We start from the raw sequence: 115,343 nt of genomic DNA on the forward strand, positions 1-115,343 counted from the left end.
GGGACGACACCCTGCCGGTCTACGGGGTGACGGGGCGCTGATCCGCAAGCTACTCAGCCCACTGCGCCCTCAGCCCATCACATCCCGGACCTTGACCGTCTCGATGCCCTGCAACATGAGGCCCCGCGCGGTGTCGAGGTGTTTGCGCCAATGGGACTCGGCCGCATCGCCGTCTCCGGAACGGATCAGTTCCATCAGGCGACGGTAGGACCGCATCAGTTTCTCGTAGTCGGCTTTGGACACCGGCCGGCGCTCTTTGAACAGGAACGCGGTGTGCCGCACGGTGATCTCGTGCAGCATCCCGGCGATGATGCCCAGGGTGGCGTTGCCGGACAGCTCGACGACGCGACGGTGGAAGTCGCCGGTGGTCTCGGCCAGCCGATCGGACTGGTGGTCTTTCGGCAGATGCTCGGCCAGCAGTTGGTCCAGCTCGGCGAACGCCTCCTCGGTGCCGTTCTCGGCCAGCAGGCGGGCCGCCATCGGCTCGATCGCGGCTCGGGCGACCATGACGTCGGCGATGTCGGCGCCCGAGAGCTCGAGCAGCAGGCCGGCCGGGCGTGCGACGATCTCGGGCCCGGGGACCCGCACGCGGGCGCCGGTGCGGGAGCCGCGACGCACCTCGACGAGGCGTTCGGATTCCAGTACCCGCACCGCCTCGCGTAGGGTGGGGCGGCTCACCCCGAAGTGGCTCATGAGTTCGGCCTCGTTGGGCAGGAAATCGCCGTCTTTGAGTTGCCCGTCGACGACCATGCGGCGGAGCGTGCCTGCGACGAGCTCAGCGGTCTTCGGCGACCGGACCGCGGCCCGTGGCGTCATCGCGTCGGGCCCGATCATCGGTGCCAGCGGTGTGGTTCGAGCCACCAGATACTCCCAGGTCTCCCAACTCGCGCGTGGCCGGAGTGGCCAGCTGTACAACTCAGTAAACCATCTGTCCGGGCAAACCGACGGCACGTCGGAGCGAGATCACTTCGACCAACCAGTAGGTTGACCTAGTAAACCTACTCGTCTAGTTTCGGTCTCAGCGCCCATTCGGGTTACAGCTACCCATCTTCGAAGGAGAAGTTCATGGCTGAAGCCGTCATCGTCGAGGCCGTCCGGTCACCGGTCGGCAAGCGCAACGGTGGATTGTCGGGTGTCCATCCCGCGGATCTGTCCGCGCAGGTCCTCAACGGCCTGGTCGCTCGCGCCGGAGTCGATCCGGCTTTGGTGGACGACGTCATCTGGGGTTGCGTGATGCAGGCCGGTGAGCAGTCGATGGACATCGGCCGTACGGCGCTGCTCGCGGCCGGCTGGCCCGAGACGGTGCCCGGCGTGACCGTCGATCGGCAGTGCGGCTCCAGCCAGCAGTCCGTGCACTTCGCCGCGGCCGGTGTGGTGGCAGGCCACTACGACGTCGTCGTCGCAGGCGGCGTGGAGTCGATGTCCCGTACGCCGATGGGCGCCTCGCTGGCCAACGGGGGCAATCCGTTCTCGCCGGGCTTCAAGGCCCGCTACGACCGCACTCCCAACCAGGGCGTCGGCGCGGAGATGATCGCCGAGCAGTGGGGCCTGGACCGCACGGCGCTGGACCAGTTCTCCCTCGACTCGCACGAAAAGGCGGCGACCGCCCAGGACGCCGGCGCCTTCGACGACCAGATCGTGGCGATCAAGGTGACGGACGCGGACGGTAAAGACAGCGCGGTACTCAAGGACGAGGGCATCCGCCGCGGCACCACCCTGGAGAAGATGGGCCAGCTCAAGCCGGCATTCAAGGAGGACGGTGTGATCCACGCCGGCAACTCCAGCCAGATCTCCGACGGATCGGCGGCACTGCTGTTCATGTCCGCGGAGAAGGCGAAAGAGCTGGGCCTCAAACCACTCGCCAAGGTGCACACTGCGGTGCTGGCCGCCGCCGACCCGGTGATCATGCTGAGCGCGCCGATCCCGGCCACCCAGAAGGCGCTGAAGCGGTCCGGTCTGAACGTCGACGACATCGGGGCGTTCGAGGTGAACGAAGCGTTCGCCCCGGTTCCCATGGCGTGGCTCAAGGACATCGGCGCCGACGAGGCGCGTCTGAACCCCAACGGCGGCGCGATCGCACTGGGTCACCCGCTCGGCGGCTCCGGCGCCCGCATCATGACCACGCTGCTCTATCACATGCGGGACAAGGGCATTCAGTACGGCCTGCAGACCATGTGCGAGGGCGGCGGCCAAGCCAACGCAACCATTCTGGAGCTGCTGTGACCGACAACAATCAGCCGGGCGCGCTCGTCGAGCGCAAGGGCAACGTCATGATCGTCACCATCAACCGGCCGGAGGCGCGCAACGCGATCAACGCCTCGGTGAGCACCGGTCTCGGTGACGCACTGCAGGCCGCGCAGGACGACCCCGAGGTACGCGTGGTGGTGATCACCGGGGCGGGGGACAAATCGTTCTGTGCGGGTGCCGATCTCAAGGCGATATCCCGTGGCGAGAACATCTTCCACCCCGAGCACCCGGAGTGGGGTTTCGCCGGCTTCGTCAGCCACTTCATCGACAAGCCGATCATCGCTGCGGTCAACGGCACCGCGCTGGGCGGCGGCACCGAACTCGCGCTGGCCAGTGACCTCGTCGTCGCCGAGGAAAACGCGAAATTCGGTCTACCGGAGGTGAAACGGGGCCTGATCGCCGGGGCAGGCGGGGTGTTCCGCATCGCCGACCAGTTGCCTCGCAAGGTGGCGCTGGAGCTGTTGTTCACCGGCGAGCCGATGGCTTCCTCGGATGCGTTGGGGTGGGGCCTGATCAACCAGGTGGTGCCGGACGGGACCGTGGTGGACGCCGCGCTCAAGCTGGCCGAACGCATCACCGGTAACGCACCGCTGGCCGTGCAGGCCAGCAAGCGGGTCGCCTACGGCGCCGACGACGGTGTGGTCCCCGGCGACGAACCGGGTTGGACCCGCACCAACCGGGAGTTCAGCACGCTGCTGCGCACCGAAGATGCCAAAGAAGGACCGTTGGCGTTCGCCGAGAAGCGTCAACCCGTATGGAAAGCCCGGTAGGCCAACATGAAACGGACAGTATTCGAAGCTGAGCACGAGGCGCTTCGGGAATCGACCCGACAGTACATCGAGCGCGAACTCGCCCCCCATGCCGAGAAGTGGGAAGAGCAGCGCATGGTCGACCGGTCGGCGTTCGTCGCCGCCGGAAAGTACGGACTGATCGGGTTCAACATGCCCGAGGAGTACGGTGGCGGCGGCTCCGACGACTTCCGGTTCAACGCGGTGATCGACGAGGAACTGGCCCGCTACGGTGGACCCGCCCCGTCGTTGAGCCTCCAGAACGACGTCGTCGCACCGTATTTCAAGCACCTCGCCAACGAGGAACAGAATCAGCGCTGGATGCCCGGTATCGCCGGCGGTGAGCTCATTCTCGCCGTCGCGATGACCGAACCCGGCGCCGGTAGCGACCTCGCCGGTATCCGCACCTCGGCGGTGCGCGACGGGGACGACTGGATTGTCAACGGCTCCAAGACCTTCATCTCCTCGGGCATCAACTGCGACCTCGTGGTCGTGGTGTGCCGCACCGATCCGGAGGCTGGGCACAAGGGCTTCACGCTGCTGGTGGTGGAGCGCGGGATGGACGGCTTCACCCGCGGGCGCAAGCTCGACAAGATGGGGCTGCACGCGCAGGACACCTCCGAATTGCACTTCGAGAATGTCCGGGTGCCGTCGGCCAACGTGCTCGGCCAGGAAGGGCGTGGCTTCTACCACCTCATGCAGAACCTGCCCTCGGAGCGGCTCGGCATCGCGATCTCGGCCATCGCGGGTGCGCGTGAATCCTGGCGTCAGACACTGCAATACGCCAAGGACCGCAAGGCATTCGGACAGTCGATCGGAAACTTCCAGCACAACCGGTTCCTGCTGGCCGAGATGGACACCGAACTCGACGTGTGTGAGCGCTACATCGATCGGTGTCTGCAGGGGGTGTGCGACGGGGATCTGAGCGCGGTCGAGGCGGCCAAGGCCAAGTGGTACTGCACCGAGACCGCCAAGAAGGTGATCGACGGCTGTGTGCAGTTGCACGGCGGTTACGGCTACATGATGGAGTACCGCGTCGCCCGCGACTACTGCGATGCGCGTATCCAGACGATCTTCGGTGGCACCACTGAGATCATGAAGGACATCATCGGCCGCGACCTGGGTCTCTAACCCCCGGCGAGCAGACACTAAAGTGCCCCAAATCAACAGATTTGGGGCACTTTAGTGTCTGCTCGGCCCGGGACGGGGCCGCCGAGCGTCAGCCGATCGGTGCGTCGGCCGCCGGGCTGGGGGTCTCCGACGGCGGCTCGGTCGTCGTGGTGGTGGTCGTGGTGGTGGTTTCCGAGCCGGACGTCTCCGACGCGCTGACCGCCTCGGGCGGTGAGTTCGGATCCAGCACGGTGTCGATCAGGTAGATCCGCGCGTTCGCGGCCTGGATGCCGCCGCAGACCACCTTGGCCGTGTCGTTGACCTTGATGTCGCCGCCCTTGCCGGTCACCTTGATCTCGGCGCCCTGCTGGGTGGGCCGCTGGCCCTTCACATCGTCCGGGCCGAGCAGGCCCAGGAAGGCGTGGTAGTAGTCGAAGCTGGTGAGCGCGGCCGGATCAGCCTTCAACGCGTCCAGCTGCTCGGGCGGCAGCTTGGCGAACGCCTCATTGGTGGGCGCAAACACCACGTACGGGCCGTTGTCGAGCACTCCGATGATGTTCACCGCGGGATTGAATCCGCCGGAGACAGCCGCATTGAACGTGCTGATGTCCGGGATGCTGGCCAGCACCTTGCCGACGGGTTGCTCCGAGAGACCCTTCCATTCGGGAATCGCCTTCTTGAAGGCATCGCACCCCGAGCCCTGCGGATCGGGGATCTCGACCACCGGGGCCTCCGTGGTCGGAGCGGGCTCCGGCTCGGCGTATGCGTTGACCGCCAGTGGGAGTGACGCTGCGATCGCGGCGGCAGCCGCTGCGACGCCGAGCGTCCTGGTGCGAGTCTTCATCTGCTGGGTTTCCTCCCGCTTGGCCTGTGGTTCGTCGGCTGCCGGTGACGCGCACGTCGCACTTCAGGGGAAGTGAGCGAGCATCACTGACTCGGCGTTCCCCGCGGCGCCGCATCGGATGGTAAGGCCAACATCGCCGTTACGGCAAAGCAGAGCTCTGCACTGTTGGCGGGTTTTCCGCACTGACCTGGCCTTTTCTGATCGCCGCGGAAAATGCCGCCGCGACGAAACACAACACCGCAGCCAACCGGAAAGCGACGTCGTAGGTGCCCTGCAGATCGCGTAACCAGCCTGCGCCTGCCGCCGCGATCGCCGCGCCGACCTGGTGGGAGGCGAACACCCAGCCGAACACCACCGGGGTGCGGTCGGCGAAATAGTTCCGGCACAACACGATGGTCGGCGGCACGGTGGCCACCCAGTCCAGACCGTAGAAGATCACAAACACCCAGGTGCTCGGTTGGGCATGCGGGGACAACAGTGACGGCAACAGGAGCAGCGAAATCCCGCGGCCGGTGTAGTACACGATCAGCAGCAGCCGGGGATCGACACGGTCGGTGAGCCAGCCCGAGAACACCGTGCCCGCGACGTCGAGGATGCCGATGGTGGCGAGCAGTCCCGCGGCGACCGTGGTGGGCATGCCGTGGTCGTTGGCGGCAGGGATGAAGTGCGTGCCGATCAGACCGTTGGTGGTCATCCCACAGATCGCGAAACTGCCCGCCAACAACCAGAACGCGGGCACCCGGGTACCGATACGGAGCCCGTCGAACGCCGCCTTGAAGCTGCTCGCCGGAACAGTCGGTGGTGCGGTGACGGATTCGGGATCGGCCCCGTAGGGGGCAAGTCCCTTGTCCGCCGGGTAGTTCCGCATGAACACCGCGACGAGCGGGACGACCGCGAGCGCGGCGGCGGCAACGATCAGCGACGCCCAGCGCCAGCCATGCGTGGTGGTGACAGCCGCGACGATCGGCAGGAAGAGCAGCTGGCCGGTGGCGCTGGCGGCGGTGAGCACACCGGTGACCAGACCGCGCCGCTGTTCGAACCAGCGGGTCGCGATGGTGGCGACGAAGCCCATCGAGATCGACCCGGTGCCGATGCCGACGAGAACGCCCCACAACAGCACCAACTGCCAGCTCGCGGTCATCATGATGCTGCAGGCCGAACCCGTCACGATCAGCAGCAGCGACACGGACAGCACCGGGCGCACGCCGAACCGGTCCATCAGTGCGGCCGCGAACGGCGCAGTGAGGCCGTACAACATCATGTTGACCGACATCGCCAGGCCGACCGTGCCGTGCGACCAGCCGAACTCGTGGTGCAGCGGGTTCATCATCACGCCGGGGATCGAACGGAAACCCGCCGCGCCCAGGATCGCCACGAAGCTCACCGCGGCGACCACCCAGGCCCAGTGGATGCGGCTGCCTGCACCGCGGCGCTGCGTCAATGTCACCGGACCACTCTCGCCGACGGATGTGGACCCGGCCAGTGGCATAAATGCCAGCATTCGTCAAAAACATGCCACAATGCAGTGGTGCACCGTGTGGCCGTCCTCTTGATAGCGCCGGTGGTCGGCTTCGACGCGACCATCGCGCCCACCCTGTTCTCCAACGCCACCGACGCCGACGGAACCCCGCTCTACGACGTCGTCACCTGCGGGCTGACCGCCGGGCCGGTGGAGTCGACCACCGGCTTTGCGATGGTGCCGGCCGGCGGCCCCGAGGTGCTCGAGAGCGCCGACACCGTGGTGATCCCCGGCACGAGATACACGCCGGCGCGCTTCGATGGCGTGCTGGACGACGAGATCCTCACGGTGCTGGGCCGGATCCGGCCCGGCACGCGGCTGGTGTCGATCTGCACGGGCGCATTCGTGCTCGCGGCCGCGGGACTGCTCGACGGCCGCCCCGCCACCACCCATTGGCGGTGGGCGCAGACCATGCGGCGGCTGTATCCGGAGGTGCTGCTCGATGAGAACGTGCTGTTCGTCGACGACGGGGACGTGCTGACGTCGGCAGGTCTGGCCGCGGGAATCGACCTGTGCCTGCACATCATTCGCACGGACCACGGTGCACAGGTGGCCAACGACGTTGCCCGCTACTGCGTGGTGCCGCCATGGCGTGAGGGCGGGCAGGCGCAGTTCATCGATCGGCGGGTGCCGGTCACCGATCAGGAGTCCACGGCCGCCACCCGGGAGTGGGCGTTGAACCGGCTGCACGAGGACCTCACCGTGGTGCGGCTGGCCCGCCATGCCCACATGAGCTCGCGCACGTTCAGCCGCCGGTTCCAGGAGGAGACGGGGCAGGCGCCCGGGACGTGGATCCGCAACCGCCGTCTCGATCGCGCCAGGGAACTGTTGGAATCCCGCGATCTGCCGGTCGACGAGGTCGCGCGACTCTCGGGGCTCGGTACCGCGGGCAACCTGCGTCATCACCTGCGGCGCGGACTGGGCATGTCGCCGTCGAGCTACCGCAAGGTGTATCAGGGCGCGTGAGAGTGCCCCACGTCGTAGTTTGGCGCTATGCGGATCTTGGTGACCGGCGCGACGGGCTACGTGGGTTCGCGGTTGGTCAGTGCCCTGCTCGCCGAGCACCACGACGTCGTGGTGGCCGGTCGGCGACCTGCCAGGTGCGCAGATTTCGGATGGTTCCCCGAGGTGACGGCCGTGGCGCTCGACGCCGACCACAAAGCCTCCGCCGAGGACGCCTTTCGCCGGGCCGGCCCCGTCGACGTCGTCTATTACCTGCTGCACGGCATCGGCCGGCCCGGTTTCCGCGACACTGACAACCACGCCGCGGCCAACGTCGCGGCCGCGGCCGGCAACGCCGGTGTGGGCCGCATCGTCTATCTCGGTGGCTTCGTTCCCGACGGCGAGGTGCTGTCCGAACACCTTGCCGGTCGCGCCGAGGTCGCGCGGGCGCTGAGCGTGGACGGCGGCGCCGAGGTGGTGTGGTTGGGCGCGGCGATGATCATCGGGGCGGGGTCGACGTCGTTCGAGATGCTGCGCTACGTGGGGGACCGGTTCCCGGTGATGCCGATACCGCGCTGGATGGCCAATCCCATCGACCCGATCTCCATTCGCGACGTGTTGCACTACCTGGTGGCGGCCGCCGATGCCGGGCAGGTGCCCGCCGGCGGTTACGACATCTGCGGACCCGAAACCACCACCTACCGCGGGCTGTTGCGCAGCTATGCCCGGTTGACGGGTAAACGGCGGGTTTCCGTACCGGTTTTCGGTGTGGCGACCGGTGTGGCGTCCCGGGTGACGGGGGTCGTGTTGCCGGTTCCCGATGGCCTGGCCGCCGATCTGGCTGCCTCCCTTGATCATCCGATGACCGCCGCCGGGGACGGTCTGCGGGACGTCGTTGCGGATCCGCCGGGCGGACTGCTCGGCGTCGACGACGCGATCGGTCTGGCGCTGAGCGGGCGGGGCCGTTGTCCGGTCAACCTGCTGGCCGATCCGCACCACCTGGCGGATACGGATCCGGTGTGGGCCGGCGGCGACACATCACGGATCCGGGCGCTGACCCCGGCACTCGTGCGCCCGGCCCTCGGGCTGCTTCCGCCGATGCCGGGTCCGGTGGCGGCCATGCTGCGCACGGGTCTCGACTTCGCGTTAGCCATGGCGCCCAAGGGGATATGACGGTGGCGCCGCCCGATCAGGAGTCGCGTGCAGTGGTGTTGCGCCGACGGGTCACGGTCGGGGTCGTCCTGGTCATCGGTGCGATCCTGCTGGCCTTCTCGCTCGGAACCGAGCCGGGCGAGAGCTCCTTCTACTGGCTGACCCTGGCGCTGGCCGCGGTGTGGGCGCTGGGCGCCGTCGTGTCCGGGCCGCTGCCGTGGGTCGGCAGGCGTCGCCCGGTGCTGCTCGGCACGGCGGCAGGTGTGGCCGTCGCGGTCGCGTTCGTGATCGGCGGGCTGGTCGCCCGTCAGATCCCGATATTGCGCGAATACATCACTGCGGTACTCGAATTCGCCAACCAGGGAACGCTGCCGGTCATCGTGTTCATCACCCTGGTCAACGGTGTGGCAGAGGAGCTGTTTTTCCGCGGTGCACTTTTCACCGCACTGGGTGCCCGCCATCCGGCCGTCATCTCGACACTGGTCTACATCGCCGTGGTGATGGCGGCGGGCAATCCGATGCTCGGCTTCGCCGCGATCGTGCTCGGCGCGGTGTGCGCCTACGAGCGTCACGTGACCGGCGGCATCCTGGCACCGATGCTGACCCACTTCCTCTGGGGGCTCGTCATGGTGCTCGTGTTGCCCCCGATCTTCGGTGTCTGATCCGGCGAGCAGACGCGTAGGTACCCGGAAACACGCGAAAAAGGGGACCTCCGCGTCTGCTCGCCGATAAAGGTGACGGTCGTCTAACGCAACGGGTGGGCCAACTCGTCGCGCGGCATCCTGGCCGCGCTGAGGGCGACGAGGGCAAGCAGCGTCGGCGCGATACCGGCCACGAGGAAGATCGCCTCCATCGACACCACCTTCGACAGCGGCCCGACAACCGCGAACGACAACGGCATGAATGCCAGGGACACGAAGAAGTCCAGACTCGAAACCCGGCCCAGCATCTCCGTCGGCACCCGGCGTTGCAGCAGCGTTCCCCAGATCACCATGCCCGCGCCGTCGGTCACCCCGACCACGAACGTCGCCAGTGCCATCAGGGGGAACGACGACGTCAAGCCCACCAGTACCAGCGGGACGGAACCCAGTCCCCACATCGTCATCATGGTGGTGAGGTAGCGGCGCGGCATCCGCCGTGAGGAGACCGTCAGAGCGCCGAGAGCGCTGCCGAAACCGAAGAACGCCAAGATGAATCCGTAGGCACGTGCACCGTCGGAGAATCGGTCCTGGGCGATGAACGGCAGCAGCACCTCGATCGGTCCGAGCACCATCAGCACGAACATGCTCGCGAACAGCAGAGTCCACAACAACCACGGAGTGTGGACCATGAAACGGAAACCGTCGCGGAGGTCGCGTAGCACATGCGGCCGCGGATCAGCCTGTACCGGAGCGGAAGTCGCCGGCGGCCGGGTGGCCACCAGCAGTGTCAGGCCCAGGCCGAACAGTGCGGCGACCACGATCGCGCCGACCGACGGGAGGGTCACACCGATCACCATGCCTGCCACGGCCGGACCGACCGAGCGCTGAAACACCGGGCGCACCACGCCTTCCACCCCGTTGGCCGCCAACAGTTGTTCGGCGGGCAGGATACGCGGCAGGATCGCGCTGTAGGCCGGGAAGAAGAACGCCGCGGCGATGCCGAGAATGCCTGCGGCCACGGCCATGTGCCAGATCTTCAGCGCATCGACGAAACCGAGCGCGGCGATCGCCGTGACGGTCACGAAATTGACCGCCTCGACGACAATGATGATGGTGCGCTGGTTGATCCGGTCCGCGGCGATGCCGCCGATGAGCACGAAGGCGACGAGCCCGACACCCATGCAGGTGGCGACCAACGACAGCGACGTCGGATCATTGTCGAGGGCGATCACCTGCAGGGCCATCACGACCGACCACATGCCTTCGGCGAAGATCGACAGCGTGACCGCGGCGATCAGCAGGCGGTACTCCCGGACCCGGAACGGTGCGAGTACGCGCCAGCCGGTCGCCGGCTCACTCTGCAGCTGCGTACCCATCATGTGATGGTGGCGCAGCAGTGCCCGCTCAGTCCACTGATTTTCGGGACACGCCCGCTCCTCAGGAGTCGGTGAACTCCGCACGTCGGCTCTGCTGGAACGCCCGGGTGCCTTCGCGGAAGTCGTTGGACGTCAACAGTTGCAGCTGGCCTTCGCGTTCGCGTGTGAACGCGTTGTCGAGTTCGGTGAGCGTGGCCGCATTGACGGCCTGCTTGGTCTTGCGCAGGGCCACGGCGGGCCCGGACCGCAGCTTGGAGACGACCTTGTCCACGGCGGCGTCGAATTCGGCGGCCGGGTACACCCCGGTCACCAGGCCCCAGTCGTATGCGTCGGCGGCCGTGAGCCGGTCGGCCAGTAGTGCCAGACGCATGGCCCGGATGCGCCCGATGGCCGCGGCCACCAGCGCCGACGCGCCGCCGTCGGGCATCAGCCCGATCTTGGTGAAGGCCAACAGGAAGAACGCTTCATCCGAGGCGAGCACGATGTCGCATGCCAGCGCCAGCGACACCCCGACCCCGGCGGCCGGTCCTTGCACCACGGCCACAACGGGTTTGGGTAGTGCGACGATGGACGCGACCGCCCGGTTGGCGGCGTCGAGCACGCCCGCGGCGTCGTGGCTCTTGGCGTTCTGGTCTTCCTCGCTGATACCGGCCCCGGAGCTGAACCCGCGGCCTGCGCCGCCCAGCCGCACCACTCGGACGGCGGGGTCGGTGGCAGCCTGTTCCATCGCGTCGGCGATCGCGCTGAGCATGTGCTGGGTCAGCGAATTGAGGCTGTCGGGCCGATTCAGCGTCACCGAGAGCACACCACCGTCGAGCGTCACCGACACGTCGTCGATGCTGGCGTAGGTACCGGTGCTGGAGTCGGTCGATGTCATATGAAGCACCTTAGGTCGGGGCCGGCTATGGCCATGGCCGGTCGAGAAGGTTATACAAGTAAGCTATGTCGGCGGTCAACTACTCCGAAGGGGCGGTAGAGCATGGCGGGTCCATTGCAGGGTTTGCGGGTTGTCGAGTTGGCCGGCATCGGCCCAGGGCCCCACGCGGCCATGATTCTCGGTGATCTGGGTGCCGACGTGGTGCGCATCGAGCGGCCCGGCCGCAGCGGGGGCGTACCCGCGGGGGACCGGGATTCGATGCTGCGCAACCGGCGTTCGGTGGCGGCCGACCTCAAGAGCGATGAGGGCCGGGACCTGGTGTTGCGACTCATCTCGAAAGCCGACGTGTTGATCGAGGGGTACCGGCCGGGGGTGACCGAGCGCCTCGGCCTCGGGCCCGAGGACTGCGCCCAGGTCAACGATCGGTTGATCTATGCCCGCATGACCGGCTGGGGGCAGTCCGGGCCGCGGGCGTCGCAGGCCGGACACGACATCAACTACATCTCGCTCAACGGTTTGTTGCATGCGGTAGGCCGCAAGGGCGAGCGGCCGGTGCCACCGCTGAACCTCGCGGGTGATTTCGGCGGCGGTTCGATGTTCCTGATCGTCGGGATCCTCTCGGCCCTGTTCGAACGCCAGACCTCGGGCAAGGGGCAGGTGATCGACGCGGCGATGGTCGACGGCTCGAGCGTGTTGATGCAGATGATGTGGGGCTTCCGCGCCAACGGCCTGTGGTCCGACGAGCGCGGCACCAACATGCTCGACACCGGCGCGCCCTACTACGACACCTATGAGACCGCCGATGGCCGCTACGTCGCGGTGGGGTCGATCGAGCCACAGTTCTACGCCCAGCTGCTCAAGGGCCTCGGGCTGGATGGCGCCGACCTGCCCGACCAGAACGACATCAGCCGCTGGCCGGAACTGCGCGCCGTGTTCACCGAGGCCTTCGCGGCCCACGACCGTGACCACTGGGCGGCGGTGTTCGCGGGCACCGACGCGTGTGTGACGCCGGTGCTGTCGTTCGCCGAGGTCCTCACCGAACCGCACATCGCCGAGCGCGACACGTTCTACGACGACGGCGGCAATCTACAGCCCATGCCCGCGCCGCGGTTCTCCCGCAGCGCGCCGAGCAGGCCGACTCCGCCGGGCGAGCGCGGCGCCGACACCGACGCCGTCCTCGGCGACTGGACGTAACACCCATCAACCAGGGGGTCGGCGCGAAGCCGGCCGGAAAGGAATGCGATAAGTGGAGATACGAGACGCGGTAGCCGTCGTCACCGGCGGTGCATCGGGCCTGGGTCTGGCGACCACCAAGCGACTGCTCGATGCGGGCGCGCAGGTTGTGGTCATCGACCTCAAGGGCGAAGAAGCGGTGGCGGAACTGGGTGAGCGCGCGACGTTCGTCGCGGCCGACGTCACCGACGAGGCCTCGGTCAGCAAGGCGCTCGACGTCGCCGAATCCCTCGGACCGCTGCGCAGCAACGTCAACTGCGCAGGCATCGGCAATGCGATCAAGACCCTGAGCCGCAACGGCGCTTTCCCGCTCGACGAGTTCACCAAGGTGATCCAGGTCAACCTGATCGGCACGTTCAACGTGCTGCGGCTGGCCGCCGAGCGCATCGCCAAGACCGAACCGCTCGAAGGAAAGAACGGCGCAGAGCGTGGCGTCATCATCAACACCGCTTCGGTCGCGGCCTTCGAGGGCCAGATCGGCCAGGCCGCGTACTCGGCGTCCAAGGGTGGCGTCGTGGGTATGACGCTGCCGATCGCGCGGGATCTGTCCCGCGATCTGATCCGCGTGTGCACCATCGCCCCTGGCCTGTTCAAGACTCCGCTGCTGGGGTCGCTCCCCGAGGAAGCGCAGAAGTCTCTGGGGCAGCAGGTGCCGCATCCGGCCCGGCTCGGTGATCCCGACGAGTACGGTGCGCTGGCCGTGCACATTGTCGAGAACCCGATGCTCAACGGTGAGGTGATTCGTCTGGATGGGGCGATCCGGATGGCCCCGAGGTGATGTGAATATGACGCTGCATACGAAGTTCACCGAAACCTTCGGGATCACCCATCCCATCGTGCAGGGCGGCATGCAGTGGGTCGGCCGCGCGGAGCTTGTCGCGGCCGTGGCGAATGCGGGTGCGCTGGGGTTTCTGACCGCGTTGACCCAGCCGACTCCGGCGGATCTGGCCAAGGAGATCGCCAAGACCCGTGAGCTGACCGATAAGCCGTTCGGCGTCAACCTGACCATCCTGCCGACGATCAACCCGCCGCCCTACGACGAGTACCGCAAGGTGATCGTCGATGCCGGCATCAAGATCGTCGAGACGGCGGGCTCGAACCCGGCGCCGCATCTGCCGATGTTCCACGACAACGGCATCAAGGTGCTGCACAAGTGCACCTCGGTGCGTCACGGTGTCAAGGCTCAGAGCCTGGGTGTCGACGGCATCAGCATCGACGGGTTCGAATGTGCGGGCCATCCCGGTGAGGACGACATTCCGGGCCTGGTGCTGATTCCGGCGGCCGCGGCCAAGATCGAGATTCCGATGATCGCGTCCGGCGGATTCGCCGATGCGCGCGGGCTGGTGGCTGCCCTGGCGCTCGGTGCGGACGGCATCAACATGGGTTCGCGGTTCATGTGCACCGCGGAATCCTCGATTCACCAGAACGTCAAAGAAGCGATCGTGGCGGGCAGTGAGCTCGATACCGAGCTGATCTTCCGGCCGCTGCGTAACACCGCCCGGGTGGCCAGCAACACCGTGTCCCGCGAAGTGGTGGACATCCTCAACAAGGGCGGTCAGTTCCCCGACGTCAAGGATCTGGTGGCCGGCGTGCGCGGAAACAAGGTCTATGAGCTCGGCGACGTGGATGCCGGGATCTGGTCGGTGGGGACTTCGATGGGCCTGATCAACGACATCCCGACCTGTGCGGAACTGGTGTCGCGGATCGTGTCCGAAGCCGAAGTTCTGATCGGTGGGCGCCTGCTCAACATGATCGGCGCCAGTGAACCTGAGAAAGAAACAGTCCCCGTGTAGAGACACGGGGACTGGACCAACGAGAGGTCAAGGAGTGAGGCCGGAGTAGTCACGCCGCCGGCAAACTCAAGGCAGAAAACGCGCGCCGCGAGGCGCGCGTTTTCTCATACCGCGGTGGGCAGGGACTGGTAGTCGTCAAACTGCTCCGAGGTATCGCCCTCGACGAGGACATCGCCGTGGTAAAGGGCCTCGAAGTCGACCTTGATGACATCTGCGCTGCTGTCGTCGATCCACATGACACTGAGCGTATGGGTCACCATTAAGGAAACCTTGAGTCACGATTCGGAAAATGGTGGCAATACTACTTTTCGGTAGGTTTCTAGCCAGTAGCACTCGTGAGGTGGATGGGGTTGCTGCCGTTGAGTGCGATCCAGGTCACCACCGCGACGGCGATACCTGTGACCAGCAGGCCCACCGCGAGGCGTGATGACCCGCGCGAGCGGCCGAACACTTTGTGATCCACCGACAGCGACCCTGCCCCGGTGAACAGCAGGGCGGCCGCGCCGAAGGCCGCCAGGAACGGGACGTTGAACGGCTGGGACCAGAATGCGTCCGCAGAGACGTTGACGGCCCAGGCGTCGAGCATCGCGCCGATCGCCGCACACGCGGCCAGCGGGGTGAGTATGCCCAGCAGTAGCCCGATTCCGCCGAGGGTCTCGGCGGCGGTCACCATGAATGCGGCAAACGCCGGTAATCGCCAGCCGCCGGTCTCCATGAATTCGACGGTGGTGTCGTAGTCAGCGGCCTTGATGAGCCCGGCCTGCAACATCGTGGCGCCGGTGGCGAGGCGCAGGATCAACAGTCCGATGTCGGTCATACCGGTCGCAGGCGCGACGATGTCCGTGCTGGTAGTGGTGTTCGTCATAACGGCTAGACCCCCTGTAGGTCTGGAATTCATCGCGGGAGGCCCCAGTATGAACATTTCGGCGGGCTGCTCCGTGTATCTCTACGAGATCGGCATTGACGGTATTAAGTTACCGCTGTTAACTTAACCTCGATATGTAGGGGCTGGGGAAGGACACGAAGTGCTGCACCGAATCGCCCGCCTGGCCATCGCCGCCCCGCGCCGCATCCTGGTCGTCGCCGCGCTGGTGATGATCGCGGCGGGAATCTTCGGCATCCCGGTCGCCAAAAACCTGTCCGCCGGCGGATTTCAAGATCCCACCGCCGAGTCTGCCCAGGCCACCGCGCTACTCGCCGACAAGTTCAACCGCGGCGACATGCAACTGGTGATCAGCGTGACCGACAACATGCGGGACGCCGGTGCCGAAAGTCCGGCCGCCAAGGCTGCCGGTGCGGACATTGCCACCGCGCTGAAGGCCTCGCCGTACGTGACCGAGGTGACCTCCGCCTGGACCGCGCCGGCTCCCGCCGCGGCCGCGCTGATCAGTAAGGACGGCAAGACCGGACTGATCGTGGCCGGGATCAACGGTGGCGAGAGCGGCGCGCAGAAGCACGCCAAGGAACTGACCGACCAGCTGGTGCACGATCGCGACGGGGTGACCGCGCGCGCGGGCGGCGAAGCGATGACCTACGTCCAGATCAACGGGCAGAGCGAGAAGGATCTGCTGATGATGGAGTCGATCGCGATCCCGCTGAGCTTTTTGGTGCTGGTGTGGGTGTTCGGCGGGCTGCTGGCCGCGGCACTGCCGCTGGCGGTCGGCGGCTTCGCGATCCTCGGCTCACTGGCGATACTCCGGCTGTTCACGATGGTCACGGACGTGTCGATCTTCGCCCTCAACCTCACGGTCGCGATGGGCCTGGCACTGGCCATCGACTACACCCTGCTGATCATCAGCCGCTACCGCGACGAACTGGCCGAGGGCGCCGACCGTGAGCAGGCGCTGGCCCGCACCATGGTGACCGCCGGACGCACCGTGCTGTTCTCCGCGCTGACCGTCGCGCTGTCCATGGTCGCGATGGTGCTGTTCCCGATGTACTTCCTGAAATCATTCGCCTACGCCGGTATCGCGGTGGTCGGGCTGGCCGCCTTCGCCGCGATCGTGGTGGCGCCGGCGGCCATTGTGGTGCTCGGCGACCGCCTCGACGCATTCGACGTCCGGCGCTTCGGCCGCAGGCTTCTCGGCAGGCCCGAACCGGTGCGCAAGCCCATCGAAGATTCCTTCTGGTATGTCATGACCGGGCGCGTCATGCGCCGGGCCGTTCCCGTGGCCGTCGCGATCGTCACCCTGCTGCTCCTTCTCGGCGCGCCCTTCCTCGGTATCAAATGGGGTTTCCCCGACGACCGGGTGCTGCCGGATTCCGCGTCGGCCCGCCAAATCGGCGATGCGTTGCGCAACGACTTCGCCGTCGACTCGGCCACCAATGTCACCGTGGTGCTGCCCGACGTCACCGGCGTCACCCCGGCCCAGCTCGACCGCTACGCCGGCGATCTGTCGCGGGTGCCCGAGGTGTCCTCGGTCTCGGCCCCCGGTGGCACATACCTCGACGGCCGACGGGTCGGCCCGCCGACATCGGTGACCGGAATGGCCGAGGGCAGTGCGTATCTGACCGTCGGCAGCGATGCGGCGCTGTTCAGCGACGCCTCCGAGACGCAACTCGACGCGCTGCACGCCGTGGCGGCACCGACCGACGTGCAGCTGACCGGCCTGGCTCAGGTCAACCGGGACAGCTCGCACGCCATCACGTCGCGCCTGCCGTTGGTGCTCGGAGTGATCGCCGCGATCACGTTCGTGCTGTTGTTCCTGCTCACCGGAAGCGTGGTGCTGCCGCTGAAAGCGTTGGTGCTCAACGTGTTGTCGCTGTCGGCGGCATTCGGCGCACTGGTGTGGATATTCCAGGACGGGCATCTGGGCGCGCTCGGCACCACGTCGACCGGCACACTGGTGGCCAACCTGCCGGTGTTGTTGTTCTGCATCGCATTCGGTTTGTCGATGGACTACGAAGTGTTCCTGGTGTCGCGCATCCGCGAGTACTGGCTCAAATCCGGTCAGACGCGCGAGGACGGGACTGTTCTTGCTCCTCGCGTCCGCAATGATCAAAGCGTGGCACTGGGATTGGCCCGCACAGGCCGCGTGGTGACCGCGGCGGCACTGCTCATGTCGATCTCGTTCGCCGCGCTGATCGCGGCCCAGGTGGCGTTCATGCGAATGTTCGGGCTCGGGCTGACCCTGGCGATACTCGTCGATGCCACCCTGGTGCGCATGTTGCTGGTGCCGGCGTTCATGCACATGATGGGACGGTGGAACTGGTGGGCACCGGCGCCGCTGGCCCGGCTGCACGCGCGGATCGGGATCAGCGAGTCCGCCGAGTTACCGGTCGTGCTCAACGATCGGGCCCGCGCCGTGGCCACCGTGGACGCTGACTGACATGGCGGTCCAGCCCCTCAAGCCCCTCAAGAGGCGGCGTGCGCCGCGCGGCTCAGGGGAACAACTGCGCGAGGAGATCCTCGACGCCGCCACCGGCCTTCTGCTGGAAACCGGTCATGCCAAAGCGGTTTCGATCCGCTCGGTGGCCAAACGCGTGGGCGTCACCTCACCGTCGATCTATCTGCACTTCGCCGACAAGGACGCATTGTTGGATGCGGTGTGCGCGCGGTATTTCGAGAAGCTCGACGAGGAGATGCAGCGGGCGGCGACCGGTCAGTCGTCGGCCATCGACGTGCTGCACGCGCAGGGTTTGGCCTACGTGAGCTTCGCCCGACGGACTCCGGAGCTCTACCGCATCGCGACGATGGGAGATCCCCGGCCGGGCAGCGACGTCGACACGACGCTGAACAGCGCAGCGTTCGTCCACATGTGTACCTCGATCAAGGCGCTGATCGCCGAAGGGATCTACCCGCCGGGTGACCCCACCTCGCTGGCACTGGAATTGTGGACCGCCGCGCACGGGGTGGCCGCCATGCTGATCGCCAAGCCGTATCTGCCCTGGGGAGATGCCGAGGCGTTCGCCGACCGGGTGTTGCGGGCGGTGTGCGCCGGTCACATCATCACCGGGATCATCGGACCAGACCTGCCGCCCCAGGAGGCGGTCGCTCGGTTGAAGGGATTCGCGCCATGAGCACCAGCACTGTCGACAACCCGTTTTTCGCGCGGGTGTGGAAGACGATGTCGAACTACGAACCCGAATCGCTGCGCCGGCTGCGGGCCGAGAATCTCGCCGGGCTGACGGGCCGCGTGCTCGAAGTCGGGGCGGGCACCGGGACGAACTTCGAGTTCTACCCGGCCTCGGTCGACGAGGTGGTCGCCATCGAGCCCGAACGCCGGCTGGCCGAGGTGGCGCAGCGGGCGGGGGCCGCCGCGCCGGTGCCGGTGACCGTCACCGCCCAGACGGTCGAACAGTTCGCCAGTGCGCAACCTTTCGACGCGGTCGTCTGCTCATTGGTGCTGTGCTCCATCGAGGAGCCGGATGTCGTTCTGCAACAGCTCTTCTCGATACTCCGTCCGGGCGGAGAACTGCGTTATCTGGAGCATGTGGCCAGTGCCGGATATCGCGACCGGTTGCAGCGGCTGGCCGACGCCACCGTCTGGCCGCGGCTGCTCGGCAATTGCCACACCCACCGGCACACCGAGCAGACGATCGCAGAGACCGGATTCCGGCTCGAAGGTGCCCGCCGGGAATGGTCCCTGCCGTCGTGGGTGCCGTTGCCGGTTTCGGAGTTCGCGATCGGACGGGCGCTCAAACCGGCCTAGGGCCGGCGGATCAGCCCAACAGCGCAGGCAACCGCTGCAGCAGGCCCGGCAGCGCCGTGGCCGCCGTTTCCCGCAGCGACACGGTCGCACTGTCGGACAGCGGGGTGGCCTCGGGGTTGACCTCGATGACCGCGGTGCCGGTGGCCAGCGCCGCCTCGGGCAGGCCCGCGGCCGGGTAGACCACCGAGCTGGTCCCAACCACGATCACCACGTCGGCCGTGCTGACGGCCAGCACGGAGCGTTGCCAGGCCTGCTCGGGCAGCGCCTCGCCGAACCAGACCACGTCCGGCCGGATCAGGCCGCTGCACGGACATTGCGGGGGTTCCACCGTCTCCACCGGTTCCGGCATGTCGGGGAGCACCCCTTCGAACTGTGAACCGCAAGCGTCGCAATGGAACTCGAACAGGCTGCCGTGCAGGTGGTAGACCTTGGTGCTGCCGGCCCTCTCGTGCAGGTTGTCGACGTTCTGGGTGACGACGTGTACGTCGGCGTAGTCCTGCCAGGCGGCCACGGCGCGGTGGCCGTTGTTCGGCTCGACCGCGGCCATCATGTGATGCCGCCACAGATACCAGGCCCACACCTTCTCCGGGTGCCGTTGCCACCCGTCCGAGCTGGAAATTTCGTACGGATCGACCTTGGCCCACAGTCCGGTTTCGACGTCGCGGAAGGTCGGCACGCCGCTTTCGGCCGAGATGCCGGCTCCACTGAGCACCGTCACTTGCACGCCCCCCAAACTAGCGCTTTGGGGTGATACTGGGCACGTGGGTGACTTGGGGGAGTGGGTTCGGGTTGACCCGGATGTGGAAAAGCCATTGTTCGACCAGTTGAGAGGCCAGATCATCGACGGCGTACGTGATGGCCGGCTGGCACCGGGCGCCCGGTTGCCGACGGTTCGCGAACTCGCAGGCCGGATCGGTCTTGCGGTCAACACCGTGGCACGGGCCTACCGCGAGCTGGAGTCTGCCGGGGTGTTGGAGACCCGTGGCCGGTACGGCACGTTCGTCGCCCGGGCTGATCCTGCCGACGCCGCGATGGCCGCCGCCGCGAACTCCTTCGCCGAGGCGGCCAAAGCCCTCGGCATCGGCAAGAACGACGCGTTGAGGTACCTGGACGCCGCGTTCGGCTAGCCACGCCAGCGCAGCACGTCCAGTGCCACGGCCACGTTGACACTGCATTCGGCCAGCGGGCGCGGCAGCAGTTCATCTGCGCGGGCCAGCCGCCGCAGCAGGGTGTTGCGATGGGTGTAGAGACGTGCGGCGGCGCGCGAGGCGTTGCACTGCGAATCGACGAAAATTCTTACGGTGTCGTGTAATTCGGTGTTCGCCGATTCGAAATCGCCCAGCACGTGCTTGACGAATCCGGCGGCGCCGTCAGGATCGGCGGTGATCAGTGCCACCAGCTCGATGTCGGTGAACCGCGCGATCTGCTGCGGCGAATGCAGCCGCGCCATCATCTGCTGGGTGGTGATCGCGTCGAAGTGGCTGCGCCGGAACCCGTCGACGCCCTCGCCGGCCGGGCCGATCGCGATGCGGACATCGTGCGCGTCGCCGATCGCGGACGTCAGGGTTCCCGGTGCCCACACCCAGCGCGTCGCGGTGCTGGCAGGCACGCTCAACGGCGGCGCGCCGCCGCACGCCTGTCCGAATGCCTCGGCGGCCCGGTCGAGCCGGGCCAGATCGCCGTCCGGGTTGTCGCTCCAGATGACCGCGGCGGTGTGGGTGCCGGTCAGTGCGTAACCCAGCCGGCTCTCGGCGCGCTGGCGGGGGATCGGCGCGCCTTCGAGTAGCAGCGCAACTGTCTCCCGCCGTTCGGCGTGGGTGCCGCGGGTGAGCTCGTCGCGTTCCAGATCGATCTGCGCGGCGATACCGGCCAGGGTCGCGTCGACGAACGCACTGATCGATTGTGAGCACGTCTCGAGGAGTTCGTGGAGCTCGGCCGGGTCGGAGGTGAGTTCGAAGGCGATGTCCATCAGCCGCCGCCAGGCGACGCCCTCGCCGACCCGGTATGCGTCGAGGGGAAACGTGTTGACGCCACGGCGCACCAGTTCGCGGGCGATGCTCAGGGGCTCGGGCCCCGTGTTCGGGGCCACCGGCGCGCCGGGATCGCGAACATTGGCCGTGCCCCAGAAATACAGGTTCGCCCGGTTGCTGCGGCTGACGGCCCCGGCGAGTTCAGGGTCGGATGCGATCGCGGGGCTGGCCGCCAGGACGGCCCGGTCGAGCTCCTCGAGCCATTCCGGACGCGCATTGACGACGATCTGCGCGCACTGCCGGATCAGGTCGGCGACCCGCGGAGACGGCGGCGACCAGTCCATCCACCGAGGATAGAGCGATGGTGCAATCTGCACCATCGAATCCGCGATGTGGGGAATTTTGACCTTGGCGGCGTGGGGTCGTGGGCGCGACGATCGTCACATCGCTTTACCCATGACGACAGGAGTCATCGGCATGTCCGATATCGAGCACGTCGACGTACTGATCATCGGAGCCGGCATCTCCGGCATCGGCGCCGCCTACTACCTGCAGCGCGAGCACCCTGAGCGCAGTTACGCGATCCTGGAGTCGCGCGCGGCCACCGGCGGCACCTGGGACCTGTTCCGCTATCCGGGCATCCGCTCCGACTCCGACCTGCACACCTTCGGGTACGAGTTCAAACCGTGGCGCGACGACTACGCCATCGCCACCGGCGACAAGATCCTGGCATATCTGCGGGAGACCGTCTGCGACAACAACATCGACCGCAACATCCGGTTCCACCACAAGGTGCTGGGTGCCGCCTGGGATTCGGCGCAGGCCCGCTGGACCGTCGACATCGAGCGGACCGACGGAGCCGGAGAGGATCCAGAGCTGGTACAGATCAGCGCCAACTGGCTGTTCTGCGGCGGCGGGTACTACCGCTACGACGAGGGGTTCACCCCGCATTTCGAGGGCAGCGACCGATTCACCGGTCAGATCGTGCATCCGCAGCACTGGCCCGAGGACCTCGATTACGCGGGCAAGAAAGTCGTGGTGATCGGCAGCGGCGCGACGGCGGTCACGCTGGTGCCATCGATGGCGCAGACGGCCGGGCACGTGACGATGCTGCAGCGCTCGCCGAGCTATGTGATGCCGGTGCCCGCCAAGGATGCCTTCGCCAACATCGCCAAGAAGGTGCTCGGCGATACGCGGGGCTACGCGTTGACCCGGCGCAAGAACATCGCCAAACAGCGTGGCGTGTACACCTTCTGCCAGAAGTACCCGCGGGCCGCGCGGGCGCTGATCCGCCGCTTCAACGCCCGCCGGTTGCCCGCGGGGTATCCGGTGGACGTGCACTTCAGCCCCAGCTACAACCCGTGGGATCAACGGTTGTGCGCGGTTCCCGATGGTGACCTGTTCGGTGCACTGAGTGCAGGGAGCGCCTCGGTGGTGACCGACCAGATCGTGACTTTCACCGAACGGGGCCTCCTGCTGGCGTCCGGTCAAGAGCTCGAAGCCGACATCATCGTCACCGCCACGGGGCTCAACGTCCAACTGTTCGGCGGCATCTCACTCACCGTGGATGGTGAGCCGGTGAACTTCGCCGACACGGTGGCCTACAAGGGCATGATGCTGTCGGGCGTGCCGAACTTCGTCTTTGCGTTCGGCTACACCAACTCATCGTGGACGCTCAAGGTCGGGCTGCTGTGTGAGCACTTCTGCCGCATGCTGACCCACATGGACGTCAACGGCCATATCGCGGTACAGCCCGAGATCAGCGATCCCGCAATGGAAACGCGTCCGCTGCTCGACTTCGCGGCCGGCTACGTCCAGCGCTCGGTCGACGAGCTGCCGCGGCAGGGCGTCGTGGAGCCGTGGCTGATGACGATGAACTACGGCTATGACGCCGAGATGCTGCGCAACGGGCCCGTGGAAGATCCGAATCTACGGTTCCGCGCTCCGGCGGCAGTTGCCGTCACGGCTTAACCGAAATCCAGCAGGGTCATTACCGGCCGCGCCGAATCCAGCAGGGGCAGCCGCTGAACCGCCCACAACAGCCCATTGAGCACCTTGCCGCGGGCCTGGGGCAGCGGAAGATCGTGTACCGCCCGCACGCCCGGCACCGTGTTGACCAGATCCGCCGCCTGCGTCGGAGACAAGCTGAACGGCATCGGTGGCACCCGGTAGCGCAGCGAGGTCCGCATGCCGGCGCGCGCCCACGCGGCAAACCACGCGGGCGGCAGGTCGAACAGCATCTGCCCGCCTGTGAAACGCTGCGCACAGGCGCGGATCAACCCCATGGCCTCCTCGGGCTGCAGATACATCAGCAGACCCTCGGCCGTGATGAACACGCCGTCGGCCGGATCGATAAGGTCCATCCAGCTGAAGTCCAGGGCCGACTGCGCGCACATCGTCACCCGGTCCGAAGCAGGAAGCAGCTTGCGGCGTACCTCGATCATGGGCGGCAGATCAACTGTCAGCCAGCGGAATTCATGACCCACACCGGCGGCGTCGAGTCGGTAGAAGCTGGTCTGCAAGCCTTCGGCCAACGCCACCACGGTGGCTTTCGGATGGTCACGCAGGTATGCGCGCGTGGTCTTGTCGAACAGCAGTGAACGCAGCGCCATGTCCTGACGCCTGGTGTAACCGAACTTGGCGAAGTCGAAGTCGATGGAGTCGACGAGTTGCACCGCCATCGGGTCGTCGAGGATGCCATCCGGGCGGCGTGCCTCGTGGGCACGCACCTGCAACGTCATCAGCGCGGTCTCCGACACGCCGGTCAGGTCCACCTTGGTGCGCGGGGTCTCGGTCACCGCCCGAATCTACCCAACCCGGTTCATCGCAACACTTTCTCCAGCGTGCGGAGGTTTCTGGTGGTGGTCGAGGACTTGTACCGTTTCTTCCCCATGGTCTTGCCGATGACGCTGCCCAGCGTGGCGTGGCGGGCGACCTGCCAGTAGACCACCCCGGCGCCACGGCGGATCTTCTCTTCGGGTCCGGGCGCCAAGGCAGCCAGCTCGTCCAGCGCAGCGGCGTCGCTGACGAACGTGACATAGGAATGAAAGCCTTCGACCGCACGCTCGAACGGGTAGCCGGCCGAGATCGCGGCGAGGGTCTCCAGGTCATACACCAGCACCCAGGCCTCGTACCCGAACGCGTCACGTAGGGCGCGTTCGGCCCTGGTGCGTACGGTGGCGGCGTCGGAGTCGCTGTCCAGCAGCACATTTCCACTTGCCAGGATCGTGCGTACCTCGGTGAAACCGGCGTCGGTGAAGGTTTTGGCCACCGCGGCCATCTTGAGGTTGACGCCGCCGACGTTGACTCCGCGCAGGAACGCGGCATAGCGGGGCATGACGGTCAGCGTAGCGCCGCAACCGATCCGGCCGCCTCACTCGTCGAGCAGGCTGTCCAGGTCGGCCTGTGACGTCGTGGTGATGACGCGCAGCACCTGGTGGAAGTTCGGTGAGTGCGTCGACACGATCGAGGTGTGGTTGTCGCCGGGGAGTAGTTGCACGGCGGCCCGGCCGCCCTGCTTCTTGACCGCATCCACGTAGCGCTCTGAATTCGCGGGCGCCACCACGGTGTCGCGCGTCCCGTGCATGGCGATCACCGGCACCGACGGGTCGATGTTCTGAATCGGATCGACCGAGGTGTAGCGGTCCGGGACGTCGGCGGGAGCACCGCCGAGGACTTTGACGATGTGGCGGTCACCGTGGGTGGCGGCATAGACCATGTCGAGTGGTCCGGCCAACGAGACGACCCGCGTCGGCCGGAACTGCGGCCGCGAGCCCACCTCGTCGTCACGTAGTCGATGGCGAGTACCCGCCCACACCGCGAGCTGACCACCCGCGCTGTGACCGACGACGAGCTCGTCGTCCGTCGTCAGCTGCGGATGCTGCCTGTCCACTTCGACGATGTAGTCCAAGGCGCGGGCCACGTCGTGGAACGTGGTGGGCCATCCGCCACCGGAGCCGACGCGTCGGTACTCGATGTTGTACACCGCCATGCCGCGCCCGGCGAGCTGGCGGGCCAATCCCTCGAACACGCTCGCCCCCAACGCGCTCTGCCACGCGCCGCCGTGGATGAGCACGACCAACGGGATCGTGTCGACGTCCTGGGGTCCCGCAGGCAGGTAGAGGTCGGCCCAGTTCTGGTCGGTGTCGGCGGCATCGCTCGTGGGATATTCGAAGCGTTGGACGGTGATCTCGGCGAGCGGGGCGGGCTGGGGTGGGGGCGCGTCCGGCGCGGGTTCTGCGCAGGACGTCACGCCCGAGACCGCCAGCAGGACCAGGAGCGCGGCTAGTTTTCGCATTGCCGGTTATCCGAACTCCAGCAACGTGATGCTGGGACGCGCCCGGCGCAGTGCCGCGATGCGGTCCAATGCCGGGCTCGCCGCGAGCTTCCACATGCCCCGCCCCGGTGGGAGGACGATGTCGTGGGCCGTGCGCACGCCCGGAATGCGGTCGGGCAGGGCCAGCGCCTCGTCGACTGTCAGCCCGAACGGCATCGCCGGGGCGAGGTAGCGGTCGGACAGCTTCAAACCCTTGATCGTGCGACGGCTGAACCATGGCGGCACCGAATCGAACAGCATCCGGGCACCGGGAAACCGGGCCGCGCAATCGGCGATAAGGCTGTACACATCGTCGGGCTCCAGATACATCAGCAGCCCCTCGGCCGTGATGAACGCCCCGTGCGACGCGTCGACCCGGTCCATCCAGCTGCGGTCCAACGCCGATTGCGCAAGCGCCTGGATCCGGTCGTCGGCGGGCAGCAGTTCCTCCCGGATCGCCATCACCGGGGGCAGATCCACGGAGTACCAAGTCAACCCGTCGGCGACCCCGGCCTGATCCAGCCGCCAGAAACTGGTCTGCAGTCCCTCGGCGAGTGCCACCACCGCGGCCGCCGGGTGGGCCGAGAGGTAGTCGCGGGCGGCGATGTCGAACGCGCGCGCCCGCAGGCCGTGTGACTGGTTGGGTTTGCCGAACTTGCGGTAGTCGTACTCGATGGTGTCGAGCAGGGTCACCGCCCACGGGTCGCGGATCACCCCGTCGGACCGTTTTGCCTCGGTGCCGCGGTTGTGCAGGGTCCACAACGTGGTGGCCGAGACGCCTTCCAGGGTATTGCCGTCAATCACCGTCATCGATGCGATCGTATAGACGTAGGCTCGAAATATGGGGCGACAGGTTTTCGACGACAAGCTTCTCGCGTTGATCAGTGGAAATTCGCTGGGAGTGCTCGCAACGATCAAACAAGACGGCCGACCACAGCTGTCCAACGTGTCGTACTACTTCGATCCGCGTGCCGTGACCATCGAGGTGTCGATCACCGAACCGCGGGCCAAGACCCGTAACCTGCGGCGCGATCCGCGGGCGTCGATCCACGTCAGCTCCGATGATGGCTGGGCCTACGCCGTCGCCGAAGGCGACGCCATCCTCACCCCGCCTGCGGCATCGCCGCACGACGACACCGTCGAGGCGCTGATTGCGTTGTACCGCAATATCGCCGGCGAACACCCCGACTGGGACGACTACCGCCGCGCCATGGTCGAGGACCGGCGGGTGAAGCTGACGCTGCCGATCTCGCACCTGTACGGGATGCCGCCGGGTATCCGGTGAACGGCGCCGCCGCGATAACGCGGTGACGTTGACGGTGATGGCACGCTACGCTGCGGCGTATGGCTGACAAACCGGAAGACGACAACAAGCGCAAGTTCCGGGAGGCGCTGGAACGCAAGAACGCGCAGTCTGCCGGCGGCGCATCGCACGCGGACGGCGGCCGCAAGCAACCGCGGGCACACGGTCCGGTGGAAAACCGCCGCGAGTTCCGCCGCAAGAGCGGATAGTCCCCGAATCACGCCGGCTCGAGCGTCCGCGCGGAAGTGCGGTCGGCGAGCCACCGCGCGGCAGCCAGTGCCGCCACCATCAGCACCACGCAGTACACGCCCTGATCCTTCAAGCCCCAGGCGACCGATGTCAGCGTCGCCGTGCCCGCCACGCACAGCAGGATCCCGATGGCGGTGCTGTGCGGGCCGGCCTCGGGGGCTGTGCCAGGGCCGTCCCACCACGGCAGCGGTGAATTCTCCAGCGGCCGCAGGGCGATGAACGCCGCCGTCACCAGCGCGGCCATCACTGCCAGCTGCAGCACCGACAAGGCCACGAAGCCCGGTGTGGCCGGGTCGTAACGGTCCAGGCCCAGGTGGTCGAACACCAGATGCATGGCGAGCAGCAGCGGCATGTGCCACAGGTACAGCGTCATCGCCCCGGAGTTGCCGATCGCGGCCAGCCACCACACCCGTGGACGCCGGGCCCAGCGTGTGATGGCCGGTGCGGCGGCGATTGCGAACGCGCACATCATGATTGCGTGCCCGGCCAGCAGCAGTGACGGCGGCGTCATGTTCTTCAGCTGCTGGGTTTCGATACCGACCAGGCTCAGCTCATAGGGGCCGAAGTACAGCAGGGCCAGGTTCACGCCGAGCATGCCGAGGCCGACCCGGAGTGCGGCCCGTGCGGTCAGCAGTCCCCGGCGGTAGGCCACGCCGAACATGCCGGGGATCAGCCACACCACGGTGTTGAGGTAGCCCAGTGTCGCGTAGCCGGCCCCGTCCATGGTGATGCGGACTACGTCGATCAGCGCGATGGCTGCGTAGGTGCCGAGCACCGCGCCGAGAAGCTGCGCGGTGGTGGTGATCCTGGCCAGCAGCGGCACCGCCGCCAACACCAGGACGTATGCGCCCAGGAACCACAACAACTGGATGGAGATTCCGGCGAGCGGCTCATACACGTGCACGGGCAGCAGGAACCGCAGCACCGCCAGGGCCGCGGCCCAGAACGCCAGGTAGTAGAACACCGGCCGGTACAGCCGGGTACACCGACGCAGCAGCCAGCCGCCCCATGACGTACCGGGCCGCCAGGACTGCACCGATGCGGCCACCCCCGCGAAGAAGAACAGCGGCATGATCTGGAACACCCAGGTCAAGGCCTGGAAGACGGTCGAAGCCGTGAGCAGGTTGCTCCAGATGAACACGTCATCGCGGATCGTGCTGGTGGCCATGATCGTGTGGCCGAAGACCACGCCCACCAACGACACGATGCGGATGACGTCGATCGCCCGGTCCCGGTCGGCCGGCGTGGCGGCCTCGACTTCGGCAGGCGTGGGGAACAACTGTGCGCTCATGGGAGAAACGCTAAGGCCGCGCCGCCGCCCAGTCCCTAGGTAGAAGCACTCAAATCCGTGGTCATGCCCGCTTCTCCTGCCACAGAATGGCGACCAGACAGATGACGGCAAGCCCGCCGACCACGCCGGCGAACGTCACCCCCGCGGTGCGCAGGCCCCAGTCCTGGGCGGCCAGGCCGACTCCGACGACCGGTACCGAGAGCGCCACGTAGGCGATGACGAAGTAGGTGGAGCTGACCTCGGCACGGCGGTCGGACGGGCTGAGTTCGGCGACTGCGGCGAGTCCGCGGCTGAAGCTGATGCCCTGACCGGCACCGGCTACCACGGCCGCCACCAGCAGGCCCCACAGCGATGAGAAATACACTGCCGCAGCCAGAATCGCGGTACCGACGGCGAGGATTGCGCACCCCAGGGCTACCGCGCGCTGCGGCTCGATGCGATTGGCGCCGACCTGCGCGAGTGCCGACGCCGCGAAGATGGAACAGGCGATGGCGCCGGCGACCGCATGGTTGTCGATGCCGATGACGTCGGACAGGAACGAGGGCGCCACCGCCGTGTACAGGCCGGTCACCGCGAATCCGGCGAACGCCGCCAACGCCGCGATGATGAACACCGCCCGGACCTCGGCCGGGACGGCCAGCCGCTGCACCCCGATCCGCCCGGTTCGCGACGAGGTCTCCGGTGCGATCAACACCGCGGCGGCGGCCAGCGCCGCGAGCATGATGTGCATGACGAACGGCAGCTCCAGTGGCCGCGGCGCATACTGCACCAGCACCCCGGCCAGCAGGGGACCGGCCCCCAGGCCACCGATATTGGCGATCGTGGCGACCGCCGCCGCGCGGTTGTGCCAGGCAGCTGGGGCAGCCTCGATCACCGCGGCGGTGGCGGTCCCGGTGAACACTCCGGCCGACAGCCCTGACAACACGCGGGCCACGAGCAGCGTCGGCACCGAATCGGCGATCAGAAAGACTGCGGCGCTGGCGATCGCGCACACCACGCCCGCCAACAGCACCGGCCTGCGGCCTATCGCGTCGGACCATCGGCCGAATACCAGCAGCGCGAACAGCACACCGCCGGCGTAGGTGGCGTAAATGATCGTGGTGGTCAGGACGGCGAAATGCATGCGCTCGGCGTACAGGGCGTACATCGGCGTCGGCATGGTCGTGCCGAGCATGATGGCTGCGAATGCGTACGTCAGAAGGCTGAAAGCGAGTGAGCGGCGCACACTTCAGCCTAGCGAGCAGACACTACGGTCCCCTGGAACGCGCGTTCCAGGGGACCGTAGTGTCTGCTCGCGGCAAAAAACTAGTGCATGACAGCCTTCTCGGCGCCCACACCCGTCAGCGACCGCACCTCCATCTCGGCAGTGACCTCCGGGTTGCCGGAGTCCGATGAGGTGAGGGTGCCGATGATGCCGAGCGCGAACGCCAACGGGATGGACACAATGCCCGGGTTGGCGAGCGGGAACCAGGCGAAGTCCACGCCCGGCATCATGGCGGTCTTGGACCCCGATACCGCGGGAGAGAACACGATCAGCACGATCGTCGAGATCAGGCCGCCGTACATGCTCCACAGTGCGCCACGGGTGTTGAACCGCTTCCAGTACAGCGAGTAGACGATCGTCGGCAGGTTCGCCGCGGCGGCGACCGCGAATGCCAATGCGACCAGGAAGGCGATGTTCTGACCGTTGGCGAGGATGCCCAGCGCGATGGCCAGGAGCCCCAGCACCACGGCGGTGATGCGCGACACCCGGACCTGTTCTTCCTCGGTCACCTTGTGGGACTTGAGAACACTGGCGTACACATCGTGGGCGAACGACGCCGAAGCGGTGATGGTCAGGCCGGCGACCACCGCGAGGATGGTCGCGAATGCCACGGCCGAGATGACGCCGAGCAGCACCACGCCGCCGAGTTCCAAAGCCAGCAGCGGGGCCGCGGAGTTCACGCCGCCTGCCGCGCCGAGGATGCGGTCCGGTCCCACCAAAGCGGCAGCACCGTAGCCGAGCACCAGGGTGAACAGGTAGAAGGCTCCGATCAACGCGATGGCCCAGACCACGCTTCGCCGTGCTTCTTTGGCGGTCGGCACGGTGTAGAAGCGCATCAGCACGTGCGGCAGACCGGCGGTGCCCAGCACCAGTGCCAGGCCAAGGGACAGGAAGTTGATCTGCGACATGAGCGATCCGCCGTACTGGGCGCCGGGGGCCAGCACATCGCGGTTGGCGACGCCTTCGGTGGTGGATCCGGAGATTGCCGACTGTGCGGCACCGAGGATTTCGGAGAAGTTCAGGCCGAACTTGCCCAGCACCATGATCGTCATCAGCGCGGCGCCGGTGATCAGCAGCACGGCTTTGATGATCTGCACCCATGTAGTGCCCTTCATCCCGCCGACCAGGACGTAGACGATCATCAACACACCGACCACGGCGATCACCACGCCCTGCCAGAACTTGCTTTGCACGTTCAGCAGTAAGGCCACCAGCCCGCCGGCCCCGGCCATCTGGGCCAGCAGGTAGAACAGCGAGACGGTCAGCGTGGTGGTGGCCGCGGCCACCCGCACCGGGCGCTGCCGCAGGCGGAAGCTCAGCACGTCGGCCATGGTGAATCTGCCGGTGTTGCGCAGCAATTCGGCCACCAGCAGCAGTGCCACGAGCCACGCGACCAGGAAGCCGATCGAGTAGAGGAAGCCGTCATACCCGTAGACGGCGATGGCCCCGGCGATGCCGAGGAAGCTGGCCGCCGACAGGTAGTCACCGGCGATGGCGATACCGTTCTGCGGGCCCGAGAAGGCACGCCCACCGGTGAAGAACTGGTCGGCGCTCTTGTTGTTGCCGCTGGCCCGGATCACCACGTACATCGTCACGGCCACGAACAGGCAGAAGATGGCGATGTTGGCCAGCGGATTTCCTACCGACTCCTGTGCTGCCAGAAGGGTGTTCACTGGGCGGGACCTTCCAGTTCGGCGCGGATGGCCGCAGCGCGCGGATCCAGCTCACGGTTGGCGAACCGGACGTAGAGGCCGGTGATGACGAAGGTGGTGACGAATTGGGCAAGCCCGAGCAGCAGCCCGACGTTGACATTGCCGAACACTTTGGTGGACATGAAGTCGTGGGCGAAGGCGCCCAGCACCACGTAGAGGCCGTACCAGATCAGGAAGAATGCGGTCATCGGGAACACGAAGTTGCGCAGCTTGCTGCGTAGCTCCTGAAATTCAGGGCTGGCCTGCATGGCGATGAACTGCTCGCCGGTTGGTGCGACCCTTTCGGGAAGGTCGGTTTCGGACACCGGGGCTCCTGACGTCGACTGTGATCCGGTTGAGTGTCGAAACTAATTGAGATGCGGGTCACAAAACCGATCCGGCGGCGGCGATACGCCGAAATCGGTGACGGCTGCGGTGAACGGTCGATCGATGACGTTAAACGGCTGGTCCCTTTCTCCGGCGAGCAGACAGTGCGGTACCGGAAAAGGGCGCGAAATGGGTACCTAACTGTCTGCTCGCCGGGAAAATTGGCCGGGAAAATTGGCCGGGAAAATTGGCCGGAGCTCAGCCCCGCGGGACCCGCTCGATGCCCATGCCCAGGCGTTCCGGCACGTGCATGCGCGCGAAAATCTGAGCCACGTCAGGGGCGGCGCGGGTGAACTTGCTGACCAGGATCATCGTCAGGAACGCCAACGGCACGCTCACTGCCGCCGGATAGCCGACCATCACCGCCGGCCAGCCGCCCAGCACGTCCTCGTCCACCCCGCCTGCGAGCTCCGCGATCACCGCGCCGCCGCACACCAGCCCGCCGGCCACCAACCCGCACACGGCCCCGGCCACGGTCAGGCCCCGCCACCAGATGCCGAGCACCAGCAATGGGCACAGGGTGGAGGCGGCCACCGCGAATGCCAGGCCCACGCTGCGGGACAACTCCAGTCCGGACACCCCGAGTGACAACGGAATCGGGATCAACCCGCCGATCACCGCGGCGACCCGGAAGTCCCGGACCCGGCCGGGCAGCACATCGGTGGCCAGCGCTCCCGCGATACTGACCAACAGCCCAGAGGAAGTGGCCAGAAACGCCGCGATCGCCCCGGCGGCCACCAACGCCGCCAGCAGCTGACCGAGCACCCCGCCGAACGCGGCGCCGGGCGCCAACAACACTGCTGCGTCGGCGGTTCCGGTGATCAGCAACTGCGGGACATACAGCCGGGAGAACACCCCGAGCAGCGTCGGGAAGAGATAGAACAACGACAGCAGCGCGATCACTGCGAGAGCGGTGCGCCGGGCCGCGCGTCCGTCCGGGTTGGTATAGAACCGCACCAGCACATGCGGCAGCCCCATGGTGCCCAGAAACGTTGCCACGATGATGGACAGCACCTGGTAGAGCGGGTGGCCGCCGCCCAGCCCGCCGCCCGACGCGATCCATTCGGTGCCGGTGCTGGGGGTGCCCGCCACCACCGGGGTGGCCGCCCCCGCGGCCAGTGTCACGGTGGTGCCCGAACCCAGGGTGTGCTCGCCGGGCCCGCCGAACGTCGCGGCGTCGACGTGTCTGTCGTCGAGCAGGCCGGTCACGGTGATGCCCGCGGGTTCGACAACCTGCACCACGACGTCCGTGTCGATCGAGACGGTGGTCTGATGTTGCACGCTCGGCGGCAGCGGGCCGCCCAATTCGCCGCGATCGCCGACGAACAGCCCGAGCAGGGCCAGCGCCGGAATGGCGATGGCGGTCAGCTTCAGCCAGTACTGGAACGCCTGCACGAAGGTGATCGACCGCATGCCGCCGGCCACCACATTGGCGATCACGATCGTTCCGACAAACACCGGACCGATCCAGACCGGCACCCGCAACAGGGTTTTGAGAGCCAACCCGGCGCCTTGGTACTGCGGGGCCAGGTAGAACAGGCAGATCACCACGACCACGAGCATGGCCACCTTGCGCAGCCGCGCCGAGCCGAGCCGGAATTCGGCGAAGTCGGGCACGGTATAGGCGCCTGACCGGCGCAGCGGGGCCGCCACGAACAACAACAGACCCAGATAGCCCGCGGTGAACCCGACCGGGTACCACAGCGCGTCGGCCCCGTATTTGGCGATCAGGCCCGCCACACCCAGAAACGATGCCGCGGAAAGATATTCACCCGAGATGGCGGCAGCGTTCCAACGCGGCCCGACGCTGCGGGAAGCCACCAGGAAGTCTGAGGTGGTGCGGGACAACCGAACACCGTAGGTGCCGATCGCGACCGTAGCCACCGCCGCGAACAAGAGCGCGGCAGCGGTCAATGGCGAGCCCGTCACGGTTCGCTGTCGATGACGCGGACGAAGTCGCGCTCACTCTGGTCGGCCAACCGCACATAGAGCCGTCCCACCCCGTAGAGCAGCGGATAGACCAGCACCGCAAGGATCAGCCAATTGAGCCGGATACCGAATACGGTGAGCGCGACCAGTGTTGGCGCCATCGCGTTGAGCAGGACGATCGTCACGACTGTACCGACGACGACGGCGGCGAGCCGAAGCGCCAGCCCGAGCTGGGCCCGGACCAGCCCACGCACCAGCGCGTCGCCCACCTGTGTCTGTTCCTGCACCTCCACCCGGGTCCGCACCATCCGCGCCCCGCGCCGGTGGGCCAGCACCACCCGCTGGCGTTGGGGACGCTCAGTCATCGGACCCCGCCGGTTTGAGGTGGCGCATCGGGTCGCGGACCACCCGGTCGCGCAGTTCGCGGGCCTGACGCCGGCTCACCGGCAGCTCCACGGCAGGCGAGGCCCCGTTGGCGCGCAGCCGCACCAGTACCGCGCCGTCGGCCGTGCGCAGTCCGGTGACCAGCCGCAGCGACACCAAATATGACCGGTGGATGCGCTGGAATCCGTGGTCGCGCCAACGGGTCTCCAAGACGCTCAACGGTATTCGCACCAGGTGCGCGCCGGTGGCCGAGTGCAGCCTGGCGTAGTCGCCTTCGGCTTCGACCCAGCCGATGCTCTCGCGCGGCACCAGGTGGGTGATGCCACCGAGCTCGGCGGGGATGACGTCGGAATCGTGGTCTTCGGGCGGACCGGTCGGTCCGGACTCGCCGGACGGGGGAGTGCCGACGCGTCGCACCGCCTCGTCGAGCCGGTCCTGCCGAATCGGCTTGAGCAGGTAGTCGACGGCGCCCACGTCGAACGCCGCCACCGCTTTGTCATCGTGGGCGGTCACGAACACCACGGCCGGGCGGTGCGCGAAATTGGTCAGCACACCGGCGAGTTCGATTCCCGACAGGCCCGGCATGTTGATGTCGAGGAACACCGCGTCGATGGGGTGGGCGTTGAGTTCGCGCAGCGCCGAGGTGGAGTCATTGGCGGTGTACACCGCGCCGACGTCGGCGTGCTGCCCGAGCAGGTACGCCAGCTCGTCGAGTGCGGGCGCCTCATCGTCAACCGCGAGCACGGTGATGTTTCTGCTCATCCCATCGCACCTCCGGCCCGTACGCCGGAGCGGAACTTCGGTACCCGCATCACAACTTTTGTGCCCGCTCCAATTGCCGTTTCGACCACCAGACCGTAATCGTTGCCGAAGGCCCCGCGCAGCCGATGGTCCACATTCGTCAGCCCCACGTGCGCGGACTGGTCGCTGCGGTCGGCGAGTGCGTCGCCGGGGCCTGCGCGCAGGGTGTCGGGGTCCATCCCGGCGCCGTCGTCCTCGACGGTGATGAGACAGTCCGAGCCGGCGTCGCGCGCGATGATCTCCACCGCACCGCCACCCCGTCCGGCCAGCCCGTGCCGCACGGCGTTCTCCACCAGCGGCTGTAGCGCCAGGAACGGCACCACCACGTTGAGCACCTCGGGGGCCACCTGCAGGCGCACCGTCAGCGCCGCACCGAAACGGGCCCGCTCCAACGTGAGGTAGCGGTCGATGTTGCGCAGTTCCTCGGCGAGCGTGGTGTACTGCCCGGCCGCGCGGAACGAGTACCGGGTGAAATCGGCGAACTCCAAGATCAGTTCCCGGGCGCGGTCCGGGTCGGTGCGCACGAACGACGCGATGGTGTTGAGCGCGTTGTAGATGAAGTGCGGGCTGATCTGGGCCCGCAGCGCCAGCACCTCCGCACGGTCCAGCCGGGCCCGCGACGCGTCGAGTTCGGCAAGTTCGATCTGGCTGGCGGCGTAACGGGCCACCTCGCCGACCGCGCCGAGCATGCCCGGACCCGGTGTGCGCGCGGTGACGACCACCAACACGCCCAGGGCGTCACCGCCTTCGGTCAACAGTGGCTGCGCGACCACCGCGTTTGTGCGCACGCTGCGCAGGACGCGTCGTTCGCCGGAGATGGACTCCGCCGCGGTGCCCACGCAGGCGTCGACGACGTCGGACTGCCAGATCGGCTCGTCGGCCGGGTCGCGGGACAGCAGCTCGCCGTCGCTGTCGAACAGGGCCAGGCCGTCGGTGCCGGTCAGCTCGCGCAGGAAGGGCGTGGCGGTGTGCGCGGACCCGGTGTCCAGGCCTTGGCGCAGTGCGCGTGCGGCGAGTGAGGCGGTGTGCAGCGCGGCGTGCACGGCGCGTTCGGTGGGGGTGGCCACGACGCGGCGGGTACGCACCACCACGACGGCCGCCACCGCCGCCAGCAGCAGCGCCAGGGCCAGGGCTATCGCAACCTCGACCGACATCTTGGGGTCACCTTAAGCCGCGGGAAACCTGCGGCTTGTTCAGGACCTGTGCCGTCGGCGCGTTGCCGGCGCCATGCGCGGCCATTCCGCCTACTGAACCGGGCAGGCGTACTTTCTGGCCACGTCCATCACCCGATTCTGTGCGCCGGGGCCGAGCACTCCTTGCGCAGCCATGTCCAATCCGATGTATCCCGGTATGCCGCCCATACACGCCTGGTGGGCAACTCGCCACGCGGTATCCGGATTCAGGTGATAGCCATTGCGGTCGAGCCCTTGCATGTATTCGTCGAACGCCGGCGTGCCCTGGTCTGGCACTGCATTGGCCACGGCAGCCAACGCCATAGCGGTAACCACCGCTGCAAAAAGCGGTGCAACTACACGTCTCATGTCCATCTCCTATGGGCACACCCACCGGTTATCGCGTATACGTTCGCACACTGAACCGACGCGGGCGTCAAAAACCCCTGATTCGTCCCCGCACAGTGGCTGCGATGACGGATTGCTGCGGCATCGCGTAGTCCTAGACTGGCGGGGTGGGAAACCTGCGGCTTGTCCAAGACCCGGCGGCCGACGCTCTGCTGGAGGAGAATCCGTTCGCATTGTTGGTCGGCATGTTGCGCGACCAGCAAGTGAAGATACGACTGCAACTGTGGGAAAGCCCGTTCTACGGGCTCTCGTCGGTGCGCGTGTCTCGGTAGTCCAGGGGCCGCAGAAGGGCTCGCGTCTGGCGCAACTGGAGACGGCGACGAAGTGGGCCGAAGCTCGAGGTTACGAGATCGTCGGCGAGTTTGAAGACCTCGGCGTCTCGGCAGAGAAGCGGCGAGAGGACCGGCCAGACCTTGGGCCGTGGTTGACCGAGGAGGGTGCGGCCTCATGGGACGTGATTGTCTGGTCAAAGATATACCGGGCGTTTCGGTCAACGCGTCACCGCGTTGACTTCGCCCGGTGGGCCGAGTAGCGGCAGAAAGATCGTCGCGTTCGCAGACGACAGACTGACGTTGGACTACCGGCCGAAGGGTCCAGGGCACGCTAAGGGCATCGACGAGATGATGGCGGAGTTGTTCGTCTACCTCGGCTCGTTCTTCGCCCAGCTGGAACTCAACCGATTCAAGACCAGAGCGCAGGACAGCCACCGAGCACTGAGACAGATGGACCGGTGGACGTCGGGTGTGCCTCCGCTGGGGTTCAAGGTGGTTGATTATCCGAGCGGCAAGGGCAAGGGTCTCGACACCGACGAGACCGGTAAGGCTCTGCTGCACGAGATGGCCGAAGCTCTTGAGTGGCTGGAGCTTTATTCGCATTGCCGTGGTGCAATGAGCGAGGGCACCTGACGAACATGAACCGGGCTCGGGTAGCCAGCGGCTAGCCGCCAAAGGCTCGGCCGTGATCGGTCAACGTCGTGGTCGATGCGTTGACCTCTCCGAGGACACAGGGGTTCAAGCTGACCGGTCGCGGTAAGGCCGCGATGATCGTACTCGACTCCGAGGGAAAGCCGGTCCGGCTCGGACCTTCGACGCTGGCACCTGGACGCAGATCCAGAAAGCTGCACGCAGCGCAAGCTCGGCCAGCGGACGCCGACCAACACCAGCAACCCGGTTCTCGGTGTGGCGGTCTTACCGCTGCGGCCGGACTCCGTTGAACTGCAACGGTGTTTCAGCGCGGGCGGAGGACGTCGATTTCCAGCTGGCACATGAGTCCACCTACTTCAGAGGTGACCAGCCGATGACTCGCCGCGTGTTCGTCCCCGGTGAGGACCACAGTGCCGAGCTGGAGCAGGTAGCGCGACGATCGACCGGCTACGGATGGAATCCGACGCCGGTCTGCTGGCTACACCCGAGGATGAGCGCAAATGGCTCGAGCGGATGAAAGCTCAGGTGGCCAAGCGTGACCAGCTCGCAGGCACACCGAGCCGAGTGGCCGGTTGGGTGACCGAGGAGACCGGGCAGACCAAAGCGGACGCTTGGACAGCTGCCGATGAGAGCGAGCGGAGACAGCGTTACCTAGACGCGGGTCTGAGGTAGGTGCTTGCGCGCAAGGGGCGACGGAGTTGCTTCGACCGGCGCGAAGATCAGGCGCCGAACAGAAAAGGTCGATGAGCAGCGAGAGGCCTACTTTCAATATCGCTAGCCAAACTTTCGCGGCGATTCGACAACGTAGGTGCCGTCTAGCCATGGGAGGCTGTCGGGCAAGAAGTGCGATTCGACAGTGACGGTGCAGCATACGATCTACGGGTGAGTCGAGGACGTTTAGAGCTAGCTCTTACGCAGATCCCTTCCGCTGCGTGGGAAGACTTTGAGAAATTTGCATCCGAGTTCCTCATAGCTGACTTCCCTGACCTACGCACGATGGCACGGGCTGCCGGCGACGAGGGTCGAGACGGCGACATATTTGATGTCGACGGAGCCGGCAAGATCAAATTGCAGTACTCGGTGACCGTCGGGTGGCGAGCCAAAATTCTGCAAACGGTAGACCGTCTAAAGGACTTCAAGCCGAAGCCGACCAATCTCATATATGTAACAAATCAGCAGATCGGCCCGGAAGCGGATGATCTTAAACGCGAAGTATTCGCGGAACAAGATATTGTGCTCGATATACGAGATCGGTCCTACTTCTTGGATCGCCGCGATCACACGATCGCCGGTCGCGCGGCAAGTGAAGTTCTAGAACGAAAGTTCGTCGATCCCCTGTTGACTTCGCAGGGAATAGCGCACTCGGTCGCTCCAGCACTGACCGCAGAGGAAGAGCGTATAGCTTTCCTGCATATATCAATTGACTTAATCGAGCGTGATCGTTCCCGCAATTTTGCCAAAGACGCTTACGAGTCGCTCGTGTTGGCCGTCCTTCATGGAACTACGCACGACACTGCGCTAACGCGAGCCTCAATCCAAGATCGTATCTGTTCCTTCGTGCACGCAGATACGCGCCAGCAATTGGCGGCTCGAATCGACTCTGCGCTAGAAAGGCTGACAAAGAAGAGGGGAACGGTCAAGCATATTCGTTCCTCGGACTGCTTTCATATCGCCTTCGAAGAAACAATTCGAATCAACTCCGAAGCTGAGAAGTTTCTGGAGCAAGAAAGCGCCTTCGAGGAAGATATACGGGCAGCAATATATATTGTTGATAGCGAGTTGGCGGATAACGAAAAAAAAGGCGGACAATCGGTCCGTGCTTTACGTGAGGTTATTGAACGGCTTTTGCTCGACTATGGCGAGCAATTCACGGAAGCGATTTCGACTGGCCGAGCTCCTGAAGCCGCGAAGGAGAAGCTCGAGCACTTGCTATCCGAAATGGCATTTAAGACGCATCTCTCTAACGTCGATGCAGCTGAAGTAATTGAGATGGTCCTGACACAGGGCGCCGAAGAGACTGAAGCCCACCTCCGCAGGCTGTTGGACTCTTACACAGTTCTTGCGATGTTGAAATCAACACCCGACGTTCAAAAGGCGTTACGTAAGGTCTTTAGTGGCGGTCAAATTTGGCTCGACACTTCTGTGGTGTTGCCTTTGATGGCCGAAGAACTGTACGCAACTGGGACGCCGATGCATGACCTAGTCAGAGCATGTCGACTTTCCGAAGTCAGATTGTTTGTCACAACTGGCGTAATTGAAGAGGTGAATTCGCACCTAAACACATGCTTATCAGCTGCACGTTCGACGTCAACCAACTCCTATAAGCTGCCGTTTCTTCTCGCAGAGTTTGTAATCAATGGCAACTCGAAAAATGCTTTCGTGAAGTGGCAGGAGAACTTCCGTGGAAAGGAAAGTCCGCTACTCGATATCGAGGAATATCTCAGGGATGAGTTCGGCATCGTGCGCCAGGACCTGCAGGACGAAGTCGATAATGCACCGAACGAGCTACGGATAGCGGCACAAGACTATTGGCGCGAAGAGCAGCAGAGACGCCGTGGTGGCAGTGGGATTGACTCTGTAAATCTGGATCGCTTGGTCGCCCACGACGTCGAAAACTCGGTGGGTGTGATCCAACTACGCGGGCACAGTAATCCAGGACCTACCGGCTATCAGCATTGGTGGCTGACAAACGATCGCTTGGGCAAAGGCTTGAGTTCCGCCTTGGAGGCCGAACTTGACGAACCGATTGCCTCACCAGTTATGGATCCGGGCTTCTTGGTCCAATTGCTGCGTTTCCGACCTCATTCGCCGGAGGAGGCGACGGCAGCATTAGACCGATTTCCTGTGCTACTCGGGCTCGCCAAAATGGATGTGATTCCGAGTGACATGATCGACGTCGTCGAAGAGATTCGAAGTGAAATCCCAACTTTGAAGCCTAGGATCATTCAGCGCCGACTGCGTGATGAGGTCAACAAGCGGAAGACCGGCGAGCACTCAGAGCCGACAGATGACGTACCTGGAATCGCCGACCTAATCTGAAAGAGATTCAGGTGACGATACTTCGGTCGTCACCTGCGGACCATCGTGTAGGTAGCGTGGGCAGTCCTAAGACTGCCGGTATGCAACTGGGCATCGCCTCCGATCGCGTACCGCTTGCCGCGCCACTCGACTTGCGACTGTGCGCCGAGAATCCCGCCGCCGGCGGGCCAGCCACCGGCGACTAGTCTCTTTCCATGGTGTCGATTATCCGCGCTCTGTGTTGAGAGGTGGCCTTGTGACTCCGAAGCTCTGCCTGACGCAAGATCCCGAGGCTGATGAACTCTTGTCCGTCAATCCGTTTGCTTTGCTTACAGGCATGTTGCTCGACCAGCAGATCCCGATGGAGACGGCGTTCGCCGGGCCGAAGAAGATCGCCGACCGCATCGGCGGTGTCGACGCGCACCAGATCGCCGAGTACGACGAGGACAAGTTCGTCGCATTGTGTTCCGAAACCCCTGCCATCCACCGGTTTCCGGGGTCGATGGCCAAACGGGTGCAGGCCCTGGCGCAGGCGATCGTCGACGACTACGCCGGTGACGCGACCGCGCTGTGGACCGCGGGTGATCCGGACGGCAAAGAGGTGCTGCGCCGGCTCAAGGGGCTGCCCGGTTTCGGCGAACAGAAAGCCCGGATCTTCCTGGCATTGCTGGGCAAGCAGTACGGGGTGACGCCCAAGGGGTGGCGGGCCGCCGCGGGTGACTACGGCAAGGCCGGCACCCACATGTCGGTGGCCGACGTGGTGGACGGCGCCTCACTGCAAGAGGTGCGGGCGTACAAGAAGAAGATGAAGGCGGCGGCGAAGGCTGCCAAGGCCTAACTCCCGAACGGCTCGCCGTCGAAGCGCTCCCTCGTCGCGATTTCGACGACAGGTTTGCGGGTGAGCTTGGTCAGCTGACGCACCGGCTTGCCCAGTGGCAGCACCGCCGCGATCGCGTACTCGTCAGGTATGCCGAGTAGCTCCTTGACCGCAGGCTCCTCGGCCACCGTCATGGTGGTGAGCACGCCGCCGTAACCCTCGTTGCGGGCGGCCAGCAGGATGTTCCACACGAACGGGTACACCGACGCCCCGGCCACCACGCCGATGCGGTCGAGGTCCTGATCGAACGCCGCGACGACACCGAGGTCGATGCATACCAGCAGGACCACCGCGGCGTCGAGCAGCTGGGTGGCCGGTGGCACCTTGACGGCGGCCACCTCCTCGGCCGACACCCGCATGGGCCACAGCGGATTCCAGGGGCTTTCACCGTTACGCCGCTGGGCGATGTAGCGCTTGGAGCCGGTCACGCTGAGATCGGCGAGCGACTCACGGGTGTCCCGGTCGCGGATAACCACCACGCGGGTGCCCTGGCGATTGCCTCCACTGGGCGCGAAGCGGGCGTGTTCGAGTATCCGTTCCAGGACATCATCGGGCAGGGGATCGTCGGTGAACTCGCGGGCGGCCGCGGTCGTGCGCATGACGTCGTAGCACTCCATGCCTACATCTTTCCCACATATGCGAAGGTGAAGATATGGCGAAGACACATCTGAACTGCCCGTGCGGTGAAGCGATCAGCGGAACCGACGAGGATGACCTCGTCGAGAAGGCGCAGAAGCACCTGGCCGAGTCACACCCCGGTCGTGAGTACGACCGGGAAATGATCCTGTTCATGGCCTACTGATCGGCAGGCCGAGCCAACCTGCCCCAGACAAAATTCCCGGCCACCAGCTGAAAGCCGATGACCGGGAATTCCGTTTCCCCATTTCGCGATGACGTCAGGGCACCACGGTCGAACCGATGGTGGGCATGAACTGGCACTGTTTCTCAGTCGTCGTGACCTGGCCGAAGATTGTGGACATGATGCTGCCCGAGCCGGTGTCGACGATCGCCGTCAGCGTCGTCGGGCCCTCGGGGTTGATGTCCGAGCGCGGCTGCAGGGTCGCGCCACCTGACTTGCCGGTGGTCAGGTTGACCCAGGTGACGTTAAGCGGCAGCTTCTGCTCAGCGGCCGGTCCGGGGGTGCCGACCGCGGTGAACACGTAGGCGGTCTGACCCGGACCGGGGCCCGGTGCTGGGATTTTCGCCGGCCCGGCCACCGAAATCGCCGTCGCCAGAACATTTCCGCCGTCCTTCAGGCATCCGTTGCTGATGGACGGGTACATGAAGTCCTGCGTCGGCGGGGTGTCCGGTCCGAATCCCGGCGCAGGCACCCCCTCGGGTGCGGGTGCAGGAGCGGGCGCACCCTCCGGTGCGGGAGCCGGCGCTGCTTCGGGGGCCGGAGCCGGTGCGGGCGCTGCCAGCGGTTCGGCCGGTGGCGCCGCCTGCGGGGCGGGTCCCACCGCGTGCGCCGGGTCGATGCCGGCAGGCAGGTGGGCTTCGGTGCCCGCACCGGCGGCGGGCATATGCTCGGGCGCCGCCAGCGGGGCAGGCGCCGCCACGAACTGGTTGACCGCGGTCGCGACATTGTGGGAGTCAGCCGGTGCCGACTTGTTGGCGGCGAAGGCCTGCGCCGCGGCCATCAGCAGTTGTGCGGCGCCGGCCGGATCGGCGGCCGCCTGCTGGATGACCGGGCTGAGGCCCTGCACCGCCGACAGCCCCGGTGCCTGTGCCCCGTCGATCGGCAACGGCGCCGGGTCGGCGTTGGCGATACCGCTGCTGAACAGCAGCGCCGCCGTCGAGCCGACCGCTATTGCGGTGGCGAACAACGTTTTCGGTGACATGGCACTCCCAATGCGCTTGAGCGGTCGGATGGCGTGGTTATCAGGGCAGGCCGGCGGTCAGCAGCGGAGCCAGTGCCAACGCGCCCGGAGCGGCGGCGGCGCTGGCCGTGCTGGGAACGCTGGCTGCCGCCGGGGCCGCCACATTTGCCGCCGGGGCCGCCGCAGCGGGGGCGAGGCTGGCCAGCGGGCTGCCGACCGCCAGTAGCGAGGTCAGATCGCCGGGGATGTTCACCGATTGAGGCAGTGGCACCGGCATCCCGGGAACCTGGGGGATGGTGACCTCAGCCGACGGGATCAGTGAACCGGCGCCGGTGGCAGCCGGGGCAGCCGCGGGCGTCGCGGCGGTCGCGGCGGGGATTGCGGCCGTATTCGGCACGGCGGCCGGAGTCTGCGGCAGGGTGACCGAGGCGGTCGCCCCCGGGACCGGGGCGGGCGCCGGTGCGGCGGCGGGAGTGCCGTTCAGAGCCGACGCCACCCCCTGCAGCAGTTGCGGGGCCGCCGCAGGCACGCCGGCGATCTGATCGACGAGCGGCACGCCGGGAACGGGCGGCGCCGGAGCCGCCGGCTGTGCCTGCGCGACGGCGCTGAGGGTCAACGCGACCGGGACAGCGCCCGCTGCGGCGATCATGCTGGTGGAAATCGCTCTCCAGGTGAATTTCATTGCTCTCCCAATCGGTTTGTCTGCACGTCTGTGCCCGAAGGTATCGAGTTACTGGTGGGACTCAAGTGACACGTGTGGCATTTATTCAACCGTTACTGCAGCGACGGGAATCGGTTACCAGCCGCGGCCGCCGAGCGTCACGCCAGAGTGGCTGCCGACGCCGTGAGCCACTCCGGCGTGACGAGCACCGGCCGCTAAAGTCGAGGCGGTAAACACGAACCCCGCAACCACCGTCACCGCCTCATCGACCGCGCTGCTGCAACGCCTGGCACCGGTGTTGCTGGCGGTCAGCATCGTGGCGCGCCTCGCGTGGACGTATCTGGTTCCCAACGGAGCAAACTTCGTCGACCTGCACGTTTACGTCGGCGGCTCCGGCGCGATCGACCAACCGGGCACGCTCTACGACTACGTCTACGCCGACCAGACGCCGGATTTCCCGCTGCCGTTCACCTATCCGCCGTTCGCTGCGGTGATCTTCTATCCACTGCATTTCCTGCCGTTCGGACTGGTCGCGTTCCTCTGGCAGATCGGCATCATCGCGGCCCTCTACGGCGTGGTGCGCGTCAGCCAGCGTCTGCTCCCGGGCACACCCGACCGGCGTGTCGCAATGCTCTGGACCGCCGTCGGCATCTGGACCGAACCGCTGCGGAGCACGTTCGACTACGGCCAGGTCAACGTGGTCCTCGTGCTCGCGGTGCTGTACGCGGTCTATTCCACCCGATGGTGGTTGTCGGGTCTGCTGGTCGGACTGGCCGCCGGGGTGAAACTCACGCCTGCGGTGTCGGGGCTGTATTTCCTCGGCGCGCGCCGGTGGGCCGCGGCCGTGTTCTCGGCGGTGGTCTTCTTCGGCACGGTCGGAATCTCGGCGCTCGTGGTCGGAGACCAGGCCCGCTACTACTTCTTCGACTTGCTCGGTGACGCCGACCGGGTGGGCCCGATCGCGACGTCGTTCAACCAATCGTGGCGCGGCGGGGTGTCCCGGATCCTCGGGTACGACGCCGGCTACGGGCCCGCCGTGGTCGCCGGCATCGCTGTCACCGCGGTGCTGGCGTGGCTGGCCTGGCGTGCGATCGGCGGCAGCGCCGACCGACTCGGCGCGATCCTCATCGTCAGCCTGTTCGGGCTGTTGTTGTCACCGATCTCCTGGACGCACCACTGGGTGTGGCTGATTCCGCTGATGATGTGGCTGCTGCACGGGCCGCTGGCCGACCGGCTCGGAGCCCGGATCCTGGGCTGGGGCTGGCTCGGGCTGACCCTGATCGGCGTGCCGTGGTTACTGAGCTTCGCGCAGCCGTCGATCTGGGAAATCAGCAGGCCCTGGTACCTGGCCTGGGCCGGCCTGATCTACATCGTCGCGACGCTGGCGACGTTGGGCTGGATCGCTACTACTGGCCGACGATCCGATTGATCTCGGCGGCCATTGCGACATCCTTTTCGGTGATCCCGCCGGCGGAATGGGTCACCAGCGCGAATGTGACTGTCCGCCATCGAATATCGATATCGGGATGGTGGTCCTTGGACTCGGCGAACTCAGCGACCCGGCGTACCGCGTCGATACCGTCGAGAAACGCCGGGAATTTGATGGATCGGCGCAGGGCACCTGCCGCGCGCTCCCAGCCGGGCAGCTCGGGCAGTGCGGCGTCAACTTGCTCATTCGTTAACACAGCCATGCCCTCGACGGTATACCGTCGGGCGCGATGAACGCCCAGATCGTCGTTGCGGGGGCATTGTTTTCAGGTGCCGCGCTGCTGGTCGCCCAGCGTGCCCGGCCGCCGGAGCTCGCCGGGCTCTGGGAGTTGCCCGGCGGGAAGGTCGCCCCGGGGGAGAGCGATGCCGACGCGCTGGCGCGCGAACTGCTCGAGGAACTGGGTGTGCAGGTGACTGTCGGTGCGCGCCTGGGCGCCGACGTCCCGCTGAGCCCGACGATGACGCTGCGTGCCTACCGGGTCGCAGTGACCGCGGGCAGCCCGCACCCGCACGACCACCGCGCACTGCGCTGGGTCACCGCGGCCGAACTCGACGCATTGGCCTGGGTGCCCGCCGACCGTGCGTGGCTGGATGAGCTGACGGTGGCGTTGCAGACCTCCTGACGGAGTGTGGGAGACGTTGCCGAGAGTGGCGTCGGTTAACCATCACGCCCCATCGGGGGTATTTCGATACACCCATGTTTCATATTTCGTTTCCGTCAAAAGCGACACAGGCGCGGCCCGTGGATGATTCGCTGTGCAGGTGAGCACGGCCATCACGCCGTACACAGGTCGGCGGCAGCGCGTGAATCTTGTGCTGGCCACTTGGGTCTCGGCCATCAATTTCTGGGCCTGGAACATGATCGGCCCGTTATCGACCACCTACGCCGGCGATATGAGATTGAGCAGCACGCAGGCCTCCATGCTCGTCGCCACCCCGATCCTGGTGGGATCCCTGGGCCGGATCGTCGTCGGCTCGCTCACCGACCGGTTCGGAGGCCGCACGATGTTCATCGCGGTCACGTTGGCCTCGATCGTGCCGGTGCTCGCAGTCGGTGCGGCGGGAGTGGGCAATTCGTATCCACTGTTGCTGGTGTTCGGTTTCTTTCTCGGCATCGCGGGCACGATCTTCGCGGTCGGAATCCCGTTCGCCAACAACTGGTACGAGCCGGCGCGACGCGGGTTCGCCACGGGCGTGTTCGGAATGGGCATGGTCGGTACGGCATTGTCGGCGTTCTTCACCCCGCGGTTCGTCCGGTGGTTCGGGTTGTTCACCACCCATGTCATCGTCGCGGTTGCTCTCGCGGCCACGGCGCTGCTGTGCGTGGCGATGATGCGAGATGCACCGGCCTTCAAGCCCAACACCGACCCGGTGCTGCCGAAACTGAAGGCCGCGATGAAACTGCCGGTGACGTGGGAGATGTCGTTCCTGTACGCCGTCGTCTTCGGCGGCTTCGTGGCGTTCAGCAACTACCTGCCCACCTATATCAAGACCATCTACGACTTCTCCGCCGTCGAAGCCGGCACGCGGACAGCGGGTTTCGCACTGGCCGCGGTGCTGGCCCGTCCGATCGGTGGTGCGCTGTCGGACCGCATCCCGCCGAAGTACGTGGTGCTCGTCTCGTTCTCGGGCACCGCACTGTTGGCGTTCGTGGCGATGTTCCAGCCGCCCCCTGACGTGTGGTCGGCACTCACGTTCATCACACTGGCGGTCTTCCTCGGTATCGGCACTGGCGGTGTCTTTGCCTGGGTGGCCCGCCGCGCACCGGCCCAGTCGGTGGGGTCGGTGACCGGAATCGTGGCCGCCGCTGGCGGTTTGGGCGGCTACTTCCCCCCGCTGGTGATGGGTGCCACCTACGACGGCGTCGACAACGACTACACCGTCGGGCTGCTGCTTTTGGTAGCGACGGCGTTGGTGGCGCTGGTATACACCGCGACGCGATTGCATGCCCACGAGCCGCAGCCCCAGGAGCGCAGATGACCAAACCTCACGTCGGCGGGCCGATTGAGGAGCTGCTTGAACGTAGTGGCCGGTTCTTCACCCCTGGCAAGTTCTCCGATGATCTGCGCAGCGTCACCCGTCAGGGTGGCCGCGAGGGCGACGTGTTCTACCGCGACCGGTGGAGTCATGACAAGGTCGTGCGTTCCACCCACGGTGTCAACTGCACCGGATCGTGCTCGTGGAAGATCTACGTCAAGGACGGGATCATCACCTGGGAGACGCAGGAGACCGACTATCCGTCGGTCGGGCCCGACCGTCCCGAATACGAGCCGCGCGGGTGCCCCCGCGGCGCCGCGTTCTCCTGGTACACCTATTCGCCGACCCGCGTGCGGTATCCGTATGCCCGCGGCGTGCTCGTCGAGATGTACCGGGAGGCCAAGACCCGGCTCAACGATCCGGTGGCAGCCTGGGCGGACATCCAGGACGACCCGGTGCGCCGCCGCCGCTACCACAGTGCCCGCGGCAAAGGCGGTCTGGTCCGGGTGACGTGGGCCGAGGCCACCGAGATGATCGCCGCAGCACATGTGCACACCATCAAGACCTACGGCCCGGACCGGGTCGCCGGCTTCTCGCCGATCCCGGCCATGTCGATGGTCAGCCACGCCGCGGGGTCACGGTTCGTCGAGTTGATCGGCGGCGTGATGACGTCGTTCTACGACTGGTACGCCGATCTGCCGGTGGCCTCTCCGCAGGTGTTCGGCGACCAGACCGACGTGCCCGAATCCGGCGACTGGTGGGACGCAACGTATCTGCTCATGTGGGGCTCCAACGTGCCAGTCACCCGCACGCCCGACGCCCACTGGATGGCCGAGGTCCGGTATCGCGGCACCAAAGTCGTGAGTATCAGTCCGGATTACGCCGACAACACCAAGTTCGCCGACGAATGGATGCCGTGCGCGGCGGGCACCGACGGTGCGCTGGCGATGGCGATGGGCCACGTGATCCTGACGGAATGCTTTGTGCGGCAGCGTGTGCCGTATTTCGTGGACTATGTGCGCAGGTTCACCGACCTGCCGTTTCTGGTCAAACTGGAGGAGCGCGACGGGGCGCTGGTGCCGGGGAAGAACCTGACCGCCGCCGACCTGGGCCAGGACACCGAGAACGCCGCATTCAAGCCCGCACTGCTCGACGGGGCCAGTGACAGCGTCGCGGTGCCGCAGGGCTCGTTGGGTTTCCGGTTCGGTGACGCCGGCCTCGGCAATTGGAATCTCGACCTCGAGGACCTGGTCCCCGCCCTCACGGTGGCGGCCGAGGGCGGTGAGACCGCCGCGGTCCAATTGCCGCGCTTCGACACTCTTGACGGGCACGGAGAGACGATCGAACGCGGGGTGCCGGTGCGTCGGGTGGGTGAGTACCTGGTGTGCACGGTCTTCGACCTGATGCTGGCGCAGTACGGGGTGGCCCGCCCCGGATTACCGGGGGAATGGCCCACCGGTTACGACGACGCCACCCAGCCGTATACCCCGGCGTGGCAGGAACCCATCACCGGTGTGGCGGCAGGACAGGCCATCCGGGTGGCCAGAGAACTTGCGCACAGCGCCGAGGAGTCCAACGGCCGAACGATGATCATCATGGGGGCCGGCATCTGCCAGTGGTTCCACGGGGACGCCACCTACCGTGCGGTGCTGTCGTTGCTGCTGCTGACCGGATCCATGGGCCGTAACGGTGGTGGCTGGGCACATTATGTGGGGCAGGAGAAGTGCCGGCCCGTGACGGGATGGGCCACGATGGCGATGGCCACCGACTGGTCGCGCCCGCCGCGGCAGATGGCCGGTACCTCGTACTGGTATGCCCACACCGATCAGTGGCGTTACGACGGCTACCGTGCCGACGCGCTGGCCAGTCCGCTGGGCCGGGGCCGCTTCGCCGGAAAGCACACGATGGACGTGCTGGCGGCCGCGACGGCGATGGGGTGGAGCCCGTTCTTCCCGCAGTTCGACCGGTCCAGCCTCGACGTCGCCGACGAGGCGCTGGCGGCCGGGCGCGATACGTCGGAGATCCCGGCATATGTGGCCGAGCAACTTGCCGCCGGAAAGCTGAAACTTGCCGTCACCGATCCGGACAACCCGGCGAACTGGCCGCGGGTGCTGAGTGTTTGGCGCGCCAACCTGCTCGGCTCGTCCAGCAAGGGCAACGAGTACTTCCTGCGGCACCTGCTCGGTACCACGTCGAACGTGCAGGCGCAGCCCGCCGCCGAGGAGCTGCGGCCCAACGACGTCGAGTGGCCCGAGGAGATCCCCGAAGGCAAGCTCGACCTGCTGATGTCGATCGACTTCCGGATGACCTCGACGACCCTGCTCTCGGATGTGGTCCTGCCCGCGGCGACCTGGTATGAGAAGGCCGATCTGTCCAGCACCGACATGCACCCGTATGTCCACGCGTTCAGTCCGGCGGTGGACCCGCCGTGGGAAACCCGTTCGGACTTCGCGGCATTCGGCGCGGTGGCGCGGGCGTTCAGCGCGCTGGCGGTGAAACATCTCGGCACCCGCACCGACGTGGTGCTCGGCACGCTGCAGCACGACACACCCGGCGCGATGGCCTACCCGAGTGGTATCGAACAGGATTGGCGCACCACCGGAGAGGTTCCGGTACCGGGTAAGACGATGGGCCCGGTCGCGGTGGTGGAACGCGACTACGGGGCGATCGCCGACAAGTGGTTCACGTTGGGTCCACTGGTCGAGCAGCTCGGCGTGGCCACCAAGGGCGTCACCACCCATCCGGATATCGAGGTGCGCGAGCTGGGAGCGAAGTTCGGTGTGATGAACTCCGGTGTGGCCCAGGGCCGGCCGGCGATCACGACGGCCGAACGGATGGCGGACGTGATACTCGCGCTCTCGGGCACCAGCAACGGCAGGCTTGCCGTCGAAGGGTTCCGGCAGCTGGAGCGGCGCACCGGCCGCAAGCTCGTGCACCTGGCCGAGGGCAGCGAGGAACGCCGCATCACCTACGCCGACACCCAGGCCCGGCCGGTGCCGGTGATCACCAGCGCCGAGTGGTCGGGTTCGGAGACGGGCGGGCGTCGGTACGCGCCCTTCACCGTGAACATCGAGGAGCTCAAGCCATTCCACACCCTGACCGGACGGATGCACTTCTATCTCGATCACGACTGGCTGGAGGAACTCGGCGAGCAGCTGCCAATCTACCGGCCGCCGCTGGACATGGCGCGATTGTTCGGTGAGCCTGCCGTCGGGAGTCCGGCGGGCCCGGGAGGGATCGGGCTGACGGTGCGCTACCTGACCCCGCATTCGAAGTGGTCGATCCACTCGGAGTACCAGGACAACCTGTTCATGCTCTCGCTTTCGCGTGGCGGTCCGACCATGTGGATAAGCCCGCGGGACGCGACGAAAATCGAAGTGAAGGACAACGACTGGGTGGAGGCGGTGAACCGCAACGGGGTGCTGGTCTGCCGGGCCATCGTGAGCCACCGGATGCCCGATGGCGTGGTGTTCGTCTACCACGCGCAGGAACGCACGATCGATGTACCGCTCACCGAGACCACCGGGACGCGCGGCGGTATCCACAATTCGCTGACCCGACTGTTGATCAAGCCCAGCCACCTGGCCGGCGGATACGCGCAGACCGCGTTCGCGTTCAACTATCTCGGCCCCACCGGGAACCAACGAGATGAGGTGACCGTGGTGCGGCGGCGGTCACAGGAGGTCACGTACTGATGAAGGTCATGGCCCAGATGGCGATGGTGATGAACCTCGACAAATGCATCGGGTGTCACACCTGCTCGGTGACTTGTAAGCAGGCCTGGACCAACCGTTCAGGCACGGAATACGTGTGGTTCAACAACGTCGAAACCCGTCCGGGGCAAGGCTACCCACGCACGTATGAGGATCAGGAACGGTGGCGCGGTGGTTGGCGGCTGGACCGCCGGGGCAGGTTGAGACTGCGTGACGGTGGCCGGCTGGCCAAGTTGTCCCGCATCTTCGCCAACCCGAAACTGCCCTCGATCAACGACTACTACGAACCCTGGACCTATGACTACGAGAATCTGACGTCGGCCCCGCTCGGTGAACACATGCCGGTGGCGCCGCCGCGGAGCCTGATCAGCGGTAAGCGCATGAAGGTGTCGTGGTCGGCGGCGTGGGACGACGATCTCGGTGGCTCCCCCGAGATCGTGCCGGGCGACCCGGTCCTGCAGAAGATCAGCGAACAGGTGAAGCTCGAACTGGAGCAGACGTTCATGTTCTACCTGCCGCGGATCTGCGAGCACTGCCTGAACCCGTCGTGCGTGGCATCCTGCCCGTCCGGAGCGATGTACAAACGCGCCGAGGACGGCATCGTGCTCGTCGACCAGGACCGCTGCCGCGGCTGGCGGATGTGCGTATCCGGATGTCCTTACAAGAAGGTGTATTTCAACCACAAGACGGGCAAGGCGGAGAAATGTACGATGTGCTATCCGCGCATCGAAGTCGGTCTGCCCACGGTGTGTTCGGAGACGTGCGTCGGGCGGTTGCGTTACCTCGGTCTGGTGCTCTACGACGTCGACCGGGTGCTGGAAGCGGCGTCGGTGCCCGACGACAAGGATCTGTACGAGGCGCAGCGGCAGATCCTGCTCGACCCGAACGACCCGGAGGTGATCGCCGGGGCCAGGGCCGAGGGCATCTCCGACGAGTGGATCGAGGCCGCGCAACGCTCGCCGATCTACAAGCTGATCCACACCTACGGCGTTGCGCTGCCGCTGCATCCGGAGTTCCGTACGGTTCCGATGGTGTGGTACGTCCCGCCGCTGTCCCCGGTGGTCGACGCGGTCAGCCGGGATGGGCATGACGGGGAGGACATCGGCAATCTGTTCGGGGCGCTGGAGTCACTCCGCATCCCCGTCGAATACCTGGCCGGGTTGTTCACCGCCGGTGACACCGACATCGTCGACGGGGTATTGCGTCGGCTCGCGGCGATGCGGTCCTACATGCGCGATATCAACCTCGGCAGGGAGACCCAGCCGCACATTCCGCAGTCCGTCGGCATGACCGAGGAACACATGTACGAGATGTACCGGCTGCTGGCCCTGGCGAAATATGAAGAGCGTTACGTCATTCCGACGGCGTACGCCGCCGAGGGCAAGCAACTGGAGGAGTCTGGTTGCTCACTGTCTTTCGACGGCGGTCCCGGCATGTACGAGTCGGGTCCGTTCGGCGAGGCCAGCGGCGGGCCGGTGCCCGTCGCGGTCGAGACCTTCCATGCCCTGAAGGACCGGCAGACCAGCACGGGCATGGGCGCCAACGCCGACAATCCGTCGCGCGTGAACCTGCTCAACTGGGACGGCAGGGGAGTACCCGCCGGACTGTTCCCCAAGGACGGGTGAGGATCTGATGATCAAGCGTCGCAAACGAAGCAGCAACACCCTGCAGGATCGCCTGGTGTGGCAGGCCGCCTCACTTCTGCTGGCCTATCCCGACGCCGAGCATGCCGAGCGTATCCAGACTGCGGCGCGCCTACTCGATCACGTCACCGGCGAACCCCGGCGGCTCCTCGGCGAAACTGTGGTGGGGCTGAGCCTTCCGTCTCCCATGCAACTGCAGCAGTCCTACGTCGAGACGTTCGACCTGCAGAAGCGCTGCACCATGCTGTTGACCTACTGGACGGCAGGGGATACCCGCAACCGGGGAGCGCAGATGGTGGAGTTCACCCAGACCTATCGCGGTGCCGGTGTCGAAGTACCGAAAGGCGAAGCACCCGATCATCTTCCGGTGGTGCTCGAATTCGCCGCCACCGTCGATGCCGAGCAGGGCCGCCGGCTGCTGACGAAGTACCGGGTACCGATCAACGTGCTGAGGCAGGCGCTGATCGACGCCGGGTCGGCATACGTGGGCGCTGTCAGCGCGGTTTCCGCGACGCTGCCGCTGGCGGTCGTCGGGGAGACGCAGCGCCTGCTGAGTTCCGGGCCGCCGGCCGAGGCCGTGGGATTGGAGCCGTTCCAGCTGACGGTGCCGCCCCGGCGGATTCAGGAAGGTGTGTGAGGTGTCGGGTTGGGAGATCTTCTGGGATGTGGTGCCATACGTGACGTTGGCGATCGTCGGCATCGGCACCTGGTGGCGGTACCGCTACGACAAGTTCGGCTGGACCACCCGATCGTCGCAGCTCTACGAATCCCGGCTGCTGCGCATCGCCAGCCCGATGTTCCACTTCGGCATTCTGGTGGTGATCGTCGGGCACATCATCGGCCTGGTCATCCCCGAATCCTGGACCGACGCGGTCATGAGCGACCACGTCTATCACATCCAGGCCGTGACGCTCGGCGGGATCGCCGGGATCATGACGCTGGTCGGTATCGTCCTGCTGGTGTACCGGCGGCGCACCACCGGCCCGGTGTTCATGGCGACCACGGTCAACGACAAGGTCATGTATCTCGTGCTGGTGGCCGCGATCATCGCCGGGGTGTCCTGCACACTGATCGGCGCCAGCCCGGCCGGTGCCGACCACGACTACCGCGAAACCGTGTCCCCGTGGTTCCGCTCCATCTGGATCCTGCAGCCCCGTGGGGATCTGATGGTGCAGGCGCCGTTGTACTTCCACATCCACGTGATGATCGGGCTCACCTTGTTCTGCCTGTGGCCGTTCACCCGGCTGGTGCACGTGTTCAGCGCACCGATCGGCTACCTGTTCCGGCCCTACATCGTCTACCGCAGCCGTGATGTCGCCGCGGGCACCGAGCTGGTCGGCTCGCAGCCGCATCGCCGCGGATGGTGACCGTCACCACAAGCAACTAGGGACCTTTGGCTCTGCCGCTTCACAGCCGCGAGGTAGAAGCTGACCGCATGGAGCAGTTGAGTGTCCTGGACGCGGGCTTCCTGGAAGCAGAGGATTCCGATCGGCATGTGAGCCTTGCCATCGGTGCGATAGCCGTACTTGCCGGGCCGATGCCCGACGTGGACCGCGTGGTCGCATCGCTCGCCGAACGGGCACTTGCGGTGCCGCGCCTGCATCAGCTCCTGCGCACGCAGCCGTTCGACCTGGGCGTGCCACAGTGGATGGAGGACCCCAATTTCGATCCCTCCCACCACATCCGGCATGCGGCATTGCCGCGTCCGGGTGGCGACGCGGCGTTGCACCGGTGGGCCGCCGAGGTCATGGAGCGACGCCTCGACCGGGACCGTCCGCTGTGGGAATGCTGGATCGTCGACGGGCTCCAACACAACCGCTGGGCGATCCTGATGAAGGTGCACCACTGCATTGCCGACGGCGTCGCCGCGACCCGGCTCCTGGACCAGCTGTGCGACGACAGCGACGCCATCGCACACCGCGACAACTCCGAAAAGGCCACGGACAACCCAGGCTTCAACCCGATGGACTGGATCTCCGGGGTCTTCCGCGCCTCCATGGCGTTACCCGCGACGGCGCTGCAGGTCATGCACGGCGCGGTCGGTATCGCGGACGGACTGATGCGGCCCGCGGCGACGACCTCGCTGATCGGACCCGTCACCAGCATGCGTCGCTACGCGACCACCGAGGTGTCCCTCGACGAGGTGGACACGGTGTGCCGGCGGTTCGACGTGACGGTCAACGATGTTGCCCTGTCAGCGATCACCGACAGCTTCCGCACCATGCTGATCAGGCGGGGGGAACGACCGCAGGCGGACTCGCTGCGCACGCTCGTGCCGGTGTCGGTGCGCTCCGACGAACTCCGCGACCGGATCGACAACCGGGTATCCGTCATGCTGCCCTATCTTCCGGTCGAGCAGGCCGATCCGATTGAACAGCTCCGCCAGGTACACGCGCGGTTGGACCGGGCGAAGCGTAGCGGGCAGCGTCAAGCGGGAAACATCCTGGTATCCGCGGCGAACGCCATCCCGTTCCCGTTCCTGGCGTGGACCGTCCGGGCGCTGACGCGGCTACCGCAGCGCGGTGTGGTCACCCTGGCGACCAATGTGCGAGGTCCACGGACACGGTTGCGGGTCTTGGGGCGCGACGTAGTGCGACTGCTGCCCATTCCACCGCTGGCGCTGCAATTGCGCACGGGGATCGCGATCATGAGCTACGCGGACCGGTTGGTGTTCGGTGTCATCGGCGATTACGACGCGACACCCGATGTCGACGAACTGGCCACCGGCATCAAGGAGGCGATCGCGCGGCTGGTCACCATCAGTACCGGGCACTGGCGCTCCACCCCGGCGGGAACCCTGTTGCTCGTGGAAGGTCAGTGAGCTTCAGTAGCGGAGCCGGTCACCCACCACGCGTACGGCATGGTCGGGATGCTGTGCGGCGTACAGCGGGTGCATGAGCACCGGATGACGGCAGTGCGCGCAGGACTCCTGCGGCCGGTTGACCGAGGCGAACGTCAGGTGATGGCATTCACTGCACCGGACCACGTAGCAAGCGCCGATCCAGTTGGCCAACCCGACATAGATCGCAATGGTCGTCGCAGTCGCGAGCAGCATGATCAGCGCGATCGTGAGCACTTCATAAACCGTCATGATCGGCACCTCCAAACACGCCCACCCCAGGTTGACGGACAGGTTTTACGGTACTCGCGCACCCTTAGGATTTCCTGGCACGTTTGAAGACCTTTTCGAGTTCGTGACCCCGTAGACCATTCAATTCGGCCTTGTGGACCTTGTGCAGCACCAACGGGCAGCGTTTGCATCGCGGCGTGCTGCGGCAGCACTTTTTCTTCGGTTTCAGGCGGACCAATTTGGCGGGCTTCACGTGACGGGGCTCTCTCGTTTTCGCGATTGACCGGCGAGGCTGCCAGAATTACCGGGTGAATTTCCGGAACGTCGCGATCGTCGCCCACGTCGACCACGGCAAAACGACCCTAGTCGATGCGATGCTGCGGCAGTCAGGTGCGTTGAGTCACCGCGGTGACGACGCAATCGAGCGCCTGATGGACTCCGGTGACCTTGAGAAGGAAAAGGGCATCACGATCCTGGCCAAGAACACCGCGGTGCACCGTCATCACCCTGACGGCAGCATGACGGTGATCAACGTCATCGACACCCCGGGCCACGCCGACTTCGGTGGCGAGGTGGAGCGCGGATTGTCCATGGTCGACGGGGTGGTGTTGCTGGTAGACGCCTCGGAAGGGCCGTTGCCGCAGACCCGCTTCGTGTTGCGCAAGGCGCTGATGGCCCATCTTCCGGTGATCGTGGTGGTCAACAAGACCGACCGCCCCGACGCGCGGATCGCCGAGGTGGTCGAGGCCAGCCACGACCTGCTGCTCGACGTGGCCTCCGACCTCGACAAGGAGGCATCCGCCGCGGCCGAACATGCGCTGGGCCTGCCGACGCTGTATGCGTCGGGGCGGGCCGGCATCGCCTCGACCACACAGCCCGCCGACGGCGAGGCCCCCGACGGCGCCAACCTCGACCCGCTGTTCGACGTGCTCATGGAGCACATTCCGCCGCCGTCCGGGGACCCCGAGGCACCGCTGCAGGCGCTGGTGACCAACCTGGACGCGTCGGCGTTCCTGGGCCGGCTCGCGCTCATCCGCATCTACAACGGCCGCCTGAAGAAAGGCCAGCAGGTGGCGTGGATGCGCGAGGTGGACGGCACGCCGGTCGTCACCTCGGCCAAGATCACCGAGTTGCTGGCCACCGAAGGGGTCGACCGCACCCCGACCGACGAGGCCGTCGCCGGGGATATCGTCGCGGTAGCCGGCATGCCGGAGATCATGATCGGTGACACCCTCGCCGACCCCGAACACGCGCACGCACTGCCGCGCATCACCGTCGATGAGCCGGCGATCTCGGTGACCATCGGCACCAACACCTCACCGCTTGCGGGTCGGGTGTCCGGGCACAAGCTGACCGCGCGCATGGTGAAGAGCCGGTTGGACAGCGAACTTGTCGGCAATGTGTCCATCCGGGTGGTCGACATCGGCAGGCCCGACGCCTGGGAGGTGCAGGGCCGTGGCGAGCTGGCGCTGGCCGTTTTGGTCGAGCAGATGCGGCGCGAGGGGTTCGAGTTGACCGTCGGCAAGCCTCAGGTGGTCACCAAGAACATCGACGGCAAGCTGCACGAGCCGTTCGAAGCCATGACCATCGACTGTCCGGAGGAGTTCGTCGGGGCCATCACGCAGCTGATGGCCGCCCGCAAGGGCCGGATGGAAGAGATGGCCAACCACGCCGCAGGGTGGGTGCGGATGGACTTCATCGTGCCCAGCCGCGGGCTCATCGGGTTCCGCACCGATTTCCTCACACTGACCCGGGGCACCGGCATCGCCAACGCGGTCTTCGACGGATACCGGCCGTGGGCCGGAGAGATCCGCGCCCGGCACACCGGCTCACTGGTCAGTGACCGCACCGGTTCGGTGACGCCGTTCGCGATGATCCAGCTGTCCGACCGCGGCCAGTTCTTCGTCGAGCCGGGCGACGACACCTACGAGGGTCAGGTCGTCGGCATCAACCCGCGCGCCGAGGATCTGGACGTCAACGTCACCCGCGAGAAGAAGCTGACGAACATGCGGTCCTCGACCGCCGATGTGATGGAGACCCTGGCCCGTCCGCTCGAACTCGACCTCGAGAAGGCGATGGAGTTCTGCGCGGCCGACGAGTGCGTCGAGGTGACCCCCGAGATCGTGCGGGTGCGCAAAGTCGAGCTCACCGCGAGCCTGCGGGCGCGTGCCAAGGCGCGGGCCAAAGCCAGGGGTTAAGCGGCAACCGGCCCCCTCCCATCCAGAAGAGGGGGCCGACCGGAGCGGTACTGCTTATCCGCTCTCCCCCGATCCAGTGGATTCGGTGCTGCCGGAGCCGGAATCGGCCCTGGCATCGCCATCGGTCGGCCCCGAGGGCTTCTTGCCCGGCTTGGTCAACGCCTTCTTGATGTTGTCACCGAGCTTGTCCGCCGTCGCGGAGACGCGGTCGCTGAACGACTTCACCAACTTGGCCGCGTCCCTGACCGGTTTGCCGGTCAGCCCGATCTTCCCCGGCTCGGCTTTGGCGCTGTCCCGGACCAGCGGGACGGACCGCGTCGGCCTTTCCGTGAGAGCCGGATCCGCCTCCGGCTCCGGGGTTTCCGTGCTCCCGTCGGTGACGGCCGCCGCGTCTCCGCTGGGCGGCGCCGGCGCGGTGTCTCCCCCGGAGGACACCACTTCCGTTGTCACAGAGCCTGTTTCCTGGTCGGCGGCATCGTGCTCGGCGGCCGTCGGGTCAAGGGATCCTTCCGGAATCTCTCTGGGCGGGGCGCCAAGAGCCTCGGCAATCGTCTCGCGTGCGAGCACGAGGCTCTTGACGATGCCGTTGATCAGACCGAGGTTTCCTTCCGGATAGCCACCGATGAGGAAGCCGCCCGCCACCGTGGCCGGCGCAATGAGCAGTGCGTCCACGACGGCCTTCGGGTCCCCGGCGCCCACCGCATCCACGATGCTCTGCACCGCCGCCGCTGTGGCACCGACCGTGCTGTTCGCCGTGGCGAGCGCGCCGAAACCGACACCTATCGCGATGTTCGGCAGGGCGACAGCGACATTCGCGATGTTCTGGGCGATCGCACCGGGGATGGAAGCGGCGGCAAGGAACGGGTAGCCGACGGCAATCACGGAAGCCACCACGACGTTGTTCCACACCGTCATCATCGCGGCCTCGATGTCGCCCGCCATGAGTTGATCGACTGCGGCCTGCAGAGATTGAGGCGCCATCGACAGCACGTCCACGAGATTCGCCATGGCGGTCACGCTGCCCATGGCGAGGATGTTCGCGTACCCGAGCGAATTGGTGACGACCTGGCCGAGGATGGGCGTCGGGTTACTGACGATCGGGGCGATCGCGTCGAACGTGTATGCCAGCGTCAACTGGAAGAGGTACTGGTACGCCTGGGACGGGGTCAGGCCGGGCGGTATCGCGTAGGCCACCGCGTCGGCTGCGTTGACCGCGGCGGCTTGGGGGTCGAGGGTCTGGACGGCCGCGGAAAGTTCGACCGTTCGGACCTGGATGTCGGGCGGGGGCGCCGATATCGGGGTGACGGCTATGACGCCGGCACCCACTAACGCGATGCCGGCCGTTACATACGGCCTCAGTGCTTGTCGCAACGGTGTCTCCTCTGGGGTGTGGCGTCGGTCACTCTGGCCGACGAGGAGACGGTAACTGAGAACAAGCTGAGATGGATACAAAAATATGAAACTTGTTCTACTGAAGCTGTGGCGCTCGCCGAGGCATCGTCGCGGTGCGGTATTTCAGCGACTGCGTCAGTTTTGCCGGCCCGGTCGGAGGTGCGGCCGTGAAGTGATGATAACTGCAGATCAGACACTGCTTTCTGAAGGCGCCGGAGGTGTGCGCGCTCCATTCGGCGGGCATGTCAACGTTTCGTGGCAACCTTGCTTGGAGCTGCAAGTAATTGGATTCATTTAGCTAGACTGTGTAGCCGGTCGGTCGCTCGCCGCACAGCACAGGTGCGCTCCTCGGCCGGGGACGGGCCGGTCGATACCCTGAGTGGCGTGCCGACACCCACCCGCCGCGCCCACCTGACGATCGGGGCGCTCATTTCGGTGCCGGCACTGCTGCTCAGCAGTTGTACGGTCAGTCCGCCGCCGGCTCCGCAGAGCACGGAAACCTCGGAGACCACACCGCCGCCTCCGATGAAGGCCACACAGATCATCATGGCCATCGATTCCATCGGGCCGGGCTTCAATCCGCATCTGCTGTCCGATCAGTCTCCGGTGAATGCGGCCATCTCGGCCCTGGTGTTGCCGAGTTCGTTCCGGCCGGTTCCCGATCCGAAGTCCCCGACCGGTTCGCGGTGGGAGCTGGACACCACGCTGCTGGAGTCGGCGGAGGTGACCAGTGAGAACCCGTTCACCATCACCTACAACATCCGGCCGGAGGCGCAGTGGACCGACAACGCGCCGATCGCGGCGGATGACTACTGGTACCTCTGGCGACAGATGGTCAGCCAGCCGGGCGTGGTCGATCCGGCAGGATACGACCTGATCACCGGGGTCCAGTCGGTCGAAGGCGGCAAGCAGGCGGTGGTGACGTTCTCGCAGCCCTATCCCGCCTGGCGCGAGCTGTTCAATGACATTCTGCCCGCGCACATCGTCAAGGACGTGCCGGGCGGTTTCGGTGCGGGACTGGCCCGCGCGATGCCGGTCACCGGTGGCCAGTTCCGCGTGGAAAATATTGACCCGCAACGTGACGAGATCCTGCTGGCGCGTAACGACCGGTTCTGGAGCGTGCCCGCCAAGCCCGATCTGGTGCTGTTCCGCCGCGGCGGGGCGCCCGCCGCGCTGGCCGACTCGATCCGCAACGGCGATACCCAGGTGGCTCAAGTGCACGGCGGCGCAGCAACATTCGCACAGCTCAGCGCGATACCCGATGTGCGGACCGCGCGCATCGTCACCCCGCGGGTCATGCAGTTGACGTTGCGGGCACAGCAGCCGACGCTCGCCGACGACCAGGTGCGTAAGGCGATCCTGGGTTTGATCGATGTCGATCTGCTGGCCTCTGTCGGCGCCGGTGACGACAACACCGTCACCCTGGCCCAGGCTCAGGTCCGGTCGCCGTCCGATCCAGGGTATGTGCCCACCGCGCCACCTGCGATGTCACGCGATGCCGCGTTGGACCTGTTGCGCGCAGCCGGATTTGAGATCGAACCTCCAGCGCCGGCCACGCCGGTCGAGGGCGGCCGCGAACGCATCGTCAAGGACGGTGTACCGCTGAGTCTTGTGCTGGGCGTCGCATCCAACGACCCGACGTCGGTCGCAGTGGCCAACACCGCTGCCGATCAACTGCGCAACGTCGGAATCGATGCGTCTGTGTTGGCACTGGATCCCGTCGCGCTGTACAGCGACGCGCTGACCAACAATCGGGTCGACGCCGTTGTCGGCTGGCACCAGGCCGGGGGGGACCTGGCGACCACGCTGGCTTCGCGCTACGGCTGTCGCGCATTGGAGGCCACACCGGTATCCACCGCCGTCCCCGGCGCGCCCACCTCCTCGACGACGAAACCGACGACCACCCCGCCCCCGCCCGGACCCACCACCACGACTCCGACGGCGCCGCCGATACCCAGCCCCGACTCGGGTGAGTTGGTACAGGCGCCGAGCAATATCACCGGAATCTGCGATCGCAGCATCCAACCGAAAATTGATGCGGCGCTGGACGGTACGGAGAACATTGCCGAGGTGATCGAGGCTGTCGAACCTCGGCTGTGGAACATGTCGACCGTTCTGCCGATCCTGCAGGACACCACCATCGTTGCCGCGGGGCCCAGCGTGCAGAACGTGAGCCTGTCCGGTGCGGTACCGGTGGGGATCGTCGGCGATGCCGGGGACTGGACGAAGGCGCGTTAGGCGTCACGTCGTTCGCGACCTGCCGGTAGCTGTGCAGGTTGTCGCCGGCGTTCCCAGAGCAGCCGCAGGCCGTGTGCGGCGACAGCGGCCACCACGAAAGGCGCCAGCACCCACCACGGAGGCCGGGCAAGTTCCCAGACGAACAGCGCCGCCCACAGCGGTGCGCGCTGGGTGATGGCCAGAACTCCCGCCGCGCACGTCAGGGACACCGCGGCCACGCTGACGCTCTGGCCGGTCCAGGTGTTGATCGCCAGCGCGACGAGCGAACCCGCCGCCGCGCCCGTGGCCAACGCGGGGGTGAGCATTCCGCCGACGGCTCCGGCGCGCAGAAACACCGCGGTCAGGACCGGCTTGAGAAAGAGGATCACCACGGCCCCGGCAAGTGTCATGTTGCTGTCCAGGGTCACCGTCAGGATGCTCTTGCCGTTGCCCGGCAGCGTGGGCCACCACACCGAGCAGCTGCCGATCAGCAGACCGGCGCCGGCGATTCCAGGGATGATCAGCCACGATGTCTTCGTGGTGGCGGGTCGCGCGGACGCCATGATGCGGTTGAACGCCATCCCGACGCCCAGTGCCAACGGTGCCAACACCAGGGCGAAACCCGTGAGCAGATAAGACAATTCGGGGCCGGGCCAGTGCAGGGGTGCCTGCGCGTGGGTCACCGGTGAGGCGACCGCGACGGCGAGGCTCGACGTGATCAGTGCGGTCCCGACCGCCCGCGGTTGCCAGGTCTTGAGCATGATGCGGGTTGCGAACAGGGCACCGCCCACCGGGACGCTGTAGACCGCAGCCAACCCGGCACCGGCCGCGCAGGCAAGCAGGATCTCGCGGTCTCGTGGAGTCAACGACCACCGCGACATCCCGAGATCACCGAGCGCTGCGGAGAATTGCCGGGGTGCGCCCTCGCGGCCCAGCGACGCACCGGAGCCGACCAGCAACACCTGCAGGCCGGCATCGAGCGAGAGTGACACCCGCGGAATCCGCCGGTGCTCGGAGATGGTGGCCGATAGCGCCGGTATCGCGGCGTGGCGACGGAGCAGCCACCAGCCGAATCCGGCGAGCGCTCCGCCGATCATCGGGCCGAGCGCCCGGCGCGCCGGACTGCTGCCGGTGACGCCATCGAGAAGCGAGCCGAACGTGTAGTGATAGGTCAGATGCTCGACAGCGTGCAGCAGCAGCGTGGTGGCCACACCGGCGAACCCGGCAAGCAACCCGACCACGACAATGCTGCAGCCGAACTCGACGTCACGCCGACTCATTCGGTGAATGTATGCGCCCGCCCGCACCGATCAGGTGAGGTTCGGTGAGACCACCGGCCGGAGCAGCGCTATCGTCACGCACGATGTCCAACGAAACGCCCCGCCTTTTGTTCGTCCACGCTCACCCCGACGACGAGTGTCTGACGACCGGCGGCACCATCGCGCACTACGCGGCCCTCGGCGCCGACGTCCATGTGGTCACCTGCACCCTGGGTGAAGAGGGCGAGGTGATCGGCTCACGCTATGCGCAATTGGCGGCCGACCAGGCCGACCAGCTGGGCGGCTACCGCATCGGCGAGCTCACCGATGCCCTGGGGGCGCTGGGGATCGGCGCACCACAGTTCCTCGGAGGAGCCGGGCGGTGGCGTGACTCGGGGATGGCGGGCACCCCGCCACGCGGGCGGCAGCGCTTCGTGGACGCCGATATGAGCGAGGCGGTCGGTGAACTGGCCGCCGTCATCCGGCGTCTGCGTCCGCACGTCGTCGTCACCTACGACCCCGACGGTGGATACGGTCACCCCGACCACATCCAGGCGCACCGCGTCACTACCGCGGCCGTCGCTGCCGTCGCCGAGGACCGAAGCTGGGTCGTCCCCAAATTTTACTGGTCGGTTATGGCCACCAGCGCAATGGATTCGGGTCTCAAGGCGTTGACCGACCTGCCGGCGGGGTGGATCCGGCTCACCGTCGACGAGGTGCCGTTCGGTTATCCCGACGATCGCATCGACGCCGTCGTGGATGTCAGTGAACAACTCTCGGCCAAAGCAGGCGCACTGCGGGCACACGCCACCCAGGTCACCGTCTCGCCCGACGGGCGCGCATGCGCACTGTCGAACAACTTCGCGATGCCGATCCTGGCCCACGAGCACTACCTGCTCGCCGGGGGGGCGGCAGGTCCGCGCGACTCCCGTGGTTGGGAAACCGACCTACTCGCCGGTCTGGATCTGGAATAGCCGATGCGGGGCGCGTAGGCTCCGTTCAGAAAGCAGCGCGTCGAAGGGAAACCCATGGACCCCGATCTGGATCCGAACCTGCAGCACTGGCAGGACCGGACGGACAATTACCAGTGGGTCGTGGGTTCGTTGGTGTCGTTGCTCGACAGCATCCCGACCTGACCCCGGTCACCAGCCGCGCCGAGCCCCTCGATCCCGCGGACCCACCGCTCGCCGGCATCGTGCTGGCACTGCTCGCCGTAGACGGCATCATCTCGGCCGTCGTGGGCGCACTGTTGTTGCCGTCCTATATCGGCGCCATACCGTTCCCGATCAGTGCCCTCATCAGTGGTGCGGTCAACCTCGCGCTCGTCTGGGCCGCCATGCAGTGGACGGATTCGAAGCGGGTGGCGGCGTTGCCGCTGTGGACCTGGCTGGGCACGGTCGTCGCGATGACATTCGGCGGGCCCGGCGGTGACATCATCTTCGCCGGCTACGGCGTGATGGCCTACGGAGCACTGCTCTTTGTCGCGCTCGGGGCGCTGCCACCGGCTTGGCTGCTGTGGTCCCGGCAGCGCCGCTGACTAGTCCTTGGCCTCCGTGGTCGCCTTCTTCGCGGCCTTGTCCTTCTTGTCCGTCTTGGCCGGCTTGGTGGGCTTCGCCGGCTTTGCGGTGTCGGCCTTACCGTTGGTGCTGTTCTCGGATGGCTTCTTCGCGTCGGATCCGGTCAATCCCTTGCGGACGTCCTTGACCGCATTGCGCACGTTGTCACGCATGTTCTCGGCGGCCTTCTTCACATCGGCGCGTACGGTCGCGGCCACCTTCCGGGTGCTGTCCCGAACGTCCTTGGCCAGGGCACGGGGCGCGAGGCCGTCCGGGCTCGCTGTCTCGCCTGCGGCTTTGTCGCGCGGCTTGAGCCATTGCCGCACCGAGGTCGGGATATCGGTGACGGCATCCTGTTGAGCCGGCTCGTCGGGCGTGACGGCCGTGACCACGGCCTCCAGCGGGTCGACCCGATCGGCGAGGACGGTGCCGTCGGTGAGGTCCTCGACCGCTTCGACGAAGTCTTCGCGAACAGTGGTGAGCGTGCCCGTGACCGTGTCGATCGGGTTCTGCACGAGGTCGCCGATTGCAGCGGTTGCCGGTGTCGCCAGCAGATTGGCGGCCACGAACGGTCCCTGGACCGGCGGGCGTGGCGGCAGGGGAATCGGGGGCAGCGGTATGAAGGTGTTCACCACATCGAGCCCCAGCCAGACAAAGGCCAATCCGACGTCCACGCCGAAGTCGACGACGTTCGAGATGATGCCGCCGTCGCCCCGCAACCAGTCCGTGAAGTTGAAGACGGCGCTGGCAACGAGGGACTCGCCGAAGGTGTAGGCGTCCATGACCAGGCCGGACACACCGCCGACCCAGGGCACCCAGGCGAGCACGGCCGCCGCGACCTCGAATCCGTACTGCACCCAAGGCTCGATCGCGAGGTAGGCGTTGTCGATCGTGTTCGCGAGATTGGGGGCGATCGCCACGGCTGCCGGGCTTGCGGTGACCGCCGCGGCCGGTGCGGTACCGGTCGCCGGGTCGGCACCGCTCGGCCGCAGCGGGGTAGTGGGTAGGGCTGCGGTCATCCGGCCTGCCGCCGCCAACAGGTCCACCATGGCCTGGGAGAGTTGCGGTTCGACGGTGCTCGGCTGGGCAGGCACGGCGATGTCGGCGGGCATGACCTGCACCGGGGTGAGCGCGACGGCTGTTGCGGTGGCTGCCACGGCACCTGCCATGAGATACGACCGGACAGACACGTTCATGACAGCTCCCTGGAATGCACTGCGCGACCCACGATCAAAATATCGCGAATCACGACGATATCGTCCGGATTCGCCAGGTCCGTGAGCCGGGGACAGCGCGTCGGATAACGCATTGGGAACAAGCGTGGAACTCGGGACCCCCCTCGGGCCGCCACTGCCGCCCGCACCGGTACTACTGTGGCCGGTATGGCACGCGCCAAGGTTTCAGAATGTGGGATGTGTGGATGATCGACGACGACACCGGGGTTACACGGGAGTGGCTCTGAATCCTCAACCCGGCGCTGATCTGGGAGTCCCCGCAATCCCATCCAATTCGAGCGCACCCAGTCCTGCAGCGTTACGACGTGTGCTGCGGCGGGCCCGCGACGGGGTGGCGCTCAATGTGGATGAAGCCGCCATCGCGATGGCGGCCCGCGGAGAGGATCTGGCGGACCTGTGTTCCAGTGCCGCCCGGGTCCGTGATGCGGGTCTTACCTCCGATGGGCGTCGCGGCCCCGCAGGCCGGTTACCGGTCAGCTATTCGCGCAAAGTGTTCATCCCGGTGACCCATCTCTGCCGGGACACCTGCCATTACTGCACGTTCGTTACGGTCCCCGGACGGCTGCGCGCGCAGGGGCAGGGCATGTACATGGAGCCGGACGAGATCCTCGACGTGGCTCGCCGCGGTGCTGAGTTGGGTTGCAAAGAAGCACTTTTCACCCTCGGTGACCGCCCGGAGGAGCGCTGGCCGGAGGCTCGTCAGTGGCTTGATGAGCGGGGTTATGACTCGACGCTGGACTACGTGCGGGCGATGTCGATCCGCGTGCTCGAGGAGACCGGACTGCTGCCGCACCTGAATCCCGGTGTGATGAGTTGGTCGGAGTTGTCGCGGCTCAAGCCCGTCGCACCGTCGATGGGCATGATGCTGGAGACCACATCGCGGCGGCTGTTCGAAACCAAGGGCCTGGCCCACTACGGCAGCCCGGACAAAGACCCGACGGTGCGGCTGCGCACGCTCGACGACGCCGGCCGGTTGTCGATTCCGTTCACCACCGGGCTGCTGGTCGGCATCGGCGAGACGCTCACCGAGCGCGCCGAGACCATGCACGCGATCCGGCGTTCGCACAAAGAATTCGGTCACGTCCAAGAAGTGATCGTGCAGAACTTCCGTGCCAAGGACCACACCGCGATGGCGTCGACACCCGATGCCGACATCGAGGACTTCCTGGCGACGATCGCGGTGACCCGGCTGGTACTGGGACCCAAAATGCGCATCCAGGCGCCGCCGAACCTGGTGTCGCGGGCCGATTGCCTGGCACTGATCGGGGCAGGCGTCGACGATTGGGGCGGGGTGTCGCCGCTGACGCCCGATCATGTCAACCCCGAGCGGCCCTGGCCGGCGCTCGACGAGTTGGCCGACATCACTGCCGAGGCGGGCTACGACCTGGTGCAGCGGCTCACCGCACAGCCGAAGTATGTGCAGGCGGGCGCGGCGTGGATCGATCCGCGGGTCCGCGGCCACGTGGACGCGCTGGCCGATCCGGACACCGGCCTGGCGCTGGACGTGAATCCGGTGGGGCGGCCCTGGCAGGAACCCGACGAGGCATCGGAATCGTTGGGCCGCACCGATCTGCATGCCGCGATCGACTCCGAGGGCCGGTTGACCGAGACCCGCAGCGACCTCGACAGCGCGTTCGGGGACTGGGAGTCGATCCGGGCCAAGGTGTCCGAATTGGCGGCCCGGGCTCCCGAGCGTATCGACACCGATGTGCTGGCCGCATTGCGGTCGGCCGAGCGCGACCCGGGCGGTTGCAGCGACGACGAGTACCTGGCGTTGGCCACCGCGGACGGCCCGGCCATGGACGCCGTTGCCGCGCTGGCCGATTCGCTGCGCCGCGACGTGGTCGGTGACGACGTGACCTTCGTGGTCAACCGCAACATCAACTTCACCAACATCTGCTACACCGGCTGCCGGTTCTGCGCGTTCGCACAGCGCAAGGGCGACGCCGATGCGTACTCACTGTCCACCGACGAGGTCGCCGACCGGGCCTGGGAGGCGCACGTCGCCGGTGCGACCGAAGTGTGCATGCAGGGCGGCATCGATCCGGAACTGCCGGTCACCGGGTACGCCGATCTGGTGCGTGCGGTCAAGGCGCGGGTGCCGTCGATGCACGTGCATGCGTTTTCCCCGATGGAGATCGCCAACGGGGTCACCCGCAGCGGCATCTCGGTCCGCGAGTGGTTGACCGACCTGCGTGAGGCCGGGCTGGGTTCCATCCCGGGCACCGCGGCCGAAATCCTCGACGACGAGGTGCGGTGGGTGCTGACCAAGGGCAAGCTGCCCACGTCGATGTGGATCGAGGTGATCACCACGGCGCACGAGGTGGGTCTGCGGTCGAGTTCGACGATGATGTACGGCCACGTCGACACCCCCAAGCACTGGGTCGGGCATCTCAACGTGCTGCGTGACATCCAGGACCGCACCGGTGGATTCACCGAGTTCGTTCCGTTGCCGTTCGTGCATCAGTCTTCGCCGCTGTACCTGGCAGGCGGGGCACGGCCGGGACCGACGCACCGCGACAACCGGGCCGTGCACGCGCTGGCACGGATCATGTTGCACGGCAGGATCGATCACATCCAGACCAGCTGGGTGAAGCTGGGTATCGAGCGCACTCAGGTGATGCTGCGTGGCGGCGCCAACGATCTGGGTGGGACGTTGATGGAGGAGACCATCTCCCGGATGGCCGGCTCGGAGAACGGGTCAGCCAAGACCGTCGAGGAACTGATGGCGATCGCCGAGGGGATCGGCCGTCCCGCGCGTCAGCGCACCACGACCTACGCGCCGCTCGCTGCCTAGTCGTCCGTCGGCTACGAAAGTGCAGTTCAGGACGCACGGGAATGAATCGGACTGCAGTCCGGTTGGTGTTCGTGAAGGCGCCGGAGGGACCGGCTCTGGAAACGAGGAGACATCATGACCGCTGCAGTAGCCACCAACACCGACCTCACCGCAGGCACCTGGGCCATCGACCCCGCGCATTCCGCGATCAGTTTCTCAGTGCGCCACCTCATGGTGAGCAAGGTGCGTGGCACATTCAGCACGTTCAGCGGCGCAGTCACGGTGGCCGAGGACGGCACCCCGGCGGTGACTGCCGAGATCGCGGTCGACTCCATCACCACCGGCAACGAGCAGCGCGACGCCCACCTGAAAGCCGCCGACTTCTTCGGTGTCGACGCTCACCCCGTCGCGACGTTTGTATCCACCGCGGTGACCGCCAAAGGTGATCACTACGTGCTCGACGGTGACTTCACGCTGAAGGGCATCACCAAGCCGGTCAGCCTGAACCTCGAGTTCAACGGCGTCAACCCGGGCATGGGCCACGGTGCGGTCGCCGGGTTCGAGGCGTCGGTGGTGTTGAACCGCAAGGACTTCGGCATCGACATCGACATGCCGCTGGAGACCGGTGGCACCGTCGTCGGCGACAAGGTGACCATCACCCTCGAAATCGAGGCACTCAAGCAGGCCTGACCGAGTTCCCTTGCCGCGCCAGAGTGACGCGCAGCCCCGACGGTCACTCTGGCGTGACGGACGCCGGACGCAGTGGTGTGCAGCTTGTCAGTGCCGGCCGATGTGCGATTCGGCGCGCATCCGCTCCACCATGTGGGGGTAGTGCAGCTCGAATGCCGGTCGCTCGGATCGGATCCGGGGCAGTTCGGTGAAGTTATGCCGCGGCGGGGGGCAACTGGTGGCCCACTCCAGCGAGTTGCCGTGGCCCCACGGGTCATCGACGGTGACCGGCTCGCCGTAGCGCCAGCTCTTGAATACGTTCCAGACGAACGGCAGCATCGAGACCCCAAGGGTGAACGCCCCGATGGTCGAGACGACGTTGAGCGTGGTGAATCCGTCAGAGGGCAGGTAGTCGGCGTAGCGGCGCGGCATGCCCTCATTGCCCAGCCAGTGTTGCACCAGGAATGTGGTGTGAAACCCGATCAGGGTGAGCCAGAAGTGCAGCTTGCCGAGGCGCTCGTCGAGTAGGCGTCCGGTCATCTTGGGGAACCAGAAATACACCCCCGCGAACGAGGCGAACACGATGGTGCCGAACAGCACGTAGTGGAAGTGTGCCACCAGGAAATAGGTGTCGGTGACGTGGAAGTCGATCGGCGGGCTGGCCAGCATCACCCCCGAGAGCCCACCGAGCAGGAAGGTGACCATGAAGCCGACTGCAAAGAGCATCGGGGTCTCGAAGGTCAGCTGGCCCTTCCATATCGTGCCGATCCAGTTGAAGAATTTGATGCCCGTGGGCACCGCGATCATGTACGACATCAATGAGAAGAACGGCAGCAGCACGGCTCCGGTGGCGAACATGTGGTGTGCCCACACGGCCATCGACAGGGCCGCGATGCTCACGGTGGCGTAGACCAGCGTGGTGTACCCGAACACCGGTTTACGGCTGAACACCGGGAAAATCTCGGTGACGATGCCGAAAAACGGTAGCGCCACGATGTAGACCTCGGGGTGGCCGAAAAACCAGAACAGGTGTTGCCACAACAGGACTCCGCCGTTGGCCGGGTCGTAGATGTGCGCGCCGAGATGGCGGTCGGCGGCCAGGGCGAACAGTGCCGCGGTCAGCAGCGGGAAGGCCAGCAGGACCAGGATCGACGTGATGAGTATGTTCCAGGTGAAGATCGGCATCCGGAACATCGTCATGCCCGGGGCGCGCATACAGACCACGGTGGTGATCATGTTGACCGCGCCCAGGATGGTCCCGAGGCCGGCTACGGCCAGGCCCATGATCCACAGATCTCCGCCCGCACCGGGGGAATGAATGGCGTCACTCAGCGGGGAGTAGGCGGTCCAGCCGAAGTCTGCGGCGCCGCCAGGGGTGATGAAACCCGAGATCGTGATGATGCCGCCGAGCAGGAACAGCCAGAACGACAGCGCGTTCAACCGCGGGAAAGCGACGTCCGGCGCGCCGATCTGCAGCGGCAGGACCAGGTTGGCGAACCCGAACACGATCGGGGTGGCGTAGAACAGCAGCATCAGCGTGCCGTGCATGGTGAACAGCTGGTTGTACTGCTCGTTGGACAGGAACTGCAGCCCGGGCATCGCCAACTCGGTGCGGATGAACAGTGCCATCAGCCCGCCGACGAAGAAGAAGGCGAAGCACGTGACCATGTACATCATGCCGATGAGCTTGTGATCGGTGGTGGTGATCAGCTTGTAGATCAGGCTGCCCTTGGGGCCCAGCCGCTCCGGAAAAGGTCGGCGTGCGGTCAGCTGGTCGGGCCGACTGTCAATGGGGTGCTCGGTGGTCCGATCGTCGGTACTGGTCATCGTCGATGACCTCCCTAGTTTTTACAAAATTAATTTGTATAAACTATGTCCCATGACGTACGTGATCGGCAAGCCCTGTGTTGATGTGATGGACCGGGCCTGCGTTGACGAGTGCCCGGTCGACTGCATCTACGAGGGTGGTCGGGCCCTCTACATCCATCCCGACGAGTGTGTGGACTGCGGAGCCTGTGAGCCGGTATGCCCGGTCGAGGCCATCTACTACGAGGACGATCTCCCTGACGAGCTCATTCCGTATCAGGCAGACAACGCGGCTTTCTTCACTGAAACACTGCCGGGTCAAAATGGACCGCTGGGCTCACCCGGCGGGGCGGCAAAGCTGGGCGCGGTGGGTGCCGACGCGCCTGTGGTCGCCGGGCTTCCGCCGCAGCAATGAGCGCCGAGTCGCGTGACCTGGTCGATCGGGACGACGTATACGCGTTGCTGTCCCGGTTCTACGGCAGAGTGCTTGTCGATGACCTCCTCGCGGGCCCGTTTGCGGAAGTCCGGGCCACGGGGCTGGAGGCTCACCTGCCGGTGATGTGTGACTTCTGGGAGACGGTGTTGTTCCGGGCCGGGTTGTACCGGGGCAGCGCATTGACTGTGCACCGGGAGGTGCATCATGCCCACCCGCTCACTCACGAGCATTTCATCCGCTGGTTGACGCTGTGGCTCGACACTGTCGATGCGATGTACCGCGGCCCGGTCGCCGAGCAGGCCAAGATTCAGGGCCGCCGGATAGCCTGGGCCATGCATCGACGGCTGGTCGGCTCTGACGCAACAGAACTCGACGCGTTCGTCAAGTCTGCATGACGCCCGGAGCTACAGACGTGCGGCGAGTTCCGTGCCTTGCCGGATCGCTCGTTTGGCGTCCAGTTCTGCGGCCAGCGCCGCCCCGCCGATCACCTGCGGGTTGACCCCGGCATCACGCAGACCCTGTTCCAGCTCGCGCACCGATTCCTGTCCCGCGCAGATCACCACGTTGTCGACGGCCAGAACGCGGGCATCCGCGTGGTGGGGGCCGAAGCTGATGTGTAACCCCTCGTCATCGATGCGTTCGTAGTTGACCCCGGAAAGCTGGTGGACACCTTTGGCTTTCAGCGACGCACGGTGCACCCAGCCACTGGTCTTGCCGAGGCCGCGGCCCTGCGCCCCTTTGGTGCGCTGCAACAGGTACACCTCACGGACCGGCGGGGCGGGCCGGGGAGTGGTCAGCGCTCCGCGGGCCTCCTGAGGATCGGCCGCGCCCCATTCCGCCTTCCACTCTTTGAGATGTTGTGGTGACGGCCGTCCGTCGTCTGCGGGCTCCACCGGAGTGGTGAGGAATTCGCTGACGTCGAAACCGATTCCACCGGCGCCGATGACCGCCACCGTCTTGCCCAGTGGCGCCCCGGCGATGGCCTCGGCGTAGCTGAGCACCTTCGGATGGTCGATACCGGGAATGTCCGGCATGCGTGGTGTCACACCGGTGGCCAGGACGACATCGTCGAAACCGGTAAGATCTTCGATCGCGGCCCGGGTTTGCAGCCGCACCGAAACGTCGTGTTTGTCCAGCATCCGGGTGTAGTAGCGGATCGTCTCGTTGAACTCTTCTTTTCCGGGAATCCTTCTGGCCAAGTCGAATTGACCACCGAGTACAGCACCTGCCTCGAACAGCGTGACCCGGTGTCCGCGTTGGGCGGCGCTGAGGGCCGTGGCCAGCCCGGCCGGTCCGGCCCCGACGACGGCCACCGATCGGGTACGCCGGGTCGGGCTGAGTACCAGGGTCGTCTCGCGACCCGCCCGTGGATTCACCAGGCAGGACACATTCTTGTGCGCGAAGGCGTGGTCGAGGCAGGCCTGGTTGCAGGCGATGCAGGTGTTGATCTCATCGGCCTGGTCGGCGGCGGCTTTGAGCACCCAGTCGGGGTCGCTCAACAGCGGGCGGGCCATCGAGATCAGCTGCACGTGGGTATCGGCCAGGATCTGCTCGGCGGTCTGTGGCATGTTGATCCGGTTGGACGCCACCACCGGGACCTCGACATACTCGGCCAGTGCGCTGCTGATGTCGACGAATGCACTATTGGGCACCGAGGTGACGATGGTCGGCACCCGCGCCTCATGCCAACCGAACCCCGAGTTGATCAGAGTGGCGCCGGCGGCCTCGACTTCCGTTGCCAAGGCCACTGTTTCATCCCAGGACTGGCCGTCTTCGACATAATCGGCCATCGACATCCGGTAGCAGATGATGAAATCCGGGCCTGCGGCCTCACGTACCAGACGCACGATCTCGACGGGGAAGCGCCGCCGATTCTCGGGTGTGCCGCCCCATGTATCGGTGCGCTTGTTGGTGCGGGGCGCCAGGAACTGGTTGAGCAGATAACCTTCGCTGCCCATGATCTCCACGCCGTCGTAGCCGGCTTCGCGTGCGAGCAGCGCGCACCGGACGAAGTCGTCGATCGTGCCTTCGACATCACGCAATGCGCGCGGCCGGAACGGGTTGATCGGCGCCTTGATGGACGACGCGCTGACCGAAAACGGGTGGTAGGCATAGCGTCCCGCGTGCAGAATCTGCAGCAGGATCTTGCCGTTCGCCTCGTGCACGGAACCGGTGATCCGGCGGTGCCTGCGGGCTTCGGCCGAGGACACCAGCTGCGAGGCGAACGGGAGCAACCAGCCGGTCCTGTTGGGGGCGTACCCGCCGGTGATGATCAGCCCGACGCCGCCGCGGGCCCGTTCGGCGAAGTATTCGGCGAGCTTGCCGGTGTCGCGGGCCCGGTCCTCCAGCCCGGTGTGCATCGATCCCATGACCACCCGGTTGCGCAGGGTGGTGAAGCCAAGGTCCAAGGGGGACAGCAGATGTGGGTAGCTCACGAATTCCCCTTCGGTGCGGGTGAGAACTGTAGTGCCGCGGAAACCTCGGAAAGCCAGTCGATGGCGCTCTCCTCGGCGCGGATACCGCCGCGTAGCACGAGATACTGATGCAGGGCACTGCCGCGCAACACCGATGGGTCGGGAAACTGCCGCTTCTCGTATCCGCGATAGGTGTCGAGCAGTGCGGTCCGTTCGCGGCGCAGGCCGTCGACCTGAGTCAGCAGCGCCTCGATGTCCCCATGGGCGGCGGCGCGGACTTTGACAGCCAGGTCACGTGTGCGGTTGTCGGCGACCGAACCGCCGCGACCGGTGAGGGGTTCGGCGATCCACCGGGCCAACTCGGCGCGCCCGGCGGCCGAGACGGTGTAGACCTTCTTGTCCGGCCTGCCGTGCTGCACCACCGGCGTGACATGCACCCAGCCGTCGTCCTCCATCGTCCGCAGGGTGCGGTAGATCTGCTGGTGTGAGGCCGCCCAGAAATATCCGATCGACCGGTCGAAACGGCCGGCGAGTTCATACCCCGAGCCGGACTGTTCGGTCAGCGACACCAGGATGGCGTGCGGTAGGGCCATTCCGACAGCGTAGGTGGGACCGGCGGTTCTATGCAACAAGTTGCAGTGCAGTGAAGTGCATAGGGGCGGCATACGGGATGGCGACTGGTCGAGGTGTATCTGCGACGTTTAGTATCAGTAACCAACGCGCCACCTGGTAAATGGGCGGCGCGGCGAAGTTAGGACACACTGAGACGCGCGTACAGGTATGGCCAACGCATACTTGCGACGCCGGACTCAGAGTCCTCACGACACCGAGCCCGACCAGCAGCCCACTGGACAGGAGAGACATCAGTGACGTACGTCATTGCCGAACCCTGCGTCGACGTCAAAGACAAGGCGTGCATCGAGGAATGCCCCGTCGATTGCATTTACGAGGGCGCACGCATGCTGTACATCCACCCCGACGAGTGTGTGGACTGCGGTGCGTGCGAACCGGTCTGCCCGGTCGAGGCCATCTACTACGAAGACGATGTGCCTGACCAGTGGACCAGCTATACGCAGGCCAATGCCGACTTCTTCGTCGAGCTGGGTTCGCCCGGTGGCGCCTCCAAGGTAGGGCAGACGGACCACGATCCGCAGGCGATCAAGGACCTGCCGCCGCAGGGTGAGGACTGACGCAGCCCTTGCAGGTCAAGTCTGACGTGGTACGCCAACCGCGGTCGGCAGCACTGCCGGAGTTTCCCTGGGACACCCTGGCCGACGTGACCGCGCTGGCACGCTCGCACCCCGACGGCATCGTCGACCTTTCGGTTGGCACTCCAGTAGACCCGGTGGCACCCGTGATCCGCGAGGCACTGGCGGCTGCCAGCGCCTCGCCCGGATATCCCACGACGGCCGGAACGCCGACGTTGCGCCGTTCGGCCGGGACGGCGCTACGGCGCCGGTACGGCATCACCGACCTGGCTCCTGACGCGGTGCTGCCGGTGATCGGCACCAAGGAGCTGATCGCCTGGCTGCCGACGCTGTTGGGGCTGGGCGCCGACGACACCGTCGTGGTGCCCGAACTCGCCTACCCCACCTACGAGGTCGGGGCGCGACTGGCCGGTACGCAGGTCGTGCGTGCCGACGGGCCGGCACACTTCGGCTCGCAGGTGCCCGCGCTGATCTATCTGAACTCGCCGAGCAATCCGACGGGCCGTGTGCTCGACCTGCACCATCTGCGCGGCATCGTCACGTGGGCGCGTGAGCGCGGTGTGCTGATCGCCTCCGACGAGTGTTACCTGGGATTGAGCTGGGAAGCGGCTCCGGTGAGCGTGTTGCATCCATCGGTGAGCGATGGTGACCACACCGGGTTGCTGGCCGTGCATTCGCTGTCCAAGACCTCGTCGCTGGCCGGATACCGCGCCGGATTCGTCGCCGGTGATCCCGCCCTGGTGGCCGAATTGCTGGCAGTGCGAAAACACGCCGGGATGATGGTGCCGACCCCGGTTCAGGCCGCGATGGTGGCGGCCCTCGACGACGACGAACACGAGGCGCTGCAACGGGACCGGTACGCGCACCGCCGCGCGGTACTGCTGCCGGCCCTGCGTGCCGCCGGGTTCGACGTCGAGCATTCCGAGGCCGGGTTGTACCTGTGGGCGACGCGCGGTGAACCGTGCCGCGACACCGTCCGGTGGCTGGCGCAGCGTGGCATCCTCGCGGCGCCCGGTGAGTTCTACGGACCTGCCGGGGCACGGCACGTGCGGGTGGCGCTGACGGCGACCGACGAGCGTATCGCCGCCGCCGTCGCACGACTGTCAGCCCGGTAATCCCAGCGACATCGCCCGCCGCTGCGGTGCGGTCTGCCGCGCACCGGCCCGGGCTGTACGAATCGTCGTAGCATTTCGTCCTGGACATACATTCTGTACATTCACGCGGGTCGTCGTCCTCCCTAGGGTCAGGGCATGACTGTCGTTGAAGCACCGGCCGAACACCGGCGTCCGCCGAGCGTGCGGCGGATCGTCACCCCCATTCCCGGCCCGCGCTCGATCGAGCTCGCGGCCCGCCGCGCGGCTGCCCTGCCCGCCGGTCTCACCAGTTCGTCGGGCGTCTATGCCGCGGAGGCGGCCGACGGCGTCCTTGTCGACGTGGACGGAAACTCGTTCATCGATCTGGGCAGCGGCATCGCGGTCACCAGCGTCGGCAACAGCGCCCCCCGCGTGGTGGAACGGGCCACCGCACAGCTCGCGCGGTTCACCCACACCTGCTTCCTGGTCAACGGCTACGAGAGTTACCTGGAGGTGTGCGAGACGCTCAACCGGCTGACCCCCGGCGAGCACGAGAAGCGCACCGCGCTGTTCAACACCGGCAGCGAAGCGGTGGAGAACGCGATCAAATACGCCCGCGCAGCCACCAAACGTCCCGCCGTCGTTGTTTTCGACCACGCGTTTCACGGCCGCACCCTGCTGACCATGACGATGACGGCCAAGAACATGCCGTACAAGTACAGCTTCGGCCCGTTCGCCTCCGAGGTGTACCGGGTCCCGATGGCCTACCCGTACCGCTGGCCCGGTGGTCCGGACAATGCGGCCGATGAAGCCTTCGAGCAGTTCCGCCTCGTCATCGACACCCAGTTGGGTGCAGGCAGTGTCGCCGCGGTGGTGGTCGAGCCGATCCAGGGGGAGGGCGGATTCATCGTCCCGGCCCCCGGGTTCCTGCGGCAGGTCGCCGACTTCTGCCGCGAACGCGGCATCCTGTTGATCGCCGACGAGGTGCAGACCGGCATCGCCCGCACCGGGCAGTGGTTCGCCTGCGAGCACGAAGGCATCGTCCCGGACCTCATCACCACCGCAAAAGGACTGGGCGGCGGGCTGCCGCTGGCGGCGGTGACCGGCCGCGCCGATGTCATGGACGCCGCGCACCCCGGCGGTATCGGCGGAACCTACAGCGGCAACCCGGTGGCCTGTGAAGCCGCGCTCGGCGTGTTCGAGACCATCCAGACCCTGGACCTGCTGGCCCGCGCCCAGCGCATCGGAGAGATCCTGCGGGCCGAACTCGCCGCAATCGCGCGCGACACCACCCTCATCGGGGATATCCGGGGCCGCGGTGCCATGATGGCCGCGGAGTTCGTCACCGGTGCGGACCACACACCGAATCGTGACGCGGTCGCCGAGATCACCCGCTATGCACAGGACAACGGGGTGCTGACGCTGACCGCGGGAACCTTCGGTAACGTGCTGAGATTCCTTCCACCGCTGACGATCTCGGAAGAACTCTTGATGGAGGGGCTCGGAGTCATCCGCGACGCCGTGGCCCGAATCTGAAACGATGGTGGACGTGATCGAGCTACTGAACCACATCGACGGCCAATGGGCCGAGGGCGGCGGAGCCGTCCTGGTCGACAACAACCCGGCCTTCCCCGACCAGGTGGTGGCCCGCGGTGCGCTGGCCGACGAATCCCAGCTGGATCGTTCGGTGCGGGCGGCACGCAACGCCGCCCCGGGATGGGCGCGCGAACCGATGCACAACCGTGCCGCCGTGCTGGCGCGGGCAGCGGATCTGGTGGACCGCTCCGCCGAACAGTGGGGCGCCGAACTGACCAGGGAGGAAGGCAAGACGCTCGCCGAAGGCATCGGCGAGGTCCGCCGGGCCGCACAGATCCTGCGCTACTACGCCGGTGCCGCCGACCGCGAGACCGGTGCCGTCTACTCGTCACCTCGCCCCGGCGAACAGATCCTGGTGACCCGCAAGCCGATTGGTGTGGTCGGCATCATCACCCCGTTCAATTTCCCCATCGCCATTCCGGTCTGGAAGATCGCCCCCGCGCTGGTCTACGGGAATGCGGTGGTGTTCAAACCTGCCAGTTCGGTCCCGGTCCTGGCGATGCGGCTGACGCAGGCGCTGCACGAGGCCGGATTGCCTCCCGGTGTGCTCAACCTCGTGCTTGCCGATGGACACATCGCCGCCGCGCTGCCCGAACATCCCGGCATCGACGCGGTCTCGTTCACCGGGTCGACCGCGGTGGGACGACGGATGGCCGCGGCCGGGGCAGCCCGCGGCATCCCGGTGCAGGCCGAGATGGGCGGCAAGAATGCCGCGGTGGTGCTCGCCGACGCCGATCTCGGGTGGGCGGCCGAGCAGGTGATGCTGGGCGCGTTTCGGTCAGCGGGCCAGAAGTGCACGGCCACCTCGCGTCTCATCGTCGACGACGCCGTTGCCGGTGATTTCCTGTCAGAGCTGACAATCCGGGTCAAAGGCCTCGAGGTCGGGGACCCGATGCTGGGATCGGTGGCCGTCGGCCCACTGGTCAGCCAATCCTCCCGCGCCTACGTCAGTCAACGCGTCAGCGACGCCGTCGGTCAGGGTGCTTCGGTGATCGCGACCGCCGAGGACCACCGGTCCGGTTCACCGGACGGCCATTTCGTGACCCCGACAGTGGTGCAGCTGCCGGGAGCGACCGCCGCGCTGTGGTCAGAGGAACTGTTCGGCCCGGTGCTGTCGGTGTTGGGAGCCCACGGCGCCGAACAGGCGTTCGCGTTGGCCAACAGCGGCGACTACGGACTGTCCGCAGCCGTGTTCACCGCCGACCTGGGACGTGCTCTTGACGCGGTAGACGATCTGGACGTCGGTGTCCTGCATGTCAACTCGGAGTCCGCGGGCGCCGACCCACACGTTCCGTTCGGCGGTGCCAAGCGCAGCGGATACGGCCCGAAAGAGCAGGGCGAGGCGGCGCGCGAATTCTTCACGCACACCACCACGGTGTACCTGCGCGGAGGCCGGGCATGACTCCGGGCGCGCTGGACGGCGTCGTCGTCGCCGACTTCAGCCGGGTGCTGGCCGGGCCCTACGCGACGATGATGCTCGCCGATCTCGGCGCCGAGGTGATCAAGATCGAGCGGCCGGGCGGAGGCGATGACACCCGCCACTGGGGTCCACCGTTCGATGTCGACGGCCAGGCCACCTACTTCAACGCCGTCAACCGCAACAAGCGCTCGGTCGTCCTGGATCTGCACAGCGCGCAGGGTGTGGAGCAGGCGCGTGAGATCGTGCGGGGCGCCGACATCGTGGTGGAGAACTTCCGCACCGGCACGATGGAACGGATGGGCCTCGGTTACGCCGATCTGGTGGTACACCGGCCCGACCTCATTTACTGCTCGATCACGGGTTTCGGTGCGGGACAGGGTGCTGAGCTACCCGGCTATGACCTGTTGGTGCAGGCGGTCGGCGGGCTGATGAGTGTGACCGGCCCGCAGCCGGGGGAGCCGACCAAGGTGGGGGTGGCGGTGGTCGATGTGCTGGCCGGCCTGCACGCACTCACCGGAATCCTTGCGGCGCTGCACCATCGCACCGCCACAGGTGTGGGACAGAAGGTGGAGACCAACCTGCTCTCGACGCTGCTGTCCTCTCTGGTGAACCAGGCATCTGCCTACGTCGGCGCCGGAGTGGTGCCGGGCATCATGGGCAACCGGCATCCCAGTATTGCTCCGTACGAAGTGTTTTCGACCGCTGACCGGCCGCTGGTGCTGGCCGTCGGCAACGACAAGCAGTTCCGCGCGTTGTGTGTGGCGCTCGGGTGTGAATCACTGGCCGACTCGGCATCCTATGCCGACAACACCGCACGGGTGGCGAACCGGGAGGCGCTGTTCGCCGAGTTGACGCAACGGCTGCGTACCCGTGGCGGCGACGAATGGTTCACCGTCCTGACCGCGGCCGGGGTGCCGGTGGGCCCGATCAACGACATCGGGCAGGCTTTCGAACTGGCCAAGCGTCTCGAGCTCGACGCGGTGGTCGACGTGCCCGGCACTGCGGTGCCGCAGGTAGCCAACCCCATCCGGCTGTCCGCCACGCCAGTGCAATACCGCAGTGCGCCACCGCCCTTCGGGGGCTAGCCCGCGGGCGGGCCTGCAGCTTGGGCTAGCAGTTCCCTGGCCTTGAGGGCGATCCACAACTCCGAGCGGGTGTGCGCGGAATCGAGATCACGGCCGATCAGCTCGACGACTCGGGCCATCCGGCCGCGCAGGGTGTGACGGTGCACTCCGAGTTCGGCGGCGGCGGCCTCCCAGTGCCCGTTGTGATGCAGGAACGACTCCAGCGATGACACCAGCTTGGCGCCGTTCTCGGCGTCGTACTGGTCAAGCACGCCGAGCCAGCGGTGCGAGATCGACTGCAGCACCGTGTCCGGCTGCGTGCTCAGCAACAGGTTGAATGTGCCGAGCTCGGCAAATCCGACCAGTCGATGCCCGGTGGCCTCCGCGACACGCACCGCCGAAAGTGCCTGCTGCAGACTCAGGCCGGCGTTGTCGATCGGCACCGGTGCACCGAACCCGCCGTTGATGGCGCGCCGCAGTCCGGCACGCACCCCGTGGTAGACCTGCGCGATGACCAGATCGGCGCCCTCTGCGGGCACGGCGAGGGCCAGCCCGTTGCGGACCCCCATCAGCAGGTACGGGTTCCCCTCCAGGGCGGCCGCCAACTGATGCTCGGCCGCCAATGCCGGGCCCAGGTCGGTGAACACCGCCACCGCGACCGATGAGTCGGGTGCGAAGCCGAAGTACCTCAGCAACGCCGGGTCGACATCGAGCGCACCGGTCAGCAGGGCCTGGGTGACGCCCTTGCGCAGGCGCTGTTCGGCGTCGAGCACCCGGGCCGGCTTGGAGAGTTCGATCGACAACAACGCCAGCGCGTGCCCGACCAGAAGCCGTTCGCTCGCGCCGAGCGGTTCGGCGGACGAGGTCACGAGATAGCCCTGCTTCTCGTCGCCGCCGGGCACCTGCGCAATGGTGAGGACCCTCCGGTCGTCCACGACCACCCGGCTGCCTCCGCCACGCCGCTTCTGATCCCGGTCCAGCTGCTCCTGCACCCGTTCGACCACGTCGGTGACATCGTGCCCGGATTCGGCGAGCACCACCCGCGAGCGGTCCAACACGCACACCGTGCAGTTCAGTGCCGGGCCCAGCGCGTCGACGAGCGCGGGGATGCCGCCGCGCATGGTCGCCCGTGCCAGCTTCTCCTGGCCACTGACCACCTGCTGCACCAGTCGCACCTCGTCGGCGGTGATTTCGTCGATGACGGCTCGCGAGATCGCGATGAACGGCGTCTCGGGCGAGACCGCCAGCACCGGGATACCGAACTCGTCGCCGGCCGCGCGGATCGCCGCGGGTACCTTGCGGAACCGCACCCCGGTGTCGAATGCCAGCGCCGCGCTGCCCGAATCGACGATCCGCTGCACGTAGTCACGTTGCTCGGACGCCGACGGGGGCAGGTGCAGACCGGTGGTCATCACCAGCTCGCCACCGGAGAGCCACGGGCTGGGATCGGTGAGCTCGATCGCATGAGCCCAGGTGATCACGCGGTCGATCCCGTCCCCACCGGCGACCAGCGTCAACGCCAGCTCCTTACGCCCGATCAGTCGGCCGACCGTCATGGCCATGACTCGTCGCCCTCCTCCCGGGAACTATCCAAAATGTCGATGCACTCCCGACGTGCTGGACATTACTGATATATCTCACCACAGCATCCGCTTCGTATGGTGCACACATGACCAGCACCATCACCTCCGCGACGACGCTGCGGCCGCTCGAGATGTTCGGTATCGACACCCTGCTCGACGATGACGAGCGCGACATCGCCGCCACCGTGCGCCGGTTCGTCGACACCCGGCTGCGGCCCGACATCGGCGAATGGTTCGAGCAGGGCGAACTGCCCGGCCGCGAACTCGCCAAGGAGTTTGGTGAGCTCGGGCTGCTCGGCATGCACCTGGAGGGTTACGGCTGCGCCGGCACCAACGCCGTCAGCTACGGGCTGGCCTGCCTTGAGCTCGAGGCAGGCGACAGTGGGTTGCGTAGCTTCGTGTCGGTACAGGGTTCGCTATCGATGTTCTCCATCCACCGGTTCGGGTCGGAGGAACAGAAGCAGCACTGGCTGCCGCGGCTGGCCAGTGGCGATGCGATCGGCTGCTTCGGGCTGACCGAAGCCGATTTCGGCTCCAACCCGGGCGGGATGCGCACCACCGCACGGCGTGACGGGTCCGACTGGGTTCTGTCCGGAACGAAGATGTGGATCACCAACGGCGGGCTGGCCGATGTGGCGACCGTCTGGGCGCAGACCGACGAGGGTGTCCGGGGCTTCGTGGTGCCCACGGACACACCGGGTTTCACCACCAACACCATCCACCGGAAACTGTCGCTGCGAGCCTCGGTCACCTCGGAACTGGTATTGGACAACGTCCGGTTACCCGCGACGGCGCAACTGCCGGAGGCCATCGGCCTGCGCGCGCCGCTGTCCTGCCTCAACGAAGCCCGGTTCGGCATCGTCTTCGGCGCACTCGGAGCGGCCCGCGACAGCCTGGAGGCCGCGATCGACTATGCCGGTGCCCGTGAGGTTTTCGACCGGCCCCTGTCGAGCTACCAGCTGACCCAGGAGAAGTTGTCCAACATGACCCTCGAGCTCGGCAAGGGCATGCTCCTGGCGCTGCAACTGGGCCGGCTCAAGGACTCGGTCGGGGTGACGCCAGATCAGGTCAGCCTGGGCAAGCTCAACAATGTCAGGGAAGCTCTGGCCATCGCCCGTGAGGCGCGAACAGTCATGGGCGCCAGCGGGATCACGCTGGAGTATTCGCCGTTGCGCCACGCCAACAACCTGGAGTCAGTGCTGACCTACGAGGGCACCAGCGAGATGCACCTGTTGTCGATCGGGCGCGCACTCACTGGGCACGCCGCGTTTCGTTAACCCCCGGTGGCCCGCAGGCTCAGCGAAAGTAGTAGCCGCACATCAGGATCGGTGAGCGTCGTGGCCAGCAGCGCTTCGATGCGACGCACCCGGTAACGGACCGTGTTGGGATGGACGTGCAACCACTGGGCGGCAGTGGCCACGTCACCGAAGCTGTCCAGGTAGGCCCGTAGGGTCTCGGCCAGTACCGGCTCGTCGGCCCGCAACGTCCGCACCCGCGGATCGATCAGCCGCTCGTCGGCGGCGATCGCGGTGGTGATCTCGTCGAGCAGCACCGTGGTGCGCGCCTCGGCCAGCGAGGTCACCTGGCCGATCGCCCCGGGGTGACGCTCGGCGCTGTCGAGCACCCGGTCGACTTCGGCCCGGGCCGCGGCGGCGTCGGCCAATCCGGCGACCGGGGCGGCGATCACCGCGTGCAACTCCAGGCCCAATTCGGCGCGAAGAGCCGCCACGGTTCCGCGGATCCAGGATGTCACGGTGGCCGGCTTTCCGGTGCTGGGAAACAGCACGTAGACGCGCGAGCGGACCGAGGCCACCTGTGCGTCGTGACGAAAAGCGCTTGCGCTCAACGACAACACCTCGGCCGGTCTGGAACCCGATGAGCCCCCGTCGAACCCGATCAGTGCGGCCCGCCCGTCCGCCGCGATGCCGAGCTCGCGAGCGATCAGATCGACGTCGACTGGATCGTCCCCGTCGCGCAGACCCAGCAGTTCCTGCACCCGGATCGCATGGGTGGACGGCGTCGCCGCCAACCGGGCCATGACGCGGCCGGCCAGCACCGCCGCTCCGCGCAACACGTCGTCGGCATCCTCGGCGAGCGGACGGCTGCCCTGCTGCACCCAGATGGTCCCGGCGAACGCGGGCGCCCGCCGCTCGTCGGCCGAGGTCTCAAAGATCCCGATCGCCAACCGCGGACGCAGTCCCAACTCGGGGCGCTCGGCGACCCGCACCACCTCCGGCTTGGCCCGCAACGCGTCGAAGATGCCCCACTGGGCGATCCAGGCCAGATGCTCCGGGGGTCCGGCCCGGCCCAGGATCGACAGCCTGCGGAGATCGTCGGCCTCATCGTTGGACGCCGAGTAGGCGAGCACATGCGATTGGGCGTCCTCGATGCTGACCATGCCGTGGGTGCGGTCGGCGATCGACTGCGCCAGGCCGAACAGGTCGGTGCCCGAATCCTGCGATTCGCGGTCCCCGTGGTGTTCGAAGACATGGTTGACCAACCGGTAGAGCCGCTCCCAGCGGGCCCGTGGGTCGACGGCCACCACCGCGGTGCCCGCGGCCACCGCACGGGCCACCACCTGCGCCGACGGTTCTTTGATGAAGATCGCTGCGGGCGGGCGCCGGGAGGTCTGTTGGTCGACCCAGCTCAGTGCGTCGGCGTCGGCGATGCCCAGCAGGAAGAACAGGTCAGCCGATCCGGCCGCAGGCGCCAGGCCCAGCCGCACATCGTCGGAATCGATCAGGGCCGCCGACGCCACCGGGAGGTCCAGGCCGCGCGGCGCCTGCACCAACCGGACCAGGGTGGCATCCAGCGCCAACAGCAGTTGGCCGAGGCTCACACCCGTTGCCCGCATGTTGTCCGATACTACTGACGGTGACCGAGACTGTTGGTCGATCGGACAAGAGTTGCGTAGCTCACATCGGGGATTCTTGAACCATGGATGCCATCACCGACGTGCCGCTGCCGACCAACGAATCGGTCCACGATTACGCACCGGGGTCGGGTGAACGCACCCGCCTCACCGCCGCGCTTTCCGCACTCGCCGAAAACCCCATCGATTTGCCGCACGTGATCGGCGGCACCCACCGGATGGGGGGAGGCGCCCGCATCGACGTGGTGCAACCGCACCGCCACTCCGCCCGCCTGGGCACCCTGACCAACGCCGAGCATTCCGACGCTACGGCGGCGATCGAAGCGGCCGTGGCCGCCAAGAACGACTGGGCAGCGCTGCCGTTCGACGAGCGCGCCGCGGTGTTCCTGCGCGCTGCCGATCTGCTGTCCGGCCCGTGGCGGGAGAAGATCGCCGCGGCCACCATGCTCGGGCAGTCCAAGTCGGCCTACCAGGCCGAGATCGACGCGCCCTGCGAACTGATCGATTTCTGGCGCTTCAACGTCGAATTCGCCCGCCAGATCATGGCACAGCAGCCGATCAGCAGCCCCGGCGTCTGGAACCGTACCGATCACCGGCCGCTGGAAGGCTTCGTCTACGCCATCACGCCGTTCAACTTCTCCGCCATCGCAGGCAACCTGCCCACCGCGCCGGCGCTGATGGGCAATACCGTGATCTGGAAGCCGTCACCCACCCAGACCTTCGCGGCATACCTGATCATGCAGTTGCTGGAGGCGGCCGGTCTGCCACCCGGCGTGATCAACCTGCTGACCGGTGACGGCATCGCGGTCTCCGATGTGGCACTTGCCGATCCGCGGCTGGCAGGCATCCACTTCACCGGATCGACCGGCACATTCCAGCACCTCTGGCGGGAGGTGGGCGCCAATATCGACCGCTACCACACCTATCCGCGCCTGGTGGGGGAGACCGGTGGTAAGGATTTCGTGCTGGCGCACGCATCGGCGCGGCCGGATGTGCTGCGCACCGCGATGATCCGTGGCGCCTTCGACTACCAGGGCCAGAAATGCTCGGCGGCCTCGCGGGCCTTCGTACCGCGTTCGGTGTGGCACGAGATGGGCGACGACTTCCTGTCGGCAACCTCGGAGCTGAGCTACGGCGACGTCACCGACCTGAGCAACTACGGCGGAGCCGTGATCGACGAGCGGGCCTTCGCCAAGAACACCCAGGCGATCGAGCGGGCCAAGGGCGCGCCGGGTGTCACCGTGGCCGCCGGCGGTGAATACGACGACAGCGAAGGCTATTTCGTACGCCCGACGGTGTTGCTGTCCGATGACCCGACCGACGAGGCGTTCAGCACCGAGTACTTCGGCCCGATCCTGGCGGTGCACGTGTATCCCGACGACGATTATGAGCGCATCCTCGACGTCGTCGACACCGGAGCGCGATACGCCCTGACCGGTGCGGTGATCGCCGACGACCGCCCGGCGGTGCTGGCCGCCCAGCAGCGGTTGCGGCATGCGGCGGGCAACTTCTACGTCAACGACAAACCCACCGGTGCGGTGGTGGGTCAGCAGCCGTTCGGCGGCTCCCGGGCTTCGGGCACCAACGACAAGGCCGGTTCGGCGCTGAACCTGCTGCGGTGGACCTCGGCGCGTTCCATCAAGGAGACCTTCGTGCCGCCGACCAACCACATCTACCCCCACATGGGGGCCTGACGATGGGCCTCTTCGATCGAGTCGCCAGACCCGTGATCCTGGCGGCGTCACGCTCGCAGCGGCTGCGCCACACGGCCGAACGCCTGCCGGTCACCCGTCACGTGGTGGACCGGTTCGTCGCCGGCGAGACCGTTCCCGAGGCCCTCGACGCCGTTGCGGGGCTCCGTGATTCAGGCCGTCTGGTCAGCATCGACTACCTGGGCGAGGACACCACCAGCATCGAGGATGCCGAGCACACCGTGCGGTCCTACCTCACCCTGCTCGATGCGCTGAGCCGACGCGAGGAGGCCACCACCCGGGTACGGCCGTTGGAGGTCTCGCTCAAGCTGTCCGCACTGGGACAGGCGCTGCCGCGCGACGGGGAGAAGATCGCGCTGGAGAATGCGCACACCATCTGTGTCAAGGCGCAGGACGTGGGTGCCTGGGTGACCGTCGATGCCGAAGACCACACCACCACCGACTCGACACTGTCGATCGTGCGCGACCTGCGCACCGAGTTCGACTGGCTGGGAACGGTTTTACAGGCATACCTGACCCGCACCCACGGTGACTGCGAAGAGTTCGCCGCCTCGGGTGCCCGGATCCGGTTGTGCAAGGGCGCCTATGACGAGCCAGCCTCGGTGGCCTACCGCGATCCCGACGCGGTCACCGACTCCTACCTGCGCTGCCTGCGGGTGTTGATGGCCGGGTCCGGATACCCGATGGTGGCCTCACATGATCCGGCGATCATCGAGGCGGTGCCCGCATTGGCCCGTGAATTCAACCGCGGCGTCGATGATTTCGAATACCAGATGCTTTACAACATCCGCGACACCGAACAACGGCGGCTGGCCTCCGAGGACAACCAGGTCCGGGTCTATGTGCCGTTCGGCAACGAGTGGTACGGCTATTTCGTGCGGCGCCTGGCCGAGCGTCCGGCGAACCTGGTCTTCTTCCTGCGGGCGCTGGCCGAACGGCGCTGAGTTCTAGCGTTCGTGCAGCAGCAGTAGCGTCCACGCGGCGATCGTCTGGGCATCGGTGATCTCACCGCCGCGGATCATCCGCTCCAACTCGGTGCGGGTGAACCAGGCGCTGTGCATGTCCTGTTCCTCGTGCTCACGTTCGTGGTCACCCTCGGTCAGTTCGGTGGCGAGGAACACCCAACCGCGTTGACTGCTCATCCCGGGCGCGACGTCGAGCTGACCGAGCCGTACCAGGTTGGCCGCCCGCAGGCCGGTTTCCTCGCGCAGTTCACGTTCGGCGAGTTGTTCCGGTTCCAGTTCCACCTGACCGGGGGCGGTGCCCTGCGGGAACTCCCACCGACGCAGGCCCAGCGGGTAGCGGAACTGCTCCACCAGCTGGTAGTGGGTGCCATTGCAGGCGATGACCAGTGCATATCTCGGCCTGTCGACGACAGCGTAGATGCCGTCACTGTCATCGGGCCTGCGGATGGCATCTTCGCGCAACGTCATCCAATTGTTCCGGTACACCTCACGCGTCGAGACCTGGTGGATTACTGGCATCCCCGCATTATTGCGCGCGGGTAGCCTCACATGCGTGTTGCTGGCCTCCTTGAACCCCGCTGCCGTGGCTGCCGGTGCCGACATCGGCGACGCAGTCCGTATCGACGGCGCCGTACTCAGCCGAAGTGACCTCGTCGGAGCCGCCACCTCGGTGGCCGAACGGGTCGCCGCGGCGCAACGTGTCGCCGTGCTCGCCACCCCGACTCCCACAACCGTGCTGGCGATCATCGGCTGCCTGATCGCCGGCGTGCCGATCGTGCCTGTGCCCGCCGACGTGGGAGCCGCCGAACGCAGGCACATCCTCACCGATTCGGGCGCCAGGGCGTGGCTGGGGGAGCTGCCGCAGGACACCGAAGGACTGCCGCACATTCCGGTGCGGTTGCACGCCCGGTCCTGGCATCGCTATCCCGAACCCGCACCGGAGTCGACCGCGATCATCATGTACACCTCCGGCACCACCGGGCCGCCGAAGGGCGTGCCGATGAGCCGGCGGGCCATCGCCGCCGACATCGACGCGCTGGCGACGGCGTGGCAGTGGACGCCTGAGGACACCCTCGTGCACGGGCTGCCGTTGTTCCACGTCCACGGGCTGGTCCTGGGCCTGCTCGGCTCGCTGCGGATCGGAAACCGGTTCGTGCACACCGGAAAACCGACACCGCAGGCATACGCCGAGGCGCAGGGCACGCTGTACTTCGGCGTGCCGACCGTGTGGTCGCGGGTGGTGCAGGACCTCGATGCCGCGCTGGCACTCGCATCGGCACGGTTGTTGGTGTCGGGCAGCGCCCCGCTGCCGGTGCCGGTGTTCGACGAGTTGGTGCGGCTCACCGGCCACGCCCCGGTGGAGCGCTACGGCAGCACCGAATCCCTGATCACGTTGAGCACACTGGCCGACGGTGACCGCAGGCCCGGATGGGTGGGCTTACCGTTGGCGGGAGTGGAGACGCGTCTGGTCGACGATGACGGCGCGCCTGTGCCACATGACGGGGAAACCATTGGGCGGCTGCAAATCCGGGGACCGATGGTGTTCGACGGCTATCTCAACCGGCCGGAGGCCACCGCCGAGGCCTTCGACGCCGACGGCTGGTACCGCACCGGTGATGTCGCGGTCATCGACGGTGACGGCATGCACCGCATCGTCGGACGCGAATCGGTCGACCTCATCAAATCCGGCGGCTACCGCATCGGCGCAGGGGAGATCGAGACGGTGCTGCTCGGCCACGCCGGCGTGCGCGAGGTGGCCGTGGTCGGGGTGCCCGACGCCGATCTGGGGCAGCGGATCGTGGCGTTCGTGGTGGGTGACGCCGACCCCGACATGCTCATCCAATTTGTGGCGCAGGAGCTTTCGGCGCACAAGCGGCCACGTGAAGTGCGGTTGGTGGACAGCCTGCCCCGCAACGCGATGGGCAAGGTGATGAAAAAGGAGCTGGCGCAGTGGGACTGAAGTTCTCCGAGATCTGCATCGATGCCCACGATCCCGACGCGCTGGCGGCCTGGTGGTCGGAGGTGCTCGGCTGGCCCCGGCACACCGACGCCGATGGCGATGTGGTGCTGACCCCGCCGCCGGGAACCGGGCCACTCTGGTTGTTCCTGGCGGTGCCCGACGACAAAGTGGTCAAGAACCGCCTGCACCTGGACTTCACCCCGGACGATCAACAGGCCGAGGTCGACAGGCTGCTCGGCTTGGGCGCCCGCCATGTGGACATCGGCCAGGGCGAGCAGACCTGGGTGGTGCTGGCCGACCCTGAGGGCAACGAATTCTGCGTCCTCTAACGCCGCGGATGCATCTAGATGCCGAACGTTGGCTTGTGTGTCACATTTTCGCGAAATCTGAGACACAAGCCAACGTTCGATACGAAAACTAGTTGGCGTGTAGCGCGTCGTTCAGGGTGATGCCGGTGCCGTCGCGCTTGACCACCTCGACCGCCCCGGACAGCGAATTGCGCCGGAACAGAAGATTGTTCGCGCCGGAGAGCTCGATGGCCTTGACCGTCTGGCCGTCAGAAGTCGCGACCTTCGTGCCGCCTGTGACGTACAGCCCGGCCTCGACGACGCAATCGTCACCCAGTGAGATGCCCAGTCCCGAGTTGGCGCCGAGCAGGCAGCGCTTGCCGACCGAAATGACTTCCTTGCCACCGCCGGACAGCGTGCCCATGATCGATGCGCCACCGCCGACGTCGGAGCCGTCGTCGACCACCACACCCGCCGAGATCCGGCCCTCCACCATCGAGGTGCCCAGGGTGCCTGCATTGAAGTTCACGAAGCCTTCGTGCATGACCGTCGAGCCCGACGCCAGATGCGCACCGAGGCGCACCCGATCGGCGTCGGCGATGCGCACACCCGTCGGCATCACGTAATCCACCATCCGCGGGAACTTGTCCACGCCGTAGACGGTGACCGCTCCGCGCCGGCGTAGGCGGGCCCGTACCGTCTCGAAACCCTCCACTGCGCACGGGCCGAAGTTGGTCCACACCACATTGGCCAAGGCTCCGAAGATGCCGTCGAGGTTGGCCTCGTGCGGCTTGGTCAGCCGGTGTGAGAGCAGGTGCAGCCGCAGATAGACGTCGTAGGTGTCGACAGGCTTGTCGTCCAACGCGGCGATGGTCGTGCGCACGGCGACGACCTCGACGTCACGATCGGCATCGGGGCCGGTCAGCGCGGCCAGGTCTTCGGGCACCTCGGCGACGGAAAGTCGCACCGTGCCCGACGGCCCGTCGGCTTTGAGCTCGGGGGCGGGAAACCAGGTGTCCAGGACGGTTCCGTCGGCGGCGATGGTGGCCAGGCCGACGCCAGATGCGGCAGTCACGGTGGCCTAGGTTACTGGACCGATTCCCCGGTCGCTCCGCTCCCGTCCGCCGGACTACCGTTGACAGGCATGGGCCTAGACCTGCGTGCCGATCCGATCGCCCTGACCGCGGCGCTCGTGGACATCCCCAGCGAGTCCCGGCACGAACAGCGCATCGCCGATGAGATCGAGGCCGCGTTGCGGGTCCAGGCCCCGTCGTTCGAGGTGGTGCGCAACGGCGACGCGGTGCTCGCCCGCACCAACCTGGGCCTGGCCACGCGGGTCCTGCTCGCCGGGCACACCGACACCGTCCCGGCCGCCGACAACCTGCCCAGCCGGATCGTCGACGGTCAGATGTACGGCTGCGGCACTTCGGACATGAAGTCCGGTGATGCGGTGTTCCTGCACCTGGCGGCGACGATCGCCGCACCGACCCACGACATCACGTTGGTCATGTACGAGTGCGAGGAGATCGAATCATCCGCCAACGGGTTGGGCCGCATCGAACGTGAGCTTCCCGATTGGCTTCAAGCCGACGTCGCGATCCTCGGTGAGCCCTCGGGTGGATTCATCGAAGCGGGCTGCCAGGGCACCATCCGCGTCGTGATCAGCGCCACCGGTACCCGGGCGCATTCCGCGCGGTCCTGGTTGGGCGACAATGCGATTCACAAGCTTGGCGCGGTACTGGACCGGCTCACCGCGTATCAGCCCCGCAACGTCGACATCGACGGTTGTGTCTACCGCGAAGGGCTGTCCGCGGTACGCATCGACGGCGGTGTCGCCGGCAACGTGATCCCCGACGCGGCCAGCGTCACGGTCAACTTCCGGTTCGCGCCGGACCGCAGTGTCGAGCAGGCGCTCGACCACGTGCACGAGGTTTTCGATGGTCTTGACGTGACGATCGAGCTGACCGACGCCGCCGCCGGCGCACTGCCCGGCCTGACGAAGCCCGCGGCCGCTGCGCTGGTCACCGCCGCCGGGGGACAGGTGCGCGCGAAGTACGGCTGGACCGACGTCGCACGGTTCGCCGCGCTGGGCATTCCGGCGGTCAACTACGGCCCTGGTGACCCCAACCTGGCGCACCGGGTGGACGAGCGGGTCGAGGTCGCGAAGATCACCGCCGTCACCGACATGCTGCGGGCATATTTAACCGCTTGATCCCATTGGTAACATGGGATTCATGCTGGGAGCCGAAGAGGTCATCTCCGGATAACTCGGAGTCTTGTTGCCCATTTCCGCATTCTTTCGTGGGGTTCCCGCATGTCTATTGTCTGTTCAAACCTGTCCTTTTCCTGGCCCGATGACACCGAACTGTTCTCGGAGCTGTCTTTCACCGTCGGTGCGGGCCGCACCGGGCTGGTGGCGCCCAACGGCGCAGGAAAGAGCACTCTGCTCAAGCTGATCGCCGGCGAGCTGACGCCTACCGCGGGCAGTATCTCGGCCGACGGAACCGTCGGTTACCTGCCACAGACCTTGCCGTTCGTGGCAGATAAGACCGTGGCCGAGGTACTCGGCGTTCAACCCGTGCTCGACGCGTTGGCAGCGCTGGCCGACGGTGACGCCGGCGACGAGGTGTTCACCACCATCGGCGATGACTGGGACATCGAGGAGCGTTCGCGTGCCCAGCTGGACCGGCTGGGATTGGGTGGTGTGGCGCTCGACCGCCGGTTGGCGACGCTCTCCGGCGGGGAAGTGGTCTCGCTGGGGCTGGCCGCCGAGCTGTTGAAACGGCCCGACGTGCTGCTGCTCGACGAGCCCACCAACAATCTGGACACTGATGCGCGGCAACGGCTTTACGCGGCACTCGACGAGTATCCGGGCTGCCTGCTGCTGGTCAGCCATGATCGGGTGCTGCTGGATCGGATGAACCAGATCGCAGAGTTGTACCGCGGCGAAACCGTGTTCTACGGCGGCAACTTCACGGCCTACCGGCAGGCCGTGGAGGCCGGTCAGCGGATCGCCGAGAGCAATATCCGCAATGCCGAGCAGCAGCTCAAGCGGGAGAAGCGCCAGATGCAGGAGGCGCGGGAACGCTCGGCGCGGCGAGCCGGTAACGCGGCGCGCAATGTCAAGGACGCCGGGCTACCGAGAATCGTCGCGGGCAAGTTGAAACGTGACGCGCAGGAATCGGCGGGTCGCTCCGACGAGGTGCATTCCCGCCGTGTCGACGATGCGCGAGTACGACTCGACGACGCCGAACGTGCCTTGCGCGACGACGCCGTGATCGCACTGGACTTACCCGACACCGTGGTGCCCGCCGGTCGAACCGTGTTCGCCGGTGAAGCGCTGCAGATCAGCCGAGGTGGTCGGAAGCTCTTTGCCGACAACGGGATTGACATGTCCATTCGCGGTCCGGAGCGTATCGCGCTAACCGGTCCGAACGGGGCGGGCAAGTCGACGCTGCTGCGGCTCGTCGACGGGCAGCTGCCGCCTGACGCAGGCACGGTGCAACGTGCCGACGGGCGTATCGCCTACCTGTCGCAGCGGCTGGATCTGCTCGATCCGGACCGGACCGTGGCACAGAGCCTGGCGGCCGCCGCGCCCGGTCTTTCCCACACCCGCAGAATGCATCTGTTGGCGCAGTTCCTGTTTCGTGGCGACCGGATACACCTGCCGGTGGATGTGCTGTCGGGAGGCGAACGGCTGCGCGCGACGCTGGCATGTGTGCTCTACGCCGAACCTGCACCACAGCTCCTGCTGCTCGACGAGCCGACCAACAACCTCGATCTGGTCAGTGTCGGGCAACTGGAATCCGCGCTGAACGCCTACCGGGGCGCGTTCGTCGTGGTCAGCCATGACCAGCGGTTCCTGGCGTCGATCGGCATCGACCGCTGGCTACGGCTCGAGGAGGGCAGGCTGGCAGTTACAGATCGCGCGGGTTGATGGTGGGGCGCTCGGCGTCGGCGCCCCGCTCCGGCTCTTCCGTCATCGGCTGAATGTCCTCGGCCTTACCCTGCATCTCGCGCATGCGTTCCTCGCTCATGACGCCCTCGGAGACCGGAGCTTGCCCCGGTCCCTCGCCTGCTCCCGAGCCGGCGCCCGCGCCTGCCGCTTCAGCCCCACCCATGCCACCAGCGCCCTCGGCGGCCGAACCGACGAGGCCCTGCACGCCCTGGAAAACCTGCTGGGGAATCTGGCCCAGGCTCTGCGTGAGGCCCTGGATGGGCTGGGTGATGGATTGCGCCATCTGCCCGGCCATCTGGCCGAACTGGCTCATCATCTGCGTCGCGGCCTGCGACCCGCCGCCGGCGCCACCGCCCGGGGAGCCGGCCGCCGGTGACCCGGTGCCTTCCATCTGGTCGGCCTGCGCCTTCAGCTGGCCCGCGGCGGCCATGTCGCCACGGTCATAGGCCTGGGCCGCCTGTCGGAGCAAGTCAGCGATCTTCGTGGAGGCGCCCTGGGTGGCTCCGACCGCGCTGCCGCGGGCGGACTGTGCGGCGTCGAAGGCGGTCTGCATGGGGTGGCCGATGGTGCCGTGGCTGTTCTGCACGCCCGATACGCCGGGGGCGCCGTTGAGCAGGTTGCTCGCATCGGTGCTGACGTCACCCAACTGCTGCTGCCAGCCGCTCATGGCGCCGGTGTGTGCTGTGAACTGTGTCATCGGTCCCTCGGATCGTGCGGTCTCGGTATGGATTCTAAGGCTGGGACGGGTGCCTGCCGCGCACAAGTTGCCCCTCAGCCGCAGGCTTGACGGGTCGCGTCGTCGGCGGCGGCGGACATGCCGATGGCGGCCCACTGCGCGGCAACATCCCGCAGTGCAGCCTGGTCGGCCGCGGTCAACGCGCGGGCGTGGTCCATGGTCAGTTTTCCGAACGGGCAGTCCAGACCGATTCGCGTCAGGCCGTCGACGGCGCGGTTGTCGCCCAGCCGCACCGCATCGTGGAAGGCCCGCAGCGCGACCGCGGACTGACCGCCACGTTCTGCCGCTTTGGCGGCCTCGCGCGCGGCGGTCACGGCGCCCACCGAATCCTTGCGGGCAAAGCAGGTCCACGCCCGGGCCAGGGCCAGCTCGGGTGCGAACAGCATCGACTTGAGGCCATGGCGGGATTCCGCACGGGACAACGCTTTCGCCGCTTCAACCGGCCTGCCGCGTTGACCGAGGGCCTGTGCCAACAACATCCATGCCACGGGGCCCCACGAATAACCCGTCGGCGCCAAAGCCGCGGTCGCACGGCGCAACAACGCCGCCGCATCTGCGCCACGACCACGGACCATCAGCACGTCCGCCATCAGCACCTCGCCGATCGCCCGGCCGGGCTGCTGCAGCTCGGTGAAATCGGTGAGTTCCTGTGCGAGCGTCTGTGCCCGGTCCAACTCCCCGGCAAGCAGCAGCGACGTCGTCTGGCCGAACCCTGTGGTGAACCGCAGCAGCCCGGGATGTCCGGCGTCCAGCGCCCGCTGCGCCAGCGCGTCGACCGCGTCGAAATGACCCATCCGGGCACTACTCAACGCCGCCGCCGACGCGGCCCATCCGACCCCGGTGTCATCAGCCGAGGGCGAAGTCAGCACGCTGTCGGCGATCGTCAAAGCGCGTTGCGGCGCACCGGCATTCATCGCGAACGTGGCCGACAGCGCATCCAGTGTGGTCTGCGCGTGCGCGGAGGAAACGCGGCCGCGGATGGTGAGTAGAAACGCGGTGGCACGCTCAGGTTCGGAAAGCATCCAGAACTGGTTGGCCGCCCGCGGCAGGGCCCACGCCATCAACTCGGTTTCGGCCAGTGCGGCGGTGTCGACGTCGGCGAGCACCGCGTCGGCCTCGCGGCCCCGACCCTGCCAGGCCAGTGCGTAGGCGAGGGTCAGCCTGGTGTCGAACCCCGCTCCGTCGTCGACCGCGGCCCGGCCCAGCCGTTCGCTGAGCTCCAGGTCGCCCAGCCGCAGCGCGTCGTCGGCAGCGGCGGCTGCCGCACCCACCGACAGGCGGCGGTCACCGTCCAGCGCCAGCACGGCCAGGCGCAGCCGATCCACCACGCCGGTACCTGTCGACGTCATCAACTGCTCGACCAAACCGGTGCGGAGCCGCCGCAGGCCCGGCCCTCCCACTGTGGACCGGACCGCCGCGCGGAACAACGGATGCACGCAATGCACCATGGCGTCGTCATCGACGCGTACCGCCCCACATTGCTGCGCCTGCTCAAGGGCATCCGCACCGGTCAGGGCCGCCAGATCGGTCCGCGGCAGTGGATCGTGCACAGCCAGGTAGTGCAGGACGCCCATCGCGGCGGCAGGCAGGCCTTCGACGAAGCCGGCGATCTGATCGGCCAGCCGGGCCGGATCGTGCCCGGCCGGCTGCACGTCGAGCTGCCTGAGCAGCCCGTCGCGCCACAAGGCCGAAACCTCCTCGGCCGCCTGTCCGTCTTTGGTCGCGGTCGCGATGAGTTTGGCGTTGCCGCCGACGGCCAGCTGATACACCAGTGCGGCCGACAGCGGGTCGAGCAGATGTGCGTCGTCGACCACCAGCAGCAGCCCGGACCCCAGCGAGTTCCTGGCGGCGCGCAGTACCTCGGCGGTCTTGCCGACGGCGGGCACGTCGATGAGATGACAGACGGCCGCGAACGGGATGGCGGCGGCCGATTCGGTGCCCGTCACCCATGCCACGCGGTCGAAATCGGCACCGATCCAGTCGACGGCGGCGCGCGCCAGCGAGGTCTTGCCGACCCCGTCGGGTCCGAGCAGCACGACGCCGGAGTGCTCCCGGAGCCCCGCTTGCAGTCCGTCGAGCGCACGGTCACGCGGCGCAATCACCCAATCGACGGCCATCTGCCGCATCTTATGGTGGGCGCGAACACACCGACCGGAAATCGGTCGTTCACCGGGAACCCTTACCTTATGTATGTGTCCGCTGAAGGTGGCCGCCAGTGGGCGGTATGTGTGTATTGCGCGTCGGGTCCGACGCATCCCGAATTGTTGGCGCTGGCCGGCCAACTTGGTGTGGCGATCGCCGAACGCGGCTGGACCCTGGTGTCCGGCGGCGGCAACGTGTCGGCGATGGGTGCGGTCGCCCGCGCCGCCCGCACGGCGCAGGGCCGGACCATCGGGGTGATCCCCAAGGCGCTCGTTCATCGGGAACTCGCCGACGTCGATGCCGCAGAACTGGTGGTCACCGACACCATGCGGGAACGCAAGAAGGAGATGGAGGACCGCTCCGACGCGTTCATCGCGCTGCCCGGCGGTATCGGCACGCTCGAAGAGTTCTTCGAGGCCTGGACCGCCGGCTATCTCGGCATGCACGAGAAGCCGCTGGTGCTGCTCGACCCGTTCGGGCACTATGACGGGCTGCTGACGTGGCTGCGGGGGTTGGTCCACACCGGTTACGTGACGCAAAAGGCGTTGGACCGGTTGGCGATCGTCGACGATGTCGAGGCGGCGCTGGCGGTCTGCGCACCCTAGGCAGTACCGGCGGTAACGCCGATCACCTGCGTGGTTAAGGTGTTGCCCAACAGCCACTCGGAGGGGATTCACCGCATGACCGACCAGAAATCGGCGTCCAGAAGCAGTGTTGGGCTACTCGACATCGCCAGTCAGGTGCCCGGGCTGTTGATGGACGCACCGGTGATCGTGCGGGGTGTGCTCACCGGCTTTCTGGCCCGGCCGTCGGCCAAGACCTCGATCGGCAAGGTCTTTCAGGATCGCGCCGCGCAGTACGCGGACCGGACGTTCCTCAAATTCGGTGACCAGCAGCTGACCTACAAGCAGGCCAACGAGACGGTCAACCGCTACGCGGCCGTGCTGGCCGCGCGTGGGGTCGGTCATGGTGACGTGGTCGGGGCGATGCTGCGCAATTCGCCCGACGCGGTGCTGATCATGCTGGCGATCGTCAAATGCGGTGCGGTGGCAGGCATGTTGAACTACCACCAGCGGGGCCAGGTCCTGGCGCACAGCATCGGTCTGCTCGACGCCAGAGCCGTTGTGGCCGAGTCCGATCTCGTCGACGCCATCAGCGAAGCCGGCGTCGACACCACCGGCCTGATGACCATCGAGGAACTGCAACGTCTGGCCGCGACGGCACCCACGGGAAACCCGGCCAGCGCTTCGGCCGTCCTGGCCAAGGACAAGGCGTTCTACATCTTCACCTCGGGCACCACCGGGATGCCCAAGGCCAGTGTGATGACGCACTACCGCTGGCTGCGTGCGCTCGCCGGGTTCGGCGGGCTGGGACTGCGGCTGCACAGCAGCGACACCCTGTACTGCTGTCTGCCGCTCTATCACAACAATGCGTTGACCGTTTCGGTCGGCTCGGCGCTGAACTCCGGTGCGGCGCTGGCGCTGGGCAAGTCGTTCTCGGCGTCTCGGTTCTGGGACGAGGTCATCGGCTACGACGCGACCGCGTTCGTCTACATCGGCGAGATCTGCGGATATCTGCTCAACCAGCCGCCCAAGCCGACCGACCGTGCCCACAAGGTGCGGGTGATCGTCGGCAACGGCCTGCGCCCGGCCATCTGGGACGAGTTCACCAAACGGTTCGGCATCGCCAGGGTGTGCGAGTTCTATGCGGCCAGCGAAGGCAACACCGCCTTCGTCAACGTGTTCAACGTGTCGAAGTCCACGGGCATCTGCCCGAGCCCGGTGGCGTACGTCGAGTACGACGCCGACAGCGGCGAGCCGGCGCGCGGCGCCGACGGCCGGCTGCGCAAGGTGAAGACGGGTGACCCCGGCCTGCTCCTGTCCAAGGTCAGCGACTTCCAGCCGTTCGACGGTTACACCGATCCGTCGGCCAGTGAAAAGAAGTTGGTGCGCAACGCTTTCAAAGACGGTGACGTCTGGTTCAACACCGGTGACCTGATGCGTTCCCAGGGCTTCGGGCACGCGGCATTCGCCGACCGGCTGGGCGACACCTTCCGTTGGAAGGGCGAGAACGTGGCCACCACCGAGGTCGAGGCCGCGGTGGCGGGCGATCCGGTGATCGAGGAGTGCACCGTCTTCGGCGTCGAGGTGCCCGGCGCAGGCGGGCGCGCCGGGATGGCCGCGGTTCAGCTCAAGGACGGGCACGAGTTCGACGGAAAGGCACTGGCGGAGGCGTTCTACAGCCACCTGCCCGGCTACGCGGTGCCGCTGTTCGTGCGTGTCGTCGACGCGTTGGCCTACACCTCGACGTTCAAGAGCCAGAAGGTTGATCTGCGTAAGCAGGCGTATGGACCGGACGTGACCGACCCGATCTACGTGCTGGCCGGCCGCGACGAGGGCTACGTGCCCTTCTACGACGAATACCCCGCCGAGGTCTGCGACGGTAAGCGCCCCAAGTCCTAGCGATTTCGGCGTGATCGGTTGCGCTCACCGTGACAAATCACGCCGAAATCGCACAGCCGTAACCTGGAGGGCGTGTTGACGAGCTTCTGCGGTCGCCCCGTGGCCGGTGACCGTGCGCTCATCATGGCGATCGTCAACCGCACCCCGGATTCCTTCTACGACCGCGGCGCCACCTTCACCGACGAGGCTGCCAAGGCCGCGACCCACCGGGTGATCGCCGAAGGCGCCGACGTCATCGACGTCGGCGGGGTCAAGGCGGGTCCCGGCACCAGTGTGGACGCCGAGGAGGAGATCGCCAGGGTGGTGCCGTTCGTGGAATGGCTGCGCAGCGCCTATCCCGATCAGCTGATCAGCATCGACACCTGGCGCGCGGCCGTCGCCAAACAGGCCTGTGCGGCCGGCGCCGACCTGATCAACGACACCTGGGCCGGCGCCGATCCGGGGCTGCCCGACGTCGCGGCAGAGTTCGGCGCTGGCCTGGTGTGCTCGCACACCGGCGGTGCGGTACCGCGGACCCGGCCGTTCCGGGTGCACTACGGCACCACCGAACGGGGCGTGGTCGACGCCGTCATCGGCGAAGTAACCGCGGCCGCCGAACGCGCGGTCGCCGCGGGGGTCCCGAGGGAGCGGATCCTGGTCGATCCGACCCACGATTTCGGCAAAAACACTTATCACGGCCTTACTTTGTTGCGCCACGTAGAAGATCTTGTTAAGACCGGATGGCCGGTCCTGATGGCGCTCAGCAACAAGGATTTTGTCGGGGAAACTCTCGGTGTGGACCTGACTGATCGCCTGGAGGGCACACTGGCCGCGACGGCGCTCGCCGCTGCGGATGGTGCGGCCATGTTCCGGGTACACGAAGTCGGACCCACTCGGCGCGTGCTGGAAATGGTGGCGTCGATCCAGGGAGTGCGGGCACCCGCACGAACAGTGAGGGGACTGGCATGACAGACCTGCTGCCTGAACTGACCGTCGACGACGGCGTCGCCGGACACCGCTGGCTGACCGACCACAGTTGGAACCGGCCGACGTGGACGCTGGCCGAGCTCGAGGCCGCGAAGGCCGGTCGCACCGTCTCGGTGGTGTTGCCCGCCCTCAACGAGGAAGAGACCGTCGCGTCTGTGGTGGAGACCATCACCCCGCTGCTCGGCGGCCTCGTCGACGAACTGATCGTGCTGGACTCGGGCTCCACCGATGACACCGAGATCCGCGCGGTGGCCGCCGGTGCCCGCGTGATCAGCCGGGAGGTTGCGCTGCCCGAGGTCGAGCCGCAACCTGGCAAAGGTGAGGTGCTGTGGCGGTCACTGGCCGCCACGACCGGCGACATCATCGTCTTCGTCGACTCCGACCTGATCGATCCCGACCCGATGTTCGTGCCCAAGCTGCTGGGCCCGCTGCTTACGGCTGACGGCGTCCACCTGGTCAAAGGGTTCTACCGGCGCCCGCTGAAGGTCAGCGGGCGGGAGGACGCCAACGGCGGGGGACGGGTGACCGAGTTGGTGGCCCGGCCACTGCTGGCCTCGCTGCGCCCGGAGCTGAACTGCGTGTTGCAGCCGCTGGGCGGCGAATACGCAGGCACCCGCGAACTGCTGACCTCCGTGCCGTTCGCGCCGGGCTACGGCGTGGAGATCGGGCTGCTGGTCGACACCTATGACCGGCTGGGCCTGGATGCCATCGCCCAGGTGAACCTGGGGGTGCGGTCGCACCGCAACCGGCCGCTGACGGAACTGGCCTCGATGAGCAGGCAGGTCATCGCCACGTTGTTGTCGCGCTGCGGGATCGCGGACTCCGGTATGGGCCTGACGCAGTTCTATGCCGACGGCGATGGATTCACCCCGCGTGTGTCGGAGGTGTCGCTGGCCGACAGGCCGCCCATGGTGACCCTGCGCCCGCGCTAGTTGTCTGCCGCTTGAGGCAGTATCGAGAGCGTGACACTGATACTGCTGTACCTGGTGGTGCTGATCCTGATCGCCACCGTGCTGTTCGGGCTGGCCAGTGTGATCTTCGGGCGCGGGGAGACACTGCCGCCGCTCCCGCGTGCCACCACCGCCACGGTGCTGCCCGCCTCAGGTGCCACCGGCGCGGACGTGGACGCTGTCAAGTTCAGCCAGACCCTGCGCGGCTACAAGACCGGTGAGGTCGACTGGGTGCTGGACCGGCTGGGCCAGGAGTTGGATGCGCTGCGCGGCGAGTTGGACGCGGTGCGCGCCGCGTACGGAGTGGCCGAGCAACCGGCCGGCGACGGACCCGACGACGAACCCGATGACGACCCTGACGAGGCCGAGGTATCGGCCAGCGCCGGGCAGGTTCGGACCACGGAGGAGGGGTCTTGACCGACGACGGCCGCGTCCGCTGTGGATGGGCGGTCGACGCTGCGGGTGACGCGACGCTGTACCGCGACTATCACGACACCGAATGGGGCCGCCCGCTGCGCGACTCGGGGGCGTTGTTCGAGCGGATCAGCCTGGAGGCGTTCCAGAGCGGGCTGTCGTGGCTGATCATCCTGCGTAAGCGGGACAATTTTCGGCGTGCGTTCGACGGGTTCGACGCAGAACAGGTGGCGCGCTACACCGACGCCGACCGCGAGCGGTTGATGGCCGACACCGGCATCGTGCGTAACCGCGCCAAGATCGAGGCCACCATCGCCAATGCCAGGGCGGTCAATGAACTCGACGTCGACCTCGCCGAACTGCTCTGGTCATTTGCGCCGCCGCACCGTCCGAGGCCCGCCGATCTCTCCCAGGTGCCCGCCGTGACCCCGGAGTCCACAGCCATGGCCAAGGAACTCAAACGGAGAGGCTTCAAGTTCGTGGGTCCGACGACGGCCTACGCGTTGATGCAGGCCACCGGAATGGTCGACGATCACATCGCATCCTGCTGGGTCCCGGCGACTCGTTGAGCGCCGCGCCGGTGCTATCCGACGGGTCTTTGCACACCCATCGCCGCCGATAGGGAAGAATAGGGTCTAGTTCAGTAGCAGTTCAGTGCCGGGTGCCGTCAGCGAGTGGACGGGCTCGGCCCCGATCTGGCCCGCTGACGCGGACCGGCGCAGTTGGAGGGAGCACTCGATGGCGGCGATGAAGCCCCGGACCGGAGACGGTCCACTGGAAGCAACCAAGGAGGGGCGAGGCATCGTCATGCGGGTACCGCTGGAAGGTGGTGGGCGCCTGGTCGTCGAGTTGACACCGGACGAGGCCGCCGCTCTCGGCGACGAACTCAAGGGCGTTACCAGCTAGCGAATTCGGCGTGATCGGTTGCGCTCATCGGAACCGATCACGCCGAAATCTACGAGGAGACCGTGCGGTAAATCTCCAATGTCTGCTCGGCGATGTGTGCCCAGGAAAACTCCTGAATGCACCGTTGGCGTCCGGCCGCACCGTACTTCCTGGCCGTCTCCGGATCGGCCACCAATGAATTGACGGCATCAGCCAACCCGGTTTCGAAGACTTCCGGGTCGCCTGCGTCGTAATGCACCAAGATTCCGGTCTGCCGATCGGCGACGACCTCAGGGATGCCGCCGACATCGGATGCCACCACCGCCGTCGCGCAGGCCATTGCCTCCAGGTTGACGATGCCGAGTGGTTCATACACTGACGGGCAGACAAAAACTGTTGCAGCGGAAAGAATTTCGCGGATCTTCTCGACCGGCAGCATTTCGCGGACCCAGAACACGCCGCTGCGGGCACGGGCCAGGTCGGCCACCGCGGAGGACACCTCCGCAGCGATCTCGGGGGTGTCGGGTGCCCCCGCGCACAGCACCAACTGGACGTCGGGGTCGAACCGGTGCGCGGCGGCGACCAGGTGGGCCACGCCCTTCTGGCGGGTGATGCGCCCGACGAAGGCGACGATCGGCCGGGCCGGGTCGACGCCCAGATCGGCCAGCACCGACTCGCCTTGCGCCTGTTCGTCGCCCACACTGCCTGAATTGCTCCTCGCGTCCGCGGGAAACCAGACGTCCGTGTCGATCCCATTGCGCACCACGTGCACCCGGTGGGGGTCCAGTGCGGGATACGTGTGCAGGACATCGTTGCGCATGCCCGCGCTCACCGCGATGACCGCGTCGGCAGCCTCGACCGCCGTGCGTTCCACCCAGGAGGACACGCGGTAGCCGCCGCCGAGTTGCTCGGCCTTCCACGGCCGCATCGGCTCAAGTGAATGCGCGGTCAGCACATGGGGGATGCCGTAGAGCAGTGCGGTGAGATGGCCGGCCAGCCCCGAATACCAGGTGTGCGAATGCACCACGGTGGCCGCGGCGGCGGCGTTGACCATGTTCAGATCCGCCGACAGCGTGGACAGTGCCGCATTGGCGCCACGCAACGCCGGATCGGGCTGGGCCACAAACACCCCGTCGCGTGGGGCGCCCATGCAGTGCACGTCGACCTCGCACAGATGCCGCAACTGTGCGACGAGTTCGGTGACATGCACCCCGGCACCGCCGTACACCTCGGGTGGATACTCCCGAGTCATCATGGCCACCCGCATAACTGGTCACCGTAGTTGTCGCCAGGCCACGCCGCATGGTTGTCGACAACGTTTGCCCGGTGTCTACCGTCAGAACGCCAAACACCTTGACGGGCAGTGGGCCAATCGTGTCATTGGCTAGCCGCAGTGCTGGCTGGCGGATAGGTTTGGACCATGAGGGAGTTGCCACATGTGCTGGGCATCGTGCTGGCCGGCGGCGAGGGCAAGCGGCTGTACCCGCTGACGGCGGACCGGGCCAAGCCCGCGGTCCCGTTCGGGGGTGCCTACCGGCTGATCGACTTCGTGCTGTCCAACCTCGTCAACGCCCGATACCTGCGAATCTGCGTTCTCACCCAATACAAGTCGCATTCACTTGACCGTCACATCAGCCAGAACTGGCGGCTGTCCGGTCTGGCCGGTGAATACATCACCCCCGTGCCGGCCCAACAGCGGCTCGGCCCGCGCTGGTACACGGGCAGTGCGGACGCGATCTACCAGTCGATGAACCTGATCTACGACGAGGACCCGGACTACATCATCATTTTCGGGGCCGACCATGTGTACCGCATGGACCCCGAGCAGATGCTGCACTTTCACATCGAAAGTGGCGCCGGGGCGACGGTGGCGGGTATCCGGGTGCCGCGCGCGGAGGCCACGGCTTTCGGCTGCATCGACGCCGACGATTCCGGGCGTATCCGGGAATTCGTCGAGAAACCTCCGGATCCGCCCGGCACCCCGGACGATCCCGAGCAGACGTTCGTGTCGATGGGCAATTACATCTTCACGACGAAAGTGCTCATCGACGCGATCCGGGCCGACGCCGACGATGACCACTCCGATCACGACATGGGCGGCGACATCATCCCGCGGCTGGTCTCGGACGGAATGGCCTCGGTGTACGACTTCAGCGACAACGAGGTACCCGGCGCCACCGAACGCGATCACGGCTACTGGCGCGACGTGGGGACCCTCGACGCGTTCTACGACGCCCACATGGATCTGGTGTCCGTGCACCCGGTGTTCAACCTCTACAACAAGCGCTGGCCGATCCGCGGGGAGTCAGAGATGCTGGCCCCGGCGAAGTTCGTCAACGGCGGCTCGGCGCAGGAATCGGTGGTCGGTGCGGGCAGCATCGTTTCGGCGGCCTCCGTACGCAATTCGGTGCTGTCCTCCAATGTGGTGATCGACGACGGCGCGATCGTCGAGGGCAGCGTGATCATGCCCGGCGCCCGGGTCGGTCGGGGAGCGGTGGTCCGGCACGCAATCCTGGACAAGAACGTCGTCGTCGGACCCGGTGAGATGGTCGGCGTGGACCTGGAGAAGGACCGCGAGCGGTTCGCGGTCAGTGCCGGCGGAGTGGTCGCCGTCGGCAAGGGCGTCTGGATCTGACTCAGTCCCAAGCGTCTACCGGCGAGGGATCCTCTGACGCCTTGGCGATGGCGCGCCGACGGCGACGCCAGCGCCACAACCGGAACACCGCCCAGATCAAGACCAGCAGCGCGACGAGCACCAGGATCGGCAACAGGATTGCCACGAACACCAACCCGACGCTGGTGACGTCTTCGATGGTGGACAGCACCGGCGCGGCAACCCCCGCCGAGGCCACATTGGCGGCCGGGCGGACCGCCGTCTTGGTCAGTGACACCACCAACGCGGTCACCACACCGATCACCACCGGTACCCACTGACCGGAATGGGCGAACGCGCCCGGATCGGTCACCGCCGCGGTTTGGGCGGCAGTGCCCGATCCGAACACGATGCCGCCCGCGGTGGGACGGACGAACGTCTGGATGGTGTCGTTGATGGTGTCCAGCGCGGGAATCTTGTCGGCGACCACCTCGACGGCCAGCAGCACCGCGACGATCGTCATCACCCAGCCGTTCTCCAGCCAGGCCCACCCGTGCGGCAGCGAAACCAGCTCGGTGAACCGGGACAGCAGACCGAGGGCCAGCAGCGGAATGTAGGCATTGAGCCCCGCCGCGGTCGCCAGCCCGAACCCGGTCAGCAGTTCCACAGGGTCAGTATGTGCTTCGTGTGACGCTTTACACCGTCGATGTGCGAGATTCGCCGGGTGCCGTCACCAGAGGTACGGGACCAGCCGGTAGCGCACCTTTTGGGTGTACTCGTCGTAGCCGTCGAGCTCGGTGCGCAGCATCTTCTCTTCGTCGCCGATCCGCAGGCCCAGCACCGGTAGGCACAGCGCGGCCACCAACAGTGCCCAGTACGACCCAAGGGCCAACGGCGTGCCCAGCATCATGACCAGCGTGCTGGTGTACATGGGATGACGGACCACTCCGTAGAGGCCCGTGGACACCACGTGCTGCTCGGCCTCGACGCGGATGCTGGCCCCGGCGAAGCTGTTCTGAAACACGACGGCCTGGGCGAAGACGAGCCCGGCCGCCACCAGGACATCACCAAGGATGACCACTGCGGTGGGCACGCTCGACCACCCGAACCGGTGGTCGAAGGCGCTGACGACGAGCACCGCCAACACCGACAAGACCGTCGCCGAGATGATGATTCGCTGCATGGGCCTGGTCTCGGCCGTCGGCCCCGCTCGCATGCGGCGACGCAGCGCTGCCGGGTCCTTGATCGCCAGAAACAAGCTGGACACAAGTGCGCAAGCCATGAACACGGCGATGAAAACCCAGGCCTGCCAATAGTGGAAGGTGCCTGCCGGCCAGAACAGTGCCACGCCGAAGAACAGGAGGCCGAACACTCCGGATGCCAACGTCTGAAGAGCGAGTTTCATGATGTTCTCCTTCAGTCACACCGCATCGCGGCGACGGTAGATCCAACCGGCGATCAATGCCAAAGCCGTTGCCGCCCCGACCATCACGACCAGGGCCGCAGCGGGGAAGTTCGTCGGGACGGTGGTCTGTCCGATCGGGGACAGGTTCATCAGCCAATGCGGCAGTCCCAGCAGTGCACCGAGATAAAGCGCTGTGACGACGAAAATCACTGCGAGCCAGCCGATCCAGGGTGCCCGAACTGCTACCGCCAGGGCGGCGATGCCTGCCATCACCGCCATCGCCGGCAGGAATGCCAGAGCGGCCAGGGTCAGCCGCAGGATCGTGGCGGGTTCACCGAGGGTGAGACCGGCGCCCAGGCCGTTGCCGAGCCCCGCGCAGAACAACAGTGCCGCGGACCCCAGCAAGGTCGAAGCGACCGCACCCAACAGCCACTGCCAGCGGGACACCGCGCCGGCGAGCACCAACTCGCCCAAACCGCTCTGTTCGTCACTGGATACGCGCAATACCGCTGCCACGACATAGCCGCAGGCAGCGGCGGCCAAGAACTGCGTCATCGTGGTGTACGCGCCGTCATTGCCCTGGGCCTCCAGCACTCTGGCGATCAGTTCATTGCCCTCGGCGGCGTTCATCAGCGACTTCGTCATCGAACCGAATGCCAGCCCCGCCACGAACAACCCGATGCCCCAGCCGACGGTAAGCCCACGCTGCAACCGCAGATGTAACTGGAACGGCCCGGCGATCGCCGGCGCGTCCGGACTGTCTCCGGCGGACGGGATCGTGCCTGCGTCGTACTGCCTGCGACGTTCCAGCACGGCCGCGGTGGCGATCAGCGCTACGGTCACTGCCACCAGCATCCCGAAGGGCCACCAACGCAATTCGACGAACGGTCGCATCTGCTGTGCCCACGCAATGGGAGATAACCAGCTCAGGGCGCTACCGGAATTGTCGATGACATCACCGATGCCGCGCACCAGCGCCGCCACGGCCAGGGCAGCCATCGCCGAGCCGGTGGCGGTGCGGGCGGCACGCCACAGCTGCGCGGTGACCGCGGAGAGCGCGCCGAACACCATTGCCACCCCGGTGATTCCCAGACTCATCGCGGCGGAATCAATGATCGCGAAGCCGGCCGATGCCATCGCCAGGGTCATCATTACGGCCAGTACCGCGTTGACGGCCCCGACGAGGGACAGTGCCGCGGCGGTGCGGGCGTAGCGGCCGACCACCGAGGAGAGCACGAGTTCGGCTGCGCCGCTCTCCTCCTCGCTGCGGGTATGCCGGATGACCGTGAGGATTGCCAGGATCGAGGTGGCGACGATCAGGGTCAAAGTGAGCTCGTTGGCCATCATCACACCGAGATCGATCTCGTTGCGGCCGAACATGGGCCCGCCCATCATCATTCCGGCCGGAGTCTTGAGCAGGTCGACGCGGGCCAGCCGCTGCGCCTCCTCGGGGTAGGCCATTCGGACTGCGTTGGGTGCGTACAGCATCGTCAGGGTCAGGAGTGCGGTCCATACCGTCAACCGGATCCGATCGCGCCGAAACGCCAGCCTCAGCAGATCGAGCGTCCCGGTCAACGGGGAACTCGCAGGAGCCTGGCGCCGGCTCGGTGCGAGCGCTGCCCCGCTCATGGGGCCACACTCTGATACTCGCGCAGGAACATGTCCTCCAAAGACGCCGGTGCGACGGTCAATTCGTCGATACCCAGGTCGGTGAGGTGTTCCATGGTGAACTCCAGGTCGGCGCGGTCCACCGAGAACCGGATCTTTCCGTCGCGGCTGGTGAAGTCGTGGACGTACGGGACCTGTTGCAGTGCACGGCCATCCGTACGGGTCCGGGCTGTGATCGTGGTGCGCATCAGATGACGCAGCTCGCTGAGCGTGCCGGACCGCACGGTACGGCCGGCCCGGATGATCGTCACGTTGTCACACAGTTTCTCGACTTCGGCGAGAATGTGGCTGGACAGCAGGATGGCGGCGCCCCGTGCGGCCACCTCGTTCACACACTGCTGAAAGGTCTGCTCCATCAACGGATCCAGGCCGGAGGTGGGTTCGTCGAGGATGTACAGCTCGGCGTTGCAGCTGAAGGCGGCGATGATGGCCACTTTCTGCCGGTTGCCCTTCGAGTAGGTACGGGCTTTCTTGTGTGGGTCCAGCTCGAAGCGTTCGATCAGCTCGTCGCGGCGCCGGGTGTCGACGCCGTTGCCGCGCAGCCGGCACAGGAAGTCGATGGCCTGTTGGCCGGTGAGGTTGGGCCACAGCGTGACATCGCCGGGGACATAGGCGATCCGGCGGTGCAGTGCGACCGCGTCGTGCCAGGGGTCGCCGCCGAGCAGCCGTACCGTGCCGCCGTCGGCACGCAGCAGGCCCAGCAGCACGCGGATGGTGGTGGACTTGCCTGCACCATTGGGCCCGAGGAATCCGGCGACGTTGCCGGGGGATACGGTCAAGTTGAGCCCGTCGAGCGCCTTGGTTCGGCCGAATGACTTTGACAGTCCACGGATTTCGACGGCGGGTGCGTTCACGCTGGCTCCTTCGTGTCGATGTCGGTGTCGGGCGCGGTGAAGGGAATCCCCTGTTCGCGTTGGCTCAGAAATGCGTCATACAACCTGGAGTCGGCCATCAGGCCCTCGGTGTAGACCTCCAGGGCGGGCAACACCATCTCCTCGCCGTAGTCGCGCAGCACGGTGCGCAGGTCGCTCGGCTCGTCATGCATCTGGAGATAGAGCAGGAACCCACCTCCGCCGCAGATCGCCAGGAATCTGGCCCGCGACCGAGGATCCCGGCTGGGCTTGAGTGTTCCGGCCCGCACGCCCTCCTCCAGGTACTGCTCGGCGTTGGCGATCATCGTGCGCCAGAACGTCTTGGCCAGTTCGCTTCCGGACTGCATGCTGCGCACCAGGTAGGCCATCAGCGGTGCGTAGCTCTCGATCTCGGCCATCTGACCTAGCCAGGTGGCTGGGTCAGAGGTCTGCATCGACACCGATTTGGCCTCACGCACCACCTCGGCGACGTACTCGTCGCAGGCCTTGCGCAGCCCGTCCTTGGAGCCGAAGTGGTGGATGACGAGTGCGGCGCTGACGCCCGCGGAGTCGGCGATCGTGCGCAGGCCCACGCTGAAACCGTGTTGGCCGAATTGTTCGATGGCAGCATCACGGATCCGGGCCACCGCGGTTCGATCGTCTACTGAACGCATGTTTAGTACGCTAAACGCGTGTTCAGTCGAAGGTCAAGGGGTGAGCCCGTCAGAAATCCGTAAAAATCGCCGAGGCGTGCCTCACCAAGACCGGCGAGCAGACACGCCGGTACCGAAAAATGCCCGCATTTGGTACCTAGCTGTCTGCTCGCCCAGGAAAAATGCACCCAGAAAAAGCGCGCCGAGAGTCAGTCGCGGGCAGCAGCGAGCAGGCCGTCGCCCAGCGGGATCAGCACCGGCGTGAGCCGCTCGTCCTCGGCGATGAGCCGGGCCGCCTCGCGGACCGCGGTGACCTCGGCGTCACGGGCGCCGGCGTCGCCTGCCCGTCCGCCCAGTGCGGCGCGATGCACCACGATCGCGCCACCGGGGCGCAACAGGCGCACACCCTCCACCACGAACTGCGGCTGGTCGATGGGATCGGCGTCGATGAACACCAGGTCGTAGGACTCGTCGGCGAGCCGGGTCAGCACTTCCTGGGCGCGCCCGCTGATCAGCCGGGTGCGGCCGGGTCCGACGCCGGCCTCGACGAATCCCTGCTTGGCGATCCGCTGATGCTCGGGTTCGACGTCGATCGTGGTGAGCACGCCGTCGTCGCGCATGCCCGAGAGCAACCACAAACCGCTGACACCCGCGCCCGTGCCCACCTCGACGACGGCGCGGCCGCCGGTGAGCCGGGCCAGCACGCTGAGCAGCGCCCCGACCGCCGGGGTCACCGCGCCTGCGCCGATGTCGACCGCCCGTTCCCGGGCCGCCGCCACGATCGCGTCCTCGGAGATCGACCGTTCGGCGTGCGTGACGACCGCTTCGGCGCCGCTGGAGTGCGTCTGGCCCGCTGTCACTGAGGTCTCCTCGGAGCTGGACATGCCCGCAGCGTAGGCCAGTCGTATCCGGCGACCCCGCGACACGCCCGCGTCGGCGATCAATTCCCGTCGGATAATCGCTGGTTTGGCCAGGTTCTGGGCCGTATCGTCGCCTTTCTCAGGGAAAGTTCAGTTTGCTCATATGCCCACCACACCGGCATGAGGAACGGTAGGCCGCATGGAGGATGGCGTCCGCTGGCGCACTGCGCCGCGCACTCGGAATAACGATGTTGTCGTACGCGTTGAAAACGATGACGTATGTGACCAGGAGGATCCGACGACTACCACCACCACCCCCCAGCCGGCCCCGGTTTCGATGTCCCACGTGGACCAACTGGGCGAAGCGGGCTGGGCGGAGCCGTCCGACGAATTGACCGGAACCGCCGTGTTCGACGCGACGGGCGACCACGCCAGCATGCCGTCGTGGGATGAGCTGGTCCGTCAGCACGCCGACCGCGTGTACCGGCTGGCCTACCGCCTCTCGGGCAACCAGCACGACGCCGAGGACCTGACCCAGGAGACCTTCATCCGGGTGTTCCGCTCGGTGCAGAACTATCAACCCGGCACCTTCGAGGGTTGGTTGCACCGCATCACGACCAACCTGTTCCTCGACATGGTCCGACGCCGTGGACGCATCCGGATGGAAGCGCTGCCGGAGGACTACGACCGCGTTCCCGCCGACGATCCGAACCCCGAGCAGATCTATCACGATTCACGCCTTGGGGCCGATCTGCAGGCCGCGCTCGACTCGCTGCCACCGGAGTTCCGCGCCGCGGTGGTCCTGTGCGACATCGAGGGTCTGTCCTATGAGGAGATCGGCGCCACGCTCGGTGTGAAACTGGGGACCGTCCGCAGCCGTATTCACCGTGGACGGCAGGCGCTGCGGGAATACCTCGCCAAGCACTCGTCGGAAACTTCCCGGTCGGCCTGAGCGTTCAACGTCTATAGGTGGTCTATAGGTGCCGGACCGTGCGTCCCGCGCTACATTCACTGAAGAGCATGAACGCACTGAGAGGAGCTGGGTGATGGTCGACCCGGGACACGTGTTCCGTCGCGCTTTCTCCTGGCTGCCTGCGCAGTTCGCCTCTCAGAGTGATGCGCCGGTGGGCGCGCCGCGCCAATTCGGATCCACCGAGCACCTTTCGATCGAGGCCATCGCGGCATTCGTCGACGGTGAGCTGCGGATGACCGCACATCTGCGTGCCGCCCATCACCTGTCGTTGTGCCCGGACTGCGCCGCTGAGGTGGACGCACAGAGCCAGGCGCGCACTGCCTTGCGGGACTCGTGCCCGATTGCGATTCCGAACGCGTTGTTGGGCATGTTGTCCGAGATCCCGCACCACATTCCACAACCGCCGCCGGAAGCGCCGGAGCAGCCGCAGTTTGCTGATGACCCGACGCGATCGCGGCGTAAGCGCCGGTAGGGTGGACCACGAGGCGAACAGTGACCCGCGCCGGCCGATTACGCCAGGTCGGGCGCTCCGATAGAGAGTGATACATCGGTGACCAATCAGGACCAGTCCGGCGATAGCGGCCGCCTGGCGCCGCGCGGCGTTGAGCGGCCACCCGTCGATCCCGCGTCGCAACGCACGTTCGGCAGGCCGACAGGTGTCGACGGATCGTTCGCGGACGCCGACAAGTTCCAGGACCAGGGCGAGTTCGCGCCGAAGGACCAGCCACCGGATCCGGTGCTCGCCGAGGCGTTCGGCAGGCCCGGCACGGGCGGCGATTCGTTGCAGCGCCACCCCACTGACGCGGGTGCTCTTGAGGCCGAGCGGGACTCCAGCGACGGGTTCGACGATCCTTGGCGTGACCCCGCTGCGGGCGTGGCACTCGGCACGCCGGCCCGGCAGCCGTCGGCCCCGACGGTCGTGACCGAACCCGCAGGCAAGTTGAGTCTGCGCGAGGTGCTGTTCGGCGGCCGGGTGTCCTGGGTCGCGCTGACCGTGCTGTTTCTGAGTGCCATGTTGGTCGCGTTCGTCGGCGGCTGGGTCGGCCAGAAGACCGCAGGGACCGTACAGGCCTTCACCACCTCGAAGGTGACGCTGGAGACCGGTGACGAACCGGAACCGGAAGCCGGCCGGTTCGCCAAGGTCGCCGCTGCGGTCGCCGATTCGGTGGTCACGATCGAAGCGAAGAGCAAGACCGAGGGATCCCAGGGATCCGGCGTTGTCATCGACGGACGCGGCTACATCGTGACCAACAATCACGTGATCTCCGATGCGGCGGGTAAGCCTGCCGACTACCAGATCACCGTGGTGTTCAACGACGGCAAGGAAGCGCCGGCGAATCTCGTCGGCCGCGATCCCAAGACCGACCTGGCGGTGCTCAAGGTCGACAACGTCGACAACCTGACCGTGGCGCGGATGGGCGACTCGGAGAAAATCCGGGTCGGTGAGGAAGTGATCGCCGCGGGTGCTCCGCTGGGCCTGCGCAGCACCGTCACGCACGGCATCATCAGCGCGCTGCACCGGCCGGTGCCGCTGTCGGGCGACGGGTCGGACACCGACACCGTGATCGACGGTGTGCAGACCGACGCGTCGATCAACCACGGCAACTCCGGTGGCCCGCTGATCAACATGAGCTCCGAGGTCATCGGCATCAATACCGCCGGAAAGTCCTTGTCGGACAGCGCAAGTGGGCTGGGCTTCGCGATTCCGGTCAACGAGGTCAAGCAGACTGTCGAGACCTTGATCCAGAACGGCAAGATCGCCCACCCGACGCTGGGGCTCACCGCCAAGTCGGTGAGCAACGATCTGGCTTCCGGCGCTCAGGTGGCGAACGTGATGGCAGGCAGCCCCGCGGAGCGGGCCGGAATTCTGGAGAACGACGTCGTGGTCAAGGTCGGTGACCGCACGGTCGCCGACGCCGACGAGTTCGCGGTCGCGATACGTCAGCTCAAGATCGGCGAGCCTGCACCCATCGAAGTGGTCCGCGACGGCCGCCCGGTGACGCTCACCGTGACCCCCGACGGCAAAGACAGCACGTAGGCCATGTTCGCCAATATCGGTTGGGGCGAGATGCTGGTCCTGGTGGTCGCCGGCCTGGTGATCCTCGGGCCGGAGCGCCTGCCCGGCGCCATCCGCTGGACCTCGAGCGCGCTGCGTCAGGCCCGTGACTACGTCAGCGGTGCCACCAGCCAGCTGCGTGACGACTTCGGTCCCGAGTTCGAGGACCTGCGCCAGCCGCTGTCGGAGCTGCAGAAGCTGCGTGGCATGACACCGCGGGCCGCGATCACCAAGCATCTGCTCGACGGCGATGACTCGTTCCTGACCGGCGCATTCGACAAGCCGCAGACACCGGGCGGTCCGACACCTGTCGAACCGGACGCGTCCACCCCGGAGACCCCGGAGAAAGCTGCCGACAACAAGCCGGCAGGCACGGTGTTCGACCCTGACGCCACCTAGCAGCGGCGGTCAGCGGCCCGCGGGATCCAGACCCAGGGACATGCCGGCCAGCCCGCGTTTGCGTGCCGAGAGGGCATCGGCGACCTTGCGCAGCTCCTTGCCGGCGGGCGAATCGGGGGCAGACAACACCAGCGGGACCCCGGCGTCACCGGCCGCCACCAGCGCAGGTTCCAGCGGGATCTGACCCAGTAGCGGCACGTCGCCGCCGACCGAACGGGTCAGGGATTCCGCCACCTGCGCCCCGCCGCCTTCACCGAACAGCTGCATGGTCGAGCCGTCGGGCAGCAACAGCCCGGACATGTTCTCGACCACGCCCGCGATGCGTTGCCGGGTCTGCAGCGCGATCGCGCCCGCCCGTTCGGCCACTTCGGCCGCGGCCAGCTGAGGCGTCGTCACCACCAGGATCTCCGCGCTCGGGATCAGCTGCGCCACCGAGATCGCGACGTCACCGGTACCCGGCGGTAGATCCAGCAGCAGCACATCCAGGTCGCCCCAGTACACGTCGGCCAGGAACTGCTGTAGCGCCCGGTGCAACATCGGGCCGCGCCACACCACCGGGGTGTTGCCCTGGGTGAACATCGCGATCGAGATGACCTTCACGTCATGAGCGATCGGCGGCAGGATCATCGAGTCGACCTGGGTGGGCCGCTCGGTGGTGCCCATCATGCGCGGTACCGAATGTCCGTAGATGTCGGCGTCGAGCACCCCTACCGCCAAGCCGCGGGCGGCCATCGCCGCGGCGAGGTTGACCGTGACACTGGATTTGCCGACCCCGCCCTTGCCGGAGGCCACCGCATACACCCGGGTCAGGGAGTTGGGCTGGGCGAACGGGATCACCGGCTCCCGCGAATCGCCGCGTAACTGCTTGCGCAGCTCGGTGCGTTGTTCGTCGTTCATCACGTCGAGGCCGACCTTGACCGCGCCGGTGCCGGGGACGTCCGCGACGGCCGAGGTGACCATATCGGCGATCTCGGTCTTCTTGGGGCAGGCCGCGGTGGTCAGGTAGATCTCGACGTGGACACCGTGGTCAGGCTCGATCGTGACGCTCTTAACCATGCCGAGCTCGGTGATCGGCCGACGTAGTTCGGGATCGATCACCTTGGCCAGCGCGGAACGCACCGCAGATTGCAGCTCGGAGGCAGATTCGGACATCACCACCGAGTCTACGGCGCGACCGAGAGTCGGATCGATGAGCCCTCAGGCCGGACCGGGCGCGGGGCCGGGGGCCGGACCGGGTGCCGGGCCGGGCGCGGGCGGAAGGCCCGGCGCGACCGGCATGGGCGCGGGTGGCGGGGCGAGGCCAGGCCATGGCGCGGGCGGCGGCGCGGCAGGAGGTGGCGGTGTCTGATCGCTCAGACAGAACACCACGCATTCAGGCTGGCGCGGTTGCTCCCATGGCGGGCGCCACGGTGGCGGCGCCGCAGGCGGGGGTGGCGGCGCGGCCTGTGCCGGGCCGGGCAGCGGTCCCAGCACCTGCCCGGGCGCGAAGCCGGGAACGTTCGTGGCAACCAGTTGGGAGGCCTCGTTGCTGCCCAGCACCGGAATCAACGCGAGCGGGTCACCGACGGGCAGACCGGTGGCATTGACGGGCAGACCGGGTCCGAGCCCTTCGGGCTGGTCCAGGTGGGCGTCACCGATCGGGGGTATCGACCCGGTGATCGGCGGCAGATCGACCGGAACGACGCCGGTGGCGTACGCGGCCGCCCAGCCGAGCACATTGCGGGCGTAGGCCACGGAGTTGTTGTAACGCAGGATGGCGGCCATGACCTGGGACTGATCGCGCAGGTTGAGCCCACCGCTGCACAGGTAGCGGGCGGCGGCCAGCGTCGAGTCGTAGAGGTTCTGCACGTCGGCCCGGCCGTCGCCGTCCCCGTCGGAGGCGTACCGCGCCCAGGTGCCGGGCAGAAACTGCATCGGCCCCATGGCCCGGGCATAGGTGACCCGGCCGACCTGCGCGCTCTGCACGATGACCTCGTTGCCGGGAAGCGTGCCGTCCAGCGCAGGCCCGTAGATCGGGCGGACCGGCGTGCCGCGGGCATCGGTGGCACCGCCGTTGGCGTGCATGGATTCGATGCGGCCGATGCCTGCCAGCAGATTCCAGCTCACCCCGCAGCCCGGATACGCCGCAGCCATCATTCGTTCGGCG

Annotated in this window: 110 protein-coding genes and 2 pseudogenes (2 of these 112 running past the window's edge); 64 read left to right on the top strand and 48 right to left on the bottom strand. The window is 66.7% G+C overall.

Features of this window, described 5'->3' with window-relative positions:
* Window positions 1-41, top strand: partial view of a DUF3556 domain-containing protein gene (locus tag M1247_RS05110; RefSeq protein WP_317155200.1) — the final stretch only. It extends 1,690 nt beyond the left edge of the window; only the last 41 of its 1,731 coding nucleotides appear in the window; its start codon lies off the left edge, out of view; its stop codon occupies window positions 39-41.
* A gap of 28 nt (window positions 42-69) precedes the next feature.
* Here M1247_RS05110 and M1247_RS05115 read toward each other — a convergent pair whose 3' ends face one another.
* Window positions 70-861 carry a FadR/GntR family transcriptional regulator gene (locus M1247_RS05115; RefSeq protein WP_317155201.1) on the bottom strand — a complete coding sequence of 264 codons (792 nt, stop codon included), beginning with the start codon at window positions 859-861 and terminating at the stop codon, window positions 70-72.
* 204 nt (window positions 862-1,065) lie between these two features.
* Here M1247_RS05115 and M1247_RS05120 point away from each other — a divergent pair, with 204 nt between their 5' ends.
* Genes M1247_RS05120 through M1247_RS05130 form a run of 3 tightly spaced genes read left to right on the top strand, consistent with a single transcriptional unit; the run spans window position 1,066 to window position 4,166 of the window.
* Window positions 1,066-2,223, top strand: coding sequence for a thiolase family protein (locus M1247_RS05120; protein WP_317155202.1), 1,158 nt, complete (start codon window positions 1,066-1,068; stop codon window positions 2,221-2,223).
* A complete protein-coding gene (locus M1247_RS05125; protein WP_317155203.1) occupies window positions 2,220-3,017 on the top strand; it encodes a crotonase/enoyl-CoA hydratase family protein in 798 nt (265 codons plus the stop codon). The genes M1247_RS05120 and M1247_RS05125 overlap by 4 nt, the downstream gene beginning before the upstream one ends.
* A gap of 6 nt (window positions 3,018-3,023) precedes the next feature.
* On the top strand, window positions 3,024-4,166 hold the full coding sequence (locus M1247_RS05130) for an acyl-CoA dehydrogenase family protein (RefSeq protein WP_317155204.1): 1,143 nt from the start codon (window positions 3,024-3,026) through the stop codon (window positions 4,164-4,166).
* Window positions 4,167-4,254: 88 nt separating this feature from the next.
* On the opposite strand, the gene M1247_RS05135 is transcribed toward M1247_RS05130, so the two are convergent.
* Entirely contained in the window at window positions 4,255-4,989 is a 735-nt protein-coding gene (locus tag M1247_RS05135) for a fasciclin domain-containing protein (RefSeq protein ID WP_317155205.1), read from the bottom strand.
* Window positions 4,990-5,128: 139 nt separating this feature from the next.
* Window positions 5,129-6,478 (bottom strand): MFS transporter, encoded by a 1,350-nt coding sequence (locus M1247_RS05140; protein WP_317155206.1) that lies wholly within the window; start codon window positions 6,476-6,478, stop codon window positions 5,129-5,131.
* Window positions 6,479-6,517: 39 nt separating this feature from the next.
* Here M1247_RS05140 and M1247_RS05145 point away from each other — a divergent pair, with 39 nt between their 5' ends.
* From M1247_RS05145 to M1247_RS05155, 3 genes are read left to right on the top strand one after another with little or no spacing between them, the layout of a single operon-like run.
* Window positions 6,518-7,474, top strand: a complete 957-nt coding sequence (locus tag M1247_RS05145) for a GlxA family transcriptional regulator (RefSeq protein ID WP_317155207.1) — start codon at window positions 6,518-6,520, stop codon at window positions 7,472-7,474.
* A gap of 27 nt (window positions 7,475-7,501) precedes the next feature.
* Window positions 7,502-8,623, top strand: a complete 1,122-nt coding sequence (locus tag M1247_RS05150; RefSeq protein WP_317155208.1) for an NAD(P)H-binding protein — start codon at window positions 7,502-7,504, stop codon at window positions 8,621-8,623.
* Entirely contained in the window at window positions 8,620-9,264 is a 645-nt protein-coding gene (locus M1247_RS05155; protein WP_317155209.1) for a CPBP family intramembrane glutamic endopeptidase, read from the top strand. Before M1247_RS05150 ends, M1247_RS05155 begins: the two co-directional genes overlap by 4 nt.
* An 83-nt stretch (window positions 9,265-9,347) precedes the next feature.
* On the opposite strand, the gene tet(V) is transcribed toward M1247_RS05155, so the two are convergent.
* Both tet(V) and M1247_RS05165 read right to left on the bottom strand, forming a co-directional pair.
* The gene (gene tet(V), locus M1247_RS05160) at window positions 9,348-10,619 is read right to left on the bottom strand and encodes a tetracycline efflux MFS transporter Tet(V) (protein ID WP_317155210.1); all 1,272 of its coding nucleotides are present in this window, start codon (window positions 10,617-10,619) and stop codon (window positions 9,348-9,350) included.
* A 61-nt stretch (window positions 10,620-10,680) separates the two neighbouring features.
* Window positions 10,681-11,496 carry an enoyl-CoA hydratase gene (locus M1247_RS05165; protein WP_317155211.1) on the bottom strand — a complete coding sequence of 272 codons (816 nt, stop codon included), beginning with the start codon at window positions 11,494-11,496 and terminating at the stop codon, window positions 10,681-10,683.
* Between the two features lie 102 nt (window positions 11,497-11,598).
* Between M1247_RS05165 and M1247_RS05170 the strand changes: the two genes are divergently transcribed.
* Genes M1247_RS05170 through M1247_RS05180 form a run of 3 tightly spaced genes read left to right on the top strand, consistent with a single transcriptional unit; the run spans window position 11,599 to window position 14,522 of the window.
* On the top strand, window positions 11,599-12,690 hold the full coding sequence (locus M1247_RS05170) for a CaiB/BaiF CoA transferase family protein (protein ID WP_317155212.1): 1,092 nt from the start codon (window positions 11,599-11,601) through the stop codon (window positions 12,688-12,690).
* Window positions 12,691-12,742: 52 nt separating this feature from the next.
* The gene (locus tag M1247_RS05175; protein ID WP_317155213.1) at window positions 12,743-13,507 is read left to right on the top strand and encodes a 3-hydroxyacyl-CoA dehydrogenase; all 765 of its coding nucleotides are present in this window, start codon (window positions 12,743-12,745) and stop codon (window positions 13,505-13,507) included.
* 7 nt (window positions 13,508-13,514) lie between these two features.
* Complete coding sequence (locus M1247_RS05180; RefSeq protein WP_317155214.1) at window positions 13,515-14,522, top strand: NAD(P)H-dependent flavin oxidoreductase; 1,008 nt, start codon at window positions 13,515-13,517, stop codon at window positions 14,520-14,522.
* Window positions 14,523-14,626: 104 nt separating this feature from the next.
* Here M1247_RS05180 and M1247_RS05185 read toward each other — a convergent pair whose 3' ends face one another.
* Both M1247_RS05185 and M1247_RS05190 read right to left on the bottom strand, forming a co-directional pair.
* A complete protein-coding gene (locus M1247_RS05185) occupies window positions 14,627-14,758 on the bottom strand; it encodes a hypothetical protein (protein ID WP_317155638.1) in 132 nt (43 codons plus the stop codon).
* 83 nt (window positions 14,759-14,841) lie between these two features.
* The gene (locus M1247_RS05190; RefSeq protein WP_317155215.1) at window positions 14,842-15,387 is read right to left on the bottom strand and encodes a DoxX family protein; all 546 of its coding nucleotides are present in this window, start codon (window positions 15,385-15,387) and stop codon (window positions 14,842-14,844) included.
* A gap of 160 nt (window positions 15,388-15,547) precedes the next feature.
* On the opposite strand from M1247_RS05190, the gene M1247_RS05195 reads away from it, so the two are divergent.
* From M1247_RS05195 to M1247_RS05205, 3 genes are read left to right on the top strand one after another with little or no spacing between them, the layout of a single operon-like run.
* On the top strand, window positions 15,548-17,851 hold the full coding sequence (locus M1247_RS05195; RefSeq protein ID WP_317155216.1) for an MMPL family transporter: 2,304 nt from the start codon (window positions 15,548-15,550) through the stop codon (window positions 17,849-17,851).
* A 1-nt stretch (window position 17,852) separates the two neighbouring features.
* Entirely contained in the window at window positions 17,853-18,542 is a 690-nt protein-coding gene (locus tag M1247_RS05200; RefSeq protein ID WP_317155217.1) for a TetR/AcrR family transcriptional regulator, read from the top strand.
* Entirely contained in the window at window positions 18,539-19,174 is a 636-nt protein-coding gene (locus M1247_RS05205) for a class I SAM-dependent methyltransferase (RefSeq protein ID WP_317155218.1), read from the top strand. The genes M1247_RS05200 and M1247_RS05205 overlap by 4 nt, the downstream gene beginning before the upstream one ends.
* 10 nt (window positions 19,175-19,184) lie before the next feature.
* On the opposite strand, the gene M1247_RS05210 is transcribed toward M1247_RS05205, so the two are convergent.
* Window positions 19,185-19,898, bottom strand: a complete 714-nt coding sequence (locus M1247_RS05210; RefSeq protein ID WP_317155219.1) for an NAD-dependent deacylase — start codon at window positions 19,896-19,898, stop codon at window positions 19,185-19,187.
* Window positions 19,899-19,935: 37 nt separating this feature from the next.
* Between M1247_RS05210 and M1247_RS05215 the strand changes: the two genes are divergently transcribed.
* Window positions 19,936-20,301 (top strand): Rv1152 family transcriptional regulator, encoded by a 366-nt coding sequence (locus M1247_RS05215; protein WP_317155220.1) that lies wholly within the window; start codon window positions 19,936-19,938, stop codon window positions 20,299-20,301.
* Here M1247_RS05215 and M1247_RS05220 read toward each other — a convergent pair.
* Window positions 20,298-21,488 carry an Rv1453 family transcriptional regulator gene (locus tag M1247_RS05220; RefSeq protein WP_317155221.1) on the bottom strand — a complete coding sequence of 397 codons (1,191 nt, stop codon included), beginning with the start codon at window positions 21,486-21,488 and terminating at the stop codon, window positions 20,298-20,300. The genes M1247_RS05215 and M1247_RS05220 overlap by 4 nt on opposite strands.
* A gap of 133 nt (window positions 21,489-21,621) precedes the next feature.
* Here M1247_RS05220 and M1247_RS05225 point away from each other — a divergent pair.
* Window positions 21,622-23,094 (top strand): annotated as a pseudogene (locus M1247_RS05225) (flavin-containing monooxygenase); the annotation flags it as partial.
* Window positions 23,095-23,111: 17 nt separating this feature from the next.
* Here M1247_RS05225 and M1247_RS05230 read toward each other — a convergent pair.
* The 4 genes from M1247_RS05230 to M1247_RS05245 form a co-directional block, all read right to left on the bottom strand.
* Window positions 23,112-23,885 (bottom strand): class I SAM-dependent methyltransferase, encoded by a 774-nt coding sequence (locus M1247_RS05230; protein ID WP_410506823.1) that lies wholly within the window; start codon window positions 23,883-23,885, stop codon window positions 23,112-23,114.
* A gap of 80 nt (window positions 23,886-23,965) precedes the next feature.
* A complete protein-coding gene (locus M1247_RS05235) occupies window positions 23,966-24,481 on the bottom strand; it encodes a DUF1697 domain-containing protein (RefSeq protein WP_317155223.1) in 516 nt (171 codons plus the stop codon).
* Between the two features lie 36 nt (window positions 24,482-24,517).
* The gene (locus M1247_RS05240) at window positions 24,518-25,441 is read right to left on the bottom strand and encodes an alpha/beta hydrolase family protein (protein ID WP_317155224.1); all 924 of its coding nucleotides are present in this window, start codon (window positions 25,439-25,441) and stop codon (window positions 24,518-24,520) included.
* 6 nt (window positions 25,442-25,447) lie between these two features.
* Entirely contained in the window at window positions 25,448-26,269 is an 822-nt protein-coding gene (locus M1247_RS05245; protein ID WP_317155225.1) for a class I SAM-dependent methyltransferase, read from the bottom strand.
* Between the two features lie 31 nt (window positions 26,270-26,300).
* Here M1247_RS05245 and M1247_RS05250 point away from each other — a divergent pair, with 31 nt between their 5' ends.
* Together M1247_RS05250 and M1247_RS05255 are read left to right on the top strand one after the other, a co-directional pair.
* Window positions 26,301-26,744 (top strand): PPOX class F420-dependent oxidoreductase, encoded by a 444-nt coding sequence (locus M1247_RS05250; RefSeq protein WP_317155226.1) that lies wholly within the window; start codon window positions 26,301-26,303, stop codon window positions 26,742-26,744.
* A gap of 59 nt (window positions 26,745-26,803) precedes the next feature.
* On the top strand, window positions 26,804-26,971 hold the full coding sequence (locus tag M1247_RS05255; protein ID WP_317155227.1) for a DUF5302 domain-containing protein: 168 nt from the start codon (window positions 26,804-26,806) through the stop codon (window positions 26,969-26,971).
* A gap of 8 nt (window positions 26,972-26,979) precedes the next feature.
* On the opposite strand, the gene M1247_RS05260 is transcribed toward M1247_RS05255, so the two are convergent.
* The 9 genes from M1247_RS05260 to M1247_RS05300 form a co-directional block, all read right to left on the bottom strand.
* Window positions 26,980-28,302, bottom strand: a complete 1,323-nt coding sequence (locus M1247_RS05260; protein WP_317155228.1) for an acyltransferase family protein — start codon at window positions 28,300-28,302, stop codon at window positions 26,980-26,982.
* A gap of 61 nt (window positions 28,303-28,363) precedes the next feature.
* Entirely contained in the window at window positions 28,364-29,476 is a 1,113-nt protein-coding gene (locus M1247_RS05265; protein WP_410506808.1) for an MFS transporter, read from the bottom strand.
* 131 nt (window positions 29,477-29,607) lie between these two features.
* The gene (locus M1247_RS05270; protein WP_317155229.1) at window positions 29,608-31,239 is read right to left on the bottom strand and encodes a monocarboxylic acid transporter; all 1,632 of its coding nucleotides are present in this window, start codon (window positions 31,237-31,239) and stop codon (window positions 29,608-29,610) included.
* On the bottom strand, window positions 31,236-31,583 hold the full coding sequence (locus tag M1247_RS05275) for a DUF485 domain-containing protein (RefSeq protein ID WP_410506809.1): 348 nt from the start codon (window positions 31,581-31,583) through the stop codon (window positions 31,236-31,238). The genes M1247_RS05270 and M1247_RS05275 overlap by 4 nt, the downstream gene beginning before the upstream one ends.
* Before the next feature lie 259 nt (window positions 31,584-31,842).
* Window positions 31,843-33,573 (bottom strand): sodium/solute symporter, encoded by a 1,731-nt coding sequence (locus M1247_RS05280; protein ID WP_317155230.1) that lies wholly within the window; start codon window positions 33,571-33,573, stop codon window positions 31,843-31,845.
* A complete protein-coding gene (locus tag M1247_RS05285) occupies window positions 33,570-33,938 on the bottom strand; it encodes a hypothetical protein (protein ID WP_317155231.1) in 369 nt (122 codons plus the stop codon). The genes M1247_RS05280 and M1247_RS05285 overlap by 4 nt, the downstream gene beginning before the upstream one ends.
* Window positions 33,931-34,719 (bottom strand): LytR/AlgR family response regulator transcription factor, encoded by a 789-nt coding sequence (locus tag M1247_RS05290; RefSeq protein ID WP_317155232.1) that lies wholly within the window; start codon window positions 34,717-34,719, stop codon window positions 33,931-33,933. Before M1247_RS05290 ends, M1247_RS05285 begins: the two co-directional genes overlap by 8 nt.
* Window positions 34,716-35,912 carry a sensor histidine kinase gene (locus tag M1247_RS05295; protein ID WP_317155233.1) on the bottom strand — a complete coding sequence of 399 codons (1,197 nt, stop codon included), beginning with the start codon at window positions 35,910-35,912 and terminating at the stop codon, window positions 34,716-34,718. Before M1247_RS05295 ends, M1247_RS05290 begins: the two co-directional genes overlap by 4 nt.
* A gap of 90 nt (window positions 35,913-36,002) precedes the next feature.
* Window positions 36,003-36,305, bottom strand: coding sequence for a DUF732 domain-containing protein (locus tag M1247_RS05300; RefSeq protein ID WP_317155234.1), 303 nt, complete (start codon window positions 36,303-36,305; stop codon window positions 36,003-36,005).
* A 140-nt stretch (window positions 36,306-36,445) separates the two neighbouring features.
* Here M1247_RS05300 and M1247_RS05305 point away from each other — a divergent pair.
* The 6 genes and pseudogenes from M1247_RS05305 to M1247_RS05325 all read left to right on the top strand — a co-directional run.
* Window positions 36,446-36,544: pseudogene (locus M1247_RS05305) on the top strand (HhH-GPD-type base excision DNA repair protein); the annotation flags it as partial.
* Window positions 36,545-36,561: 17 nt separating this feature from the next.
* Window positions 36,562-36,870, top strand: coding sequence for a recombinase family protein (locus M1247_RS36395; RefSeq protein WP_410506810.1), 309 nt, complete (start codon window positions 36,562-36,564; stop codon window positions 36,868-36,870).
* Window positions 36,845-37,243, top strand: a complete 399-nt coding sequence (locus tag M1247_RS05310; protein WP_317155235.1) for a hypothetical protein — start codon at window positions 36,845-36,847, stop codon at window positions 37,241-37,243. The genes M1247_RS36395 and M1247_RS05310 overlap by 26 nt, the downstream gene beginning before the upstream one ends.
* A gap of 471 nt (window positions 37,244-37,714) precedes the next feature.
* Window positions 37,715-37,933, top strand: a complete 219-nt coding sequence (locus tag M1247_RS05315) for a hypothetical protein (RefSeq protein ID WP_317155236.1) — start codon at window positions 37,715-37,717, stop codon at window positions 37,931-37,933.
* 210 nt (window positions 37,934-38,143) lie between these two features.
* Entirely contained in the window at window positions 38,144-40,300 is a 2,157-nt protein-coding gene (locus M1247_RS05320) for a hypothetical protein (RefSeq protein WP_317155237.1), read from the top strand.
* A 235-nt stretch (window positions 40,301-40,535) separates the two neighbouring features.
* Window positions 40,536-41,117 carry an HhH-GPD-type base excision DNA repair protein gene (locus M1247_RS05325; protein WP_317155238.1) on the top strand — a complete coding sequence of 194 codons (582 nt, stop codon included), beginning with the start codon at window positions 40,536-40,538 and terminating at the stop codon, window positions 41,115-41,117.
* On the opposite strand, the gene M1247_RS05330 is transcribed toward M1247_RS05325, so the two are convergent.
* A complete protein-coding gene (locus M1247_RS05330; protein WP_317155239.1) occupies window positions 41,114-41,773 on the bottom strand; it encodes a nitroreductase family protein in 660 nt (219 codons plus the stop codon). The genes M1247_RS05325 and M1247_RS05330 overlap by 4 nt on opposite strands.
* A gap of 35 nt (window positions 41,774-41,808) precedes the next feature.
* Here M1247_RS05330 and M1247_RS05335 point away from each other — a divergent pair, with 35 nt between their 5' ends.
* Window positions 41,809-41,958, top strand: coding sequence for a DUF1059 domain-containing protein (locus M1247_RS05335; protein WP_317155240.1), 150 nt, complete (start codon window positions 41,809-41,811; stop codon window positions 41,956-41,958).
* 94 nt (window positions 41,959-42,052) lie between these two features.
* Here the strand turns inward: M1247_RS05335 and M1247_RS05340 are convergent, their stop codons facing one another.
* A complete protein-coding gene (locus M1247_RS05340) occupies window positions 42,053-42,997 on the bottom strand; it encodes an Rv1157c family protein (protein WP_317155241.1) in 945 nt (314 codons plus the stop codon).
* A gap of 40 nt (window positions 42,998-43,037) precedes the next feature.
* Window positions 43,038-43,658, bottom strand: a complete 621-nt coding sequence (locus M1247_RS05345) for a hypothetical protein (RefSeq protein WP_317155242.1) — start codon at window positions 43,656-43,658, stop codon at window positions 43,038-43,040.
* Between the two features lie 253 nt (window positions 43,659-43,911).
* On the opposite strand from M1247_RS05345, the gene M1247_RS05350 reads away from it, so the two are divergent.
* Window positions 43,912-45,066, top strand: coding sequence for a mannosyltransferase (locus M1247_RS05350; protein ID WP_317155604.1), 1,155 nt, complete (start codon window positions 43,912-43,914; stop codon window positions 45,064-45,066).
* Here the strand turns inward: M1247_RS05350 and M1247_RS05355 are convergent.
* Window positions 45,044-45,328 (bottom strand): 4a-hydroxytetrahydrobiopterin dehydratase, encoded by a 285-nt coding sequence (locus M1247_RS05355; RefSeq protein ID WP_317155243.1) that lies wholly within the window; start codon window positions 45,326-45,328, stop codon window positions 45,044-45,046. The two genes, M1247_RS05350 and M1247_RS05355, sit on opposite strands and share 23 nt — an antisense overlap.
* Window positions 45,329-45,355: 27 nt before the next feature.
* On the opposite strand from M1247_RS05355, the gene M1247_RS05360 reads away from it, so the two are divergent.
* From M1247_RS05360 to M1247_RS05390, 7 genes are all read left to right on the top strand, one after another.
* Entirely contained in the window at window positions 45,356-45,748 is a 393-nt protein-coding gene (locus M1247_RS05360) for a (deoxy)nucleoside triphosphate pyrophosphohydrolase (protein ID WP_317155244.1), read from the top strand.
* A gap of 139 nt (window positions 45,749-45,887) precedes the next feature.
* Window positions 45,888-47,105 (top strand): nitrate/nitrite transporter, encoded by a 1,218-nt coding sequence (locus tag M1247_RS05365; RefSeq protein WP_410506811.1) that lies wholly within the window; start codon window positions 45,888-45,890, stop codon window positions 47,103-47,105.
* Window positions 47,102-50,797 carry a nitrate reductase subunit alpha gene (locus M1247_RS05370; protein WP_317155245.1) on the top strand — a complete coding sequence of 1,232 codons (3,696 nt, stop codon included), beginning with the start codon at window positions 47,102-47,104 and terminating at the stop codon, window positions 50,795-50,797. The genes M1247_RS05365 and M1247_RS05370 overlap by 4 nt, the downstream gene beginning before the upstream one ends.
* On the top strand, window positions 50,797-52,440 hold the full coding sequence (gene narH, locus M1247_RS05375; protein WP_317155246.1) for a nitrate reductase subunit beta: 1,644 nt from the start codon (window positions 50,797-50,799) through the stop codon (window positions 52,438-52,440). The genes M1247_RS05370 and narH overlap by 1 nt, the downstream gene beginning before the upstream one ends.
* 7 nt (window positions 52,441-52,447) lie before the next feature.
* On the top strand, window positions 52,448-53,095 hold the full coding sequence (narJ, locus tag M1247_RS05380) for a nitrate reductase molybdenum cofactor assembly chaperone (RefSeq protein ID WP_317155247.1): 648 nt from the start codon (window positions 52,448-52,450) through the stop codon (window positions 53,093-53,095).
* Window position 53,096: 1 nt separating this feature from the next.
* Window positions 53,097-53,825, top strand: a complete 729-nt coding sequence (gene narI, locus M1247_RS05385) for a respiratory nitrate reductase subunit gamma (RefSeq protein ID WP_410506812.1) — start codon at window positions 53,097-53,099, stop codon at window positions 53,823-53,825.
* A gap of 68 nt (window positions 53,826-53,893) precedes the next feature.
* Window positions 53,894-55,279 (top strand): WS/DGAT/MGAT family O-acyltransferase, encoded by a 1,386-nt coding sequence (locus M1247_RS05390; RefSeq protein WP_317155248.1) that lies wholly within the window; start codon window positions 53,894-53,896, stop codon window positions 55,277-55,279.
* 3 nt (window positions 55,280-55,282) lie between these two features.
* Here the strand turns inward: M1247_RS05390 and M1247_RS05395 are convergent, their stop codons facing one another.
* Window positions 55,283-55,549, bottom strand: a complete 267-nt coding sequence (locus tag M1247_RS05395; protein ID WP_317155249.1) for a hypothetical protein — start codon at window positions 55,547-55,549, stop codon at window positions 55,283-55,285.
* A gap of 287 nt (window positions 55,550-55,836) precedes the next feature.
* Between M1247_RS05395 and typA the strand changes: the two genes are divergently transcribed.
* Complete coding sequence (gene typA, locus M1247_RS05400; protein WP_317155250.1) at window positions 55,837-57,726, top strand: translational GTPase TypA; 1,890 nt, start codon at window positions 55,837-55,839, stop codon at window positions 57,724-57,726.
* A 54-nt stretch (window positions 57,727-57,780) separates the two neighbouring features.
* Here the strand turns inward: typA and M1247_RS05405 are convergent, their stop codons facing one another.
* On the bottom strand, window positions 57,781-59,097 hold the full coding sequence (locus M1247_RS05405; RefSeq protein WP_317155251.1) for a hypothetical protein: 1,317 nt from the start codon (window positions 59,095-59,097) through the stop codon (window positions 57,781-57,783).
* Between the two features lie 396 nt (window positions 59,098-59,493).
* Here M1247_RS05405 and M1247_RS05410 point away from each other — a divergent pair, with 396 nt between their 5' ends.
* A complete protein-coding gene (locus M1247_RS05410) occupies window positions 59,494-61,356 on the top strand; it encodes an ABC transporter family substrate-binding protein (RefSeq protein WP_317155606.1) in 1,863 nt (620 codons plus the stop codon).
* Here M1247_RS05410 and M1247_RS05415 read toward each other — a convergent pair.
* Window positions 61,353-62,615 (bottom strand): chloride channel protein, encoded by a 1,263-nt coding sequence (locus M1247_RS05415; protein WP_317155252.1) that lies wholly within the window; start codon window positions 62,613-62,615, stop codon window positions 61,353-61,355. The two genes, M1247_RS05410 and M1247_RS05415, sit on opposite strands and share 4 nt — an antisense overlap.
* A gap of 83 nt (window positions 62,616-62,698) precedes the next feature.
* Here M1247_RS05415 and mshB point away from each other — a divergent pair, with 83 nt between their 5' ends.
* Together mshB and M1247_RS05425 are read left to right on the top strand one after the other, a co-directional pair.
* Window positions 62,699-63,568, top strand: coding sequence for an N-acetyl-1-D-myo-inositol-2-amino-2-deoxy-alpha-D-glucopyranoside deacetylase (mshB, locus tag M1247_RS05420; protein WP_317155253.1), 870 nt, complete (start codon window positions 62,699-62,701; stop codon window positions 63,566-63,568).
* Between the two features lie 113 nt (window positions 63,569-63,681).
* Window positions 63,682-64,131 (top strand): hypothetical protein, encoded by a 450-nt coding sequence (locus M1247_RS05425; RefSeq protein WP_410506813.1) that lies wholly within the window; start codon window positions 63,682-63,684, stop codon window positions 64,129-64,131.
* Here M1247_RS05425 and M1247_RS05430 read toward each other — a convergent pair whose 3' ends face one another.
* The gene (locus tag M1247_RS05430; RefSeq protein ID WP_317155254.1) at window positions 64,132-65,346 is read right to left on the bottom strand and encodes a hypothetical protein; all 1,215 of its coding nucleotides are present in this window, start codon (window positions 65,344-65,346) and stop codon (window positions 64,132-64,134) included.
* 256 nt (window positions 65,347-65,602) lie between these two features.
* Between M1247_RS05430 and M1247_RS05435 the strand changes: the two genes are divergently transcribed.
* Window positions 65,603-68,182, top strand: a complete 2,580-nt coding sequence (locus tag M1247_RS05435; protein WP_317155255.1) for a bifunctional FO biosynthesis protein CofGH — start codon at window positions 65,603-65,605, stop codon at window positions 68,180-68,182.
* Between the two features lie 114 nt (window positions 68,183-68,296).
* The gene (locus tag M1247_RS05440) at window positions 68,297-68,851 is read left to right on the top strand and encodes a YceI family protein (protein ID WP_317155256.1); all 555 of its coding nucleotides are present in this window, start codon (window positions 68,297-68,299) and stop codon (window positions 68,849-68,851) included.
* Window positions 68,852-68,938: 87 nt separating this feature from the next.
* Here the strand turns inward: M1247_RS05440 and ctaD are convergent, their stop codons facing one another.
* The gene (gene ctaD / locus M1247_RS05445) at window positions 68,939-70,657 is read right to left on the bottom strand and encodes an aa3-type cytochrome oxidase subunit I (RefSeq protein WP_317155257.1); all 1,719 of its coding nucleotides are present in this window, start codon (window positions 70,655-70,657) and stop codon (window positions 68,939-68,941) included.
* A gap of 52 nt (window positions 70,658-70,709) precedes the next feature.
* Between ctaD and fdxA (M1247_RS05450) the strand changes: the two genes are divergently transcribed.
* The gene (gene fdxA, locus M1247_RS05450; protein ID WP_317155258.1) at window positions 70,710-71,051 is read left to right on the top strand and encodes a ferredoxin; all 342 of its coding nucleotides are present in this window, start codon (window positions 70,710-70,712) and stop codon (window positions 71,049-71,051) included.
* Window positions 71,048-71,467, top strand: coding sequence for a group III truncated hemoglobin (locus M1247_RS05455; RefSeq protein WP_317155259.1), 420 nt, complete (start codon window positions 71,048-71,050; stop codon window positions 71,465-71,467). The genes fdxA (M1247_RS05450) and M1247_RS05455 overlap by 4 nt, the downstream gene beginning before the upstream one ends.
* 9 nt (window positions 71,468-71,476) lie before the next feature.
* Here M1247_RS05455 and M1247_RS05460 read toward each other — a convergent pair whose 3' ends face one another.
* Window positions 71,477-73,507 carry an FAD-dependent oxidoreductase gene (locus tag M1247_RS05460; RefSeq protein WP_317155260.1) on the bottom strand — a complete coding sequence of 677 codons (2,031 nt, stop codon included), beginning with the start codon at window positions 73,505-73,507 and terminating at the stop codon, window positions 71,477-71,479.
* Window positions 73,504-74,079 carry a PadR family transcriptional regulator gene (locus M1247_RS05465; protein ID WP_317155261.1) on the bottom strand — a complete coding sequence of 192 codons (576 nt, stop codon included), beginning with the start codon at window positions 74,077-74,079 and terminating at the stop codon, window positions 73,504-73,506. Before M1247_RS05465 ends, M1247_RS05460 begins: the two co-directional genes overlap by 4 nt.
* Window positions 74,080-74,352: 273 nt before the next feature.
* On the opposite strand from M1247_RS05465, the gene fdxA (M1247_RS05470) reads away from it, so the two are divergent.
* The 5 genes from fdxA (M1247_RS05470) to M1247_RS05490 all read left to right on the top strand — a co-directional run bounded on the left by fdxA (M1247_RS05470) (window position 74,353) and on the right by M1247_RS05490 (window position 79,868).
* A complete protein-coding gene (gene fdxA / locus M1247_RS05470; RefSeq protein WP_317155262.1) occupies window positions 74,353-74,676 on the top strand; it encodes a ferredoxin in 324 nt (107 codons plus the stop codon).
* A gap of 26 nt (window positions 74,677-74,702) precedes the next feature.
* Window positions 74,703-75,809 (top strand): succinyldiaminopimelate transaminase, encoded by a 1,107-nt coding sequence (dapC, locus tag M1247_RS05475; RefSeq protein ID WP_317155608.1) that lies wholly within the window; start codon window positions 74,703-74,705, stop codon window positions 75,807-75,809.
* Between the two features lie 135 nt (window positions 75,810-75,944).
* Complete coding sequence (gene gabT / locus M1247_RS05480) at window positions 75,945-77,303, top strand: 4-aminobutyrate--2-oxoglutarate transaminase (RefSeq protein WP_317155263.1); 1,359 nt, start codon at window positions 75,945-75,947, stop codon at window positions 77,301-77,303.
* 7 nt (window positions 77,304-77,310) lie between these two features.
* Window positions 77,311-78,765: an aldehyde dehydrogenase family protein gene (locus tag M1247_RS05485; RefSeq protein WP_317155609.1), complete on the top strand. Its 1,455-nt coding sequence runs from the start codon at window positions 77,311-77,313 to the stop codon at window positions 78,763-78,765.
* Entirely contained in the window at window positions 78,762-79,868 is a 1,107-nt protein-coding gene (locus M1247_RS05490; protein WP_317155264.1) for a CaiB/BaiF CoA transferase family protein, read from the top strand. Before M1247_RS05485 ends, M1247_RS05490 begins: the two co-directional genes overlap by 4 nt.
* Here the strand turns inward: M1247_RS05490 and M1247_RS05495 are convergent.
* On the bottom strand, window positions 79,865-81,409 hold the full coding sequence (locus M1247_RS05495) for a PucR family transcriptional regulator (RefSeq protein WP_317155265.1): 1,545 nt from the start codon (window positions 81,407-81,409) through the stop codon (window positions 79,865-79,867). The two genes, M1247_RS05490 and M1247_RS05495, sit on opposite strands and share 4 nt — an antisense overlap.
* Window positions 81,410-81,516: 107 nt before the next feature.
* Between M1247_RS05495 and M1247_RS05500 the strand changes: the two genes are divergently transcribed.
* Window positions 81,517-82,707 (top strand): acyl-CoA dehydrogenase family protein, encoded by a 1,191-nt coding sequence (locus M1247_RS05500; protein ID WP_317155266.1) that lies wholly within the window; start codon window positions 81,517-81,519, stop codon window positions 82,705-82,707.
* On the opposite strand, the gene M1247_RS05505 is transcribed toward M1247_RS05500, so the two are convergent.
* Window positions 82,704-84,284 carry a PucR family transcriptional regulator gene (locus tag M1247_RS05505; protein WP_317155267.1) on the bottom strand — a complete coding sequence of 527 codons (1,581 nt, stop codon included), beginning with the start codon at window positions 84,282-84,284 and terminating at the stop codon, window positions 82,704-82,706. The two genes, M1247_RS05500 and M1247_RS05505, sit on opposite strands and share 4 nt — an antisense overlap.
* An 83-nt stretch (window positions 84,285-84,367) precedes the next feature.
* Between M1247_RS05505 and pruA the strand changes: the two genes are divergently transcribed.
* Entirely contained in the window at window positions 84,368-85,996 is a 1,629-nt protein-coding gene (gene pruA / locus M1247_RS05510) for an L-glutamate gamma-semialdehyde dehydrogenase (protein ID WP_317155268.1), read from the top strand.
* Window positions 85,997-85,998: 2 nt separating this feature from the next.
* Window positions 85,999-86,958 carry a proline dehydrogenase family protein gene (locus tag M1247_RS05515; protein WP_317155269.1) on the top strand — a complete coding sequence of 320 codons (960 nt, stop codon included), beginning with the start codon at window positions 85,999-86,001 and terminating at the stop codon, window positions 86,956-86,958.
* Window positions 86,959-86,961: 3 nt separating this feature from the next.
* Here the strand turns inward: M1247_RS05515 and M1247_RS05520 are convergent, their stop codons facing one another.
* On the bottom strand, window positions 86,962-87,498 hold the full coding sequence (locus M1247_RS05520; protein WP_317155270.1) for an NUDIX domain-containing protein: 537 nt from the start codon (window positions 87,496-87,498) through the stop codon (window positions 86,962-86,964).
* A 34-nt stretch (window positions 87,499-87,532) separates the two neighbouring features.
* Between M1247_RS05520 and M1247_RS05525 the strand changes: the two genes are divergently transcribed.
* Complete coding sequence (locus M1247_RS05525) at window positions 87,533-88,939, top strand: acyl-CoA synthetase (protein ID WP_317155271.1); 1,407 nt, start codon at window positions 87,533-87,535, stop codon at window positions 88,937-88,939.
* Complete coding sequence (locus M1247_RS05530) at window positions 88,930-89,268, top strand: VOC family protein (protein WP_317155272.1); 339 nt, start codon at window positions 88,930-88,932, stop codon at window positions 89,266-89,268. Before M1247_RS05525 ends, M1247_RS05530 begins: the two co-directional genes overlap by 10 nt.
* An 88-nt stretch (window positions 89,269-89,356) precedes the next feature.
* On the opposite strand, the gene dapD is transcribed toward M1247_RS05530, so the two are convergent.
* On the bottom strand, window positions 89,357-90,301 hold the full coding sequence (gene dapD / locus M1247_RS05535; RefSeq protein ID WP_317155273.1) for a 2,3,4,5-tetrahydropyridine-2,6-dicarboxylate N-succinyltransferase: 945 nt from the start codon (window positions 90,299-90,301) through the stop codon (window positions 89,357-89,359).
* Between the two features lie 69 nt (window positions 90,302-90,370).
* On the opposite strand from dapD, the gene dapE reads away from it, so the two are divergent.
* Together dapE and M1247_RS05545 are read left to right on the top strand one after the other, a co-directional pair.
* Window positions 90,371-91,438: a succinyl-diaminopimelate desuccinylase gene (gene dapE / locus M1247_RS05540; RefSeq protein WP_317155274.1), complete on the top strand. Its 1,068-nt coding sequence runs from the start codon at window positions 90,371-90,373 to the stop codon at window positions 91,436-91,438.
* A gap of 102 nt (window positions 91,439-91,540) precedes the next feature.
* Complete coding sequence (locus M1247_RS05545) at window positions 91,541-93,163, top strand: ABC-F family ATP-binding cassette domain-containing protein (RefSeq protein ID WP_317155275.1); 1,623 nt, start codon at window positions 91,541-91,543, stop codon at window positions 93,161-93,163.
* Here the strand turns inward: M1247_RS05545 and M1247_RS05550 are convergent.
* Window positions 93,144-93,881, bottom strand: coding sequence for an ESX-1 secretion-associated protein (locus tag M1247_RS05550; RefSeq protein WP_317155276.1), 738 nt, complete (start codon window positions 93,879-93,881; stop codon window positions 93,144-93,146). The genes M1247_RS05545 and M1247_RS05550 overlap by 20 nt on opposite strands.
* Before the next feature lie 74 nt (window positions 93,882-93,955).
* A complete protein-coding gene (locus tag M1247_RS05555) occupies window positions 93,956-96,037 on the bottom strand; it encodes an AAA family ATPase (protein ID WP_317155277.1) in 2,082 nt (693 codons plus the stop codon).
* 75 nt (window positions 96,038-96,112) lie between these two features.
* On the opposite strand from M1247_RS05555, the gene M1247_RS05560 reads away from it, so the two are divergent.
* From M1247_RS05560 to M1247_RS05590, 7 genes are all read left to right on the top strand, one after another.
* Entirely contained in the window at window positions 96,113-96,667 is a 555-nt protein-coding gene (locus tag M1247_RS05560; RefSeq protein ID WP_317155278.1) for a cytokinin riboside 5'-monophosphate phosphoribohydrolase, read from the top strand.
* Between the two features lie 75 nt (window positions 96,668-96,742).
* Window positions 96,743-98,524, top strand: coding sequence for a long-chain-acyl-CoA synthetase FadD6 (fadD6, locus tag M1247_RS05565; protein WP_317155279.1), 1,782 nt, complete (start codon window positions 96,743-96,745; stop codon window positions 98,522-98,524).
* 72 nt (window positions 98,525-98,596) lie between these two features.
* Window positions 98,597-99,472 carry a dihydropteroate synthase gene (gene folP, locus M1247_RS05570; protein WP_458695189.1) on the top strand — a complete coding sequence of 292 codons (876 nt, stop codon included), beginning with the start codon at window positions 98,597-98,599 and terminating at the stop codon, window positions 99,470-99,472.
* Window positions 99,469-100,422 carry a glucosyl-3-phosphoglycerate synthase gene (locus M1247_RS05575; protein ID WP_317155280.1) on the top strand — a complete coding sequence of 318 codons (954 nt, stop codon included), beginning with the start codon at window positions 99,469-99,471 and terminating at the stop codon, window positions 100,420-100,422. Before folP ends, M1247_RS05575 begins: the two co-directional genes overlap by 4 nt.
* 30 nt (window positions 100,423-100,452) lie before the next feature.
* Complete coding sequence (locus M1247_RS05580) at window positions 100,453-100,857, top strand: DivIVA domain-containing protein (protein WP_317155281.1); 405 nt, start codon at window positions 100,453-100,455, stop codon at window positions 100,855-100,857.
* Window positions 100,854-101,423, top strand: coding sequence for a DNA-3-methyladenine glycosylase I (locus M1247_RS05585; protein WP_317155282.1), 570 nt, complete (start codon window positions 100,854-100,856; stop codon window positions 101,421-101,423). The genes M1247_RS05580 and M1247_RS05585 overlap by 4 nt, the downstream gene beginning before the upstream one ends.
* A 169-nt stretch (window positions 101,424-101,592) precedes the next feature.
* Window positions 101,593-101,760 (top strand): DUF3117 domain-containing protein, encoded by a 168-nt coding sequence (locus tag M1247_RS05590; RefSeq protein ID WP_003406247.1) that lies wholly within the window; start codon window positions 101,593-101,595, stop codon window positions 101,758-101,760.
* A 49-nt stretch (window positions 101,761-101,809) separates the two neighbouring features.
* Here M1247_RS05590 and glgA read toward each other — a convergent pair whose 3' ends face one another.
* Entirely contained in the window at window positions 101,810-103,006 is a 1,197-nt protein-coding gene (glgA, locus tag M1247_RS05595) for a glycogen synthase (protein ID WP_317155283.1), read from the bottom strand.
* 153 nt (window positions 103,007-103,159) lie between these two features.
* On the opposite strand from glgA, the gene glgC reads away from it, so the two are divergent.
* Window positions 103,160-104,374, top strand: coding sequence for a glucose-1-phosphate adenylyltransferase (gene glgC / locus M1247_RS05600; RefSeq protein WP_317155284.1), 1,215 nt, complete (start codon window positions 103,160-103,162; stop codon window positions 104,372-104,374).
* Window position 104,375: 1 nt separating this feature from the next.
* Here the strand turns inward: glgC and M1247_RS05605 are convergent, their stop codons facing one another.
* The 6 genes from M1247_RS05605 to M1247_RS05630 form a co-directional block, all read right to left on the bottom strand.
* Window positions 104,376-104,999 carry a DUF4126 domain-containing protein gene (locus tag M1247_RS05605; RefSeq protein ID WP_317155285.1) on the bottom strand — a complete coding sequence of 208 codons (624 nt, stop codon included), beginning with the start codon at window positions 104,997-104,999 and terminating at the stop codon, window positions 104,376-104,378.
* Between the two features lie 63 nt (window positions 105,000-105,062).
* Entirely contained in the window at window positions 105,063-105,737 is a 675-nt protein-coding gene (locus M1247_RS05610) for a methyltransferase family protein (protein ID WP_317155286.1), read from the bottom strand.
* Window positions 105,738-105,752: 15 nt separating this feature from the next.
* A complete protein-coding gene (locus M1247_RS05615; RefSeq protein ID WP_317155287.1) occupies window positions 105,753-107,366 on the bottom strand; it encodes an ABC transporter permease in 1,614 nt (537 codons plus the stop codon).
* Window positions 107,363-108,259 (bottom strand): ABC transporter ATP-binding protein, encoded by an 897-nt coding sequence (locus tag M1247_RS05620; protein ID WP_317155288.1) that lies wholly within the window; start codon window positions 108,257-108,259, stop codon window positions 107,363-107,365. Before M1247_RS05620 ends, M1247_RS05615 begins: the two co-directional genes overlap by 4 nt.
* Window positions 108,256-108,930, bottom strand: coding sequence for a TetR/AcrR family transcriptional regulator (locus tag M1247_RS05625; RefSeq protein ID WP_317155289.1), 675 nt, complete (start codon window positions 108,928-108,930; stop codon window positions 108,256-108,258). Before M1247_RS05625 ends, M1247_RS05620 begins: the two co-directional genes overlap by 4 nt.
* A 188-nt stretch (window positions 108,931-109,118) precedes the next feature.
* A complete protein-coding gene (locus M1247_RS05630) occupies window positions 109,119-109,793 on the bottom strand; it encodes an O-methyltransferase (protein WP_317155290.1) in 675 nt (224 codons plus the stop codon).
* Window positions 109,794-109,968: 175 nt separating this feature from the next.
* On the opposite strand from M1247_RS05630, the gene sigE reads away from it, so the two are divergent.
* The 4 genes from sigE to tatB all read left to right on the top strand — a co-directional run bounded on the left by sigE (window position 109,969) and on the right by tatB (window position 113,197).
* Window positions 109,969-110,721 carry an RNA polymerase sigma factor SigE gene (gene sigE, locus M1247_RS05635; protein ID WP_317155291.1) on the top strand — a complete coding sequence of 251 codons (753 nt, stop codon included), beginning with the start codon at window positions 109,969-109,971 and terminating at the stop codon, window positions 110,719-110,721.
* Window positions 110,722-110,815: 94 nt separating this feature from the next.
* Entirely contained in the window at window positions 110,816-111,214 is a 399-nt protein-coding gene (rseA, locus tag M1247_RS05640; RefSeq protein ID WP_317155292.1) for an anti-sigma E factor RseA, read from the top strand.
* Between the two features lie 78 nt (window positions 111,215-111,292).
* Complete coding sequence (gene htrA, locus M1247_RS05645; RefSeq protein ID WP_317155293.1) at window positions 111,293-112,780, top strand: serine protease HtrA; 1,488 nt, start codon at window positions 111,293-111,295, stop codon at window positions 112,778-112,780.
* A 3-nt stretch (window positions 112,781-112,783) separates the two neighbouring features.
* A complete protein-coding gene (gene tatB, locus M1247_RS05650) occupies window positions 112,784-113,197 on the top strand; it encodes a Sec-independent protein translocase protein TatB (protein WP_317155294.1) in 414 nt (137 codons plus the stop codon).
* A gap of 9 nt (window positions 113,198-113,206) precedes the next feature.
* On the opposite strand, the gene M1247_RS05655 is transcribed toward tatB, so the two are convergent.
* Both M1247_RS05655 and M1247_RS05660 read right to left on the bottom strand, forming a co-directional pair.
* Entirely contained in the window at window positions 113,207-114,349 is a 1,143-nt protein-coding gene (locus tag M1247_RS05655; protein ID WP_317155295.1) for an Mrp/NBP35 family ATP-binding protein, read from the bottom strand.
* 45 nt (window positions 114,350-114,394) lie between these two features.
* Window positions 114,395-115,343: the 3' portion of a lytic transglycosylase domain-containing protein gene (locus tag M1247_RS05660; RefSeq protein ID WP_317155611.1), read on the bottom strand. The gene runs 287 nt beyond the window's last position; 949 of the gene's 1,236 nt are visible here — the last part of the coding sequence; the start codon falls outside the window, past its right edge; its stop codon occupies window positions 114,395-114,397.

The sequence above is a fragment of the Mycobacterium appelbergii genome, from assembly GCF_032883035.1.
GTDB lineage: Bacteria > Actinomycetota > Actinomycetes > Mycobacteriales > Mycobacteriaceae > Mycobacterium > Mycobacterium appelbergii.

Coding starts and splice junctions, on each gene's coding strand:
- M1247_RS05120 (WP_317155202.1), top strand. CDS start 1,066: ATGGCTGAAGCCGTCATCGTCGAGGCCGTCCGGTCACCGGTCGGCAAG.
- M1247_RS05130 (WP_317155204.1), top strand. CDS start 3,024: ATGAAACGGACAGTATTCGAAGCTGAGCACGAGGCGCTTCGGGAATCG.
- M1247_RS05135 (WP_317155205.1), bottom strand. CDS start 4,989: ATGAAGACTCGCACCAGGACGCTCGGCGTCGCAGCGGCTGCCGCCGCG.
- M1247_RS05140 (WP_317155206.1), bottom strand. CDS start 6,478: ATGCCACTGGCCGGGTCCACATCCGTCGGCGAGAGTGGTCCGGTGACA.
- M1247_RS05150 (WP_317155208.1), top strand. CDS start 7,502: ATGCGGATCTTGGTGACCGGCGCGACGGGCTACGTGGGTTCGCGGTTG.
- M1247_RS05155 (WP_317155209.1), top strand. CDS start 8,620: ATGACGGTGGCGCCGCCCGATCAGGAGTCGCGTGCAGTGGTGTTGCGC.
- M1247_RS05165 (WP_317155211.1), bottom strand. CDS start 11,496: ATGACATCGACCGACTCCAGCACCGGTACCTACGCCAGCATCGACGAC.
- M1247_RS05170 (WP_317155212.1), top strand. CDS start 11,599: ATGGCGGGTCCATTGCAGGGTTTGCGGGTTGTCGAGTTGGCCGGCATC.
- M1247_RS05180 (WP_317155214.1), top strand. CDS start 13,515: ATGACGCTGCATACGAAGTTCACCGAAACCTTCGGGATCACCCATCCC.
- M1247_RS05185 (WP_317155638.1), bottom strand. CDS start 14,758: ATGTGGATCGACGACAGCAGCGCAGATGTCATCAAGGTCGACTTCGAG.
- M1247_RS05190 (WP_317155215.1), bottom strand. CDS start 15,387: ATGACGAACACCACTACCAGCACGGACATCGTCGCGCCTGCGACCGGT.
- M1247_RS05200 (WP_317155217.1), top strand. CDS start 17,853: ATGGCGGTCCAGCCCCTCAAGCCCCTCAAGAGGCGGCGTGCGCCGCGC.
- M1247_RS05205 (WP_317155218.1), top strand. CDS start 18,539: ATGAGCACCAGCACTGTCGACAACCCGTTTTTCGCGCGGGTGTGGAAG.
- M1247_RS05220 (WP_317155221.1), bottom strand. CDS start 21,488: ATGGACTGGTCGCCGCCGTCTCCGCGGGTCGCCGACCTGATCCGGCAG.
- M1247_RS05230 (WP_410506823.1), bottom strand. CDS start 23,885: ATGACGTTGCAGGTGCGTGCCCACGAGGCACGCCGCCCGGATGGCATC.
- M1247_RS05235 (WP_317155223.1), bottom strand. CDS start 24,481: ATGCCCCGCTATGCCGCGTTCCTGCGCGGAGTCAACGTCGGCGGCGTC.
- M1247_RS05240 (WP_317155224.1), bottom strand. CDS start 25,441: ATGCGAAAACTAGCCGCGCTCCTGGTCCTGCTGGCGGTCTCGGGCGTG.
- M1247_RS05245 (WP_317155225.1), bottom strand. CDS start 26,269: ATGACGGTGATTGACGGCAATACCCTGGAAGGCGTCTCGGCCACCACG.
- M1247_RS05250 (WP_317155226.1), top strand. CDS start 26,301: ATGGGGCGACAGGTTTTCGACGACAAGCTTCTCGCGTTGATCAGTGGA.
- M1247_RS05255 (WP_317155227.1), top strand. CDS start 26,804: ATGGCTGACAAACCGGAAGACGACAACAAGCGCAAGTTCCGGGAGGCG.
- M1247_RS05260 (WP_317155228.1), bottom strand. CDS start 28,302: ATGAGCGCACAGTTGTTCCCCACGCCTGCCGAAGTCGAGGCCGCCACG.
- M1247_RS05265 (WP_410506808.1), bottom strand. CDS start 29,476: ATGCTCGGCACGACCATGCCGACGCCGATGTACGCCCTGTACGCCGAG.
- M1247_RS05285 (WP_317155231.1), bottom strand. CDS start 33,938: ATGACTGAGCGTCCCCAACGCCAGCGGGTGGTGCTGGCCCACCGGCGC.
- M1247_RS05290 (WP_317155232.1), bottom strand. CDS start 34,719: ATGAGCAGAAACATCACCGTGCTCGCGGTTGACGATGAGGCGCCCGCA.
- M1247_RS05295 (WP_317155233.1), bottom strand. CDS start 35,912: ATGTCGGTCGAGGTTGCGATAGCCCTGGCCCTGGCGCTGCTGCTGGCG.
- M1247_RS05300 (WP_317155234.1), bottom strand. CDS start 36,305: ATGGACATGAGACGTGTAGTTGCACCGCTTTTTGCAGCGGTGGTTACC.
- M1247_RS05315 (WP_317155236.1), top strand. CDS start 37,715: ATGGAATCCGACGCCGGTCTGCTGGCTACACCCGAGGATGAGCGCAAA.
- M1247_RS05330 (WP_317155239.1), bottom strand. CDS start 41,773: ATGGAGTGCTACGACGTCATGCGCACGACCGCGGCCGCCCGCGAGTTC.
- M1247_RS05335 (WP_317155240.1), top strand. CDS start 41,809: ATGGCGAAGACACATCTGAACTGCCCGTGCGGTGAAGCGATCAGCGGA.
- M1247_RS05340 (WP_317155241.1), bottom strand. CDS start 42,997: ATGTCACCGAAAACGTTGTTCGCCACCGCAATAGCGGTCGGCTCGACG.
- M1247_RS05345 (WP_317155242.1), bottom strand. CDS start 43,658: ATGAAATTCACCTGGAGAGCGATTTCCACCAGCATGATCGCCGCAGCG.
- M1247_RS05355 (WP_317155243.1), bottom strand. CDS start 45,328: ATGGCTGTGTTAACGAATGAGCAAGTTGACGCCGCACTGCCCGAGCTG.
- M1247_RS05360 (WP_317155244.1), top strand. CDS start 45,356: ATGAACGCCCAGATCGTCGTTGCGGGGGCATTGTTTTCAGGTGCCGCG.
- M1247_RS05370 (WP_317155245.1), top strand. CDS start 47,102: ATGACCAAACCTCACGTCGGCGGGCCGATTGAGGAGCTGCTTGAACGT.
- narH (WP_317155246.1), top strand. CDS start 50,797: ATGAAGGTCATGGCCCAGATGGCGATGGTGATGAACCTCGACAAATGC.
- narJ (WP_317155247.1), top strand. CDS start 52,448: ATGATCAAGCGTCGCAAACGAAGCAGCAACACCCTGCAGGATCGCCTG.
- M1247_RS05390 (WP_317155248.1), top strand. CDS start 53,894: ATGGAGCAGTTGAGTGTCCTGGACGCGGGCTTCCTGGAAGCAGAGGAT.
- M1247_RS05395 (WP_317155249.1), bottom strand. CDS start 55,549: ATGACGGTTTATGAAGTGCTCACGATCGCGCTGATCATGCTGCTCGCG.
- M1247_RS05415 (WP_317155252.1), bottom strand. CDS start 62,615: ATGAGTCGGCGTGACGTCGAGTTCGGCTGCAGCATTGTCGTGGTCGGG.
- mshB (WP_317155253.1), top strand. CDS start 62,699: ATGTCCAACGAAACGCCCCGCCTTTTGTTCGTCCACGCTCACCCCGAC.
- M1247_RS05430 (WP_317155254.1), bottom strand. CDS start 65,346: ATGAACGTGTCTGTCCGGTCGTATCTCATGGCAGGTGCCGTGGCAGCC.
- M1247_RS05440 (WP_317155256.1), top strand. CDS start 68,297: ATGACCGCTGCAGTAGCCACCAACACCGACCTCACCGCAGGCACCTGG.
- ctaD (WP_317155257.1), bottom strand. CDS start 70,657: ATGACCAGTACCGACGATCGGACCACCGAGCACCCCATTGACAGTCGG.
- fdxA (WP_317155258.1), top strand. CDS start 70,710: ATGACGTACGTGATCGGCAAGCCCTGTGTTGATGTGATGGACCGGGCC.
- M1247_RS05455 (WP_317155259.1), top strand. CDS start 71,048: ATGAGCGCCGAGTCGCGTGACCTGGTCGATCGGGACGACGTATACGCG.
- M1247_RS05465 (WP_317155261.1), bottom strand. CDS start 74,079: ATGGCCCTACCGCACGCCATCCTGGTGTCGCTGACCGAACAGTCCGGC.
- gabT (WP_317155263.1), top strand. CDS start 75,945: ATGACTGTCGTTGAAGCACCGGCCGAACACCGGCGTCCGCCGAGCGTG.
- M1247_RS05490 (WP_317155264.1), top strand. CDS start 78,762: ATGACTCCGGGCGCGCTGGACGGCGTCGTCGTCGCCGACTTCAGCCGG.
- M1247_RS05495 (WP_317155265.1), bottom strand. CDS start 81,409: ATGGCCATGACGGTCGGCCGACTGATCGGGCGTAAGGAGCTGGCGTTG.
- M1247_RS05500 (WP_317155266.1), top strand. CDS start 81,517: ATGACCAGCACCATCACCTCCGCGACGACGCTGCGGCCGCTCGAGATG.
- M1247_RS05505 (WP_317155267.1), bottom strand. CDS start 84,284: ATGCGGGCAACGGGTGTGAGCCTCGGCCAACTGCTGTTGGCGCTGGAT.
- pruA (WP_317155268.1), top strand. CDS start 84,368: ATGGATGCCATCACCGACGTGCCGCTGCCGACCAACGAATCGGTCCAC.
- M1247_RS05515 (WP_317155269.1), top strand. CDS start 85,999: ATGGGCCTCTTCGATCGAGTCGCCAGACCCGTGATCCTGGCGGCGTCA.
- M1247_RS05520 (WP_317155270.1), bottom strand. CDS start 87,498: ATGCCAGTAATCCACCAGGTCTCGACGCGTGAGGTGTACCGGAACAAT.
- dapE (WP_317155274.1), top strand. CDS start 90,371: ATGGGCCTAGACCTGCGTGCCGATCCGATCGCCCTGACCGCGGCGCTC.
- M1247_RS05545 (WP_317155275.1), top strand. CDS start 91,541: ATGTCTATTGTCTGTTCAAACCTGTCCTTTTCCTGGCCCGATGACACC.
- M1247_RS05550 (WP_317155276.1), bottom strand. CDS start 93,881: ATGACACAGTTCACAGCACACACCGGCGCCATGAGCGGCTGGCAGCAG.
- M1247_RS05555 (WP_317155277.1), bottom strand. CDS start 96,037: ATGGCCGTCGATTGGGTGATTGCGCCGCGTGACCGTGCGCTCGACGGA.
- fadD6 (WP_317155279.1), top strand. CDS start 96,743: ATGACCGACCAGAAATCGGCGTCCAGAAGCAGTGTTGGGCTACTCGAC.
- M1247_RS05575 (WP_317155280.1), top strand. CDS start 99,469: ATGACAGACCTGCTGCCTGAACTGACCGTCGACGACGGCGTCGCCGGA.
- M1247_RS05590 (WP_003406247.1), top strand. CDS start 101,593: ATGGCGGCGATGAAGCCCCGGACCGGAGACGGTCCACTGGAAGCAACC.
- glgA (WP_317155283.1), bottom strand. CDS start 103,006: ATGCGGGTGGCCATGATGACTCGGGAGTATCCACCCGAGGTGTACGGC.
- glgC (WP_317155284.1), top strand. CDS start 103,160: ATGAGGGAGTTGCCACATGTGCTGGGCATCGTGCTGGCCGGCGGCGAG.
- M1247_RS05610 (WP_317155286.1), bottom strand. CDS start 105,737: ATGAAACTCGCTCTTCAGACGTTGGCATCCGGAGTGTTCGGCCTCCTG.
- M1247_RS05615 (WP_317155287.1), bottom strand. CDS start 107,366: ATGAGCGGGGCAGCGCTCGCACCGAGCCGGCGCCAGGCTCCTGCGAGT.
- M1247_RS05625 (WP_317155289.1), bottom strand. CDS start 108,930: ATGCGTTCAGTAGACGATCGAACCGCGGTGGCCCGGATCCGTGATGCT.
- M1247_RS05630 (WP_317155290.1), bottom strand. CDS start 109,793: ATGTCCAGCTCCGAGGAGACCTCAGTGACAGCGGGCCAGACGCACTCC.
- sigE (WP_317155291.1), top strand. CDS start 109,969: ATGGAGGATGGCGTCCGCTGGCGCACTGCGCCGCGCACTCGGAATAAC.
- rseA (WP_317155292.1), top strand. CDS start 110,816: ATGGTCGACCCGGGACACGTGTTCCGTCGCGCTTTCTCCTGGCTGCCT.
- tatB (WP_317155294.1), top strand. CDS start 112,784: ATGTTCGCCAATATCGGTTGGGGCGAGATGCTGGTCCTGGTGGTCGCC.
- M1247_RS05655 (WP_317155295.1), bottom strand. CDS start 114,349: ATGTCCGAATCTGCCTCCGAGCTGCAATCTGCGGTGCGTTCCGCGCTG.